The organism is Fodinibius salipaludis, from assembly GCF_002287075.1.
GTDB classification, from domain to species: domain Bacteria; phylum Bacteroidota; class Rhodothermia; order Balneolales; family Balneolaceae; genus Fodinibius; species Fodinibius salipaludis.
In genome coordinates, this window is sequence record NZ_NSKE01000003.1 from 288,357 (window position 1) to 381,811 (window position 93,455).

The following is a 93,455-nucleotide window of genomic DNA, read 5'->3' on the forward strand; positions in this document are numbered from 1 at the left end:
TGGATAAGCTTTTTAAGCACATCTTGTTCCAAAATAGAATCTGCATCAATCGAACAAACCAGATCAGTTTCGGCAATATTGATTCCGGCATTAAGGGCATCAGCTTTGCCCCCGTTTTCCTTATCCACGACGGTGAGCATGGGGGTATTGGGGGACCGATAGATGCCACGGATATGTTGATGTTCGATTTGCTCTTCAAAGTAAATATCGGTTTCCGTCAGGCCAAAATGATCAATAATTCGTTGTAGCGTATCATCGGCGCTCCCGTCATTTACGACAATGATATGATATTCAGGATATTCCAGTTTGAGCAACGATTCCACCGACTCTACAATATTATCTGCCTCATTATAGGCGGGAACGAGAATGCTGATAGATTTAAAGAGCTCGGTCTTAAAAAGGGCGTCTGCTTCAACAACACTGCGGTGTAACATTTGTTTGCGAACATAGAGTAGGGCGCCGATAACTAACGCCAGATACACAGTGTTAATGGTGATAAAATAGCCTATAATGAACTGCTCAACAATATTGAATAACGAAAAGCTATCAAGCATGGGATTTATTGAGTCGGTGATTGAGGGCTATTTTGATGCCGGATGTAATATCCAAAATTTTATCTAAATATAAATCAAACTGTTCATGTGATCTGCTTCTGATATCAATATCTGTGAGTGATCGCAGTGTTTCTTGAATAAATTTTGTCAGTAATACTATGCGATTTTCCTCTTCCGTTACAAGTTCATAAATAATGGCTTTTCGGATCGGGAATTCAGCATTTAACAGGTGTTGTAGTAAAAATGAGATATTTTCTTCTCCTCCAAAAGTGCTGAGTGTTTTTATGCTGGCTAATCTAATAGGAATGCTTTTTTTCTTCTTCCAATAGCTCTTGATAACAGCATCGGCTTCGGTATGATATAATTCTCCAAGAGCAGTAATAAGTCCTCGAATTAGGGGAAACTTTTCAGGATTATAATGAATCCGTTTTAGGTATTGATATAAAAACTCTCCACATTCATAAAATTGCTGATATCCCATATATCGTACGATGATATTTTTAACGTTGGGATCTATTTTTTTTAGCAGTACATCTTTGAGGGCTTCGCCAACTTGTCCACGCTCCTCGGCCAGTCCCGAATCAAATACATGAAGAAGTTCGGCAACCATTAGTTCTGAGATATCAGTTCGTTTGAAGAATCTCAATAAGGCGCTTTTACGTATTGACCAGTCCTCGGCTGATTGCAATGCTTTGGTAGCGGCAAAGGCTAATTTCAAGTTGTTTGATTTGCTTACAGTAATAAGTTTGGCTAAAACTCGGTTGTCAAGATGGGTGCTTTTTTGAAAGTAGATACAGGCGTATATTTTGGAATCGGTAGAAGATTGAAACAGCTTATCCCGGTAAAAAGAGGCAAAGGTGGGATGTTTAATTAAATCATTGAGTCGCTTGCGTTCTGTGCCATCCAGAATATCGTCAAGTTCATTAAGCAGATTTATAAAAAATGTATAATCTTTCGTTCGCTTAGTTATTTTTTTGATGATATCATCAGCACTTAGCGGTGGGCCGGATTGTTCTGCGTAATCCAAGAGAATCGAAAAAAAGTAATCCCGAAATTTTTGCTCATACCTTTTCCAGTACTGCTGTTTCCTTCGGGTCCAATAAGTATAACCGAGTAGAAAAAAGAATAGGAGGGTCAAAAAGACAGTTAGTCCAATCAGCGACTGTAAGGCAATGTTGAAGTCAAACATGCCACAATATACGCTCTAAGCGGCTTTTGTCAATAATTTTCGGATGCGTGCTGTAAATTCTTTGGGTTGAAAAGGCTTGGTAATATATTCATCGGCGGTTAGGTCAAAACCGTGCTCAATATCTTCGGAACGTGATTTTGCAGAAACCAAGACCACTTTTGTCTGGTTGAATTTTTGATCTTCACGAACTTTTTTAAGGATTTCAAATCCATCCATGCCGGGAAGCATTAGATCTAAAATAATAAGTTGTGGAATATGCTTTCGGGCATACTCCAGGGCTTCAATTCCATTAGCTTTACTTGTAATCTCATAATCGAACTCTTTAGATACGAGTCTGCTAATTAGTTTTCTGCTGAGATCATCATCATCGACAATAAGAATTTGCTTTTTGGGCATTGTTGATTCACTTCCCCCCATACTTTTATCTGTTGAATTATGTGCAACCCCAGTTAGCTTTAGATAAGAGTCCATGCTTTTCATAACTGCCTCACTATTTTGCCATTAATAATTTTTGTGGCAGTTTAGTATTTATGTCACTGTACAAAATATAGCGATTTTAATTAAAAAATCTTAATGTTTATTAAGGGATTCTTATCTTGGAGTGATCGCAAAGCAGTTAAATTCTATGCTAATTTCACAAAACGCTGTAATACAATACGGTAATGAATAAAAGTACAGCTCTGGATTCTTCTTTTTTACCACAGGCAGTGGTGATTTTTATTGTGCTGATTGGGGTGCTCCTTTTGGGGCGTAGTTATGAAATTGGAGTTGGAATGTGGAAGTTCGGAAGCGAGTTCGCAGACGGTTCATATTTTTGGGCTTTACTGGTTAGAGATTTTCAGTTCAGCGTTATTTTGCTTCCCTTTCTATTGTTTTTCTCAGTTGGGTTGAAAAGAGTACAAAAGTCCAGCACAGCTAATAAAGTGATGGCTCATATTATCGCTTTTATCGGGATAGTGAATATATTGTTAATATCATATTTTGGAGCAACACATATGCCTTTGGGCTCAGAATTCTGGGCCTACTCGCTGACCGAAATGGCAAACACCGTTATTGCAGCCGAGCAGGTGACAGTAGTGGGCATTGGTTTTATTATAGTTGCTTATGTGTTGATGTATGGGGTTGTTAGAACAACACAATCAACGCATATCTTTCAGGAGAATCGGTCTAAAATAGCTTATGGCGGTCTGTTTGGAGTTATAGGTCTTTTTGTGATTTCATTCTTTGCAACGGGCATTGATGCTACTCCGGCCCAGCAGGAAAAACATGCAAACAAGCTGTCATATTTTATTCATCAGAGTGTGGGGACCGTTGATTGGAACGGAACGGATTCTACAGATTATGATCCGGAAGAATACCCATTGCTACAGACGGCAAACTATGAGAAAGATGTACTGGGTCCTTTTTTCGAAGAATTTGAGCGTCCACCCAATATCGTGTTTCTGTTAGTGGAAAGTTTGGGCGGAGAGTTTATTGGTCCGTCCGGGCAATGGACAGGCTTTGCTCCCTATTTGGATTCCCTTTCTAAGCAGGGATTGTATTGGGAGAACGGTCTTAGCCTTTCGGGCCGTACATTTGGGATGATACCGTCACTTTTAGGATCGCTTCCATTTGGCCAACATGGATTTATGGAACTTGGTCCCAACTATCCCAATCACCAATCACTTATCAGTATTCTTGATAAACGAGGTTATCATACTGCTTTTTACAGTGGCTATGATACGTATTTCGACGGGCTCGATTTCTTTTTGGATTATCAGGGGACCGACTATGTTTTAAATAAACAACGCTTGGAAAAACTGCTTCCGGAAGCGAAAAACGAATCGAATTACTGGGGTGTTGATGATAAAACTATGTTCGAATTCTCTGCGGAATTATTGGATACTGCAAATACATTTCCCCGACTGGATATCTACCATACCCTACAAAGCCATTCCCCATTTACCGTTCCGAATGCAGAAAAGTATAAACAGGAGTTTACAAGTCGTCTTGAAAGCTTGGAATTTTCCGAGAAGAAAAAGCAGTCTTATCGACAGTATCAAAAAGAGTTTACAACATTATTATTTGCCGATCAGGCCGTCAGAGATTTTATGGAGTCTTTTAAGAAACAACCACAATTTGAAAACACGATTTTTGTGATTACGGGTGATCACTGGCTTATTCCGGTACCGCAGACAACAGCTATTTCGCGCTATCATGTGCCCATCATAATATATTCGCCTAAACTAAAAGAGCCGGTTCATTTTAAGTCGGTCAATACCCATGCCGAAATTACTCCTTCACTTGTGGCAATGTTGGATCAAAAAACTGATTTGAATATGCCCGATGAGGTACACTGGATTAGTGAGCTAATGGATACGACCAGAACCTTCCAAAGCACACAGTCTGTACCGTTTATGCGTAATAAAAATCGTATTTCAGATTATCTGGATGGGAATTATTACTTATTTGGGGATGAAATTTACTCGGTGAGTGAAAATCTTTCGCTTAGCCGTAGCGACAATTCACGGAAAAATGAGGAGTTGCGTAAAAAGCTGAATAGGTTTAAATCGGTAAATAACTTTGTGGTACAAAATAACCGATTGTATCCCATCCAAAATAAAATTCCAAGTTCATCAGATAGATATGCTTTTTTATCAGAATATGATACGCTATTTGCAAAACTGGATTCGTTGTCGCTAACCATTGATGAACAATTTGAGCGGGCGCGCCAACGGGCTTTTAATGGGGAGTATGAGGTGGCTCGTGCTATTGCAAAGCGTATCCTGTTGCAAGCTCCCGAATACCAGGATGTACGAATTTTGGTTGGTAGAACGAACGCTTGGCAGGGAAACTACGAGCAGGCCGAAAGTTATTTCAGGGAGGTGTTGGACGAAGATGTAACCTACGAAGATGCTTATAATGCCTATACGGATAATGAGTTTTGGCAGGGCGATTACGAGATGGCTTTGCAAGTGATTGACCAGGGGCTTAAACACTATCCCAAAAATAAATCATTTTTAGAACGAAAAATTAAAATCCTTGTCCAGTTAGATAAGCTGAATCAAGCCCAGAAGACGTATGATGAGCTTAAGAAGTTGGATTCTAACTATAAGGAACTGCCGAACTTGAAGAAATATATCGGTGAATAACGTTTTGCCATGTATTAAGGGTTAATAATTGAATGGATGTTATGAGAAAATTAGTAATGATCTGCGTGGGATTCTTATTGATTAACAGTGCTATGGTATTAGCGCAAGGAACGGAGGACCTTTCTGTTGATGAGCTGTATGAAAAAGCTCGTACGGTTGCTTTTGATGACGGCGATTATGATGCGGCGCGTGAGTTTGCATATAAAGCGCTGGATCGAAGTCCCGATTACCATGGTATTCGAATTTTCGTGGCGCGGCTGTATAACTGGGAAAGCAATTATAAAAAAGCTCAAGAGGAGTTGAGCTATGTACTGGGCAAGGATCCCCAGAACCGACGGGCACTGATGGTTTTGGTGGATACCCAGACTTGGTCGGGACAAAAGGATGCAGCTCTAAAAACTGTTAACAAGGGATTGGAGTACTATCCTGACGACACAGAATTTATGTTGAAGAAAGCGTCTGTTCTTTATGGAATGGAAAGCTATGAGGAGGCGGAGCAGGCTTATAAACGTATTCTTGCTGATGGTTCGGGCAATCGAAAGGCGCGGGAAGGATTAGAGGATGTCCAGTTACAGCAAATGAAATATCGAGCAACGATTTCTTATCGTTACGATCGGTTTCAAACTATTTTTGATCCTTGGCATTTTACGCAATTCGGATTAACACGGCAAACTCCCATTGGTTCCATAACCGGTCGGGTTGAGTATGCTCGGCGGTTTGGCTCGGATGGGGTACAGTTTAATGTAGATGCATATCCATCAATAGCAAAAGGATTATATGCGTATGTAAGTGGTGGTTATTCGCAGGCTTCTATTTATCCGGATTACCGATTTGGCTTTTCGCTTTACAAGTCGTTGCCTTCTGCTTTTGAGCTCGAAGCAGGTATGCGATATTTGGATTTTGGGACCTCACAAACTGATATTTATACCGTATCGCTTACAAAATATTTGGGAAGCTATCTTTTTACTGCACGTACATACCTGGTGCCGTCATCGGGAGGAACATCGAAGTCCTTGAATATTGTAACGCGGCGATATTTTGGGACGGCAGAGTCTTATCTAAGTTTAAATGCCGGTTATGGATCAGCCCCGACAGAAATTGGAACTTCATCTGGGACAATAGCAATTGATGCATTAGATTCGTGGTCGGTAAGTGTTGACGGGCAGTATCCACTATCTAAGGTTTGGTTTATTGGCGGAAATATGGGATTTGATTCCTCTGAATACCCGAATTTTACAAGGGAACGCTTTAGTGCAAAAGTGAATATTTCCTATCGTTTTTAAGAAGTATAGCCTATTCCATAGGCGGGACTTTTTCCGGTGATGATGTTCTCCACCGTGCCAGTACAATTCCGGCTATCACCAGTGCTGAACCTATATATTGTAGAAAGGTTAGTTGTTCATTTAGCAGAACGATGCCAAAGAAAAGTCCCATTACGGGCACAAGGTTTTGGTAAGTTGCCGTATGAACAGCTCCAACAGTTTGAAGACCATAGTTCCAGATGAGATATGCCACTCCTATTGATAACAGTCCGCTGTACACCACTCCGCCATAGGCCGCTGCCGAAATTTGTGTCCACTGAAGATGTATAATATTTGGCAAGCCAATCAGAAAAAGAACAATTGCGCCAATGGTGGCCATAATAGCCGAAAATTGAATGGGTGTATATCGTGTAAGGAATGATTTGGATAAAATGGTGTAGCCTCCCCAGACAACAGCGGCTGCGATGATGATCAGGTCCCCAAAGAAGGTGTCAGAACTCAGGGAGAAGGGATCTTGCCCTCCCGACACAATAAATATGATACCACCAAAAGCTGCAATAACTCCAAGTGTTTTAAAGATGTTCATTTGTTCCAGCTTAAAGAAGTGACTTATTAGGGCTACCCAGATGGGAATAGTGCCGAGCATGACAGCAGCATTGGCGGCGTAGGTATAGTCAATACCGATAATAAAAAGTCCCTGGTAAATAATATTGCCCAAGAGTCCCATCCCCAGCAGTGGGAGCCAGTCTTTCTTCGGGATGGTAAACAGTTGTCGACGATAGAATAGTACGGCCCAGATAATGGCTGCGGCAAAAATAAACCTGAGCCCATTAAAACTAAGGGGATCAATTTCAACAAGGGAGTATTTTACAACCGAAAAATTCAGTGCCCAAATTAGGGCCACCAAAAAGAGTGAGGCTTCAACGACTGTTTTCTTGGATATGTTCAAGGATAATTGACCGGATTGAAATTGTAAGCACGAAAGGTAGGGGATTATTCTCAAAATCTCTTATTCCAATTAATGAGATTTATTGCTGGATTGGGAATTATATAATTAAAAAGGTTGTGCCCTGATAATAATATTATTAACTTTGGTCACTTTCTGACTGATAGTCATTTTTAATGAGTTTTGTATGAGCAAAAAAGATCGAAAGGCGCGTGAAAAAGAGCGCCGAAGAAATCAGATAATTGATGCCGCCGAGCGGGTTATTTTTTCAAAAAGCCTGGAGCAGGCTACCATGGATGAGATTGCCGAAGAGGCCGAGCTCAGTAAAGGTACATTATATCTATATTTTGAAAACAAAACGGACCTGTATATTGCCATTACCCAACGTGGTTCTGACTTGTTAAACAGTAAGTTTGCAAAGGTTTTTTCAGGCGCACACGATCACACGGGGCTTGAGCTTATCAGAATGATGGGGGAAACCTATTTAAATTTTGTGGAAGAGCACCCGAACTATTTTACGGCTTTTATGTATTACGAGTCTATAAGTAACGTAGAGGTGCTTGGAGACAGTAAATATGCAAAGCAGTGTGACCAAAATAGGCATGAAGCCCTGAACTTTATGATCCGCGCTCTTCAAATTGGAATGCAAGATGGTTCAGTTGATGATCGATATGAACCTAAAGAATTGGCTACGATTATTTTTGCAAGCACACGTGGGCTTACTGCTATGACCCATGCCAGTGGCCGAGGGCATTATTTTGAACTCTTGGATGAAATGGAAGTGGGTATGAGTACACTTTTTGAAAACTTTTTAAATCTTCTGGTAGAGGGAATGGCATCAAAAAAGGAATTAAAAGATATGGAAAATAGTTCAAAATGACTCTTGTTCATTTTTATTGTAACCTCTTATAATTAATTGCGTAATAAGCCGTCTTGTTACGCACGGTTTTAATCGAAAATCATTACACTTTGCAACTTTAATATTTATGCGTTCAACCAAGTTAATTAAAATTGGATTACTCTTTATGCTGTCGCTGTCGCTGGCCGGTACGGTTTTTGGTCAGCAGCAGGATACATTGCAATCAGCTTTTAAGCAGATTGAGGAAGAGCCGGGAGCTATTTCGCTTGATCAGGCTATACAAATTTCCTTAGCTAATAACACCGAAATAAAGCGGTCGTTGCTTTCGGTTCGTGATGCCGACCAACAGGTACGTACGGCTTGGAGTAACGTTATGCCGGAGATTACTTCATCTGCTAATTATACCCGGAACCTGGAAATACCGGTGAACTTTATTCCCGAAGTTGTATTTGATCCAGCTGGTGATCCTGATAACCTGGTGCCCGTTGCTTTTGGCACTGATAATAACTGGCAGGGTGGGTTTACGGTTTCCCAAACATTATTTAATGGACAGGCATTTGTAGGAGTCAGTACATCAAGTTTGTTTAAAACAGCACAGTCCGAGGGGTTGCGTGCTACTGCTCAGGGTATTGTTACGCAGACCCGGATGGCTTATTACCAAGTGCTTATTGCTAAAGAGCAGGTGAGATTGCAACAGAGTCGGCTGGAACGGATCAAAGAGAACTTAGAAGACACGAAAAAAAGTTATGAACAGGGCTTGGTCGATGAATATGCCGTGATGCAGCTCGAGGTACAGCTCGAAAATATTAAGCCGGAACTGACCAGTGCCGAGTTTTCCCAAAAAGAAGCTGTACGTAATTTATTGGATGCGATGGGGTTACCTGTTAGTTTGAGTTTGAATGTTAAGGGAGATCTCAGCGACTTTGATATTCAAGCGCCCAACACATCCAAGGAAGAAAATAAGGCGCTTAAGAAAGTTGACCGAATGACCCCATTGTCTTTGGAGTCGGATTCCACCTTGCTTGAGCGAGCTTTTGATATGCGTGGTGATTTGCGTGTACTTGATGTGCGACAGCAGCTACAGGAAAAACAGATTAAAGCACAAAAAAGTAAATATCTGCCCAGCATCGTTGCTAACTATAATTTGCAGTGGTCTGCTGCCCAGGCCGGAACCCCGGTGTTTTTTGGATCGGAACGACAGCGAGCTCGATCACAGACATTTATGATCGGGGTGCAGCTCCCCATATTTCAGGGATTTCAGCGTGATGCTGCTATCCAGCAGGCGCAAATTCAAAAGAAGGATTTACAGCTTCAAGAGTATCAGACTAAGCGAAATGCTGAAAGTGAGATCACCTCAGCTGAAGAAAGTATCAAGGAGGTTTTTGAGGTTGAGACAGCCAGAAAGCGTGCTTTGGATTTAGCGCAGGAAGGATATGATCGCGCGCTAAAAAGATATCAGGCGGGGCTGGGATCGCAGCAAGAAGTGACTGATGCCGAATTGCAGCTAAGGGAGGCTGAGGTTGGCTATGCCCAGATGGTATTCAACTATCTGGCTGCTAAAGCCCAGTACGATCAAGCGGTGGGCGAAGTGCCTTTTGTCGAAAAGAATGTAGAACCTATTAAAGAAAAGATTGAACTCGAATAAATGGATATCCGAACAATGAATAAACTATTAGTATTTGTATTTAGCACGCTGATATTAGCATCAGCTTGTAGTGATGGGCCGGCTGTTGAAAATGAGAAAGAGGATAATACAGTTTCGGTTAATGTAGAGAAGGTTATTCCTTCGACATTTAATCATTATTTGAATATACAGGGGAATGTTGAGTCGGATAAGACGATATCAATAACTCCTAAAGCTACAGCAACAGTCGAGGAAATTCCGGTACGAGCCGGGGATTTTGTTGAAAAGGGAGCGGTGTTGGCTAAGCTCGACGGTGAAGTTACGCGCACCCAGATCGAAGAAGTTAAGTCGCAGCTCAAGTTGGCTAAAACACGATATGAGCGCCAGAAAAATTTGCGGAAAGACAACATTGGTTCCGAAATTCAACTTTTAGAAGCTGAAACACAGGTGCGGTCGCTCGAAAATCAATTGGCGACATTGCAGGAGCAGTATGATAATTACACCATTACAGCTACTATCAGCGGTACGGTAAATCGTGTTTATATCAAGGAGGGGGAAAATATTGGTCCTGGTGAGCCGGCGTTTCAAATTGCAAATTCTGAAGCGTTGAAAGTAACTGCTGAAATTTCAGAATTCTATATCAACAGGGTTGAAACGACCGACAGCGTTACAATTACATTGCCCAGCATTGATAAACAAATTGTCAAGCCTATTGATGTGGTAAGCAAGGTCATTGATCCCATGAATCGAACGTTTGGTATCGAAGTGTATATCCCCAATATCGATGGGATGGTATATCCTAATATGGTAGCGAAACTTAAAGTAAATGACTACCAACAAAATAATGTGTTGACGGTGCCTATTAACATTGTACAATCAACGAACGGTGGTGGTTATCTTTATGTGGCAGAAGAGACGGAATCAGGTTGGCTGGCCAAACAGCGGTCGGTTGTTACCGGAAAGAGTTATCAGGACAAAATAATTATTGAAGAAGGTTTAGAGCCCGGAGATCAGATTATAACCGTGGGCTACAACAATATTAATGACGGCGATCCTATTTCTATTCAAGAAAATTAAAGTAAAGCTAAATTAAATAATGAGTTTTAAAGAATTTAAACCTTCAAGTATTGCAATAGATAACCGTACCACGGTTTATCTGGTTACGGTTTTATTTACGATAGTTGGTATTTTTTCTTATCTGATGCTTCCCAAGGAGCAGTTCCCGGAAGTAGAAATCCCCATTTTTAATGTGGTTACCATCCAGGCGGGATCTTCACCTGCAGATGTCGAAAACCTGATTACGCGTCCGCTTGAGCAGGAATTGAGAAGTATTGACGGCATTGATGAAATTAGCAGTGTTTCCAAACAGGCTGCTTCTATTATCACCATTGAGTTTGAGACCACAAAAGATAAACTGGTGGCTCAGCAAGAGGTGAATGATGCCGTTGAGAAAGCCCGAGGTGATCTTCCCTCCAACTTGACGGAAGAGCCGGATGTTACGGACATTAATTTGGCGGATCAGCCTATATTGAATATCAACCTTTCGGGTAATTATGATATCGTCCAGTTGAAGCGTTACGCCGATCAGATTCAAGATGAGGTCGAAAGTCTATCAGGAATTAATGAGGCAGAAATTGTGGGAGCTTTGGAGCCGGAGATTGAAATCAACATGGATCTGCCCAAAATGTTAGCAGCCGGTGTCACTTTTGAGCACGTGCGTCAGGCAGTGGCAGCTACGAACGTGACGATATCTGCCGGTGGAATCGATATGGGACGGATGGAGCGTTCGGTTCGGGTTGATGGTGAAGTGACCAGTGCCGAAGAACTGAAAAACCTGTTGATTACTAATAATTCCGGACGACAGGTCTATTTAAAAGATGTTGCTGAAATTCGAAATGGCTTTGCTGACCGGGAAAGCTATGCCCGGCTCAATGGAGAGGATGTGATTACCCTCAATGTTAAAAAGCGGAGTGGAGCTAATCTGATTGAGATGTCGGAGTTGACAGTCGAAACGGTGGATGAGCTTCAGGAGGCACAATTGCCGGATGGTCTGAATATTACGTATACCGGCGATCGTTCCCAAGATACCAGAGACAGTGTTTCTAACCTTTTTAATACCGTTATTCTTGGTTTCTTCTTTGTAGTACTTGTGCTCATGTTCATCATGGGGGTACAGAATGCTATTTTTGTGGGATTAGCGATTCCCTTATCCTCGCTTATTGCGTTTGCCGTAATGCCAATGATGGAGGATTACAGCATCAATATGGTGGTGCTTTTTGCCCTTATTCTGGGGCTTGGTATCGTAGTTGATAACGCCATCGTAATTGTTGAAAATATTTACAGGTACATAACGACTAATAATTACAGCAAGATAGAAGCGGCCAAACGAGCCGCCGGAGAAATTGCTCTTCCGGTTATTACAGGAACGCTTACCACTATTGCCCCTTTTATACCGCTACTGTTCTGGACAGGAATAATGGGCCGGTTTATGGTTTATTTGCCTATTACTATAATCCTGACATTAACAGCATCGTTGGCAGTGGCACTGTTTATGAATCCCGTTTTTGCGGTTTCATTTATGGAAAGCGATGACGGAGAGGCAAGTAGCAATGAAGGCCATGAAAGTAACAAGGGGTTATGGATTGCAGGAGGTGTATTTGTTGCACTTTCCGCAATTTTCCATCTGATTGGCATTCCCTTTGTTGCCAATTTATTATTGTTCCTCTATGTGTTGTATTTGATAGAACGCTTTGTGTTGAAACCGATGATTGCCAAATTCAATCAGTCAACCTTGCCCAGAATACAAAAAGGGTACAAGCAATCTATAGCGTGGATACTGGAAGGACGTCGTCCGTGGTATACCCTTGGTTTTACCATTATATTCTTGGTAGGAAGTATAGCACTGCTGATAATACGATCTCCCAAAGTGGTATTTTTTGCAGAAAGTGAACCGAATTCGGTATATATTTATAACGAGCTACCCGTGGGTACTGATCTGGAGGTAACGAATGATGTTACGCAAAAATTGGAACGTCGTGTATATGATGTCTTGGGTAAAGATAATCCCGTAGTAAAATCAATAATCACCAATGTGGCTGTGGGTGCTGCTCCACCGAATGAGATTGATCAGACCCCCAGTCCCAATAGAAGCCGTATTGCTATTTCGTTTGTTGATTACCAGTATCGTAATGGCGTTTCCACGCAGGCTTTAATGGATGAAATACGTGATAATGTAAAAGGGATACCCGGCACGCAGGTAACGGTTGAGCAGGAGCAACAGGGTCCCCCTTCAGGCAAACCGATAAATATTGAAGTGACCGGAGATGAATTTGATAAGCTTATAGATATCTCCAATAGATTGACCAGCTTTATTCAATCACAGGATATTGAAGGTATTGAACAGCTCCGTTCGGATCTCCAAAATAATAATCCTGAGATCATAGTCGATATTGATGAGATAAAAGCCAATAGCTATGGACTTAGTAATGCCCAGTTAGGTATGGAGCTAAATACAGCCCTGCTGGGACAGCCCATCTCAACGTATCGTGATCAGGATGAGGAGTACGATATTCGGCTACGATTGCAAGAAGAATATCGATCAAATATTACAGACCTGATGAATCTTAAAATTCCGACACCGGCTGGAGGAATGATCCCGATATCAGCGGTAGCTGATGCCGAATATGTGTCAAATGTGGGATCAATAAATCGACTGGATTTAAACAGGGTTGTTACGGTCTCGTCAAACGTGCTGGAAGGCTATAATGCCAACGAGATTAACAATCAAATTCGAGAGGCCTTAACAGATTTCGACGTGCCGGAGGGATATAGCATTTCGCTGACGGGTGAGCAGGAAGATCAGGCTGAGGCAGCGAACTTCTTGTCCATCGCTCTATTTGCAGCCATCGCGCTGATATTCCTGGTATTGGTGGCACAGTTTAACTCTATTGCCAAGCCGATCATCATTATGTCGCAGGTTGCATTTAGTTTGATTGGTGTTTTTATCGGATTTGTAACCTTTGGGCTGGATATCTCGGTAGTAATGACGGGAATGGGCATTATTGCTGTAGCAGGTATTGTAGTGAAAAACGGTATCATCCTGATCGATTATACTGATATCTTACGGAACGAAGGGAAAAGTTTACGCGAAGCCGTTATTGAAGGAGGAAAAGTTCGATTGAATCCTGTTATTCTGACGGCTGCTTCCACCATTTTAGGATTGATACCATTGGCCATAGGACTCAATATTGACTTCTACGGGATGTTCGCCAGTTTAGATCCCAATATCTATTTCGGTGGTGATAACGCGGACTTCTGGGGTTCATTGGCTTGGACAATTATATTTGGACTTGGTTTTGCTACCTTCTTGACTTTATTTCTGGTGCCTTCTATGTACTATATTGGAGTTCAGACTAAGCGTAAAGTCAAAGCAATGCTACCTGAGTAAAATATTTTAGTTATAACATCCCTGACTGGCCCGGAAGCAATTCCGGGCTTTTTTATTGTATTCAATTTGATACACTTTGGGGATGACCTGCTCTGTAAAAAATTGTATCTTTGCCAATCGTAATTAATAGTAATAAAAGTTATTCTTCATACTCGTGATTCAACGGATCCAGTCGGTTTTTCTATTTTTAGCCTTCCTTTTGAATGGCAGTGTTTTCTTTAACGCGCTTTACAGTCATGCAATGAACGATCCACAGGCTTGGATCGGTCTTGGCTATGCGATCATTTTAACCATCGCTTCACTTGGATCGCTGGGGACTATTTTTCTGTATCAAAATCGCGAAAATCACCGGAAGTGGGTAAGTGTATTGCTACTTGTTCAAATAATTACTATTGGTTTTTCAGTAGGTATCTATATTTCGTTGGGAGGCTTCGGTACGTTTTTATGGGATGAAACCATTGGCTTAGGATTATTAATACTGGCGCTGGGTGCTCAACTATATGCCCGCAAAAAAATTAAAGACGATATCGAGTTGGTCAAGTCGATGGACCGTATCCGGTAGTATAATTCCAATTTTATCTTCGCGATATGTCTGAGGAGTATCCAAAAGTAAAAGTACTGGCAGCTCTGCTGGCCGGATTAGCTGCTTTTGGATTCGCTCCCATCTTGGTTCGTTTTGCTTCGGATACCTCTCCCTTGGTGCTGGTCGTTTATCGAACTGTTTTTGCTGCGGCCATGCTGTTTCCTTTTTGGGTTTGGCTGCGAAGTAGCGAACAGCGTTCCGGGAAGGGCAAAGAACGATTATGGATAGCGCTATCAGGTGTATGCCTGGGATTGCACTTCACGTTCTGGATTTCTTCTCTTTATTATACCTCTGTTGCTTCGGCTTCCGTACTGGTAACCATCCACCCTATCATCATGATACTGGTTGAGCGCCTTTGGTTTAAGCGAAGCTTTGCACCATCTACTTGGATTGGGGTAGTGCTGGCATTTTCGGGATCTCTGTTGCTGGGGATCTCCGATAGTCAGATAGAACAGGATTTTGCCGATCCGCTATTCGGCAATTTTCTGGCATTGATGGCTGCTATTATTTTTGTAGCGTACCTTCTTATCGGTCAAAAAATCCGTAAAAAAAGAGAATGGATTGATTATGTCTTTCCGGTATACTTCTATGCGGCGGCGGCCTGTATATTAATGGCCGTTGTGATGGGTAAAAACCTGCTTGATATTTCTATAATTGGAGTTTGGGCTGGAGCTGGATTGGCTTTTGGTCCGCAGATACTGGGCCATGGCTCGATGAATTATGCCGTAAAATATGTTTCGCCTACCTTATTGTCGACACTCATTTTGGTAGAACCATTGTTAGCATCAGTGTTGGCATTTCTCCTATTTTCCGAGTTGCCTCCAATTGCTTCAATATTAGCGATGGTTATTATTTTGGCGGGCGTTGGTTTAACATGGCGTAGGGCGGCTAAATAACCCGCCTGTTAAGAATTGTAAAGAGTGGTGATATCGCATGATTATAGTATTTACCTTTCCGTATTTGGTTTCTATTATCAACAGCATTTAGAATTAAGAAACAAAAAATTAATGACATTGAGATTTTGGGTATTGTTTGCAGCAAGTTTGCTACTTTATACTGTTGACCTATCAGCTCAAACGGTGAAGGTGGTTGATGAAAATTCTCAGCAGCCAATTATCAACGTATATATATTCAACAACGAGCGAAATAAAATGGTATCTACCAATAAGGAGGGGGTTGCTCGAATCGAAAAGTTTTCTGTAGATGATACGTTGAACTTTCGCCACCCTTCCTATCAAAAATTGGTGCTTTCTTATCAAGAATTGAAAGGGCAGGATTTTATGATACAGCTGAAAGGACAATCAGTTTTAATGGATGATATTTATGTGTCAGCCAGTAAACGAGCCGAGGATCGTACAAAAATACCGCAAGCCATTACCCGGATTGATGACCAACAGGTAGCTTTTAATAATCCTCAAACTTCGGCTGATATTTTAAAGCACTCTGGAGAGGTGTTTGTTCAAAAAAGTCAGATGGGCGGTGGAAGTCCCATGATGCGTGGATTTGCGGCCAATTCAGTATTGTTGGCTGTTGATGGAATAAGGATGAATAATGCGATTTTTCGAAGCGGGAATTTGCAAAATGTTATTTCAATAGATCCCAACGCGATTGAAAATACGGAGGTACTGTTTGGGCCCGGATCGATTATATATGGAAGTGACGCTTTGGGCGGGGTAATGAATTTTCAGACTATATCTCCGGAGTTATCATTTGATGACAGCACTATTGTAAATGTCAATGGGATGACTCGTTATAGTTCTGCCAATAATGAGCGTACAATTCATGCTGATGCATCCGTTGGATTTGAAAAGTGGGGAAGCACAACGAGCATTACCTATAGCAGTTTTGATGATCTGCGATCGGGGAGCGATTTTTATGATGAGTTTCCCAATTTCGGTAAGCGGAAGGAGTATGTGATTCGGCGCGACGGTTTTGATGCGGTTGTTCCCAATGATGATGTAACATTGCAGCGCTTTTCGGGATATCAGCAATTAAATCTGATGCAGAAAATCCGTTATAAACCTAATGCTAATTGGGATCTGTCGTATGGATCTCATTTTGCAACGACTTCAGATATTCCGCGTTATGATCGACTAATACAGCGTGAAAATGGTGATACAGGACAATTGGTCAATGCAGAGTGGTATTACGGGCCGCAAATTTGGATGATGAACACGCTAAAAGCTGATTATTTAAGTGCAAGCAATTGGTTTGATAATTTGACGACTACATTTTCTCATCAATGGTTTCAGGAGAGCCGTAATGATCGGGACTTTCAGGATAATTGGCGCCGAAATCGCGAAGAGAATGTGAACGTTTATATCGCTCAACTCGATTTTGATAAGCATTTCGGTGATGATAAAGAGCTGTATTATGGCATTGAGGGCATCTATAATTATGTAGGATCTGATGCGAAATCGACCAATATTGAAACTGAAGATGTGCGTCAGGTAGCTACCCGGTATCCCGATCAGGGAAGTAATCACACACAGCTGGCAGCCTATGTTAAGTATGAACAGGATTTAACCTCCAATCTTACAGCTATACTCGGCACGCGATATAGCCACGTTATGCTGGATGCCGAGTTTAGTAACGCGTTTTATGATTTCAATTTTCAAAACATCTCGCTGAATACCGGGGCGCTCAGTGGTAATGCGGGGTTTACCTATCGTCCGGCTGATGGATTGCAGCTGAATCTAAATGCTTCTACCGGTTTCCGTGCACCTAATGTTGATGACGTTGCCAAAGTATTTGATTCCGAGCCGGGCACCGTTATTGTCCCCAATGCCGATCTGGGCTCAGAGTATACCTACAACCTGGATTTTGCCGTCATTAAAACATTTGGAGATATAGCTCGCTTTGAGGTGAATACTTTTTACACCTGGCTTAGAGATGCGATGGTACGGCGCGATTTTGGGGACTCTTTTGGGCAGGATTCTATTATGTACGATGGGACGTTGAGCAATGTAGAAGCCGTTGTTAATGCCGGAAAGGCGTATATTTACGGCGTAAGTGGTAGTTTCTCCTCGGATATGGGAAGGGGATTTTCTTTCGATTCCCGGCTGACGTTTACCGAAGGAGAAGATAGGTCGAATAATGAGCCAATGCGCCACGTAGCGCCACTATTTGGTATGGCTTCTGTTAAATATGAGATCAAAAAAATGTCTGTGGAGACGTTTACCGAATTCAATGCAAAGAAACCTATTTCCGACTTTTCTCCCTCAGAGCGCAATAAACCTCATCTTTATACTCCGGAAGGAACACCGGCTTGGGCTACATTAAATTTGAGAACATCATATCAGCTTAGCAAAGATATAACACTCAATTTACAGGTAGAGAATATCTTAGATAAGCATTATCGTCCCTATTCTTCGGGTATAAGTGCTCCCGGCAGAAATATCGTTGTAGCATTGCGCGGACGATTTTAGTAAACGTTTTTTGTCATTTCACCGTTACGGAACATAGGGCGAGACTTGTTAAAGATTGGTTAATGAACATTAGAAATTCTTTGAAATAGCCGATCTTTCAAGAATTTTGGGTATTTTGCACTCAAGAAATAAAATATACGTTGGTAAAAATATTTGCATATAGGATTCATCTGGCGTTAACCAATTGATATATTATGCAAAATAAGACACTCGTTCCGTCAACAATACGTAATACTGTTGTGGGTGCTCTTTCTGTATTATTTATTAGTACAGGATGTATAAACACTGATGACGTTGATCCATTCGTTGATGGAAGTACACAAAAGGGGTTAAATGTTACGGTAACCGAACCTATTGATCGAGACTATTCTGATATAAAACAGGATGGGACGATCAAAATGATTACCCGGTATAGCTCCAATACATACTTTTTACATCAGGGTATTGAATGGGGATTTGAGTATGAGTTGGTACGAAAGTTTGCCCAGGAACACGACCTTGCATTAGAAGTCGTTGTGGTTGGCCCCAATGAAAACCCCTATGATTTGCTTAACAGCGGAATGGGAGATTTGATTGCTGCTAATTATACAGCTACTCCGGAGCGGAAAAAGTATATCAAGTTTACGCGGCCTTATAATCTGGTTGATCAGGTATTGGTTTTTTCGGATGGAGTAGAAGATCCTCCGGAAACGATTGAAAAAGTTGCAGAACGTGATATCCCTATTACCGTTCGCCGGAATAGTTCATATTACTACCGCTTACAAAGTTTAAGAGATCAGGGGATTAACTTGGTAACACGGCAGGTACCAAATACCAAAGATACCGAGTCACTTCTATTTGAAATATCGAACAATACGCATTCGGCAACCGTTGCAGATGATAATATTTTTAATGCCTCTAACAGATATATGCAGGGATTGGTAAAGGGACCAACCATTGCCAAGAATGACACTATTGCGTGGGCGATTCGCAAAAATGCCAATGATCTTGAAACAGAGTTAAATCGATTTTTGTATAAGCATTTTCGCTTTGGGAACGAGGGAGAGGATCCCAAACGATCGACTTTTTTAAATATCTTGCGAAAACGATATTTCGAATCGGGACAGCAGATTGCGGAATATTATAATCCTGAAATGTCGAGTCGAGGATCGGGTGTTATATCACCCTATGATGATTTGATTAAAGAAGTTGCCGATTCTGCCGGTGTTGATTGGCTGCTGGTATCTTCTATTGCGGCGCAGGAGACGAAATTTAACCCTAAGTCAAAAAGCTGGGCTGGGGCAGTGGGATTAATGCAGGTTATGCCGCGATTTTCTGAGGTCTCAAATGAAGAGGATCTTTATGATGTAGAGACGAATATAAGAGAGGGGGTCCGTATTATTAAAGAGCATCTTAATCATTATTCGTATATGGACAGTACCAACAAATGGTCTTTTGCTCTTGCCACGTATAATGCCGGTCCGGGTCATGTTGCAGATGCCCGTCGATTGGCTATTGATCAGAATAAGAACCCGAATGAATGGGAAAATGTTGAAGCTGCTCTTCTTAAATTAATGCAACGAAAATATTATAAGGATGCCCGTTACGGCTTTACGCGTGGTATCGAAACGGTACGCTATGTCAAAGAAATTAAGAACAGGTACAATACCTACGAAAGCATCTTGACGATGTCAGAAAGCGATGAGGAGGGGACAGTTCCCGGAGTAATGGGGTTATTTAATTAACCTTGATAACAATAATAGTGACATCGTCGTGCTGAATGTCTTTTGAAAAGCTTTTGATATCTTTAATTATTGCCTCTTGAATCTCTTCAGAGGAAGAACCTCGATTCTTTTTAATGCACTCAAAGAGTTGTTCTTCGCCATATTCTGCTGACTCACTTTTGTTTTTGGCTTCTGTTACCCCATCCGTATAAAAAACCAAAAGATCATCTTCCCTTAGGGTGATTGTTTGCTCCTCATAGGGCGTCATTGTAGACATGACTCCTAATATTAGCCCTCCCTCTGTAAGCTCCTCGACTTCATCCTCGTGTGACCTCAGTAAAATTGGCGGATTATGTCCGGCATTAACAAACTGAAACTGGTAATTATCGGGATTAAAAATACCCCAGAAGAATGTAATAAATTTATCACTGGGCGTATTTTGATAGATGATGTCATTGATTTGTCCGGTGGCTTCACCCAGCGAAATATCGACGGGCAGTAATACATGTAACATTGCTTGCAGGTTGGCCATCAGCAGGGCGGCAGGCATACCTTTCCCGGCTACATCACCGATTGCAAAGAGGAGTCTATTTTCGGGAGCTTCTAAAATGTCAAAGTAATCTCCTCCCACCTGGTACGAAGAGATGTTACTCGCAGCAATATCAAGCTTATCACTATGTGGGATCGGATCGGGAAGTAGTCCTTTTTGGATCCCTTTCGCAATATTAAGCTCTTCCTCCATCCGCTCTTTTTCAATGCGTCCCTCGAGAAGGTAGGTTTTTTGGATAGAGAGTACAGCAAGGTTTCCGAGTGATTGCAGAAAATTATAGTCGGAGCTGCTATATTCTTCTTCATTAGCGCGTGCTCCAACACCAACAAGGGCTACACGCTCACTTTGGAATTGAAGCCCGATAAGTGCTTTGATTTCATTTTCTGCTAAAAATGGAATTTCCTTTTCTAAGGCGTCATCCACTTCGGTAAGATCTTCGTCCAGCGAAAATAACTGTTCCATCTCCTCCTCAGAGAGTTGACCGCTGATGCCACTGGTAGCCATTACTTTACGCTCATCTTCATGCTCAAGCACAAAAAAGAACTTGCGGATCAGCATTTGCCCCAGCATGGCAAACTTAAAAATGCGGATAATTTCTTCACGGTCTACAAGGATATTAAAGTCCTTGCTGAGGTCAAATAGTGTATTTAGTTCATATACTTTGCGATCCAGCATGCGGTTGATACGCCGCAGCTCAGTAAACATTTTGGAGTTGGCAATAGCAACTGAGGAAATGATGGAGAGGCTTTCTACAAACTCAACTTCATGTTGGTTGAGCGGTTGTTTGTTCCCTTTAGAACCGAGGCATAAAAAACCAATATGGTCGTTGCTGGTCTGCAGGTTAAAAAACGTACAGTGTTTGTCATCTTCAATGAGTTCGGGCATTTCAAAATCATCAACGCCACATTGTATCACCGACTGTTCTTGTACTTCTTGATCCCAGTCAAAAGAAATAGTTTGACCTTCTTCGGGGCAGTTTCGTCCTTTTGATTTAGAAATGATATAATTGTCGGCCCCGGGCTGATATAACAGAATCATGCCCTTACTCACCATCAGTTTACCCATGGTGATGAGTAAGAGATTATTGAGAACAAAATCCATGTCTTGAGACTCAATAAGCATTCGGGAAGTCTCAAGAAGGGTTTTTAACTCAAATCTGGAATGGCCTTCATCATGTTTGTTGGAAGAGCTGCTCAAGGTTTTATTTGGTTTTTGTCATCCTGATTTCGTTCACTGAACCTTCAGTGTGGTATTCGACGTCATCCATAAGTTTTCTAATAAGATAAACCCCGACACCGCCTCGCTTTTTCTCTTTAATTTTTTGTCGAACATCGGGTTTTGAGTAGCTGCTGGGATCAAATGCATCCCCGGTATCCATCAGAGAGATCGAGAACATGCTACCGTTGTAGCCCAACTCAATATCTACCGTCTTTTTTTCATCATGCTTATAAGCATGTTTAATGATGTTTGTATAGGCTTCATCCACTGCAAGTTGGATATCAGCAACATCTTGTTTGTTAAACCCAAATTCCTTGGCGTGTTTGGCAATAAAATCCCGTACCTCAGCCAAGTGCTTGGTAGAAGCCTGTACAGAAATACTATATGTAGTAGATTTTGCCAAGGTAATTATGATTCAGCTTCGTCGGTTTCAAACTTTTTGATAGCATCAGTTTCGTCCTCCAAGATGTCGTAGAGCGAGGGAAATCCCAGCAGGTCGAACACGTTGTATACTTTGGGATTCATATTTGTAAGTTTAATGTCTCCACCCAGTGAGCGAACATCCTCAATGTATGCCATAAATACTCCCAGGCCTGCACTTGCGATGTAGTCTAATTGCTTGCAATTGACAATTATTTGGTGCTTCTCTTGATCTATTAGTCTCTTAAGAGAATCCTCTAATTGAGAGGCCGTATGAGCATCCAGCTCACCGCATAGCTCCAGAACATCATAGGACTGAACTTCTCTGTGATTAATTTTAAAATTTTTCATTACTGCGGATTTGTTGTTAGAAAACTATTCCCTATATGTATAGAACGACCAAACATAAAAAAATTTATGAACATGGTACGCAAAAATGAGTAAATGCCTAAAATTTATCTGGAGTGGTATAAGCCGATATCCAACATCATAAATTTATATTGTGTAAGGCTTACGGATAGAAAGGGAAAAGGATTCAAAAAAAAATAAGGCCTCACGAGTATCAGTCGTGAGGCCCTGACTATTCATCAAGAGAGACGCTACTTGAGCGCAATTCAATATACATCAATTTCAAGGTATACTACAAATATTTTGCGGATTTAAAGTTGTAAGCCCATTCGGAAATACTTCTCAACTCTATTTATTGCTATTTTTATGGGAGTCAAGGCTTTTCAGAAATTTGTAGCTGTTATCGATAACACCATCAGTAGATTTTGAGACCAGCGAATTGCAGATAACATGACTTTCAGCCTCGGGAAAGTTCGAAATATGAAGTAATTCTGTGCGAGTACCTAAGTTTTGGACCATTTTTTTTATGGCAGAGACGGAAACTACGGTATCCTGTTCGTTCTTATTTTTGTAGTAATAACCAACAAAAGTAGGATGTGATATCTTTTTAAAAAGATCTGTTGTCATATAGTGTTCAACAAAGGCTCCCAGCTCCAAAGCACCTGCAAGGGCATAGCGCTTATTCCAAATCTTGTCCTCGGCAAAAGTCGTATTCTTAGTTGTAATAAGATGTTTTTTACCGGGAATAATTCTTAAAGCCTTTCTGCTTAGTTTATTCGTTAAAAGTTTTGCGTTTATTCCATAAAAATCGATTAAAGGAGAATATAAAATAAGAGATGAAATCTCATTTTGATATTCAGGTTTCGAGGCCAGATAGAGGGCAAGTGATCCACCGGTTGAAGTCCCCATCAAAATAATTTTTTTGCCAATACGCTTGCCTATTTCAAAAGCAAAACGAGAAGATCGGAGCATCTTTTCTTCAGTTAGATTTAGTAATGGATACTCGCTTTTGATCCCGTGTTCTTCCATCCGGCTTAAAAAAAGATTGCATCCAAATGTTTTAGCAATCGTTTTATGAACGGGATCCCCTTCAGGATGTGAGGCACGAAAGCCGTGAAGATACACAATCGCGTATTCTGTTTGTTTTGGGTCTTCCGGTGAAGCCCAGACTATCTGTGCACTTGTCCCTCTTTTCAGATCAAACTGTGACTCTCGTTCATTCAGAAAGTCCTCAAGCTCGTAAAGGTTGTAAGGTATTTCAGAAAAATTGTCTTTCATCCGGGTTATAATTTTATCTGTGACTTAATCAGAATTGAAAATAAAAAAGCACCGCAGAGTTAACTACGGTGCTTTTTCCTAAAATGTTTATGCTTCTTTTACTCTTCCTTTTCTTCTTTAGTCATCGAGATCCAGGATTTTTCATTATGATTACGCATCAGCTTATCCTGCAGTTTTTTGGCCATGTCTTTGGTGGCAACTCGTCCTAAGCGTACGCGGAACCAGATATTCCCGGTTTCTTCATTACCCATTTTAACGACATAAGCATTTTCGTAGCCGCGGTCGACCCATTTTTGAATTTGTGCTTCAGCTTTATCTTTTGATCGCCATGCCTCGACCTGAACTGCAAATGCTCCATTGCTGTCATACTCAATTTTGTTGCGCTTTTGTTCTTTTTTGGCAGTCTCAATGCTATCTTGACGAGCCTGCTCAATGCTATCCTGTCGCTGCTGTTCAAGACGCTGTCGTTCAACTCGTTCCAATGAATCTTGGCGTGCCTGTTTTCTTTGTTGAATTTCTTCTTCACTCGGACCGCAGGCTTGTAACATACTGATCGCCATTGCCGAAGTTATGAGAAAAATAACTACTCGTTTCATAAGCCTTGTATTGTTAATGTATTGGGATGATTTTTTTAGCTTTTCAAGCTTAATTGTACTTAAAAAAAGGATTGGCACAAAAATAATTAAATAAAAAGATCATTTTAAGTTTTTTTTGGTAGTATCTGGGCCTTGAAAAGCTGTAATAATTTACGGTTAACGGTTGCTATCAAGGATGTTTCTATTTAGATTTGATCTAAATTTTTCACTTCTCAGAGAAGGATAAGCACTATTATAGGCACAAAAGTAAATAGTAAATCGCCCCCGTGGTACCTGTTACTTACTGCGGGTGTTATTGCAGCAGGTGTTTTATTACCCCTTGTTTATTTATTGATCAGGGCTTTTGATGCGTCCCCGGAAATGCTTAATAATGTCGTTTTCCGGACGAGAAACCTATATCTGCTCGGTAATACCTTGTTATTAACATTCGGCGTGTTACTGTTAGATATTCTGATAGCCTTGCCGTTGGCCTATTTGTCGGTAAGGGTTAAAATTAAAGCTCGAAAATTTATTACCATCTTGGGAGTTCTTCCCCTTGCTATTCCCGGTTATGTAATGGCTTATGCATTGTTAGGGCTCGGTGGATATAATGGCACTTTTCAGGCTTGGTTTGGATGGACCATACCACGTATTAATGGATTTTCCGGATCACTCATCGTATTAACACTCTGCACGTTCCCCTATCTGTATTTGAACCTTCGCACTGCGTTGGCAGGTATGGACCGCTCTATTGAGGAGGTTTCTCGTTCCCTGGGGCATGATGCTAAATCAACATTTTTTAACGTAATATTACCCCAGCTTAGGCCGGCCTTATTGGCTGGGTCATTATTGGTGAGTTTGCATGTTATTGGTGATTTTGGAACGGTTTCACTGATGCGGTTTGAAACCTTCAGTTACGCTCTTTACTTGCAATATATTGCGGCCTATGATCGTATTTATGCGGCCTGGTTGGCGCTAATGCTCTTGGCTCTTACTACTGGAGCATTAGTATTAGAATATAAGATGCTTAAAAAAGCGATTTTTCATCGGCTGGGACGCGGGGTTTCTAAAGCCAAAAGCTATTTAGAGTTGGGGCCATGGGCTGTTCCCGCTTATACTTTTGTGGGAATACTATTTTTAGTAGCTATAGTTTTACCAGTTTCATCTATTGTTTTTTGGCTAAACCAAACAGCTTTTGCCTCTGTGGCGGGCAATTTATATGAAGCATTTTTGAACTCTGTTCAGGCATCGGCCCCGGCAGCGGTACTTACAACCTTGATGGCATTGCCATTGGCATATATTGGTGTTCGGTATAAAACGAGGTTAAGTAATCCTATTGAGCGTGTTGCTTATTTGGGCTATGCAACGCCGCCGCTGGCATTTGCACTGGCTTTTGTATTTTTCTCGCTGCAGGTTTCCAGTGTATTATATCAGTCGTTACTATTATTGGTGATTGCCTATTCCCTGCACTTTTTGGCCGAGGGAATAGGACCGGTACGCAGTGCGTTATATCAGGCCCCCGAAGATCTCGAGGAGGCGGCGCAGTCGTTAGGGTATTCGTCAATAAAATCATTCTTCAAAGTAACCCTGCCGTTGTTGAGGGGTGGAATTATTGCGTCGGCATCTTTGGTTTTTTTATCTGCAATGAAAGAGTTGTCAATAACGTTCTTATTATCACCAATAGGGTTTGATACCTTGGCCTTGAACGTTTGGTCATATACGGGAGAAGCGATGTTTGCTGAAGCGGCTCCCTTTGCATTGTTAATTTTGTTATTTTCGTCACTGTTTGTGGGATTTTTGTTTACTAAGGAGCTGAAAAAATGATGAGTGATCTACTTACCGTAAGAAATTTGACGAAATCCTTTGATGAAAACGGTCCGGTTGTAGACAGACTGGATTTTGAGGTCAGGGAGCATGAAATATTTGCTATGCTGGGACCAAGCGGTTGTGGTAAAACGACGTGTTTAAGACTTATTTCAGGATTCGAAGATGCTGATAAAGGAGAGGTTCGTTTGGACGGTGAGGTGCTGGAATCTCCTCAAACCCACGTAGCCCCACAAGATCGAGGTATTGGATTTGTTTTTCAGGATTATGCACTGTTTCCTCATCTTTCGGTGCTTGAAAATGTAGCATTTGGACTCACCGATATTCCCAAGCACAAGCGGCTTGTTTATGCCGAGGAGGTTTTATGCCGGACGGGAATGGGCGATTACAAAGATCGTAATCCCAGTGAGCTTTCGGGCGGTCAACAGCAGCGGGTGGCGCTGGCACGGGCAATAGCTCCTAAACCCAAGCTGGTACTTCTGGATGAGCCGTTCTCTAACCTCGATGCGATGTTGCGCGACTCAATGCGTAAAGAGGTGCGTGAATTGCTTAAAAAAGCGGGAATGAGTGCTTTGCTTGTTACCCACGACCAAGAGGAAGCTCTTTCATTTGCAGATCGTATTGCGGTGATGAACGATGGAAAAATTGAGCAGATCGGTACGCCCGAGGAAGTCTATTATAACCCGAAGACAAAGTTTGTAGCACAATTTCTTGGTCGAACTAACCTGTTTCATGCGGATGCACAAGGAGGATCGCAGGTAGCTACAAAGCTGGGACCAATGAACCTAAACTGCAACGCTTGCGGACGTGTACTTTGTTCTATTCGGCCTGAGCATTTAACACTTGAGAAGCCCACTAATCAAAAGCCGGAAAATGTGGGTACGGTATTAGGACGCGAGTTTAAGGGGCATGATATTACCTATCACGTGCAGCTGGGCGAAGAGAAATATTTGGTACATACCGATAATCGTGTGCTGTTTGAACCTAATGATGCCGTAGTTATTAAACCCCTTGAGTCAGCAGTAATTTTGGATGAATCCGATTAATAAAAATTGATTATATGAGCTTTCTATTACTACTCGTTATTGCTGCCATTTGTGGGGCAATAGGTCAAAGTATAGCAGGTTATTCGTTGGGCGGCTGTCTGATTACAACCGTGGTGGGATTTATTGGTGCTTTGATTGGTAAGTGGCTGGCTGCGGAAATGGGACTTACCTATATTCTTCCCATTGAAGTAGGTGGGGAGACGTTTCCAATCATCTGGTCTATACTGGGGTCAGCAATATTTGCAGTTGCTATAGGATTATTATCCCGAGGGAAAAGTCAACTAAAAAAATAGCGACTTTTTCTGTGAAATGGTGGTGTGTTGAGCCATCCAATGCTTGCCTGTCTGCTAAGACTTATTCCGGAGCAGAAAAATCCTGGTTAAAGGGATTATTATTAAATCCGGGTTTGATTTTTACGAATCCGTGAGCTGTTGCATTGTGGCAGGAATTACAGGAGTCGACAAGATCAATTGTTTTTTGTCTAACCTCATCCCAGTTTTTGTTGGCCAATGCTTTTTCTACGGGTTCCACAGCAGGATCAAACATCATTGTCATAAACCTTTCAATATCATAACCTTCGTAGCCCGGGATGTTCTCTTTAATACCCTCTGAAGATGCTCTTACTTCATGAAAATAAAAGGTAGCCAATTCATGATTTTTTGCTTCAACGGCCAAAGCATATTTGTGCAAATATGTTTGTAGCTGTCCCATTGCATCGGCAAGCTCAGGTGTATCTTCCTTCGCTTTTTGTGCTTCTTGCTGGGAAGCCGAACTATCATTATTAGGTTGTTCGGTTGTGCATTGGATTGTTATAAAAGCACAGAAAATGAAGGTCAAACCCAGGTAAAGGGTTTTTGCCGGACTGATTTTATCAAACATTATTTGAAAATATATTCACTATTTAAAATGAGTCTAAGTATATAAAAAAATGACTAAAGGTGGAACCCAATTTCAATTTATATTAATAGCTAAAATAGCCGCGCTACACTGATGTTGAGTAGAATGGCGGGTTGGTCAATGCGCGTGGCCAGATCTATGCGAAATAGTCCCAATACACCATTAAATGATGCTCCTACCTCCCAATGAGTTCCTCTGGTTTGTTTTGGTTGATATCCCGATTGAGATAAGAAATTATCGTTATGTAGCCAGGTTTTAGCCATTCCACCAAATATTATAAAACTGATGTTACGATCTGTCAGCGCCTGTAGTCCTATGAGTTCAAAGGGGATAGTGCGGAAATTGTGTTCGGCATTTATGGACAGGTATTGTTGTCCTTGATAGGGACGATTTCGAATTGTTTTCATGACCCCATAAGGAGCTGTATAACCGATAGCACCGTCTACGATACCCCATTTTTGCGGAGGAAGACTTCCGCTGTAAGTTCCTCCTTTGATATTGAAATCGAGTGTGTTGGCTAAAAATCGTCGTTGATAAAATGTGGGTAATGACCAAGAAATGAATCCGGTGTACCGCGTAAACTCATAGTTGCTGCCGAGAGCCATTGAGGAATGTTCAACGGTAAATTGCACTTTTTTCTGTGCTGTCGCTCCAAAGTTATAACCCTCGTCTACATTATAGCCTGTCGTAACATCAATAGATTTTAGTGTTCCTTCCGGGATGGGGGGATTGGGTCGAAAATTGTTTGATTTGCCCAGAATATCATAAGCGGTTGTTGTTGGCAGGGAAGTATGGTTTTGAAGATTGACCCCCATTTCAAAAGAAAGGTTCTGCGGGAGATCCCATCCGGTAAAGAATCGAACACCTTCCGACCGATAATAGTCAAAGTAGCCTTGGTTCCCCAGCAGGTTGGGGATAATGGTGTAGTAGGAATTATAGATGTGGGAGTGGTACCGGGTTTCTGTACCGGCGCGATAATCACCGCCAATCGTTGCCGATCCCCAATCACGCTCAAGCCATTCAATGGTGAGTCCGCCGCCGTAGTTCCATTTGTGGTAGCCGGTACTGTACCCACCTTGCCCTCGAAGGGTAAGCCAATCGGTGGCATCAATATCATAGCGTAATCCTAAAAAAGCTTGGTCCACGCGATTATACCAACCATTAGGGGTGAAATTGCCAGGCACATTATCTAAAAAATTTAAAGAGCCGGAGTCTGACTGATAATCTTCATCTTCCTCGTCTATAAACTTAGCTAAAAAGCCGCTTGGCTTGAATGCTTTTTCGAGCGTAGCAGTGCTATCAAGGGTGGCATAGGCCTGTTCTTCTTCGGATGATAACGGGACAGTATTAACTTGCTGAGCGATCAGCGAATCGGATTGAACGGTAGTACTGTCAACGCTGAATTGATTTCCATTTTTGTAAAGGGAATCGGGCATTGAGGTATTGACCTGATAGTTGGTGATGCGGGAAAGCTGTTTGAATTTGATGGTTGGAAAATCAAGTCCTACCATTTTTATTTTGATATCACCCCCGATACGTACGTCAACAGGTAGCCAGAAATCCTGACCAAAATTATTGAATTGTTGTTGGTATGAGGTGCTGAATGATTTTATAGGGGGTGGAAAATTCACCACATCATTTGGAGCCAAATCGACTTCGATCAGGGCGTATTCATCTGCAAGTACATAGGCGGTACCTTCAAACAGAGGTTGAAGTTTTTTGGCGGGTGTTACCTTAATCTCATACACGGTTTGATTGTCGAGCGAGGTTTGGTCGACCAGTTTAAAATCATAATAATCCGGTGCGTCGGGATGAGTAATGCCCACCAGTTCGAATTTTGCAATTTCAATATCATCATCATAAAAATTGGGCAGGTAGCTAACGCCTGCAAAGTTTGCACTGGCCTCAATATTGGCGGTCTGACGTTTGGATTTTTGGACCTCGCGGTGACCTTTTTCTTTGTCCCAAAATACTTCTGATACCGATTCGCTGATAGAAACAATAGCAGTATCATTGGACAGTGATTGTCGGGTATAAGCCTCGGCGCGATAGGTTTTGAGCTGTTTGCGCCATTGTTGCTTGCGCTTTATAACTTCGCGCATAATACGCATGCCGGGATCTTCGTCCGTAACTACTATTTCCTGCATTTCGGTTACTGACGGTTTTAATGAGATGTTTTGCTTTGCTGATGAGCTTTTGGTAATTGTCAGCTGTTGGGTTTCATACCCGATATAGCGAATAAGAAGCGTAGCCGGCAGCAGAGAGTCGGGAATCGTCAAAGAAAAATTGCCATTACTGTTAGTGATGGTACCGTGGTACGTATCTTTAATCAGAATATTCGCAGAGGGGAGCGTTTCTTGTGTTTGGGCATCGGTGACGGTTCCGCTAATTGTTTTTTGCGCCTGCAGGGATGAGCATATAAAAAGCAGAAAAAAGAGTACAGGTACGAATGTTCGTGTTACGAGCATTGATCTATTTTTGGGTTGAAAACAACAACAGAGTTGTACTGATATTGCTGTATTTTGTTACAGGACATATCCTTTAAGCTTTTCTAACGTATTATAAATGTAAAAGAATTCGATTTTCAGGGGAAGGGCACTTCTTAATTAATAAGCTTTTCATAGATTTTAACCAGCTTTTGTTGGCTAAAACCCAGGTAATAGAGCGAGAGAATTAGGGTAAAGACCAGCTGTAGTTTTATAATTCCGTTATCTCGGTATTTTTGTGCAGAGGTGGTGACAGCCTTGTCAAAAATGGTAAAGGAAGCGTTTTTCTTGATGCGGCGGAGGAATTCCTGGTCCTCCATTACGATATGATCTTCTCGGTATCCTTGTAGTTCGTGAAATGTATCCTTGGTGATAAATAGACTTTGATCTCCAAAGCGAAAAAGATCAACATCAAAGCGAGTGAACCAACCGTAAAACCGTAGCAGAAAATGATCATCGTCAAAGCCGAGTTGAAAGCATCCGGCCTGATAGTTTTGGTCAACAGCTTTTTTTATAACGCTGTCAAAGTTTTTGGGCGGATGGGTGTCAGCATGCAGAAAATAAAAGATCTCTCCCTCTGCATGTTTTGCTCCGGCATTCATCTGTGCCGCACGACCTTTCTTGGGACTTTCGAGTGTTTGAGCACCGACGGTGTTGGCTCTTTCAATGGTTTGATCGGTACTTCCCCCGTCAACAACTAAAATTTCCTGAATTTGACCGTTGCTATGCTGCCGTACCTTTTTAATGGTCACGGTTATGGAATCGGCTTCATTAAATGTGGGAATAATAACGCTGATGCTCATGAATCAGTAAACATATTTGAAGCTTTGAGGTCTGCTTCGGTATCAATATCGTTGAGAACGGGCAGTTGGTTGTAAGAAATATTCAATTCTTCAAATTGTCGGATAGTCTCTTCAAAAACAGAAGATGTGCTCCAGGGTTTATCTTCAAAAAGGGAGGAATAAAAGTTTGTCATTCCCAACAGATAGTAGCCGCCGTCGCGGGCGGGTCCAATAACGGCCTGATGATTATTCAGTGCCCGAAAACTTTGTTCAATCAATTGGGGGGTTAGAGCACTGCAATCACTTCCGATGATCACCACTTTTTGATAGTTATCGGCAAAAGCTTTTTTGAATGCATGTTGCATCCGAAGGCCGAGGTTGTCTCCCTTTTGGAGGCGTTTTTCGTAATTGCCCTCAGACCAAATATCATTGTCGTTGATAAAGCAAGAGTACCATACCTGCTTGGATATATGCAGCTGATCAGCAATAGATTTGGTTATTTCTAAAAGCTTGTGATACACCTGTAGTGCTTTTGGATTGCCAACGGTTTTGGCAAGCCTGGTCTTTACCTTTCCTTTTTCAGGATTTTTGGTAAAAATGATAAGTATTTGATCGTTACTTGAATTGTTTTTCTGTGATCCCATAAAAAGATTACTCCTTAGGTTGTAGCGCCTCCACAACTGCTTCCATCTCCGGCCGTACAGCCAAAGCAGTGTTGGTTAATCTTAATATTCCGGTCATTAAGCTTTTCTTCATTCCACTCGCTGATATGCTTCGGGGCTTCATCTTCCACCGGCATTTCCAGCATCTGGTTAAAATCGCAGTCGTAAAGCGTACCGTCCCAGCCTACCGAAATGGTATCGCGGCACATGACCCCTTTTGCAGCAGCGGGATTAAAGGAGGTAATCAACCGATCCATATATTCATCCAGGTTGTCGGATTCCAGCAAGAAGTTAAGATACCGGCTAATGGGAAGGTTGGTAATAGTAAACAAATTGTTGAAAACAATGTCATGCTTGCGGTCGAGTTGACGCTTAAATTCTTTTTCGAGGGATTCTTGTCCGCCGGGTAAGAAAGCTCCTGTGGGATTGTAGACGAGGTTCAGTTCCAGCCCGGTTCCCTCTTTGCCGTAACCGATTTCGTTGAGTTTTTTAAGGGCTTTAATAGAGCGGTCGTATGTGCCCTCTCCTCGCTGACGATCAGTCCGGGATTTATTATAAAAAGGCAGAGAGCAAGTTACCTCCACGCCATGTTCGGCAAAAAATTCCGGCAGCTCCTGATACTTGGGAGCCGTAGTTAAGATCGTCAGGTTTGATCGCACAATGATATCTTTTCCAAGTTCAGAAACCTGTTCGACAAACCATCGGAAATGAGGATTCATTTCCGGTGCGCCCCCCGTTAGATCTACCGTTGTAGCATCCGAGTTCCGTAGTGCTTCAAGACACTGTTCGAAAGTTTCTTTTGTCATGATCTCGTCACGATCCGGTCCCGCATCTACATGACAGTGTTTGCAAGTCATGTTGCACATGTATCCCACATTCATTTGGAAGATTTCGATACCGGTGGGACGAAGAGGAAAAAGGTCAATCTCTTCAAGTTTTTCCTTGAACTTAGGTTGCTGTCGCAGTGATTCTGAATAATTATTGAGTACATCTAACTGATAAGTCGGATCAGAAAGGTCGTGATTAAGGGTTTTAAGTGATTTGATCATAATGCGATGTATACGCTAAAATACTTTGGACTTAATATATGTTGTCAATGGATCCTAAAACAAATTACATGCTCAGATCTTTGGTTTTATTCATCATCTGTATGCCGTGTACAAGTGATGAACCGCCACGAATAGCTGAAGCTACATGAACCGCTTCCATCATCTGCTCTTCACTCGCTCCTTTTTCCAGGCTTTCCGTAGTGTAGGCGTCGATACAATAGGGACATTGCACCGTATGGGAAACCGCGAGGGCAATCAGTGCTTTTTCACGAGCACTCAATGCTCCTTCTTCAAAAACAGCCCCATAATAATCAAAAAATTTCTCGGCTAACTCAGGGCCAAATTCTCCAACATCTTCAAACTTTTTTAAATCCTTGGGATTGTAATAGCTGTCACTCATAATAAGTATGGTTTTAATTTTATATTACTGTGTGTTACAGGTGTAAAAAGCAACGAAATAAAGACTATACCAACTGATAGACGATGTAGAAAATTTTGACGAGTATAGATTCTTTCTTCTTACGATTTTTAATGATCATAGAAGTATGCAACTAAATATGAGAAAAAGTAATTCGTACAAAATAAATCACAAATAGTAAGAAGCTGCTTGAATGAAGCATCTAAGTAACCTTGGCATTTATAAGTAACTCAGTTAATAAAACTTGCAGGTTATAGTTTGATATTAGAAACATTACACGAGTGGATGATGGGATTGTCGGCTGATTATAGCGTTAATCCCTATATATTTGCGGCTATTTATGTGGGAGCTATTCCTTTCTTTATGGGATCCGTAGCCTGGATCATCAGAAATTTAAAACGAAGCAAGCCAATAGCGTTGCCGGTTATTTCTACGGGATTCTGTCTTTCCTCAGCTTATTTATATCTGTTAACAGCCGGTGAAAATATTCCTTCGTGGGTTTATGCAGTTGTTATATTGTTGCTTGTGTATGGACTTTACTCTACCTATCAACGAATTAAGGATAAACGAAAAGACAGTACTATATGAAGTACGATTATGATTTACTGGTAATTGGCGGTGGGGCCGGTGGGCTTACTGCAGCGGGGATGGGCGCAAATTTTGGAGCGAAAACATTAATGGTAGAAGCCGACAAGCTGGGAGGTGATTGCACGTGGCACGGGTGCATCCCAAGTAAAACATTGCTTCATCTTTCGAAAGTGGCGCACAATGTGAGTGAAGCTGAGAAGTTTGGGTATCAAAAGTCACAGGGATTGGATTTTTCGGCGGTAATGGAGCAGGTCAGATCCAAGCGGGAAGAGGTCTATGAAGAAGCGGATGACCCGGATATCTATCGCCGGATGGGCGTAGATATTGCATTCGGGCGGGCTTCATTTGTGGATGATCATACTGTTGAGATTGTAAGCAGTGAAGAAAATAAAAAGGTATCGGCGCGGTATATCATCATCGCGACGGGGAGCAAGGCCATGGTCCCTCCTATCAAGGGGATTCAAGAAATATCATATCATACCAATGAGACAATTTTTGAGCTCGAAGAACAACCGGAGAGTTTAGCAATTATCGGAGCAGGTCCCATCGGTATTGAAATGGCACAGGCGTTTCAACGTCTGGACACGGAGGTTACGGTTTTTGATATGCTTCCACGGATACTTTCCAACGACGATGAGGAGTTCGCCGGAATGCTCCAAGAGTATTTGGTAAATGAGGGTATTGATTTTAAGCTTTCGGCGGATGTAAACAGGTTATCTGAAGCTACCGGTGGAAATGTTAAGATTGAGACAGAAATTAATGGAGAATCATCAACTTGGGAGGGAAGTGAAGTACTTATTGCTGCCGGACGTACGGCCAACTATGAAAGGTTGCAATTAGAGAAGGCAGGAATCCATCATCAAAAAAGCGGTATCACTGTGGACGACCGGTGTCGGACAAATATAAAGCATATTTATGCGGTGGGGGATGTGACGGGACGATATCAGTTTACTCACATGTCTGAACATATGGCCAAAGTTGCAGTAACGAACGCACTGATTAAAATACCGAAGAAGATTGATGAGAAACATGTGCCGTGGAGTACTTATACCGATCCCGAGTTGGCACATGTAGGAACAACAGAAAAAGAACTGAAGGAGAACGGGATGTCATACAAAACCTACCGTTTCCCGTATAATAAAATTGACCGAGCTATTACGGATGAGGCCACCGAAGGAATGATTAAAGTTTTTGCCAAGGAATGGAACGGAAAAATATTGGGAGCTACCATCTATGGGAGGCAGGCCGGGGATCTTGTTGGGGAATATGCACTGGCGATGCGAAATGGAGTAACACTCAGAAATATTGCCGATACCATACATCCATATCCCACATACGGACTCGGTATCCGCAGAGCGGCAGATCAGTGGTATGTTCAAAGTCAGTCAACCTGGATGGTTAAACTGGTAAAATGGGTGTTCGGTTACCGGGGAACAGTCCCGGATTTAAGTGATGATGATCGTATTGTTTAGTTGGGGATATACAAAAAGCCCGCCCCTCCGGGCAGGCTCAATGTAACTCTCTCTTGATATTATTCAACGGCTTATCTGTTGGTAAGACCACTGGCAAAGGTGATCCTTGCAAAATTTTTCCTTTTCATATTTTTATACATTTATTTCATGCATTTGTTCATGTTATTTTGTATAATTGTTTCTTATGAAATCACTTACCGACAAACAGCGACACCTTTGGGAATATATTTTAACCTCTTACGAAGATTACGGGCAGTTCCCCAGTTATGATGATATGCAGCAGGAGTTTGGATACAGTTCCTCCAATAGTATCTATCAGCACTTGCAGGGACTTACCAAGAAGAACTATTTGACAAAGCATGGTCGGGGCCGTTACGATATTCACCCGACTAAACGAAATGAATTGAGTGGGTTTTATCCGGGCATACCCGTTAAGGGACGTATTGCAGCCGGGGCTATGCATGAAGCTATCAGTGAAAATCTCGGGCACTTGCCGGTGGAAATACATCCTGAAAAGTCAGATCACTATTTTGCCCTAATTGTAGATGGGGAAAGCATGATTGATGCTGACATCCGTGACGGTGATTATATTATTATTGATCCTCGTGAGCCCAAAGACGGAGAAATTGGTGCTATTCGCTACCGTGGTGAAACCACCTTAAAGACGATTCGAATAAAAGATAATGGAATTACCTTGCAACCGGAGAACCCATCTTATGAACCTATCGATATTACTCCCGATGAGTGGGAGGAGATAATGGTTTACGGAACTTATGTTGGCAAGGCTTGGAAAAACGGGGACGATTGGGGAGTAATATTTCGATCCGGATAATCTATTTATAGGAGTATAATTCTGTTGGAACCCATCGTAAAATAGTTGGGTTTTTTGAGGATTTTCTTTCAGGTGAAATTATCAGGGGCAATGGACTTTTAGTACAGATTTGTGCTGGTTTTACCTGATATTCATTTCGGAATATTTATGATTTCTTATCTGATAAATCTGTACGATTGGATTCCATGCTATTTTTATTCTGCACTAATTGTAGCATAATAATATCATAAACAGCGTGGGCAGTCATGGCGGCGATAAGTCCGGCGTATTCAAAAAGGTAACCCAGCATCATGCTGAGGCTAAACATCATCACGCCAAAAATAATGTGGCCTATTGAAGTGAATTTAAAGTACCCGTGGATGCCAATGAAAATTGCCGAAGTAATCCATATACCAAGAATTGGCTGAATGGCTCCTCGAAAAAGCAGCTCTTCTCCTGCTCCCGCAAAGGCTGATAGTTGTGCACGATCAAAGTTAGTGAGCTTCATTTTGGAAATGGCCTCTATTATATAAAAATCATTGAGCACATCAGCTACCGGCGGACGCTTAATAATGAATCCAATGATGCTCGCTGCCAATGCTCCGGTTACAATACCAATAGAAAGCTGAAAGCTCGTAGTGTAGCCGTGGTCGAAAGCGGTATATAAGTTTCCGTCGCGGAGAAATTGAAAAACTAGAATGGTGATTAACAGATAAGCAGTGGTAGAAAGAACGGAGAGTAACAGTAACTTACTGCCGGTGATTTGAGGTTCGTTGTCGGTTGCAGGTTGTTTTTCAGTGTCTTGCGTGACCATGAAATTGTGATCAGTGTGATTTTTGTAAGCTCTTTTGAGGTATAATATCAATTCAAAAGTATTAATTTGTAAAACCAATTAGCATAAAAGTTTGAATTATGTAAGTTGGAAATTCTTGTCAAGATCTTTCAAAACCTTAGAAATAAATATTTGATATTATGAAACGATTGTTGCTCTTACCTTTACTTGTATTGTTTGTGTATCCGCATGGTACACAGGCGCAGGATCTTACGATTGATCCCCAGATGTATGACATTATTGATGCCGTAAGTGCCGATAGGTTGGAGTCAGATATTCGAACGCTGGCCAATTTTGGGACGCGTCATACGATGTCTGATACCACTTCGTCGGAACGCGGCATTGGTGCGGCTCGCAGGTGGATTAAGCAGGAGTTTGAGAAGATCAGTGAAGAGTGTGGGGGCTGTTTGGAAGTTCGCGAGCAGCGTACTCTTGTTGAAGCCGATCCCGACGGACGTATTGATGAGGATACTTGGGTGGTTAACGTGTATGCTGTATTAAAGGGCAATACGCACCCTAATCAGTATGTGATTATGAGTGGTGATATTGACAGTCGGGCTTCGGATGTAATGAATGATACCATTGATGCACCGGGTGCTAACGATAATGCTTCTGGCATGGCTGGAGCGATTGAAGCGGCGCGTGTGCTGTCAAACTATGAGTTTGAAAGCAGTATTATCTTTGCCGGTCTTTCGGGAGAAGAGCAAGGACTTTACGGCGGACGTCATATGGCAGAGATGGCCAAAGAAAAAGGTTGGGAAATTATCGGTGTACTCAATAATGATATGATTGGAAATATTGCAGGTATTGACGGAGTAATTGACAATCGTGAGTTTCGCATTTTTTCTGAGCCCTATTCTTCGCAAGCCAGTGAGCGCGACTTGCAGATGAAGCGCTTCTACGGTGGAGAAAACGATGGTATTTCACGTCAGCTTGCACGCTATATTTACGAAACGACCGAACTTTATATGCCGCAGATGGATCCAATGCTGATTTATCGATTGGATCGCTTTGGCCGCGGCGGGCATCACCGGCCGTTTAATGAAGCCGGTTTTGCAGGAGTTCGTATTATGGAAGCTCACGAAAATTATATTCAGCAGCATCAGGATATCCGCACTGAAGACGGTATCGAATATGGCGATGTAATTGAACACGTTAATTTCGATTACGCTAAGAAGTTAACGGCTGTGAATGCCATTGCGATGGCCTCTTTGGCGAAGGCACCGCCGGCACCAAAGAATGTAGAGATTGGTGGGGCGGTACAGCCGTCGACTACGCTGCGCTGGGAAAAGCCCGACAGCGATTTAATTAAGGGATATAAAATTTACTGGCGTCCAACTTCTAAGCCGCTTTGGGAAAGCCAACGATATGTAGGCGATGTGAGCAAGTTTACACTCGAAAATATCGTTATCGATAACTACCTTTTTGGGGTTTCGACCGTCGGTAAGAATGGACACGAAAGCGTAGTATCATATCCTTCGGGTCTAATTCGCGATTAACTTTGTGTTTCTCCCACTTGATGGCTGTACTTGCCATCTAATGGGTTAGAAAGGTTTAAAAATCCACATCCTGAATTTGTTTAGGATTTGTTCACGTAATAATTTTTCTATCACTAAAATTATATAAGTATGAGAAAACAAATATTTACAATTTTAATTGCGGTAATGGCTTTTTTGTATTGTGATCAGGCCATAGCCCAATCGGATGTTTTGACGCTTGAAAATGTTTTTGATCTGGAATACGTGTCTGATACGCAGATTTCCCCGGATGGTGAGCAAGTCGTCTATCAACGGAACTTTATGGATATCATGGAAGACCAGCGACGATCAAATCTGTGGATTGTGAATGCTGACGGCAGTCGGCATCGTCCGCTGACGTCGGGCAACAATAATAACTTCTCGGCCAGATGGTCGCCCAGTGGTGATCGCCTGTTGTTTGCTTCTACGCAGAGTGGTTCCAGCGAGTTGTATATGCGTTGGATGGACACCGGTGAAACTGCTAAGATTACAAATTTGACACAATCACCCGGTTCTATAAGCTGGTCTCCGGATGGGGAATATATTGCCTTTACGATGTTTGTCCCCGCCAGTGAAAAGCCGATGGTTTCGCTTCCCGGCAAACCGAATGGGGCGAACTGGGCCGATCCTGCAAATGTGATTGATGACTTGGAATATCGTCGCGACGGTTCTTCGGGATTTGTAAAAGATGGGTTTACGCATGTTTTTGTGATTCCTGCCGAAGGAGGAACGCCTCGACAGATTACGGAAGGAGATTATAATCACAGTTCTCCGGAGTGGACGGCTGACGGGAAGCATCTTATTATATCATCAAACCGAAAAGAAGATTGGCAGTATAATGAGCGTGATACCGAGCTCTATAAGGTTTCAGTTGATAATGGTGAAATGACGCAGCTTACAGATCGGCGCGGACCGGATTACGGAGCAACGGTTTCGCCGGATGGTGAACAGGTTGCCTATCTGGGATATGATGATAATATGGATAGCTACCAGCTAAGTAATGCCTATCTGATGAATATGGATGGTTCCAGAAAGCGAACTTTGACAAATGATTTTGATCGTAGCGTTAGTAATCTGCAATGGGCGGAGGATGGAAACGGCCTGTATGTTCAGTATGATGATGAAGGAAATGGAAAGGTCGGATTTATTTCGTTGAATGGATCTTCCAATGTGCAGAAAATACTGGATGATCGTGGGGGTACAACAATTGGACGTCCTTACGGTAGCGGCTCATATTCTGCTGCAAATGGTCAAATAGCATATACCTATGCCACGCCGTATCATCCCGGAGATGTAGCGGTGGCTGATCGTGATGGAGATATGAAACGTCTAACCCATGTAAATGAGGATTTGTTTGGACATAAAACGCTGGGTGAGGTGGAGGAAATCTGGTATGAATCGTCTCACGATGGGGAACAGATTCAGGGATGGATTATTAAGCCGCCGAACTTTGATCCGGATAAAGAGTATCCGATGATCTTGGAAATTCATGGCGGTCCGCATACTAATTACGGGGATCGCTTTACGGCCGAACTGCAACTGATGGCAGCCCAGGGATATGTGGTAGTTTATACTAACCCGCGGGGAAGTACCAGCTACGGTAAAGCATTTGGCAATTATATCGACAAAAATTATCCCAGTGAAGATCACGATGATCTGATGTCGGGCGTTGATGCAGTAATTGATAAAGGTTACGTAGATACTGACAGCCTCTATATTACCGGGGGCAGCGGCGGCGGTGTATTGACGGCCTGGGCCATTGGCAAGACGGATCGTTTTAATGCTGCAGTAGTTGCCAAGCCGGTAATTAACTGGTACAGTTTTGTATTGACGTCGGATGGGTCTTCGTACCACAAATATTGGTTCCCCGGCTTCCCTTGGGAAAATCGCGATCATTACATGGATCGTTCACCGATTTCGTTGGCAGGGAATGTAACAACGCCGACCATGTTGTTAACAGGAGAGCAGGACTACCGAACGCCGATGTCAGAGACTGAACAGTATTATACGGCACTACAGTTGCAGAAAGTGGAGTCGGCTATGGTTCGTATTCCCGGCTCGGGACACGGTATTGCCAGCCGACCAAGCAATTTGATGAGCAAGGTTGCACATATTCTGGAATGGTTTGGTGATCACTAACCGTTTATTTATATAAATTTGTGTAAAAAGACCCGATGAGGTGATTTCATCGGGTCTTTTTGTTGAAATGAGAAGAAGAAAAATTCTCTTTCAATGAAGCATTGTCCCTAATATCTTCAGCACCTTTAAAAAAAAGATCTATCAAAAAAAATTCTGGAAATGGACTTATTGAATAGGAATCTTATATCTACGATATTTTTATCAATTTTAACTTCTTTGTTTTTGGTGGGAATTTCTCATCCTTCGCAAGCCCAAGAGGCTGAAACCTTAGATACTCTCGTTGTTTCTAAGGAAGTGGTTGTTTCTTCGAGTAGGGTACCCCAAACTGTTGCCGGATCCGGACGTAGTATCACAACAATTTCTGACCGCATGATTCAGGATGCACCTGCGCATACTCCGGATGAGCTTCTTCGTTATGTTCCAGGTGTAGAAGTGCAGTCACGGGGAGCTTTTGGAACCCAATCAGATTTTAGCCTTCGCGGAAGCACCTTTTCTCAGGTGTTAGTACTGGTTGACGGTATGCGAATTAATGAGCCCCTTACGGCACATCTTAACTCCAATATACCGGTGGCCTCTTCAGAAATACAACGTATTGAGGTGTTGCATGGACCGGCTGCTGCACAGTATGGGGCCGATGCCGTTGGAGGGGTTATTAACATTATCACCCATACCTTTGGGAGTCAACCTTCGGCGAAAAAAACCACTGCTCGAATTAAAGGAGGTTACGGCCAAGTCGACCTCAAAATGGGGAAAGGTGGATTTTATCATAGTAATGAAAACGCGCGTTTTAGCGGTGGTGGAATGTGGCACAAAAGTCCCGGTCAGGAATTATCAAATGGATACAAGAATCGTTTTAATATCGCCAATGGATCTGTATCGGGAGGCTTCAAGTTAAATAATAACTGGGATTTGGCATTACGAACAGGTTATGATTACCGCGATTTTAATGCCAAGTATTACTATACCGCGAGTCCATTAGACGAAGCCACCGAAACGGTTTCGGTGTGGTGGAACCAAATGCGTTTACAGCGGAGTACGGAAAGTAGTGTGACAACCTTAAAGGGTTCACTAAAGCGCACCAATGATGAATATATTTTTAATCCTGAATTTCCTGGGAATCAACACACTACCACAATGGGTTCGATGCAGTTATATCAGTATCGAACATTATCGGATAATTGGGATGTGACTTATGGCGTGCAGTTGAACAATCGAATGATTCGAAGTAGTGACAGGGGCGATCACAGTGATTGGCATTACGCCGGCTTTACGATGTTGCAATGGCAACCGTCAAATCCAATGACGGTTTCGGGAAGTTTGCGGTTAGATCATGATGATAATTACGGTACGGAGCTCATGCCACAGCTAAGTTTCTCGTATCAGCAAGACCAGTGGATTCTGCGAGCTTCGGGAGGAAGAAGTATTCGTGCTCCGGGCTATACAGAGCGATTTATATCAACTAATTTGTCTGGTCCGTTAGCAGAAGGACGAAATCTTGGGAATCCTTGGCTGCAAGCAGAACGAGCATGGTCTGGCGAAACAGGTGTAGATCTCTTCCCGTGGAAAAATGTGCGTTTCTCCACGACGGGGTTTGTCCGTGAGTCGAGCGGTTTGATAGACTACGTGGTTACGAGTTCAGAACAAATTAGAAATAATGGAAACTTACAAGTAGCAACAGATTATCTGTATGCTCAAAATATAAACAGCGTTACAACCGTCGGATTGGAAACGGAGTTGTCAGTAAATAAAAACTTGGGAAATAACTGGCTGGCTAACGGAACGCTGGGATATTCATTTACCGACTTTTTTGGCGGTGAGGATGTAGCCTCAAAGTATATATCCAACTATGCACGACATATGGTAAACACTATTGTTACTCTTGATAAGGGAGCTTTTAATGGTACTGTGAGTATGGTTTGGAAAAAACGTCAGTCTGCACAAAACGAAACAATTGAAGCATCTAAATCTTCAATTTACAACATGTGGAATCTAAAGTTAGGCTACGATATAACTCAAAATGTCTCAGTGGGACTTCAAGTTGATAATATATTTGATCAGAAAAATCAGGATATATTGGGAGCGCAAATGCCGGGCCGTTGGGCGTTGGGTACCCTAAGTTGGAAGTTATAACGTATAAGGTACATAAGTTTCATTTTAGATCCTCGCAGGTAATACTGCGGGGATTTTTCTTTTTTTGATATATTGGATGAATATTTAGTGATAATTGTATATTAAATATCATCTGTTATGAAAAATCAGCAAGCGGTAACGGTTCTTTCATCATTAATAGTATTGCTGGCAATGGCTGCTGCAGGTACGGGTTTTTTTTTATCGGGAGGGTCGGGCCAATTTAGAGTTGAAACTGTCCGGGAGATATGGTTACCGTTTATGGGGAAGGAGTTTACAAGCATATGTCGGTCTCAGTAGCCCTCAAGGTATAGCGCAAGATTATGTTACGCTTTTTGTGGGAGTTCTTTTGTTGATACTTAGCTTGGTCTGGGTTCGAAAGAATTCACTTAAGGAACGCTTTTTGTTAGCGGGGGTCTTGGGATATTTTTTGGTGACCTATCTTTTTTACCTGGTTATGGGTATGTACAATGTATTGTTTTTGGTATATGTAGCATTACTTGGGACATCATTCTTTGCCTTTACATTAACACTGTTATCATTCAATGTGTCGGAAGTGTCTCAATATTTTGGGAAGAATATGCCGAGAAAATTTACCGGCAGCTTTTTGATTTTCAACAGTATGCTTATCGGGTTGATGTAGTTGGGCGTGGTTGTACCTCCCTTGTTTGATGGTTACGTCATTCCATCCGAGGTTGAACACTATACCACGCTTGTTGTTCAGGGCTTAGACCTGGCACTGCTGCTTCCGCTTGCGTATGTGTCCGGTTGGCTATTTTACAGGGAAAAACCGATGGGGGATCTATTGGCTCCTGTGTACGTTATTTTTTTATCGATCTTAATGATAGTATTGACGGCGATTATTATTATACCACTATTAGCTTTGACTGCTATATTTTGCTCGGTATCAATTATTCGGAATATAAGAGAGCCTTATTGAGTAAATAGCTAAAGTGAAGTTATTGGCTGGGGTAAAGAAACGTAATGATCAGCTGTACCACTATTTATTTAGGAAATAAAAAAGGCGACCTCAAAACGAGGTCGCCTTTAATAATTTATGATATTCCGTTAAGCCTTAGTTATTCGGCTCATACTGGTAAGGGTTCAACGGATGAGATTCTGCACGTCGGTTTTTACGGCAGCCTTGTTTTTCCGTTTTATCCATGCATGGTTGAGGAGCTTTTCCTAATCCGCGAGATTCAATGCGGTTCTCGGAAATGCCATTCTCGATATAAAATTGTTTGACGGATTCTGCTCGTCGCTTACTTAAACGCAAGTTATATTGATCTCCACCAACGTGGTCAGTATAAGCGTCGATGCGAATTCGGAATTTAGAAGAATTCATCAATTTCTTGATGTTCTTGTTTAGAATACTTGCAGCAGCCTTGTCAATATTAGACTTATCGAAGTTAAAATTAACAGTTCCAAGATCACCTTTCTTTAAGAAAGGAGGATCGTTGCTGTCATTAGGATCCGTATCCATTTCAATTTCCTGACTGTCGTTAAAGCCGTCACCGTCAGAATCAGCATTGTTAGGATCAGTACCGTACTCATTAACTTCTTCACTGTCAGTCAGACCGTCACCATCACTGTCGGCACTTAATGGATCAGTATTGTATTCGTTGACTTCCTCACCGTCAGTTAACCCGTCACCGTCAGTATCTTCATTTAACGGGTCGGTATTATAGGAATTAACTTCTTCACCGTCTTCAAGACCGTCTCCATCAGAGTCGGCATTGTTAGGATCAGTGTCATATTCATTGATTTCTTCGCCATCAGTGAGGCCATCACCGTCACTGTCAGCGCTTAACGGATCAGTGTTGTGCTCATTCATTTCCGCCCAGTCACTAAGACCGTCATCATCAGTATCAAGAGAGCGAAGGGTTTCTTCATCTAATGATTGAAGATATTCCAGATCTCGGTCAGAGGGGGCTCTAAGTTCTTCGGTACCGGCACAGCCAGTAAGCAATGCCATTCCAAGAAACACGGAAGAAAGAAGTAGTATTATTTGTTTATTTATCATCGTGTTACGAGTGTAGGTTAAAAGTTAATTTGTGATAGATTGTAAGATAGTGTTTTCCAGAAAAATTATAAATATCTTTATAAAAGACTTAGCTACAATATGTTATCTAATATGATTAAAAACAAAATAAAGTTAATCTTACTATAGGGGTGTAATTTCCAATAAAACTTCTTTATATTAGCCTACTCTTAAATGGGGCTATAGCTCAGTTGGCTAGAGCGCTTGCATGGCATGCAAGAGGTCCGGGGTTCAAGTCCCCGTAGCTCCACTTTTTATTTTCATTTCTGCCAAGCACCATATTCTTTAATTAACACTGCTTCATACTTGGGATAAGAGTAAATGTTCCCAGTCTTTTTTGATTAATATTTTACCATCAAGAGATATTATATTGAATCCAATTTTTAGTGAAAGTTGTGTTAATTTAGGTCAGCTATATTCATATGGTTAAAACATATTAGAAAGGGTGGGTGTATTATTTTCTATTTGATGTTGATATAATCATTTTCTTGGTCAACTTAATATGGACCCTGAAATAGGTGAAACCTTGGAGAATTTTCAAGTATAAATGCCCAAACGGTGTTGGTTAATGAATCGAGAGCTCCCCTACTTTATTTTGACTATTTACACGGACTAAAAATAGTTCGAGTATTCAAATAACTTTTAATTGAATTGGTAGACTTTTGGAAATTCGTAAGGCCTCGGACTATAGGTTTAGGTTAAATTCATCACAAATATGAATTTGCCTGTAATGAAAAATTGAACAGGAAAAAGTCTATAAAAATAAGGGGTGGGACAGCTATAAAATTATTTCAAGAATCATTCGGAGCTGGAATGGTTTGTCCCGAACAACGATCCTCTCATTCATACGAATCCTTCTTTGGCATATCTTAGTTAATGAGAAAGGATAAAAGAAAATCCCTTTCCTGAGGATTGGAGCGGCGTTTACGTGATGAAGTTAAAATATTATGTGGGGTTAATTTTGTTTGCCAAATACCCCGGGAAAATCGTATCTTTGTCTTTCGAGGGTAGGCCCTACGCAGCCAGCTCCCTCTGAACTCCGTCAGGACCGGAAGGTAGCAGCGGTAGGAGGTTGTAGCGGCGTGATGTAGGTTGCTTACCCTCTCTTTTTTTTTGCCTCATATCTTATTGATAAATGCCAGTCAGATTTGAACGAATTGGGATTTTTTAAAGGTTATTTGTTCGAAATAAAGTCACTATCATTTTACTCATGTTTCTATCTCGAACGAAGGAGGGGGCTACTCTTTAGTCTATTTTCTTCTGAATATCATTGGCAATATGCTCGGCATGGACACGCGTATTTTCAATAAATAACTTGCTGGTATCCATCCCACCACAAACTACGCCGGCTACATACATCCCTTTGCGGTTAGTCTCAAGTGTTTTCTCGTTGTAAACCGGCATTTTGTCTTCATCGTCAGTAAGATCAATACCAAAGCTCGTCATTAAATCAAAGTTTGGTTTATAACCGGTCATAGCCAGCACAAAATCGTTGGTGATGGTTTTTGTGCCGTTGGGTGTATCCAAGATAACTTCACTTTCTTTGACTTCCTTCACCTCGGTATTAAAGAAGCCGGTAATTTCCTCATTTTTAATGCGGTTTTGGATATCAGGTTTCACCCAATATTTTACGGATTCTTTAATTTTTGAATTACGAACAGCTAACGTGACATTGGCGTTAGCACGATAGGTTTCTAAGGCAGCATCCACAGCTGAATTGCCGCCACCAATGACAAGTACATCCTGCCAGGCATAAGCATGGGCTTCATCATAGTAGTGACGAACCTTATCGAGTTCTTCACCGGGAATACCCATCATTTTGGGAACATCATAAAACCCGGTAGCAACGACTACTTTTGAGGCTTCGTAGCTGTCTTGATCAGTTTTAATGGTAAAGGACTGATCTCGTCCCTGGATATCCTGCACTTCTTCATAGAGATGAATATCCAGATCATAACTTTCTGCGGCGCGACGATAATACTCAAGCGCTTCGCGGCGCGTTGGTTTTGGATTGTGAGAAATGAAAGGAACGTCCCCAATCTCTAACCGCTCAGAGGTGGAGAAAAAAGTCATATCTTTGGGATAGTGGAAAATGCTGTTGACCAAACAGCCTCGTTCAATAATTTTTGCGGGGATATTTTTTCGTTTCAGTTCAATAGCGGTGGCTAATCCAATGGGGCCGGAACCAACAATAATAACCATATGCGTTTTTATAAGATGTTCGAGAATTTTGCCTGTTAAAATACAGTTTTTAACAAAAGGGACCCAAGATCAGTTCTATGAAAAGTTTTAATACCGGTGATAGGAAATTCCTATAAATTACTGTTCAAGTAGTTTTCAATTACAAAATTGAGCCACCCCCGGGGCTTGCTCCAAAAACCCACATGTCCGCCCTCCTTGGTAATAATATAGTCGGTGAATGGATTTTGGTTAATCTTTGCTAAAGGCATTGCTTCAATTGGACACAGTGGATCTTCTTTGCTGTGAATAAATAGTGTATCAATTTTGATACCATCTACAAATCGTCGGGCCGAGCACTGTTCATAGTAGTCTTCGGCTCCCTCAAAATTGTGGATTGGGGCTGTAACCTGATCATCAAATTCATAAATGGTGGATCCAGAAAACTCAGGCAGGTTGGGAAAGAACTTTCGTTTTTCGTTGAGCTTTTTACGCAACGTCCGCAGAAAACGGTATTCGTAAATACGGTTAAATCCTTTTGAAAGGATGATAGATCCCAATCGCAAATCAAATGGTACGGATACGGCAACAGCTGTTTCGACGTTGCTTTCTTTACCGGTTTCTCCAAGATATTTTGCCAAGGCATTACCACCAAGGGAAAAACCTACTGCACCAATTTTTTTATTGGGATACTCTTCTGCGACCCAATTTAAAACCGTTTGATAATCGTTTGTTTCTCCGGAGTGATAAAATCGTGGCTGATCATTGAGTTTTGATCCGCAGCCCCTGAAGTTTACTCCCACCACCGAATATCCTTTGTTGATGAGCACTTTCATGAGTTCAACTATGTAATAGCGTTTGGTTGAGCCTTCGAGGCCGTGAAACAAAGTGATGATGGCATCAGAGTCAGATTGGATGTGACAGTCAAGCTCCAGAAAATCATTATCGGGAGTTGCGATTTCAATTCTTTTTAGTGGAGGTTGTTGGGTATCCCCGAACAATGACCGAGCGGTGGTATGCATATGACCATTAAAACACCAGTAAGGAGCTCGAAGATGGGGAACATGTCGTAGATTTGTTTTCATAGCGCAATACTAAAAAACTATCAGAATTTATCCGAGTAAATTGAGTGTTTAAAAACCTCAGAATATCGATGAGAGAGGATGCATTATGATGATTATTACAAGAATAGATTACACGTCAAGGAGCCTTTATTTTTGTTATGGGAATTGTTTGAGAGTCACGATCGGTCTCAAGACGAATAAAATAAACACCGCTGCTTAAATTGCGGGCATTGAAGGTTAGAAAATGGGCACCAGCATCAAGATTGGTGTCAGCTATCTGACGGACCTTGCGCCCCAACACATCAAAAACGGATAGGGTTACGTGGGAATCATGATCAAGATCGAAGTGGATTTCAGTTTCTTCATTAAAGGGGTTGGGATAGTTCTGGAAAAGCTCTGTCTGTTGGGGAATTTCATCAGCCGTAGCTCGACCTGTGGGCGAAACTTCAAAGAAGTTCCGGGATCGTGCTTCAGTAATTTGATCGCGCAGTTCATTCAAATCCTCTCCAAAAGCGTAGAGGAATCCCACTGTTATATCGGCGCCCGGATTTAGCGTATAAGGTCCCGAGCTGGTAACGGCAGAAATGTCGGTATTTTGTAGATCTGTTCGTACGGTTCCGGCGGTTAGCGAGGCTTCTTTTTCTGAATCAGAAAAACCAGCATAGATACCGAAGGTGAGCGAGTCCTGTCTTCCTTCTATTGTATTGTCGATGGCAAGAGCTCCTGACATCGGTCCCAAATGTGCAACAGCAACTGTTGGTTGAGTGCTTGATGAGGAAGCGTCAGAGATGTAGAGCAGGCTGTCGTTTTCACTGTAGGAGATGTTATTATTACCCGAATTGCTGCCAATATCCCAGTCGTTGAATAACCCAACGTACATGTTTTCCATTGTTATGAATTGTGAGGGATTAGTGATGGTATACTTGACAAAGACTACCTTGTTGATAGCGTGGTCATTGAAGGCAAAAGTTTCCAGCTGGATGGAGGCTCGTTTTGCGCTGTCGTTGAGAGTAACAAATCGGGTAGATCCCTTCAGGCCATTTCCATTAGTGGTTGGTAGAATAGTGACGGCATCTTGAGGAAGAAAATCACGAGAAACATTTCCACCGGTGGTCCGAACAGCATCAAAAAGCTCTTCGTTAAACTGCATTATAAGTCCTCCCTCAAAAAGTAAGTTGTCTCCTTCTTTATACCCACCTGTACCGTCGGGATAGCGGGGAATAAAGCCGACACCGCCGCGGCCGGCCAGGGGATCAGAAAAGCCAAATGTACCTTCGGCTCCAAAAGAAGTTTTTACATTATTGCCAGCAATAACTTCGAAAAACATGTCTTCGTAAACGAGGGCATTAAAATCGTTGTAATCCAGACTATTGTCGATAAATTCTAATCGAAAGGCCGGTATTTCGGTTAGATCAAAATTGCTGGAAATTTTGATCGGAAAACTTAAATCCATGGTATCACCGGTAGCGAAACTTCCCAACTGCTGTCTTGAGTTCTCCAGTTGCACCTCGCTTTCATTTAATGATAAAAGTTCCAGTTCAAGGTTAGATGTTGTATTGCCTACATTGGTGATGGTTAGCTCAATAATTCCCTCTTCGCCCAGCGAAAGCTTATTTTCTTCGTTGTTAATAAATTCTTGAGATACTACTTTTAAGCCTGGCAGGTTGGTGTTCAGCGCCTGATAGGCATCAATCGAACCGTGGCCAAGCTGATTTTCGAGGTCGGGATTAGAATCATCAATATAATTGGCAGATGCACGAATTTGCATACCGATGCGTTCGGGCTTCCAATTAGGGTATAGATCCCCAACAAGTGACGCAAGTCCGCTAACTACGGGAGCTGACATAGAGGTACCGGTTTTGGAAATGTAGTTATTATTATAGGAAGTGCTGAGGATATCAGTACCTGTAGCCAGTACGTCCAAGTTATATCCGAAATTGGAATAGGAAGAGCGGTTATTTTCTGTATCTATTGATCCTACTGCAATTGTTTTATCATAACGGGCAGGGTATTCTGTTCTGCTGGCTTCGTTACCGGCGGAAGCGATGACGAGAGAGCCCATTTGCGTGGCAAGGTTTGTAATATCTTCTTCAGCCTGGGAGGCTGATCCGCCACTCCAGCTACAATTTATGATATCGGCTCCGTTATTTGCAGCATACAAGATACCCTCGTATCCAAACCCGATAACGTCGTCAAAGTTGGGAGCACCGCCCGCTTTTATAGGTATATAAGTGGCGTTGTAGGCGGCACTGGCAATCCCTTCTCCATTATCTGTTTTTGCTGCAGCGATACCGGCTACGTGTGTGCCGTGATCGGTGGCATCATGCATGGGGTTATTATCTTGCGTGATGTTTTGCCCATCACTCCCCGATTCCCAGAAATCCCACCCAAAAAGATCATCTGTGAATTCATTATTGTCATTATCATTAGCATCTGTAAAATCAGAGTCATTATGCAGGGCATCTTCCAGGGTAATGCTTCCATCGCCATTATGGTCTGCACTATTTTGTTCAAGGTACATCCATACTTCAGAAGCCGTTACCTCTCCGTCGTCATTTTCATCAGCCTGTTTAAAAACGGTTGCTGGAATTTCATCCTGGTTTATCCAGAGGTTCTCATTTAGCTCAGAGTGCGTATAGTCAACGCCTCCATCGACTACGGCAATAATAATATCTCGAGAACCTTTACTTAAATCCCAGGCATCGGTAAAGTTGTGGGCGTCAACGAACTTCTGGATATCGGGATCGTTTGGCTCGGCATTCATATGGCGGATATATCGGGGTTCGGCATAGTCTACGCCGGGCATTCTATTTATTTTGTAAGCGAGTTGTGCCGGATCAATGCTATGGTTGAAAATAACTTCTTCAATTCGAAGAACGTCATTTGCTGCTGGTACCTGTTGGGCTTTAATCATCTGTTGTGTTTTGGCTGAAAGGAGGGGACGACTGAGTCTGGCACCGTACTTATTAAGCAGTTGTTGGACTGCTGACTTGGGATTACTGCCAATTTTGTTTTGAATCTGCTGGAACTTTTGGTCCGACTTATATTTTATTATAAGCCGATTTGGAAAATAATCGTTTTGCTGAGATTGAGAGGCTCCAAACAAAGGCAGCAGAAAAATGAAAATGAATAGTTTAGCTGAAAGCTTTTTAAGCATACAGATACATTTAAGAAGGAAATTTTATTTACGGGTAAAAAGTTTTTAAATGTAACTTAAAAAAAATAGTATATCAGTTTAGGTACGTATATCCAATTTGCTCAAAATCAAAAGTAAAATAATGTGATTATACAAGCTAAGACAGGCAACATTAAAGATTTAATTCAGTTATTGTAACTGTATAATTAATTGGGCAATTTTAGATGCCATTGAATGTCCGTTTTAATCGTATATCGCAATAAATTAACGCACAATGAAAAAGAAGGTATTTTCAAGGTTTTGTAAGATTCTAACATCTGCTTTACTACTTATTTTATCGGCAGGTGTTATTTCTAATACTATTTATGCCCAGTCACAAAGCTCATCTGCAGACAATAACGGAATTCGTCCCCTAAATTATGATGTAGGTATTCATGGGTTGACGGCCAATACTCATTGGCTCAGTGATCTGCATTACAAGGGAAATAGTAAGGAACTCACATATGATGAAAGCTCTGAATTGGAGTTTGTATATCGGAACGTGCGTACTATGTTTCCGCGGCTGGGTGTTGGTTATCAAGTAGTAACCAGCTTTTTTACGGATAGTGAAAATGCTGATTTTGGGGTAGGTAGCTGGGGTGTTGGACCCATTGTTCGCGCTTATCCTTTTAAAACCGATCGCCTGCAACCATACGTACAGCTCAATTCTTTATTCGGGAATAATTTAGCCATGGGCACCCTTGCTAATACCGACAAGGATATGGGTTTTAGAGTTCGCTTGGGTCTTCGAGCCGGCATGGCTATTCGCATTTCTAACAATGTTGGAATATTTACCGAAGTTGGCTACGATTGGGAAAGCGATCGCCTTTTTAAATCTGACAGCCGAAATCTCCAGGCTAATATTGGAATCGATTACTACTTGTTTAACTAAAAGATTCTGAGCTAATTTTTGTTCAGATCGTCATGCGGACGTTTTAGTGAGTTTGGTATATCTTGTTTTTCATCCCGAAGGCGCTGGATATATCGCTGACGTTTGATAGCCCCACGCCGCAATCCGTAGTAGGCACCTAAAAAGGCCGAAAAAATGACGGTGAGTACAAATGCCGGTTGTAATGCTGAAAGCCCCACATTTTTGGTATAAACCCAGAAAATGGTTGGCAGAATAGTAAGAAATGCCATGGTATAAGCAATCCCATCAGGATTCAGAGCCTTGATAGCAAATCTCCGACTGATGCCGAAGTTGAGGTTCAGAAATATTAGTCCAAAGCCAAATAGAAAAAGGTAGCCGGTAGCACCCTCATGGGCAACGTACTGGATAAAGCTGTTGGATATGATGATAAATAGCAATCCGAAAACAAGAGCGCCGCTTATAAATGCAAAAGTGCGTTGCCAATTGGTCATGAAAAGAAAGCTTAGTTATAAATTAATTGGAGAGAAATCCTGAAGATAAAAAATGTTTTAATTAGTAATTGCTGGATATGGGTTCCACTTGAAGCCAGTTTTCAGGATCGAGATTTTTGTCATTTTCGCGAATTAGAAAAAACAGACTTTCGCCTTTAGGAGAATCCTCATCGCCGGAAAGCCCAAGGATATCACCTTGATTTAATACTTCGCTTTTGTGCACCATAACCTGGCTTAAATTGCCATATGCGGTGATAAAGCGTCCGTGTTTAACAAAAATAACATCGCCATAACCAGGGATAGGTCGTACATCAATTACATAGCCATCATGTACCGCTTCAACCGAAGATTGTGCATCGGTTACAATTTCAATCCCCAAATTGGGAGTTTTTGTTCCGTAAACAGGGTGCACTTTATTGCCAAAATGTTCGGCGATAGTCCTGCTATCGACGGGCCAGGGAAGCTCTCCTTTATTTGAGGCAAACCGGTTTTCGATCTCCTCCATCTTATTAGAGTCCAGAAAGTTATCGAGTTTGATAGGCTCGGAATACTTCTCAACTTCGGCTTCCCGTTTGGCATCATCCTCAATTTTTTTGGCAGCAGCCAGTTTTTTCTTTCGTTCGGCTTCTAATTGACGGAGTTTTTGTTCTCGGGCTTTTCGTATTTCTTCTTCACGCCGAATGAGATCAGAAAGCGTATTATTAAGATTATCTTTTTGTTGCTGAACTTCTTTTAATTTGTTGTTGATCTCTTCTCGGTTTTCCCGTAACAGGGCCACATTTTTTTCCTGTTGCTCTTTCTTCTCGGCCAGCTCTTGTTTTTCGTTTCTAATTTCTTGTAATACTTCCTCATTTTTTTCTTGGGCTTTAACCAGCTGTTCTTTGGTTTGCTCAAGGTCCTTTTCAGCTTGACGAATTTCCTGCGCCTGCTGCTCGCGGTAGTTGTTGAACTTTTCGAGATAAAAGGATCGTATCAGCATTTGGTTGATAGAGGAAGCGGAAAAAATAAGGGCCAGCTGGGAAGTGCGGCCTTGTTTGTACAGATAACTGAGTGTTTGTTTATAGTTTTCAATCAGTCGTTCTAACTCAGCCCGTTTGGCACTCAGTGATTCTGTTGTAATCGTGATTTCTTCTTGAATTTGGGATTGCTCCTGCTGCAACTGAGATAGCTTTTCATCCTGAAGGGCAATAAGCTGTTTTAAGTTTTGATACTTTTGGTATAGGGCTTCGTACTTTTCTTCTGCTTGCTGCAGGCGTTGTTCGAACTCCTGAATTTTTTTATTCAGACGCTCTATTTCGGCGCGTGTATTTTTCTGCTTCTCAACGATGTTATTTCGTAGCTCGTTAAATTCCTGGACAACAGCGGACTGGCCGAACAGGAGGTCCGGAGCCACCAATAAGCAGGTGACAATCGCTATGAGGCTATATATTTTTTTCATTTGTGATAAATGGGGATATCGTCTGGTAACTCAATTATTAATGCGTCAAGCGTGGGATTAAGTTCTAATGCTGTTAGTTGTAAAGCAACTTTTGATTCACGATCAGGCCCGAATATACTAATTCTGCGCGGAAGGGTGAACCCTTTCATTGAGGTATATGCACTATATTCAATTTTTGAGTACGGTAGGTTGGTAGATGAAGGCTGTACAATTTGGTTTATAGTATGCGATTGTCTGTCGATATAAACTTTTGTACCAGTTTTTAATTGTAGCTGATAGAGTGTTTCACTTTCCAGGAATTGCTCAACATCCTCTTCTTTGATTGAATAATTTAGTATGGATAAAATATTAAGTGAGGCCAGCCGGTTTATGCGATTCAGACTGGCTCCCTTTACAGGCACTTTCCGGGCATATTTATCCACTTTGTTATAAACGAGAAGCGTATCACCGTCAGTGAGTAATTGTCCGCCTTCAATACCCAAACCATTGCGAATTGTTACAAGGCTTTTTTGTCGGTTGCTGGCAAAGTGAATGGTAACGCGCTCGGTGTTGCCCGGCTCGCTAACTATCGCACGTCCTTTACCTTCAACAGATTGTAAATCATCACTATAGTCGGGCACTTTATTAATGGTTTTCGATAGGTTTGCTTCCGATGGACGAAAATTATCGTCAACAAGTTTTTGGGAGCTCGAACAGGAAATCATCACCAGGCATAACCATCCCCATAAAAAATAGTGTAATAGGTGTTGGTGTAGATTCACGGTTAGTTCAATATTTTTTCTTTGAGATAAGTTCTTGACGGATCCTTGTCGAGCGCTTTTTGCCACCACTTTTTGGCCTTGTCAGGATCATTGAGTTTAAGGAGAACATCGCCCATATGTTCCAGTGTCTCGGCGCTGGGATCCCCCGAATCAATGGCCTTTCGGATATAACTTTGAGCTTTTTGTAGCTGCCCCTGCTTATAGTATATCCATCCAACGGTATCCAGAAACGAAGTATTGTCCGGAGAAAGTTCTAAAGCACGAAGCGCCAGCTTTTCTGCTTTGGAAAGTTTTTTGTCTTGCTGGGATAGGTAATAGGCGTAATTATTGTAAATAACAGGATTTTCAGTATCCAAGATTATAGCTTCCTGATAATATTCAAAGGCAGCATCCCAGTTTTCTTGTCCGGCATAAGTATCAGCCAGAGAGCCGAAAATATTGGCTTTTAATGGCCTTCGCGCAGGGAGGTTAGAAGCCTCCTTGAGGTGTTGTTCTGCACTATCGTACTGCTCGGTAGATAAATAGGCGTTACCGAGCATGTATAATAAGATGGGCTCCTGAGGAATGTTTTGGATTGCCTGTTTGCCGACTTTTATAACTTCATCAAATCGCCGTTGTTCAAGGAGTAGTTGTAATCGCTGTTGCCAGATGGAATCGTTTGTAGGATTTAATTCTGTAGCCCGTTCAAGTGCACGGAGAGCGTACCGGGTTTGATCGGTGTTTAAAAAGAAATCTGCCGCTAATGCATAAGCTTTACCAGACTTTGGAGCGTTGTGTATAAGTTTCTTGAAAATGTTGTTTGTTGTTTGTTGAATCGCAGAGTTTGAAGGAGCGTTTTTGTATTTACTGTAAATAAAATGTGCAATTTCTTCCTTGGTTTTGGCAGCAACTGTTGAGTCATCCATAAGCACGCCAAGGGTAGTTTCTGCGCTATCCCATTTGGCTTGTGCCAGATAAATGTCAGCAAGGATTATCCGGGATTTGGGATTATTGTTAATTTGGAGAGCACTCTGAATAACATCATGAGCTTCGGCCGGTTTGTTCAGCTCTAAATAGTAGTTGCCCAACAGGTGGAGCGTGGAGAGGTTTCCGGGATCCATCGACCGGATTTTTTCCAGTTCCACAATGGCTGAATCTTTCATATTCAGCTTGTTAAAATTTTTAAGCTTCTCAATCCGTAAGGAGATCATTTCTCCTTTTAGCTGCAGCAGCTTGTTATAAATGGTGTTCGACCGTTCTAATTGTCCCAGATCGGTATAGATTTGTGCAAGATCATATAGAATGTCGATATCCTTGGGATGAGAAGTTAAGGCATTCTGCAGCTCCTTGGCAGCGGTCTTATTATTGCCGATGGCCTTGTAAATTTCAGCAAGTTGTAGATGATACCATTTGTTTTCAGGATTAAGAATTCGGGCCTGCTTACTGTAGTACTCTGCATTTTGAAAATCATTTACTTGTAAGTAGGCATCAGCAAGAGCAAAATTAATTCCGGGATGGTCGGGCAGCTTTACGTACGCCTTGTTTAAAAGGCTGATTGCTTCTTCGTAATTATTGTTTTCAAAAGCGGCTAAACCATCGATGTAAGTAGTTTGTGCTGCGATATATTCTTGTTCTTCGACCGTTTGATTTTGCGCCCAAACCGAAGAGGTGGTAATTGTACACAGCACAACGATATAAACGCATGTTGATGCAGCCCGATTATGTGATAGAATAGTATTCATGAATAAAGACCAACGATTATCTACCCGGTAGTATAACAATTTACAGCCGAGAGTAGGTAACACTTTTAAGCAATGGTTTTACGCCAGCCATTGAGGCGTTTAAAAGCATGTTCCATGCGCGACCCGTACCAGCTAAACCATTCTCCCTCGACCAGCAGTACCCGGGCTGTGGGGCATGCTTCTTCAATTTGTGCCATGTGTTTTTCCTTAAAGGGATAGGGTTCACTGCTTAGTAAAATAAGGTCGGGATTTTGTCTCTTAAGATCATCAAGATCTATTTTGGGATATCGTTTCTGTTCTGCAAACACATTGGGCAGTTGCCAGTGATTCATAATATCATGGATATAGGTATCGCGGCCTACGGTCATCCAGGGATCTTTCCAGATAAGGTAAGCGGTATTTAGTTTGGTAACCTTGGGACGATCGTCGAGTGCTTCTTGGATATTGCTGATTAGGCTTTCTGCTTGTTCCGATCTGTTAAATTTCTTGCCCAGCTCATGGATGGTGATCAGGGCATCTTCAATAGTGGCGATTTGTGTGACATTAACTTCAAAGTCCTCCGCCAGTGTTTTAATATCTTCGGGACGATTTTCTTCTTTATTGGCGATGATATAATCCGGGTTAAGGTCTCGAATTTTATCCAAACGCGGATTTTTTGTCCCACCGATGATGGGAATGTCTTCTACTTTTTCTTTGGGATGTGCGCAAAACCGCGTTCGTCCTACCAATTGCTGTTGTAAGCCCAGGTCAATGACCAATTCCGTAAGGCTGGGGACAAGACTGATAATGCGTTGTGGAGTGTTTGTCATAATGCTCTGGCTATGATTACGTCTTATGATTATTATAGAGCGATTTGCCAAATCGCTCTACACAAAATCACTTTTAAATTCGGATTTACAAAAACTGTAAGGCCAGTCCGTCCATGTATCTACAAGGTTAGCTTTTACAGGGTTTTGTAAAACATAACGTATTGTAGATTCTAATTCTCCCTTATCACGAATAACTCGGTCGAAGCTTTCATGTTGCCAAAATTGACCTTCTCTGCCTAATGCTTTCTTGGCTTCTCTTGCTGTAAATCGTTTTAAACTTCTCAATATTTCAGTAACAGGATTATCTATTTCATCCTCAGTTTTAAGGAGTTTGAAAACAAGGTGTACGTGGTTCGGCATGATGCAATAGGCATAAAGATCATACTTTTTGCTATCTCGATATTCGATAGCATTACAAACCAGTTGTGCTACTGCTTTTTTTCGGAGCCAGAAAGGACCTATATTGTTATTTTCTAAGAGACTTTCATATTTCTAAAAAATTCTTCGATTAATTTTTTAGATAAGGTCTGAGAAACTTTATCGAATTCCTTCTCTATCTCTTTACGCTGGGATTTTATTTTTTGGGTAGCTTCCTTTGGAAGAGATCCTGCAAGGCGAAATGTGATAAAATATTGAGCCTCAGGAGGTTGCCAGTGAGGTAAATTTCGCCTGTAGAAATTCATAACTTTGTTCCATGATTGTAGAGCGATTTGACAAATCGCTCTACTTGATTGATCAAAATTGTTTTACAATACTCTCCACCTGTCGAGCATAGCTTCCGCCAAACAAATTAGTATGCACCAGCAGGGGATATAGATTGTAGATATCCTTGCGCTGCGAAAACCCGGAAGACGTTGGATAGGCCTCTTCATAAGCGCTGTAAAAATTACTTGGGAATCCCCCGAACAGATGAGTGAACGCCAGCTCTATTTCGCGATGCCCGTAATATACGGCCGGATCGTAAACAGTGGCATTCCCATCTTGGTCAAAAAAGTAATTACCTCCCCAAAGATCACCATGTAATAAGCTGGGAGGTTCATCCGGAAAAATATCGGGCAGTTTTTTATACATTGCTTTAAAACGGGAAACCGTATCGGATCCTAACTTCCCACTGTTGGCAGCCATTTGGAGCTGAGGCTCCATGCGCTCCTGAATAAAGAAATCAACCCAATTGTCATGAGGAGTATTAGACTGTGGAAGACGACCGATAAAGTTGTCGTGATCCAGTCCATAGGATTCGTTGTGATGCTTGTGAAGCCGAGCTAACGCTTGACCAAAATTACTGGCTGAATTCGGTTTCGAATGCCCTTCAGATACAAATTCTTGCAGCAAAAAGCCTGTACCATCATCCGTTTCTCCGGTAGCTAATACTGAAGGAATACGCAGCGGAGTATCCGTTGATTTGAGCAACTCAAGCCCTTTCTCTTCAACTACGAACATATGCGGATCGGCCGACGTATTCCATTTCAAAAAGCAGATGGTTTCATCAGCCAATGTAACTTTTGCTGCTTGGTTGATACTGCCGCCCGAAACTTGCCGGATAGACGTTATAGGCTGATCTACTGTTTGCCGGATTTCCTGTTTAACAGAATTCGGAATCATTTTTGGACATGTCTTTCAAGTTCGTTGAGCAGGTTTTCACAACTTCGTTTCACAATCTGGAACACATTTTCAAATCCTTCCGGTCCGCCATAATAGGGGTCGGGGACTTCCCCATCACCCGGACTGGGGTCAAAATCGCGCATGAGGCCTATTTTATGCTCATGATCCCCAGTAGCCATTTGACGAACATTTTTTAGATTCTCATTGTCCATTGCCAGAATAAAATCATAATAGTCCAGATCGGAAGCCTCAAATTGACGCGCTTTTGAATGGAGTGTAATACCGTGTTTTTGGGCAGTACGTTGACTTTTGCTATTGGCGGATTCCCCTATATGATAGGCAGAGGTACCTGCAGAATCGACCTCAAAATGATTTTCAAGGTCGCGTTCGTTGATCAAATGTTGGAATATGCCCTCAGCGGTCGGACTTCGACAAATGTTGCCAAGGCATACAAAACAGATTTTATAGTGGTTTTCTCTGGTTATGGGGTCATTTACGGGGGTATCCATATAGCAAATACAATTAATTTATGATCGGTTTAATAGATTATAGGCAATAAAATAATGGCTGAAGACAATAAAGTATAGCTTAAAGATTTGCAATAATTCTAATTTGCAAATTGTTATCGCAATGCTTTTTATAGGTCGCTTGCAATGTAAAATATGCCTCAGAATGTGAATTGGTGAGTAAAGACTTGTATCTTTGGGGTTCATTTATTTTGATAAAAATTTATTAGAAAACTTAAGCTACTGTAAGGTTTAGAAAACCCTTATATTGATAGCTTTCAAAAGCCAATAGAGAACGTACAGCGGCCTTTATGAGTAAACAATTTGATGAAGTCAGAAGATTAAATTTTTCAAAACTTGAAGTAGAAACCCTTAAGTGGTGGAAAGAGAATAATATCTTTGAGAAAAGTGTTTCTACCCGCGAAGAAGGAATCCCCTTTACCTTCTATGAGGGACCACCCACGGCAAATGGCAAGCCGGGCATACATCACGTGCTGGCACGTACCGTAAAAGATATGTTTTGCCGGTACAAGACCCTGAAGGGATTTCGAGTTGATCGTAAGGCCGGCTGGGATACCCATGGCCTTCCCGTAGAGATTGAAGTGGAAAAAGAGCTCGATCTCGAGGGACGTGAACAAGTAGAGGAGTATGGTATTTCGGAATACAATGAGAAGTGCCGAAACAGTGTCCTCAAATACAAAGATCTTTGGGATAAGCTTACAAACCGTATGGCTTATTGGGTTGACTTGGACGATCCCTATATCACCTTCGACAACGATTACATTGAATCTGTTTGGTGGGCGTTTAAGACACTGCACGAAAAAGGTCTGGTTTACAAGGGATATAAGATTCAATGGTATTCGCCGGGCAGTGGAACCGTATTGTCATCACACGAAGTTGCTCAGGGCTATGAAGAGGTTCAGGATCCTTCCATTTTTGTAAAATTTAAAGTAGAAATGGCCGAGGATGTTTACTTTTTGGCCTGGACAACCACGCCGTGGACGATTATTTCAAATATGGCATTGGCGGTGAATCCTAATCTCGATTACGCCAAGATTGAACTCTCCGAAGGCGATCGGACTGAATATTATATCATGGCCAAGGAGTGCATCGATGAAGTGATCGACCATGAGTATGAGATTGTAGAAGAATACAAGGGCGAAGAGTTGGTTGGCTGGACCTATGAACCAGTATTTGATTATGCCCTTGAAGAATATGATAAGGATGATGCATGGAAGGTTGTCTCGGCCGACTTTGTAACAACAGAAGAAGGTACTGGCGTTGTACACACCGCACCTGCTTTTGGTGCTGATGATTATGAAATGGGACAGGAGCATGACATCCCAATGTTTAATCCAATTGACCAAGACGGAAAATTTACCGACCAGGTGCCCGATTTTGAGGGGCAGTGGTTCAAGGATGCCGATAAGGAGATTTCTCGTGCAATTAAGGATAAATACCTGATGTACAAGCATGAGACCTATCTGCACAATTATCCGCACGACTGGCGCAAGGGTACACCCTTGATGCAGTACCCGGTGGAATCATGGTTTATCCGTACTACGGATGTGAAAGACAAAATGGTGGACTTCAATAAGAAAATTAACTGGAAGCCGCCAAGTACGGGAAGCGGACGTTTTGGAACGTGGCTCGAAAATAATGTGGATTGGGCGGTTTCGCGTCAACGCTACTGGGGAACGCCCATCCCGCTTTGGGTAAGTGATGAGAATCCCGAGCATGTGGAAGTGGTAGGAAGTGTTGAGGAGCTTAAGAAAAAAGCTGGTTTGCCCGATGATGAAGAGCTCGATCTACACCGCCCTCATATCGATGATATTACGTGGGAAGGCCCCGGTGGCGGCACGATGCGACGCATCCCCGATCTGATGGATGTCTGGTTCGATTCCGGATCAATGCCGTTTGCGCAATGGCACTATCCGTTTGAAAACAAAGATAAGTTTAAAGAAAATTTTCCTGCTGATTTTATTGCCGAAGGCGTTGATCAAACGCGCGGATGGTTCTATACGCTCCATGCATTGGGTACGATGCTTTTTGATCAGCCCGCCTATAAAAATGTAGTATCTAACGGGCTTGTGCTTGATGAAGACGGCAACAAAATGAGCAAGTCTAAAGGCAATACCGTCGAGCCATTTGAGGTTATTCAGGAGTACGGTGCCGATACGGTACGCTGGTATATGATGAGTAATTCATCGCCGTGGGAGAATCTGCGATTCAGTGAAGACGGATTGCAGGAAACACAGCGGAAGTTTTTCAATACTATTGTAAATACGTACTCGTTCTTTGCGATGTATGCTAATATAGATGGTTTTGCGTATTCCGGTTCACAAATACCGGTTAGCGATCGCGTAGAGATGGATCGGTGGATTATTTCCCGTTTGAATACCACTGTGAAACTGGTAGATGAGTATTTGGATGATTACGAGCCGACCAAAACAGCGCGTACCATTGAGCACTTTGTAGATGAGCTTAGCAACTGGTATGTGCGTCGTAATAGACGCCGATTCTGGAAAGAGGGAAAGAGTCTGGACAAACAGGCTGCCTATCAAACACTATATGAATGCTTGGTAGATTTGGCTAAATTGATTAGTCCTATTGCTCCGTTTTTGGGAGAATGGCTGTATCAACGGTTGAATGAAGTAACCGAGGCGGATGAGGAGTCGGTACATATTTCCTTCTATCCGACGGTTGAAGAAACGGCTATTGACAAGCAGCTGGAACACCGCATGGAGCTGGCGCGACATATTTCATCCATGGTGTTGAGTTTACGCAATAGGCTGGAGCTCAATGTTCGTCAGCCGTTGTCACGCATTATTCTGCCTATAGAAAAAGAAGAAGACCGACAGGCTATTGAGTCGGTCAAAGAAATTATACTGGACGAAGTAAATGTTAAGGAAGTACAGTTTGTGGATGATGATTCCGGAATTGTCCACAAGTCTGCCAAACCTAATTACCCCAAGCTTGGTAGTAAGCTTGGTAGCAAAATGAAGCCTGTAGCATCAAAAGTGGCCGAATTGACTACCGAAGAGATCACTGAATATGAGGAGACCGGATCTATTGAATTAGATCTGGGTGAACAGGGTATTGTACAGCTCGGTGAAGATAGTCTCGAAATTATCCGTACCGGCCTGGAAGGTTGGTCGGTTGAAACCGAAAAGGGATTAAGTGTAGCCCTTGATACCGAGTTGACTGAAGAGCTTATTCAAGAGGGATTAGCACGAGAATTTGTTAATCGCATCCAGAATATGCGTAAGGAAGCGGATTTTGACGTAGAAGATCGTATTATTATAGGCTTCGAGGGTTCAGAAGAACTTGAAGAAGCGGTAACAACGATGAAAGATTATATTAAAAGCGAAACTCTGGCAGAGGAAATTTCATCCCAAAAATTAGAAGTATCAGATTTCGTAAAAAGTTGGGAGATTGGCAATAGTGAATCAACCATTTCTATTAGAAGAAACCCTAATTAAGAAAGTGAGCTATTATGGCATCATCAAAAAATGAAAATAAAGATACAGAGCGCGTTTCTCCTTATTCTGATGAGGAGTTGGAATATTTCAAAGAGATTATCTTAAAGAAACGTGAAGAAGCTGAGCGAGAGCTCGAGTCGCTTCAAAGTACTTTGCGCGACAGCATGGAAAATGCCAGCGATGAGTCAGCGTATTCGTTCCACATGGCTGATGCCGGGACAGATGCCCAGGAGCGTGAAAAAACGTACATGCTTTTTAACAGAACGAAGAAATTTATTCGTTATCTGGATGACGCTCTAAAACGGATCGAAAATAAGACCTACGGTGTTTGTAAAGTGACGGGTAAGAAAATTTCCAAGGGTCGGCTCGAAGCGGTGCCCCATACTCAGCTTAGCATTGACGCAAAACTCAAGCGTAAATAATTTTTTCGGTTGGATAGAACAAAGATAACAGCTCTTTCAGTCCCGGCACTGGTCGTCATTTTGTTAGATCAGCTTAGCAAGCACTGGATTCGTCTTAATCCGCAGTGGCATTATGCTGATCTAATTCCGGGATGGCTTACATTTAACTATACCCAGAATCCGGGTATGGCCCTGGGGATGCGCTGGGCTTCGACGGAAGTGATCAGTGGTATTGCTATTTTAGCCACTATCGCTATCCTTTCGTACGTGCTCTATAATCGAGAGGATGCTACCGTAGGATATCTCGTTTGTATGGGATTAATACTTGGTGGAGCCATAGGAAATATCATCGATCGCCTGATTATGGGATATATTGAATCATACGGTGGTATTTTAGAAGGGCATGTAATCGACTTTATTCATTTCAATCTAACGATTAGTGGATATCCCGTTTTTCCGTATATCTTTAATGTTGCCGATGTGGCCATCAGCACTGCCATAATTGCTATGCTTATTTTTCACAAACGGATTGTGCCACAAAATCTGTCGGGAACAAAACGGCAAGATCAGCCAAACGACGAAAAGGCAGCCGACATACAGCGTTCTGTGGATGTGGGAGGGTAGCTTTGTTGGGAGGAGAAGTGAGAGGTGTTAAGGGGTTTTGAAAGATAAGCTAATGTTAGGGTAACTACCTGATTTAGCAAGAAATTTCTAAATGATTCATTCGTTACTTATCTTGAAACAAGTCAATTCTTCAAAATCTTATTTCACCTTATGAGTCCTGCAAAAAAACTCATTGAACAACGAAAAGATATTTTAGGTGGCACCCCTGTCTTTAAAGGGACACGTGTTCCAGTGAAAACCTTTTTCGAGTATTTAGAAGCTGATCATTCGATTCCCGAATTTTTGGAAGATTATCCTACCGTTTCCCGCCAGCAAGCTATTGATGTACTTGAATCTTTAAAAAATCAGCTTCTTCAGCCTCAATGATTATTAGAATTTTATTGGACGAATGCCTTCCAAAGAAATTGAAACACCGAATTGAGGAATTAGATCCTGATTTCATTGTAAGTACCGTCCCAGAAATGGATTGGGCTGGAGCAAAAGATGGAACCTTGCTTTCAAAGGCGCAGAAAGATTTTGATGTATTTATAACCAGTGATCGAAATCTAAGTTTTCAACAATCTATTGAAGATGTTGGAATCCATGTACTGCTTTTAGTTGCATCTACAAATATTTATGAAGATCTCCTACCCTTAGTTGCAAAGTTAGAACCAGTTATCAAGAATTGCGAGAAAGGCCAATTTAGTAGAATTAAGTAAGTAGTTTCTCTCTAACCCACGTACGGCTCAACTCGGAAAGACCTCGCCATTTCCTTGCCTCTCTATCATTTATTAGCTAATCTTTCATTAATAAGTTCAACACTGTTGCGCCTGCCGGTTATGCGTAAGGTCTTTACTCCTCGGTAACAATGCTATCAATGAAATCGGGGCTGTGAGGATCTAACTCATCGAGTTTTAGATCGTGGCCCATCTTATCGCGCTTAGTTTTCAGGTATTTCGCATTTTCGGGATAAGCACCCACTTCGATAGGTACTCGTTCGGTCATTTCCAATCCAAAACTTTTTAAGCCGACACGCTTAACGGGATTGTTCGTCATAAGGCGCAACTTTGAGATACCCAGGCTGCGTAGGATCTGTGCCCCAACACCGTAGTCACGGGCATCAGGTTCAAAACCAAGCGCTTCATTGGCCTCAACGGTATCCAATCCCTCTTCTTGTAGTTTATATGCTTTTAGCTTGTTCACTAATCCAATGCCGCGGCCTTCCTGATTCATATATAGAACAACCCCACGACCCTCTTCTTCAACCTGAAGCAGTGCCTGATGTAGTTGCTCCCCACAGTCGCAACGCTTAGAGCCAAAAATGTCCCCCGTCATACAAGAAGAATGGACTCGGACTAATACAGGCTCGTCTTCATTCCATTCACCTTTGGCTAACGCCAAGTGATGATCGCCGGTAAGGCGCTCCTGAAAAGCATGGAGCTGAAAGTCGCCGTAAATGGTGGGTAGGTTCACATCCACTACCTTGCGCACCAGCGACTCGTTTTGCATGCGATAGGAGATTAGATCCTTGATGCTGATCAGTTTCATATCGAACTCATCGGCAATTTCGACCAGATCGGGCAAGCGGGCCATCGCCCCATTATCTTTCATAATTTCGCAAATAATGCCCGCCGGTTGGAGTCCCGCCAGTCGGGCCAAATCGATAGCCGCTTCGGTATGTCCAGCGCGACGCAAAACGCCGCCTTCGGTGCCAATGAGCGGAAATATGTGACCGGGACGTCGAAAATCACCGGGTTCTGCATCCTTTTTAATCATCTCCTTAATAGTATTGGCGCGGTCGCCAGCAGAGATACCTGTAGTAGTAAGCTCCTTGTGATCCACCGAAACCGTAAAAGCGGCCTCATCGGGATCAGCGCCCTCGGTTACCATATAGTCGAGATTGAGGGAGTACGCTTTTTCGCGTGTTATGGGCACACAGATGAGTCCACGGCCATATTTGGCCATAAGATTGACAGCTTCGGGCGTTACCTTTTCTGCCGCCATAACGAAATCACCTTCGTTTTCGCGATCCTCGTCGTCGGCAACGATAACCATACGTCCTTCTTTAATATCTTCGATAGCGACTTCTATACTATCGAAGTTGATATCAGCGCCCATAAGTGATTGTGGAGACTTAGTTAATCTTGATTGGGGTTCACATCCGAAATAGAGCTTTTCTTAAACCGTGCTTTAACACCTTTATCAATTTCAGCCAGTACGGTATCTTCATCAACAGTGGTTACCTTGGCAATCATTCCACCGGAAGTCACAATTTTATCTCCTTTTTCAATATTGTCAACCATTTCTTGAAGCTCTTTCTGCCGCTTCGTTTGTGGTCGGATGATAAAGAAATAGAATATGGCAAAAATAGCTCCTAAAAAGATGAGACTTGACCAACCTCCTCCGCCGTCCGGAGAACCCATTAATAATAGTGCGATATTTAACATGAAATAACTTGTTTAATTACTTTCAACGTATTTAAAAAAGAGTGTACAAAGATAGTATTTTTGGCGGCTTGCTCCAATTTTGGGGAATAACTTAAATTTCTTCTTGGAATGAGGTTTTCAGGGACTTGGGTACCTTGTATTAAACCTCGTTACAAAGCAGAGTATTGGTACCAGATAACCGGAGATAACGTGTCATCCTGAACCCCGATGTGTCGGGACAAACTTTGTTTCAGGATCTATATAAAATTTTGAATCAATAGATGCTGAAATGAATTCAGCATAACACAGAGTAAGGTTGATGTTAATCTTGGTGAAACTTCTTGTCATCCTTAGCATACTCTTTCAGGATATCGGCCGGTGTAAATCGCGGACCATGTTCCTGTTCAAATTTTTCCAATCGCCCAACAATGGTATCAGCGCCTTCTCGGTCGATATATCGAAATGGACCGCCCAGAAACGGAGGAAATCCGAGGCCGAGCACAGCACCCAAATCACCGTCTGTGGGATTGTGCAAAATATCTTCTTGCAGGCACCAGGCTGCTTCGTTTACCATCGTTAGCGTCATACGCTGCTGAACCGTTTGCTCATCAATAGATTTTCGATCACTTCCGCCAAAGTATTGGTAAATTTCTTTATTTGGATCGGTTTTCTTCATTTTGCCATTTTTCTGCTCGTACTTATAAAAGCCCTTCTTATTTTTTTTGCCTTTGTAGCCGTCTTCAAATAGCTCTGTCGGTTTTTTGCTGGGATGGACCCCGCGATCAGCAAAAAGATCACTAAGCACTTCGGTGATATGAGCGGCTACGTCAATGCCCACTTCATCAAAAAGGGTAGCTGGCCCAACGGGGAATCCAAACCGCTTCATATGTTTGTCCAGTTCTTTTATAGATATTCCCTCTTCGAGGAGCATAAGTGCCTCGTTCATAAAAGGAGCCAGAATCCGAGTTGTATAAAAGCCGGGACCATCATTAACTACAATTACATGTTTGCCCTGTTGGATACCCACTTCCCGAGCGGTAGCCGTAACCCAGTCGGCCGTTTGATCAGTAGTAATAATTTCGAGCAGTGGCATTTTTGGTACCGGCGAAAAATAGTGCATGCCAACAACTTGCTCCGGACGGCGCGATGCTTTTGCAATTTTAGTGATTGGCAGGGAAGAGGTGTTTGAAGCAAAGATATAATCGTCGGGCGTAACTTCTTCCACCTCTTTTATAATGGATTTTTTAAGATTCAGATCTTCAAATACGGCCTCAATTACGAGTCCCACATTTTCAAACCCGTCATAAGTGCCCGTAGGTGTAACATGACTCGCAATACGATCGCGTTCAAACTCAGAGATAATTCGTTTCTTCCGTTTCTTGTCGAGATTATCCCAGATCGATTTTTTGCCTTTTGCCGCCTGTTCCGCTTCTTGGTCTTTTAATAATACGCGATACTCGTTATTGGCACTTACATCTGCAATTCCAGATCCCATTAGTCCGGCACCCAAAACTCCAATTTTTTGGATCTCTTTTGCTTTCTCTTCATTGGGGTTTTTCTTGGCGTTCTGCATCGCAAAAAAGAGACTGACCATAGCTTCCGATTCGGGAGTGGCCGCCAGTTTTCCAAAATACTCGGATTCAAGTTGTAAGCCTGCCTGCATACCGTTTTCGTATCCCTCTTGTACGCAGTCGATAATTTTTTCGGGAGCAGGGTAATTACCTTTGCTTTCTGATTTTGCTCGCTTGCGTGCCTGCGAATAAATAATGTTGCGAAGCGGACTCATACCCTCCATCAGCTGGTGGACAAGGCTACGTTTATCCTCCCGCTCAAACTTTCCACTGTTGATTTTGCCAACCGCTTTTTTAGCTGCCGTAAGTACCGCATCGCGATGAGTAAGCTCATCCACGAGACCCAATTTATAGGCCTTTCGCGGATAAATATTTTTACCCGTAAGCATATAGCTAAGGGCATTTTGCACGCCAATAAGACGGGGTAGCCGCTGCGTTCCTCCACCTCCCGGCAGAAGTCCCAACTGCACTTCGGGCTGACCCATGACCGTATCGGAGTGCTTTGAGGCCACCCGATAATTGCAAGCCATGGCTACTTCCAAGCCACCGCCGAGACACGATCCGTGAATAGCAGCAACCACCGGTTTGGGATAATTCTCCAGCTGAAGGAGCAGGCGGTTGCCACGCTGACTTAAATCCTCAATTTCCTCCGGAGCTTTTTTGTTTTTAAGCATTTCTACATCAGCGCCAGCAATAAAATTATTCTTTTTGCCGCTGACCATTACGATGCCATCGATATCATCGGGATTCGTATTTTCGAGCAGCTCTTTAACTTCTGAGATCAACTCTTCGGTAAGCTTATTTACTTTAGAATCGGGTTGATCCAGCGTTACAACTAAAATGTTGTCTTGAATTTCTGTGTTTAGATAGCTCATAATATTATGACTGAGTAATTAAATGTCTTGATATTAGCTGTCAAAGCGTTCGAGGATCATCGCATGTCCCTGTCCGCCCGCAGCACAAGCGGCAACAAGTGCCAGTTCGCCATCCTCATGATGCAGTCGATTGGCCGCCGTTGTTACCAGCCGCGTGCCCGTAGCACCAAACGGATGGCCCAGTGAAAGTGAGCCGCCCCAGCAGTTAAACTTTTCCATCGGGATGTCGCCCACTTTTTTATCGCGATCCAGATTCTCTTCAGCAAATTTTTCAGAATTGAGTGCTTTAAGTACGGTTAAAATCTGTCCGGCAAAAGCCTCGTGGAATTCAAAAACGTCGATATCCGAAAGCTCCAGTCCCATCATGTCCAAGACCTGGGGTGTGGCATAGGCGGGACCGAGCAGAAGTTCGTCTTCCGGATCCTGAGCTACATAGGTATAAGCTCTTAGAATAGCTTTAGGTTTTAGTCCGCGATTTAAAGCCTCCTGTTTTTCCATGATGAGGGAAGCCGAAGCCCCGTCAGTAAAGGCCGACGAATTTCCAGCTGTAATAGTACCATGCGGTTTAATAAATGCGGGAGATAATTTCTGCAGCTTCTCCATAGAAGTATCCTCACGAAAGGTGTTATCATGTTCTATGGCCTCGAAATCGGGAGGAACTGCTGCCGGCAGAAGTTCCTCATCGAGCCAACCTTCATTGGTAGCTTTGGCCGCCAGCTGATGAGAACGCAATGCATATTCGTCTTGGGCTTGGCGACTGATTCCAAAATGGGCCGCCATCTTATCACAGCTTTCGCCCATCGTTTCTCCGGTAGAAAACTCGGCAATAGCCGGAATTTCTGGCAGCAGATCAGAGGGACGCAATCCCTTGAAGAACTTCAGGAAATCGCTCAGTGATTTATACTTGCGGGCATCGAGCAGTTTTTGACGGAACTTCTTTCGAAACCGGATGGGGATATCACTCATTGTTTCCGTTCCACCGGCCAAGATAATCTTTGATTGTCCCGATCGAATAAGCTCAACCGCACTGGTAATGGCCTGATTTGAAGAAATGCAGGCTTGCGTAACGGTGTGCGCCGGAACGCTGTTGGGTATGCCGGCCCCCAGTGCTGATTCCCGTGCTACGTTACTGGTGTTTACATCCTGGATAACCGTTCCCATAATGACGCGGTCAAGGTCGTCACCGTTGATGGGGGCGCGGCCGATAAGCCCTTCAATAGCCATGCGACCCAGATCGTAAGACATTAATTCTTTGTAGCTGGTACCCGAGCGTTGAAACGGAATGCGTCCGCCGTCTATGATTACTGCTTCGAAAGGAGTGTGATTTTGTGATTGATCTGCCATAATAAACATGTTGAAATGAGAACCAACGAATATGTGAGTACGACTAAGATGGTTGAATCAAAATCGTAAGTCAAGCATTAACTTAACACTGTTAACCTAATTATAGTTTTCTGTTGCCAAAGGTTCAATAAATTGTTTTGCGAGATAATAGAATATCCGTATATTTGTGCTCTTCAAAAACGGGCGATTAACTCAGCGGTTTAGAGTGCTTCCCTTACAAGGAAGAAGTCGCAGGTTCGAATCCTGCATCGCCCACTCAAAACCCTGTAAGTCGTTGGCTTGCAGGGTTTTGCTTTTTTGGGTACAAATATTAGTACAAACATATTCTTTATTTGGCCTTAATTTGTACCATTATTTTGCCCTCGTGAAGCTTTTGACTGTACCTAATACGCGTATCTAAAACCTATTCTATCCAGACCTTGGTAGATGTAGAAACTGCTCCAGCAGGTGTAGTTCTTTCTAATTGTTTGACAGATACTGAGAATGGTCCAGTATTTTCAAAGCTTAGTCTGCTGGATAGCTCAGGGATTTGGAGAGCAGGTGGCTTAGAAATAGATGATGATACCTAAAGTCATTAATGCTAATAAATAAGGTAAAATATATTCCGTGAATGCTGGTCTTAATACCAACATTTTTAGAAAGGTAGCCGCATAGGGTTTTGATATTTCTACAATATTAAAGTAGATATCTACCGCATCCTTGTTTTTCTCCTCGTCTTTAACAGGATCGTATGGTTTGTACGTGTAAGCCCATTTAAATGGGCTTTTTTTCTTTATGTCTTCGTACTTAAAAGGTCTTCTTCCTCCCATGTCGTCACTATTAACACTCTGTGGGTCAACATTTCTGGCAACTTTCTTGAATATATATTTATGTCTAAAATCACTGAGATATTTTTGGTACTGACTAAATAGTTTCTTGTGACCAAAAGAATCCTCAATAGATGAGTATTGGAAAAATCTTATCAGCGAATATACCCAAAAAACAATTAATAGGATTTCAATATTTTGCTGATTGCTTATTCCTACCTGGTTTCCCAAGATGTTTATTACATCTATTTCTAACCCAATAATATCATAAATAGATATAGCTATACTTGACAAAATAAGATTCCTTCTTTGTTGGTAGAACTTTTGGTGGTTTTCCATCGGTTTTAGTACTTAAAAAGATTTTAGGATCCTTCACTAAAAATATCTTGGTATTTCCCCTCTAACATATTGACTTCATCCTCAGTCAACGCCTCAAACTCTTTAGTACGAGCACGTTTGGATAGGGTGCCATCATTTTGACGTAAGAAGCCTATAAGGTTTTCCATACCTTTATCTGGTATATCGAAGTGTTCGGAAATGAAGGTTCTCATCTTGTCATGTCGTTCCAGGTATTGAACTTCTTCCGGTAAAGTATCGGTAACCGTTTCTTCTACGCATTCATAAAGAAATTCAGCTTGTTTGGTAGCATCAAAGTATCGGTAAAGGTCAATGGTATCGTTTAAGACTTCGACATTTCCATCTGATGTTGCCTCCCATTCAATGAGATCAAGACGTGGTTTGGAATAAGATTCCAGTACTTCCTTATACTCATCTATTTGGTCAAGGATCACTGATGATACGGGGAAAATAAGTCCTTTTGGGGCGAACTCTTTTTTAGCCAAAACATGATGTATTAAATATCGATGTACACGGCCGTTTCCATCTGTAAAAGGATGGATGAATACGAAGCCAAATGCAATAAGCGTAGCTGCTAAAACCGGATCATAATCACTTTCTATTAATGATTCATTAGTATTCAATAAACCATCTATTAATTTAGGAACATCTTCCCACTTTGCAGAAATGTGGTCTGGGACCGGCTTACTATTCACACGGTTATGTATGCCTACAAACCCTCCTTCTTTACGCCAGCCCATATCTACGAATCGCCGGTCTTCTATGACAATTTCTTGGAGTCGTAACAGTTCATCCTTTGTAAGGTCTTTCTGACCGGCCTGACCAATTGCTTTTCCCCATCGTTCTGCCCGATTTTCCGGAGGTGTTTCACCCTCAATAGCATAGGATGCTTTGGAGTCTTTGAGTAAAAGAAAAGCTGCAGCTCGGGATAATAAATCTGGATGTACCTTACCTATGGTATCCTTCACCTTACTTTCTAAGTTTTCAGCACTAAAATTTTCGAGCTTTTCTGTTCGGCGTACCAAAGGACAGAAATCCTTATTACCTGGTAGGTTATTCCATATTCTATGGCGTTTGGATCTTTCTTTAGGTCCTGGATATTGCAAATCCGTATCAAGTGCTTCTACATAATTCCCTGATTTAGCATCTTCTAAATCCAGTCTCTCATCTATCAGCCATTCATAGAAAAACCATATCCGCCTGCTATTACGGCCAGTGGGTTGATCCTGAACGATAGCTTCAATTTCAGTCTTCTCTATTTCTTTAAAGAGATTTTTTAAGATCAGTAGATCAATTCCTTCATATCTAAAAGCAAAAGTTAAATGCCCAAGTAAGGTTTGGTCTGGTTCCTGTACTGTCCTAAATACCTGCCATTTACCTTCTGTGTATCTTCTGTGTTTCTCACTTATTGCAGAAAGAAGTTCAGGTAATGGTACTTCTAAATCATACCGGTAAATTAATGCACTATACCCAGCCAGCTTCATATCGGTTTCAGGAAGGGTATATTTACGAAAAACGGTTACATTATCTGAAAATCGATTATTTTTGGGCATAATTTATACATATCGATTACCAATTATTTTGATACTAATATTACCAAAATTGATTATTTTTTATAAAAAACGTTTATATAAGGGGGTAAATTACAAAAAACGTTTATATATTCTGCCAATCTGATTTATTAATAAATTTATACAGGGAAGTAGATGGCAGAATTCTTAACGGCGGTTGGTATTTTATAAAGGTGTACCTACCCAGACAATCCTGCCCAAAACCTTAATCTGATCAACACTATCTTCATTAATTTCGACTGGGTGGTACTTCTTATTAATTGTTGTTAGAAGCAGGTGATTATCGGGTAACTTTTGAAGAAGTTTCATTCGTACCACATCGTCGAACCGAATCACAAAATACCGTCAGAACTAATATTTGTCTTATCACTATTAACCAATACGAGGCTATCTGGCCTGATTTCAGGACTCATGGCATCACAACCTATCCGCATTGCAAATAGTTGATTGCTGGGTTCTTGTAAAATTCCATCAAGAAAAATATTACACAGGGGTAGGCTATAGGAAGGGTTTGACCAGCAAATTATCTCCTCTTCAAAATGATTGGTAAAACCATCACGGAAATAACACAACCAATTTTCACAGATAATATTATTTATCGGGAGGAGGAAAATTCATGTGAGGAATATGCTTTTTTGAAAATTAAAAATACTCATCCTCAAATAGCAAAGCTTGTTGTTGGGAATACAGAGTCTCCTGATATAATGTTTGTGAGCATACAAGAAATAATAGGACATTCTCCCAAGAAAAAACCTATCTCCAAAAGGGTAATAACGAGGATTCTGTTTTCCTTCTTGATAGCAAGGGAGAATTCAAGCAAGCAAACCTTTCTGCTTACAAGAAGTTGGGATATAGTAAATCTAAGCTTCTAAGTATGGATATAGCAGATATTACCCATCCTTCAAGAGTGAGAAACACTAATATGTGTATTTAGCAACGTACTATTTAGAATGATTAAGAATAATATCTTGCTATTTGTAATTAGTCTAAATAAGTTCAGCGCCTTAATTGTTCGCATAAAACTATAAATAGAAATTAGCAATTGATGTATCCTCAGTTCTTTTTTTCGGTTCTTTTCGTACTTATCACATTCCAAGCCAATGCACAATTTATTGATGGAACCGTAGCAGATCAGGATGGCACTCCCTTAGAAAATACGCACATCCAGGTTAAGGGCCAGGATTTAACAACAGTGAGTGATAGTGAGGGCAAATTTCGCCTGCCCATAAGCAAACTTGAGAAGCAGAATGTAGTCCTCATTGTCTCACGAATAGGATACAATACAAAATCAGTAGATGTAGACGTAGAGAAGGCTCAAGACCAATCCTTAACGATTGCGCTTGTAAAAGCAGTTTATGAATCTGAAAACATTGTGGTAACGGCCACGCGAACCCGCAGAGATATTGAAGAAGTTGGTATCCCAGTCTCAGTCGTTTCAGATGAGGAGATCAGCCGATCCGGGAGCATGAGATTAAGTGATGTGCTAAGTGAGCAGACGGGTATGCAGATTGTCAATGACCATGGTACCGGAATTCAGGTGCAAGGGTTTGACCCCGATTACACGCGAATAATGATTGATGGAAACCCGGTTATCGGCCGAACGGCCGGAACGCTTGACTTGAGCAGGATTTCGGTACGCAATGTAAAGCAGATTGAAATTGTCAAGGGACCTTCTTCAGCGCTTTGGGGAAGCGATGCCCTGGCCGGAGTAATTAATGTTATTACGCAACAAAGTAACGATCCATTTGCGGCGGGATTGACAACTCGGTATGGGACCAATAGTACGCTGGATCTCAATGGAAACGTATCTTATAACACTGACAGCTGGAATAATAATTTTTCCCTGAATCGCAACAGCTCAGGAGGGTATAGCCTCAATCCGGAATCTGTTTCTCAAACTGTTCCCGAATATGAAAACTATACGTTCCGCTACCGTACCTCTTTGGATCTGAATGACCAATTAGCGCTGGAAGCAAATGTTCGGTACTTCAATGAAATGCAGCAAAACCAGAGTTCGATCACCGAGGAGAACGGTTCTGCCCGGCGTCTGAACTCAGATCAGTTTCGGGAAGATTTTATGGCAACGCCCTCCATCAGTTACACCCCGTTTGATAGACTTAATATAGACTTAAGCTGGATGAGCAGTTTTTATAAAACCGATTCTGAATTAACATTTGCAGGCACCGGTGAACGTTATGAGCAGTCTGTATTTAATCAGTACTATAATAAACCTGAATTACAAGCAGGGTATCGCTGGGATAATAAGCACCATTCAATACTCGGCGCTGGGTTTATTTTTGAAGAGCTTGAGGCAGAACGGTATCCGAGTCAGCCCGGATTTACCACCACATTTTTATTTACCCAGCATAGTTGGACCCCGGGCTCGAATTTTGAGCTGACTGGTGGACTTCGTTTTGATGGACACAGCGAATATTCATCACAAATAAGTCCTAAGATTTCATCACGCTATCGGCCTGCCGAATGGATTCAGTTTCGGGCTTCGGCGGGAAGGGGATTTAAAGCTCCGGAATTTCGTCAACTGTTCCTTGACTTCACCAATGCTACTGCCGGATACAGCGTCTATGGATCGAGTACGGTGGTTGAGGGTATTCAAAGGCAAAAGGAAGAGGGTAATATTAGTCAAATTTTGATACCCATCGAGGATCTTGAAGAAATAAAAGCGGAGTCATCATGGGCGGTAAATTTTGGTTTTGATGTGGATCCGGTTGAGCAGGTCAGGGTTCGATTTAACCTGTTTCATAATGATGTCAGTGATCTCATCGAGACCGCCCCGATTGCGCAGAAAACTAACGGACAGTCTGTTTATACCTATTTCAACCTTGATGAGGTATATACGCAAGGTGCAGAAGTTGAGCTTCGGTATCAGTTTCGCGATAACTTGACGGGATCAATCGGATACCAACTTCTTGATGCCCGACAAAGAATTGAGCGCGAGCGTACAGTACAAGACGACCAAGGAGAAGTCGTTCAGCGGACTGATGTTTCCTACGAACCGATGTTTAATCGTTCCCGGCACTCCGGTAATGTGAAGCTATTTTACGATCATAAAAGCGGATGGGGATTTAACATTAGGGGGACATTGCGAGGTCAATACGGCCTATATGACTCTAACGGTAATGGTTTTGTTGATAGCAATGAATATGAGCCTGGTTATACCACTTGGGATCTGGCAGTATCAAGAGAAATTGTGAACAAAATTACGTTTCAAGCTGGTGCGGATAATATTCTGGATTATACCGACAGTAATCAGTCTTCATTATCCGGAAGGCTGTGGTATGGCCAGGTGGCGGTAGATTTTTAAGTGTAAAGTGTTTGATTACTCACAAACAAAATCGATTTAAATTTTTTAACTAAATCTCCAATCATAACTATACGAGTAAAATGTTTAACAAATACCAAACAAGCTTATCATTAATAATAGTATCACTTGCACTGTTAGTTTCAGCTTGCAGTGACAGCACCAGTGGCGTTGAAGAACCTATTTCAGAAGTAGAAGTTCAGAAGGTCGAAGATCTTGAAGCTACCGGCGAAAATGGCGAATATACGTTTTTTAGTCTACGATCTGGACAAGAGGTTGCTCACGGTGATTCGGCAACGACGGAATGGGACGTTGCATTTAATGGTACAACAATCCGTTTTAATGGTGGAGTAAGTGGACCTGGTGATGGCGGAGCTCTTCTTCTTGACGTTCCTTTTGATGAGGTAAGCACTGCTCCTACTGAAGGATATTACACCGATACTGATGATTCTCTTGCCGTTCCCACTGGCGGTGGTAACGGGTGGTATACGTATACCGGAAGATCCAATCCTCCGCATGCCGTTTTGCCCATTGAAGATCGTACAATCGTGCTTGAAACAGCCGATGGTGAGCACTACGCTAAGCTTAAAATTATTAGCTACTATAAAGGCAATCCGGATACATCAACTGATGAGTTTGCGAATCTGGAAACACGTCCCGACAGCAAATATTATACGTTCCGTTATGCGGTACAGATGACAGAAGGACTTCGTGAGCTAAATTAAAAAGTTTTATAAGAATTAGCGTAAACCTGTTAAAATCAAATAATTACTTTTATGAAATTTATACGATTACTTTATCCGCTTTTAATCCTGTTGATGTTGCCCGCTATGGCATGGTCAACCAATCAATCAGATACTGGTTTCTTAGTGGTTGCCCCTGACCGTGGTTTTATGGGGAATGAAGAGATACGAGAAGCTTTTGGCTCGTTTGAGGAAGAGTATGTCTCAAGTCTCGTTTTTATTACTGAAAAAGATACTGATCGTTTTCTACAAGAGGGCATCGACAAGTTAACATCACAAAATGTTGATGATATTGTCGTCTTACCACTATTCATTTCCAATGATCACCCTATGTATAAGCACGCAATTCAAACGCTTAAAGAGGATTTTGGGAAGCAAAATACTCAGGCGCCCATCCATGTAGCAGAAGTAATGAGCGAAAGTTACTTGACTGCTGAATTACTTGCGGATCGGATTGGACAGCTGAGCAAAAAAAGTGGGGACGAATCATTAGTTGTCGTTGCTACCGGAGCTTCCGATCAGGCTGAAAAAGATGCTATGCGCGAAGACGTACAAAATGTGTTAGCGATGAATGAAGGTCGTTTTAACTTTCAGGGAGAGTCGGTCATTGTTTTTAGTAATAACGGTGGTCGATCCGATGATGCTCGTAAGCAACTGGAAGAAAAGCTGACCGAAATTCGCCAGAAGGAGTTGACGCCCGTGGTAGTGCCTTTTAGTTTTACGCAAAAGCTCGATGGCATGATGGCGTTTAGCTCGCGAATACGACCTGTAGTGGCAGATTATGAGTCCTTGTTCAATGGCAAGGATTTGACTCCTCATAAGAATATTGAGCTTTGGCTTACCAAACAGGCGAACAGTTACTTGCCGGTAACAAAAGAAAATTTAGGTGTGATATTTATGCCGCACGGCTCTGACTATACCTGGAATCGCCGAATGATGAGTGCTGTTGAGGATCTGCAAAATGAGTATATGATTGAGCATGCGTTTAGCATGGCCGATCCCCATCTTGTTAAAAAAGCTGCTCAACGGCTTGAAGAGCGAGGAGCGAAAGCGATAACGGTGGTTCGGGTATTCTCACTTGAGTCAAGTTTTAGGGGAAAAACCGAATATATGCTTGGCCTCAAAAAGCAACGTGGGCATGGAGGTCATAGCTATGGAGGAGTACCACCTCGAATAATTAGCGGCAGTGACTTTTATACGTTGGGAGGTCTTGAAGATTCCCCGCTATTTGCTGAGGCTTTGCTTGACCGTGTTCTGGAACTGAGTGAAAGCCCTCAAAAAGAGACTATTGTGTTGACTGCTCACGGTACGGGAAGCGATGAAGCTAATAATCACTGGGAAAATAATCTCGAACGAATAGCCTCTCATATGCAGAAAACAGCTGAAGAAAAGGGAGTTTCCTTTCGAGCGATTGAATATGGTACATGGCGTGAAGACTGGCCGGATCTGCGGGAAGAGTCAATAAATAATATTCGCAACCTCATAAAAGAAGCTTCCGAAAATGACGGCACTGCTATTGTGATTCCTGCCCGGACAACTCACGGTGGGCATGCAAGCCGTTGGCTTTCAGATTTGGAATACAAACATAATGGGAAGGGTTTTGCTCCTCATCCTTTATTTGAAAAGTGGTTCGAAAAGCAAATCCAAAAATCATTGGATCATTTTAATGAAAAAAACGAGGGTACTAACGTATTGTCCTCTAAGTAAAATCTAGTATACTGTATAAAGTGTTGCCCGGTCATTTTTACAAAAGTGGCCGGGCTTTTTATATGGTATTTTTTTAAGAAGAGTAAATCAGTCATTTCAGATTTCGTATCAGTTGTAAATCGATACAAATCAAAAAAGAGAAAGCGAATAGGGTAAATTTGTGAAATAGCGAAGGAAAATTTTAAAATGTGTGATGAAGAAGAGTTAAAGTTATATTAATATTATTGGAATAATGGCTTTGCGTATCCTGGTTTGTAAAAGAAGGAAAGATCGTTGGAGTTTTTTTGATAGTACATGAGATAAGCTATTGGTTTTGTTTTAAGCATGGAATAACAAATTCATAATTTATTTGTTTATGAAAGAGCACAAAGGAATGCGTCCACAGGATGTGGTTATTCTTTTAAAGATTATTGCGTTGGGTGATAAGAAATGGTTTCTAAAAGATCTGGCTACTCAACTTAATATCAGCAACTCGGAGGTGAGTGAGTCTTTACACAGATCAGTTATTGGCGGACTGATTGAAAGTGACAAAAAGACCATTAAGAGAAAGAAGTTGCTGGAATTTCTGGTGTATGGAGTGCGGCATGTATTCCCTGCTGTCGAGGGGAGGTTGGCCCGGGGGATGCCTACTGCTTTTTCTGCTTCTGTGCTAAGTGAAGAGTTTGTGGTTGAAAATCCCTATATATGGCCAGCGAAAGGATTTAGCACCAAAGGTATTTCTATTGCTCCGCTGTATCACACTGTGCCACAAGCATGCGAAAATGATACGTTACTTTATGACTTGTTAGCATTAACTGATGCCCTGAGAATGGGCGCTAAAAGTGATGTATTGATCAAGCTTTTATCCCAGCGAATGGGCATCAGCTAAGTTAATGGACTATGGGTTAAAATCCTACCTGAAGGATGGCAAAGAAGTTCGATTTATCAAAACTGTCATCCGTTGGGAATGAATAGGTAAGTTTCAGCTTGGTAAACTTATTAGGACTGTGATTAAAGCCAACAAGAATATGTTCGCTATCTTGTGCTAAATTATCTCCCTCAAAAGCATCCCATCGAGCCAATAGGCGGCTGTTGTCTGTAACAAGATATCCTGCCGTAACATAGTAGCCGTAAGGATTACTGTCAGCTCCCACATCGGGATTTCTCCAGGCGTTAATAAATTCCCCGTCCAAAAGTAACTTACCTTGCGTAGTACTGGCGTAGGTAGTCAATAGGGTTTGTTGCCCAATATAACCGGTTGAGAGGTTTCCACTTCCGGGTGTATCTTTGGTCTCATTAGCCACACTTACGCCAAGCTTTGTTTGGTTGTCTCCATCACCGAAATAGCTTTCAACCCGGCCGACATAAAGAAACTTGTTATCATCATTACTGTTGCCGTTATAGCCATTACCGTTAAAGATACCACCGGTAAAGCGGAATGTTTTTTCGGAGGTGTAGGTATCAAGTTGTAATCCTAACTGGCGTTTTGTTCCCAGCTGATTTACTGCAGTCGAACGTCTCGCAAAAAGTACAGAGCCTGCTCCGGTCAAATATTCATGTGAAAAGGGTGACTTAAATAGCCCAGCTTTCAGCTCCACTTGTGAAGACGGCCTATAATAAGCATTAGCATCTAATACGGATGGGCTTTTAAGCATGGTGGCCTGCAGTTTATATCCAAATTTGCCATCAAAAGTGCCCCCCATCTTAAATCGTGCTTTTGATGCGTGAAAGCCATTACCGGCATTTCGTTCAGGTTGAAAGTCGGCCTGACCTTGAAGTAGAATCCCAAAAGAAAAGTAATCGTTCTTTAAATGCTCTTGGAGGTTTTTAACTTGCTGTTCAAACTTTGCCGATTCCTGGGCAAAGGTGTTTGTGTTTATGAAAAAGAAAAAAACTGCTGTAAGAAGATAAGTGTTTAGTCTGATAATATTTTTCATGCTGAATCCAAATTAGGTTTATAGATCATTCTATGATGATCAGTTATCGTAGAATCAGGAATAATCTTAAGTAAAAAAGAGGATGTCTGATTATTTAACTCCTAATATGGAAAGGACCGATCAGGGGAAGAGTTAATCGGAAAAAAGATAGTTATTGGAGGAGTCTTGTTTCAATAAGGAAGAAATAGTGTTCACTAATATATCGTAGCTCCCATAGCTTTTTTTAACTATGCCATTTGCGTAAGAAAGCAGGGTATTACGTTCTTCATCGCTCAGTTTTTTTCCTGTATATACAACAGTGGGAATGGAAGCCAATCGTCCATCATTTTTAATTTGTTTTAAAAAATTCAGGCTATTCGTATCACGGATAACATAATCGGTAACAATACAGTCAATGTGATTGTCTTCAAGAACCTGATACGCTTTTTCTAAGGTGTTTACTGCTATACAGTTGGCAAAGGTATAGGTAAGATATTCTTTGATAGCTAAATTATGTACCTCACTGTCATCAATAACAAGAATAGTTTTATTTTTATGACTTAGCGGCACGTCATCGTTAAGGTTGTATTCTTCTATGTTCGTTTGTTGGTTCTGTAACGATTTATCTGATAACTTTTCATGTGCTGGCAGATATAGAGTAAAAACAGATCCTTTCTCAACCTCACTTTCAACTTGGAGAACCCCGCCTATGCTTTTAGTTAATTTTTGACAAATATCTAATCCAAGTCCTGTCCCTTCCTTTGAGTTTTTTGTGCGATTATAGCGACCAAAAATCTTCTTTAACTGGCTTTTCGGGATGCCGATTCCCGTGTCTTTAACTCTAAATGCAACGGCATTTTCAGTATCAATTGGTATGTTGGCAAGTTCTTGATTGGTAACCGAAAAAATATTAAAAGTTACGCTTCCTTGATTGGTAAACTTAAAAGCGTTTGAAAGTAGATTCTTTAAAATACGTTTAACGTAAGTTTGATTAGTAGATATATAGGACTGTTGCAGGGAAGAGGTATCATAATGAAAATCAATCCCATTCCGCTGGGCAATGGGATTAAATACTAAGTATATCTTTTGTGCAAACGAATCCAAATCTAACGAGTCAGATAATATATTTTTTGATGTTTCATTGTTATTACTTGGATCAAAAAATTCGTTTATATAGTTAAGAAGGTGCTTCCCCGAAAAATGAATAGCTTGTTGAAATTTGCTAAACCCCTCTTGAAAATCTCCCGGTTGTTTATCAAAAAGTAATTTGTTAGATAAAATGATAGACTGTAAACTGGTTCGCATATCATGCGCAGCATTTACCAGTAACTCTTCTTTTTGTTTGTGTTTGTTCAGATATTTGGCGGTAATTTCTCGCTGTCTTTGAAGCTTGCGTACTTTATACCATGTGTCACTTATATCTTTATTTATCGCTAAAATAAATGAGTTGTCATCATAAGAAATTTTAGTGAACAGGATTTCGGCAGGAAAAATCACACCTACCCCTCGGACTATATTGGTACAAAGAGAAATGGACTTTCGTTGTTCTTCTAAAAGAGGTTGAACTAAGTTTGTAAACGTTTTTATGTTGTATTCAGGATAGATAACTGACGGTGTGATCTCCTCAAGATTAATGTTGGAGTATCCCAGACTATCTTTTGCTGTCTGGTTGATATATTGACAGGTAAGTGTTTCTGCATCGAAAACGAAAACATTTTCAGTGCTTAGGTTTAGGATATCAGACAGAAGTTCCGAAGAGTTTGTTATTGTTTCTTCTTGGAATTTTGATGTTGTCGTGGAGAGCTCGCGTTGCAGAATTTTTGGGAGACGGTAAAGGTCTAAAGCAGATACACAATCATTTGCTCCTTGATTAAGTGCTCTTTTGAATGACTCTTCTGAAAGATTTTCAGTAAAAAAAATAATTGGACTACCCGGAAAGTTCTCGGCAACTGTGGGTAACAAGGTAAAAGAAGTAGGATCTTCGGAAAGAATGACGGCATCCCAGTAACTATTATCGACTAACTCCTGGGTAACCTCCTTTGAATTCTCCAATATCAAATAATCAACATTAAACCCTTCGGTTTCAATGGATTTTATTATTTGAGAACAGTGATTCTCAGAAATATTAATGAGTAGTAAATGTAGCATCACGTTTGTTAAATAGTTCCCTTATAACCCGTGTTTAACTTAAAGAATTCCCTAATTGGCCGATGAGATGATTCCTTTTTCGCTTAGTCCTTTCTTACTAATAAAGTACTAAAAAAAAGTCACGGCACCCCATAGTCAAGAAGATTTTCAAAAGAGGATTAAATTTTTTTAATATTAATATTTTTTAATAAATTCTCACTGGAAATGACTCTCATAAAAGAGGGGTTTCCGGGATAGGTAATTTAATTTTAGGACTATATAGATATATACGTTGGCTTATGAATATGGACGATACTAATGTAGGTAGTAGTGATGGGCCGTCTGAATCAGAATCTGGGAATACGTTAGAGGACAAGTTTTCCAGGAAATTCCAATCAATTTATGTAAATGAAGAGAACAGTAATTACGAACAGATTAAAATGGTTTTAGGGCTTCAAGAAGAAATTGTTTGCAATAAAATGCATAAGGCCATGTCTCCGATTAGTGCAATTTCTGGATACTTAGATTTGATGAAGATTATGCTTGAAAATGATTCAAGCAATGAATCTATTGAGCGTTACAGAAGTAAGGTTGAAGAGGGTATAGGTGAGCTTGGAGATATTGTTGAGGAATTATATGAGATTTTTGATGAGACCGATCAAAATAATAGGTCAGTGTCAATAACTGAAATGAGTTCAGATGCCAGTCGTCGGGCAAGTTAGTTGATTCTATAACAGTGTGTTGTATTGTTGCCCTTTGGGATTTTTAAAGATGTTGACCTGCAAATTATAGAGGTTCTGACGTAAGACTTGTATCTTGTGAGTATCAATATTGGAAGGGGCCATTAACGCATCTGAATGAGTGTCTCTTTCAAGTAATATTTTGGACTGAAGCAAGGTTAACTTTTTGTGTCCTACTACAAAAAACTGTTGAAATAGTTCGCTGAAATCTTTCTTCGGCATTAACTGCATGAAGTCCGATCCGCTATTATTATTTCCTTCTGCAGTTATTTGATGCGCTTCTTCATGATCCTCATTCCCATCCTGATTTTCTTCATCAATATCGGGAAAGTCTTTCGGGGGTTTAGATTGTAGATCGGCAACATATTCCTGAATTGGATGCACGCCTCCCAGAGCTGGTATTGATGAAGAACTACTTGGTTTAGATGAACGAGAAAGCATGATCTGCTCTAATTAGGAAGTGTGCCTTTTTTAATTAAGCTCCATTATTTAGAGTTATCGGTGATGTTAAGCCTTTCTTTAAGAATTTCAAAGCAGGTCGGTAGTGTAATAAAAATATCATTAACTGAGTAGTAGCTTGTTTTCTTTTAAATAATTCGATTTTCAGTAAAAAAATTTAAGTGATGTCCCCCACCGACGATAAAGGAGTATGAATAGCTAATAACTATTTGTTGCTCGGTTGATGATTGAGATGCGACTGAGTTCAAATCCGTAGAAATATTTTTACCTAAAAAGTACTGGAGTTAGTAATGAGTAAGATAAAAGCACTGGTAGTAGACGATTCAAAAATTATGAGGAGTGCCGTAAAGCGTGCTCTTGATAATCTTATGTTGGCTGATTTTGAATACGTAGAGGCCAAGGATGGCGAAGACGCACTAAGTAAGTTTAATGAGGAGATCGAGATTATGTTTGTTGACTGGAACATGCCTAATATGACAGGGGTTGAGTTTGCCCAGGCTATACGAGAGCAGGGTAACGACCATATTCCTATTATAATGGTAACGGCCGAAAAGTCTATGGGGAAGGTCGATAAGGCTTTAAATGAGGGCGGAGCTAATGAGTATGTCACAAAACCATTTACAGCTGACAAAATGCACAAAGCCATCAGTGACTATTTCGACGAAGATGGAAAAATTGTAGGTGGAGGTGATGGCGAGGAAGAAGACAAAAGTTTTTTCAAAGGTATACTAAACTCTTAAACAAGCAGGTAGAAAATAAATGAAATTAGCTGAAATTGAAGAATTAGAACAGATCCCGGAAGAGTTGGTGGAAAAGGTTGAAGAGTCTGTTTTAAATACGTTTGGATCAATAATTGGTGAAGAACTGAAGTACATTGAGTACGAAAACGGTGATAAGCCTCTTAACGGTATAATTGGAAATATTGCAGTTTTTAATACTGATCATACGCTTTCACTGATGTTGGCCATTCCCAAGGATACGGCCTTGTACTTTTCAAAGGTATTTATCGGGATGGAGTTACCATTTGAAAGTGATGATATGGGAGATCTGGTTGGAGAAATTTCAAATATTTTGGCCGGTGATGTTGCTGCTAATGTAGAAAAGGTTGGGTTTCGGGGACAATCTTCGTTGCCTACGGCTACAAGAGGTAGTGACTTGACCCTCTTTATGCCTAATAAGCCTCCTACCAAAAAGATGAAGTTTATCAGTGATAATACAGAATTTTTACTGACGATGGTATTAAGTGAATCTAACTAAACAGTATTGGGATGAGTAGTAAAAAAGAACAGCGAATAGAAGATCTTGGAAATATAATGCGTGCGCTGGCCGATGTATGGCCGGCTGATCGTGAGAACGTCGCAGTTGCAGGAGCTCAGTTTGAGGAATTTATTTCTACTTTTGAGGAAGATCCCGGGCAGCTACAGCGGCTAATCGATATGGCATGGAAGGGCTTGAAATACCTTTTCCAAGAGGATGATTATTTTATAAGTGTTAAAACAGCCACAATGCAGGCTGTTAATACGATACGTGAGTATTTAGTCAATGATGGAAATATTGAGGTCGAAGTTTTTGAAAAAGCTTATGATGATCTTGTGGATGCATTGGCAGGTGAAAAGGAATCAGCCGATAAATTAATAGAGCTTGATGAGGAATCATCTGAGCCAGGCTCATCGGATACCTCAACTATTGATGAGTCTAAAACACTGAATGATCTGGCTTCTTATATAATGGGGTTGGAAGAGGATGAGGCGTCAGGCGAATATATAGAAAGCTTAAATTCTATTACTGTTGCAGTAATCTCTAACGCACGGCCGGATATTGCAGAAATTTTGGAAGGTGTAAAACAGCAGCTTGAAGATGTCCGCACCGATGGCCCGGAAGAGCATGCTGGTTGGTTACAAGAGATTGCGGCAATCACCGAAAAAGCTATTGAGGTTGAAGAGGCTGGAGAGTGGGAGGAAAGTGAACAGGTAGAAGCTAAAACAGAATCCCATTCTGCCAATAGCGATGGAGACAATATTTCAGAAGAATTGCCTTCGTTATCCGAGGAGTTTTATATCCCCGATGATATTGATACTGCGATGGTTGGGGAATTTATTACAGAGTGTACCGAGCTTTTGGAGATGGCTGAAGGAGCTTTGCTGGATTTGGAGGAGAATCCGAATGACAGTGAGCTCGTCAATAAGGTATTTCGAGCGTTTCATACTATTAAAGGTACCTCGGCATTTATGGGATTGGATCCCATATCAGAATTTACTCACCATCTTGAAACGGTGCTAAGCATGGTGCGAGATGATGAATTAGATTTTGATATGGCATGTGCCGATATCTCGCTGGAGGCTATCGATATTATTAAAAAGATGTTGGATGTTGTCGAAGGGGCTGAAGCAGGTGATCACTTGCCGAAGCCATTAAACTTTGAACGGTTGACAAAAGTTCTGCATCGCGTGGCGGATGAGAAGATTCCCCCCAAAAAAGCACTGGAAGCTGCAGGCGGTATACAATATGAAGATTCGCAGACCACAGAAGAGTTGTTGGCAGAAAGCGAAGGGCAAAATACGAATGGGAGTTCCAAGGATGGTTCTGATGACAGCCAAACAGAATCATCGGTACGTGTAAATGTTAGTAGGCTGGATCAGCTTATCGATATGGTGGGTGAATTAGTTATTGCTCATTCGGTAGTAGCACAGGATGAGGCTATTCCTGATCATTCTGATTTGCAGAAGAAAATTAACCATACCAGTAAAATTTTACGTGAACTGCAGGATACAAGTTTAGCACTGCGTATGGTTCCTTTGAAAGCCACGTTTCACAAAATGAATCGTTTGGTTCGGGATTTATCGCGAAAGGCCGGCAAGTCTGTAAAACTTTCGACCTATGGGGAAGACACGGAAATCGACCGAAACATGGTAGATATTATTAACGAGCCGCTTGTACACATGGTTCGTAATGCTATTGACCATGGTATCGAAACGCCGGAAGAGCGAGCAGCATCTGGAAAGCCAGAGGAGGCTCAAGTATGGCTGCGTGCATCGCAGGAAGGTGGAAAAGTTGTTATCGAAATTGAAGATGACGGAAAAGGGATTAATAAAGAGAAAGTGTTGGAAAAAGCAATTTCCAAGGGACTCGTTGATCCCAATCAGAAAATGACAGATAAAGAGATTTATCATCTCATCTTTTTACCCGGTTTTTCTTCTACTGATGAGGTGACTGACTTATCGGGTCGAGGGGTAGGAATGGATGTGGTTCGGAAATCGATTGAAGATCTTAAAGGAAAGGTTGATGTAGAATCGGAGGAGGGAGAAGGAACTAAGATCATAATTGAGTTACCATTTACTCTTGCAATTACCGATGGAATGCTTGTCCGTGTTGGTTCGCAGCGATTTATTGTGCCAATACTCAATATTGACCAAGCATTTAGAGCAGAGCGTAATGATTTATTTACAGTAATGGGTAAGTCGGAAAAAGTTTCTATTCGTGGTGAAACAGTACCTGTTATTCGATTACATGATCATTTTAATATTGGTGATGGGATACAGGATCTTACTGATGGCACTTTGCTGGCAATACGTAATGCTAATAAAAAATACGCCTTACTGGTAGATGAAGTAATAGGTCAGCAACAACTTGTAGGAAAGTCTATTAACATGGCTGCCCAGATGGATCATATATCGGGCGGTGCTATTTTGGGTGACGGCACAGTCGGACTCATACTGGATACGGCGGCACTGATAAAAAATTAGATTTCTTTAGGAGTAACTGGCTTTAGGAATGAAATGGATCAATAGTAGGGTGCCATAGGTAGGATATGGCACCTTTTTTAAAATTATAGATAATGAATTTAAAACAAACAGAATTCAAAAAAATTCAAACCAAGATTTATGACTATTGTGGAATAAATCTGCATGAAGGGAAACAAGCCCTCGTCCGATCAAGGGTTATGAAGCGCATCCGAAAGCTTGGACTTCAAAATTTTTCTCATTACCTGAATTATCTTGAAAGCGATTCTTCAGGCGAAGAGTTTTTGGCGTTAGTTGACGTATTGACAACAAATAAAACGAGCTTTTTTCGGGAAAGCCAGCACTTCAAGTTTATACGTGATAATGTATTACCCGAGATAAATGGCAGACAGGTGAAGTGGTGGTCGGCCGGTTGTTCAACGGGAGAAGAGGTGGTAAGTAGCTCCATCGTTATTCAGGAAAATATTAATCCACAATCAGTAAAAATTTTAGGAACGGATATTTCCCGCGATGTAATAAAAACGGCAAAAAGAGGAGTGTATCAGGCAAAGTCTGTAAAAGGAATTTCACCAAAATTGGTTAGCAAATATTTTAGAAAGGTGAATGATGAGCAGTATCAGATTACAGAAAGTATTCGCAAGATGGCTACATATGGACGATTGAATCTTAAAAAGAAATGGCCGTTGAATGGTCCTTTTCAAATAATTATGTGCCGAAATGTGATGATTTATTTTAATCGAGAAACACAGCAGGAGTTAGTCTCTCGGTTTCGGAAAATGTTAGAACCAGGAGGATATCTCTTTTTAGGACACTCCGAAAGTATAGCAAGTGCAGATAGAAAATTTGAAAATATAAGTCCGGCTGTATATCGGAAAAAATGAAACCCTCAGCATGAAAACAGTAGTAGGTGTTAGTGATTATAGGGTCTCGGGAAATACCGATGAGACCATTATTACATATGCGCTGGGTAGTTGTTTGGGAATTGCTGCGTACGATCCCACCATAAATGTTGGTGGATTGCTGCATGTAATGCTTCCATTGTCGAAAGCTGATCCGGAAAAAGCGAAACTAAAACCCGCTATGTATGTTGATACCGGCTTTCAGCTTCTATTGGATGAAATATATGATTTAGGTGCTAAAAAGAGGAATATCAAAATTACGGTGGCCGGTGGAGCAAGTATGAGGGCGAAAGACCGGGAAGATTATTTTAAAATTGGGAAACGTAATATTACAGTTATTCGAAAACTGCTTTGGAAAAATAGATTTATGATATCCAGCGGAGATGTAGGCGGAAATATTTCGCGTACAATGGCTTTACGCATTGCCGACGGGTATATCACGATCAACAAAAAGCCAATTGGTGTAAATAAATAAGATGGAATATTAGATTCTTCTAACTTTTAGGATTAAGTATCAATCTGATTGAACTCTTCAATATTTGGTTCGATAACAAACTTGACTGTTGTATTTATGGGTGATGATCAAGAAATAATAATCCGAAAAACTTTATGGTGATGAATATATTAGTTGTAGAAAATCATAGAAGAAAGGGTACGGGAATCATTCAAATGATTGGCAAGATAGATTTAGATATAGAAAACTTGTATCAGGCCAATGATGGCAATGAGGGGTTGGAAATATTGAAAACATATTTTGTTGATTTGATGCTGGTTGATATAGATATGTTAGTAATAGATGGATTAGAAGTTTTGGGTAAGATGCGTTCTGACACTGATTGTTCTGAAGTACCAACAATTGTAATATCTTCGCGAAGAGACATGAAATTATTTAATGCTGTTACAAGCAGTGGTCTTGGTTATCTTCATAGGCCATTTAGTTGGCGAATGTTGCGACAAAAGATATTAAAATTCAAAAATGGCGATGCAAGGTATGTCGTATAAAAGTGAAATATATAAAGCCGCTGCTGAAACGTTTGAGATAACCTGTTTTTTATTCCCTATCGAAGAGGAAGAGGTGGATAATCAATCCAAGGAGCAGCTATTGTTATCAAATATGAAGTCGATGGTTGAATTTAGTGGTGCCACTGATGGCATGGTGATCTTAACTCCATCAAAATCATTATTAAATGCAATGGCCGGTAATATGCTGGGGATTGATGAGCCCAATAAAGACGAAAAGGAAGAAGCTTTATGTGAGGTCGCAAATATTATCAGCGGAAATATAGCTCCCATTTTTAGTAAAAAGGGGGAGTTATGTTATATAAGCCCCCCACAGCTTTTTAGCAATGGGGAAAAGTCGACAAAAAATATTACCAATTCTTTGAAAGAAACCGTTCGAATATTTTTGGACGAAGGGGCGGCTGATATCGAAGTTCACTATCAAGTTTAGGAATAATTATGATAAAAGTATTAATAATTGACGACTCGGCATTAGTTAGAAAGCTTCTTACCAAAGAATTGGATAAGGAAAAAGATATTAAGGTCGTGGGTTCGGCCATAAACCCCTATGTGGCCCGGAGAAAGATTGCCGAGCTCGACCCCGATGTGCTAACATTGGATCTTGAAATGCCGCGTATGGATGGGCTTTCTTTTTTATCGAAACTTATGAAGTATCATCCCATGCCGGTGGTGGTAGTTAGTTCGTTGACCCCAGCAAATAGTGACAATGCGTTAACAGCACTCCGGTTGGGAGCTGTTGATGTAATTTGTAAACCCGGTTCGGCCTATTCAACCAGGGAGATTTCGAGACAAATTATCAAATCGGTCCGTACTGCTTCGGTGGCAAACGTAAAGAAAACAACTACAAAGCTGACCAAGAAAAAACAGGTTGGTAATACAGATGGTCATCCCGGTGCTCGATTAAAGACAACGACTAAAAAGTTGATTGCAATAGGGTCGTCAACAGGGGGGACAAAAGCACTTGAGGAAATATTGCCGGCCCTACCACCACGCTTACCGGGGACGGTTATTGTGCAGCATATGCCTCCTGTTTTTACGAAAAGTTTCGCCGAACGCTTGAATAATGTTTGTAGGGTGAATGTAAAAGAAGCTGAAAATGGAGATTGGATTCAGCCCGGGCAGGTACTTATTGCCCCTGGAAATTATCATATGCTTGTACAGAAAAAGGGAGCAAAGTATTATGTTAAGATTAAACAAGGACCTCCCGTGCATCATCATCGTCCCAGCGTGGATGTAATGTTTAATTCAGTAGCAGAGGCTGCTGGAGTAAATGCAACGGGTGTTATTTTGACCGGAATGGGATCTGATGGAGCAAAAGGGTTAAAAGCGATGAGAGATCAGGGGGCACACACAATTGGTCAAAGCGAAGAAACGTGTGTAGTATATGGGATGCCAAAGGTAGCTCAGGAGGTGGGTGCTGTTGTCGAAACGTTGCCATTATCACAAATCGCGGAGGCAATTGTTGCCAGAACCAAAGAAAAGGTTGTTTGATACGGGTACCATTTTTTCCTAAACAAATATTGTAGCTATGGATATTAAAATTTTAGTGGTGGATGACAGCCCAATAATGCGCAAAGTAATTGAGCGGACTTTTAATATCTGTGGTTATGAAAGTACATCAATATTTGAGGCAAGTAATGGCAAAGAGGGACTTGATATTTTAGAGGAGCATGCCATTGATTTACTTATAGTAGATATTAATATGCCAATTATGGATGGTGTGCAGATGCTAAAAGAGGTTAAGAAAAATGACCAAACCAAAGAAATTCCAATCCTTATTATTTCAGCGGAAAGTAATAAAGAGAGAATAGAAAAGTTGAGCCGTTTTGGGGCAATTTTTATTCACAAACCATTTACGCCGGAAAAACTGATGGCAAAAATGGAACAGCTTATCTGAATCGAGAAAAATATTCCTTTTGAAAAACTATTTAAGAAGTCTGTCAGCAGGACGATAAGAGTACTGTAATTTAGGAGCAGAACAACTAATTATTTGATTGAATAAAATTCAGTCGGATAATCACAAATTTCTTAATAGAACATTTTTGTTATGAGTGAAGCAACAACGAAAGAAAAAGAAGTGGATAGCCAATCAGATGTGGATATAGAAGGGGGCAAGTTTTTGACTTTCTTTCTTGGTAATGAGGAGTATGCCATCGAGATTCTGAAAGTGCAAGAAATTATCGGACTGATGACAATAACACCAGTTCCCAAAATGCCCGACTATATAAGGGGAGTGCTCAATTTACGCGGAAAAATAGTTCCCGTGATGAATTTGCGTACTCGCTTTGGTCTCGAGGAAATTGAGGATACTGATGAAACCTGCATTATCGTCATTCAAAATAAAGAATATCTGATGGGGGTCTTGGTTGATAAGGTTTCGGAAGTAGTTGATATAGCAACTACGGAGATCGAGGATGTTCCTTCTGTAGGGGCGGGAGAACAAAGTGATTATTTGGCCGGTATCGGGAAGACGGACGATTCGGTAAAAATGCTTTTAGAAGTAGATAAAGTGCTTTTTGATGTGCCTCAGAAGGTCTTGGAGACCTCTGATGAAGAGTAGATAGGCAAGGTTCAGTAATAAATAACAAATAGGGTTCAGCAACAAATAAAAAATAGGATAATAGTATGGCTTTTTTAGATAGATTTAACGGGGATTCTGGTTCGAATCCCGGAGAAAATAATTGGACAATTGGTAAAAGAATTAAAATGCTTACTGCTTCAGGGGTGAGTATAACGCTTTTAGTGGGGGCGATAGCATTCTATGCCTTAAATGCAATCAGTGGATATAGTGATACACTCGTAAATATCTATATTTCAGAGTGGGGTAGTTCGCAGGCATTAGATCAAACTATTCGAAAGGCGGGTAATGAATACTTGCGGTACTCTCAAAGCAATGAAGATCAGTATTATGAGCAGGCAATCGGACGTTTTCCTAAAATCAACGGAGAGATTGAAGAGATTCAAGAGGTTTTGAGTGGGTATTCGGATCCTGACCTTGAGAAAAAGGTGATAGAATTGAAAGAAGAGTCTGCTCTATATCGTACAAGTTTGGAAAAATATCATTCGGCTGCAGAACAAATCAGAGAAGATGGAGCGGAAATCGAGTTGCTTTCACAGGATATAAAAAGTGCGCTGGGTGACTATTTAGCTGATAGTGATGCGGAAATGTCAGAAGAGGTCGCGGGTGTACGGGCAGAGGTTTTGGATAACGGCCGTCGTTTGTGGAAGGTAATGGTAGAAAATACGGAGGATCGTTGGCAACAAATAATAAGTACTTATGCCAATACTCAGAAGACTCTAACAGATATCCGCAATGAGGTAGAACCTGATACCGAACGCCGAGAGGCCTTGGATAATGCTGTTGGATATGTGGATCAAATTATTGTTGCTGCGGATAATATGGTTGCACATAATAAAACTCTTTTAGAAGCGGAACGGAATACTGATTCTGCTTATGAAAAGCTCATAAAAGATGCAAATATTGTTGCTGAAGCTGCCGAACAGGGGGCAAGGGATCAAGCAGATTTGGTAGCTGCCACAGTCTCCCAAAATTTGTGGATAATATCGATTGTAGGCATTGTCGCAGTTTTTATAGCTATTCTATTAGGAATTTTTATCGGCCGTTCTATTAATTCCGTGCTTGAAAACATGATTAAGCGTCTTAGTGGTGGGGCCGACCAGGTAGATGCCTCGGCTGGCCAACTATCGGGAGCAAGCCAAGAGCTGGCGGAAAGTGCCAGCGAGCAGGCGGCAAGTCTGGAGGAGACGACCTCATCGCTGGAAGAGATTTCCTCTCAGCTGAAACAGACCGACCAAAACTCAGCTGAAGCTGAGACCGCGATGAATGAAGCCAAGCCGATGGTGGAAGAAGGCGTTGAGGCGATGAATCGGATGAAGGAGGCTATGGAAGATATTAAAGAGTCTTCGGACCAGACCTCGAAGATTATC

79 protein-coding genes, 2 tRNA genes, 1 other RNA gene and 1 pseudogene (1 of these 83 only partly in view) are annotated in these 93,455 nt (G+C 41.5%); 45 read left to right on the forward strand and 38 right to left on the reverse strand.

The window, feature by feature from the left end; genetic code table 11:
- The 3 genes in view from CK503_RS05510 to CK503_RS05520 are tightly spaced (at most 15 nt apart) and all read right to left on the reverse strand, a layout consistent with a single transcriptional unit that may run on beyond the window.
- Positions 1–554 carry the 5' portion of a glycosyltransferase family 2 protein gene (locus CK503_RS05510; protein WP_095605796.1) on the reverse strand. 853 nt of this gene lie to the left of the window's left edge, so only the first 554 of its 1,407 coding nucleotides appear in the window; the start codon lies at positions 552–554; its stop codon lies beyond the left edge, outside the window.
- Positions 547–1,743 (reverse strand): HEAT repeat domain-containing protein, encoded by a 1,197-nt coding sequence (locus tag CK503_RS05515; protein ID WP_095605797.1) that lies wholly within the window; start codon positions 1,741–1,743, stop codon positions 547–549. Before CK503_RS05515 ends, CK503_RS05510 begins: the two co-directional genes overlap by 8 nt.
- A 15-nt stretch (positions 1,744–1,758) precedes the next feature.
- On the reverse strand, positions 1,759–2,139 hold the full coding sequence (locus tag CK503_RS05520; protein WP_176466219.1) for a response regulator transcription factor: 381 nt from the start codon (positions 2,137–2,139) through the stop codon (positions 1,759–1,761).
- A gap of 266 nt (positions 2,140–2,405) precedes the next feature.
- On the opposite strand from CK503_RS05520, the gene CK503_RS05525 reads away from it, so the two are divergent.
- Together CK503_RS05525 and CK503_RS05530 are read left to right on the forward strand one after the other, a co-directional pair.
- Positions 2,406–4,874: an LTA synthase family protein gene (locus tag CK503_RS05525; RefSeq protein ID WP_095605799.1), complete on the forward strand. Its 2,469-nt coding sequence runs from the start codon at positions 2,406–2,408 to the stop codon at positions 4,872–4,874.
- 41 nt (positions 4,875–4,915) lie between these two features.
- Positions 4,916–6,157 carry a YaiO family outer membrane beta-barrel protein gene (locus CK503_RS05530; RefSeq protein WP_176466220.1) on the forward strand — a complete coding sequence of 414 codons (1,242 nt, stop codon included), beginning with the start codon at positions 4,916–4,918 and terminating at the stop codon, positions 6,155–6,157.
- 10 nt (positions 6,158–6,167) lie between these two features.
- Here CK503_RS05530 and CK503_RS05535 read toward each other — a convergent pair whose 3' ends face one another.
- Complete coding sequence (locus tag CK503_RS05535) at positions 6,168–7,085, reverse strand: DMT family transporter (protein ID WP_255233336.1); 918 nt, start codon at positions 7,083–7,085, stop codon at positions 6,168–6,170.
- Between the two features lie 184 nt (positions 7,086–7,269).
- Here CK503_RS05535 and CK503_RS05540 point away from each other — a divergent pair, with 184 nt between their 5' ends.
- The 8 genes from CK503_RS05540 (at position 7,270) to CK503_RS05575 (ending at position 19,747) form a co-directional block, all read left to right on the forward strand.
- Positions 7,270–7,962 carry a TetR/AcrR family transcriptional regulator gene (locus CK503_RS05540; RefSeq protein ID WP_095605801.1) on the forward strand — a complete coding sequence of 231 codons (693 nt, stop codon included), beginning with the start codon at positions 7,270–7,272 and terminating at the stop codon, positions 7,960–7,962.
- A 106-nt stretch (positions 7,963–8,068) separates the two neighbouring features.
- On the forward strand, positions 8,069–9,586 hold the full coding sequence (locus CK503_RS05545; RefSeq protein WP_095605802.1) for a TolC family protein: 1,518 nt from the start codon (positions 8,069–8,071) through the stop codon (positions 9,584–9,586).
- Between the two features lie 15 nt (positions 9,587–9,601).
- Positions 9,602–10,642: an efflux RND transporter periplasmic adaptor subunit gene (locus CK503_RS05550; protein ID WP_176466221.1), complete on the forward strand. Its 1,041-nt coding sequence runs from the start codon at positions 9,602–9,604 to the stop codon at positions 10,640–10,642.
- Between the two features lie 19 nt (positions 10,643–10,661).
- Positions 10,662–14,012 carry an efflux RND transporter permease subunit gene (locus tag CK503_RS05555; RefSeq protein WP_095605804.1) on the forward strand — a complete coding sequence of 1,117 codons (3,351 nt, stop codon included), beginning with the start codon at positions 10,662–10,664 and terminating at the stop codon, positions 14,010–14,012.
- A gap of 154 nt (positions 14,013–14,166) precedes the next feature.
- Positions 14,167–14,574, forward strand: coding sequence for a DUF4293 family protein (locus CK503_RS05560; protein WP_176466222.1), 408 nt, complete (start codon positions 14,167–14,169; stop codon positions 14,572–14,574).
- 26 nt (positions 14,575–14,600) lie between these two features.
- Positions 14,601–15,491: a DMT family transporter gene (locus CK503_RS05565; protein WP_255233337.1), complete on the forward strand. Its 891-nt coding sequence runs from the start codon at positions 14,601–14,603 to the stop codon at positions 15,489–15,491.
- Between the two features lie 111 nt (positions 15,492–15,602).
- Positions 15,603–18,023, forward strand: a complete 2,421-nt coding sequence (locus CK503_RS05570; protein ID WP_095605806.1) for a TonB-dependent receptor plug domain-containing protein — start codon at positions 15,603–15,605, stop codon at positions 18,021–18,023.
- 194 nt (positions 18,024–18,217) lie between these two features.
- Positions 18,218–19,747 carry an MltF family protein gene (locus CK503_RS05575; RefSeq protein WP_095605807.1) on the forward strand — a complete coding sequence of 510 codons (1,530 nt, stop codon included), beginning with the start codon at positions 18,218–18,220 and terminating at the stop codon, positions 19,745–19,747.
- Here the strand turns inward: CK503_RS05575 and CK503_RS05580 are convergent.
- From CK503_RS05580 to CK503_RS05600, 5 genes are all read right to left on the reverse strand, one after another.
- Positions 19,740–21,473, reverse strand: coding sequence for a SpoIIE family protein phosphatase (locus CK503_RS05580; RefSeq protein WP_255233338.1), 1,734 nt, complete (start codon positions 21,471–21,473; stop codon positions 19,740–19,742). The two genes, CK503_RS05575 and CK503_RS05580, sit on opposite strands and share 8 nt — an antisense overlap.
- A 4-nt stretch (positions 21,474–21,477) precedes the next feature.
- A complete protein-coding gene (locus CK503_RS05585) occupies positions 21,478–21,897 on the reverse strand; it encodes an ATP-binding protein (RefSeq protein ID WP_095605808.1) in 420 nt (139 codons plus the stop codon).
- Positions 21,898–21,902: 5 nt separating this feature from the next.
- A complete protein-coding gene (locus CK503_RS05590; protein WP_095605809.1) occupies positions 21,903–22,265 on the reverse strand; it encodes an STAS domain-containing protein in 363 nt (120 codons plus the stop codon).
- A gap of 345 nt (positions 22,266–22,610) precedes the next feature.
- Positions 22,611–23,540: an alpha/beta hydrolase gene (locus tag CK503_RS05595; protein WP_095605810.1), complete on the reverse strand. Its 930-nt coding sequence runs from the start codon at positions 23,538–23,540 to the stop codon at positions 22,611–22,613.
- A 98-nt stretch (positions 23,541–23,638) separates the two neighbouring features.
- Positions 23,639–24,136 (reverse strand): SPOR domain-containing protein, encoded by a 498-nt coding sequence (locus CK503_RS05600; protein ID WP_095605811.1) that lies wholly within the window; start codon positions 24,134–24,136, stop codon positions 23,639–23,641.
- 360 nt (positions 24,137–24,496) lie between these two features.
- On the opposite strand from CK503_RS05600, the gene CK503_RS05605 reads away from it, so the two are divergent.
- From CK503_RS05605 to CK503_RS05615, 3 genes are read left to right on the forward strand one after another with little or no spacing between them, the layout of a single operon-like run.
- Positions 24,497–25,939, forward strand: coding sequence for an ABC transporter permease (locus CK503_RS05605; RefSeq protein WP_095605812.1), 1,443 nt, complete (start codon positions 24,497–24,499; stop codon positions 25,937–25,939).
- The gene (locus CK503_RS05610; protein WP_095605813.1) at positions 25,936–26,985 is read left to right on the forward strand and encodes an ABC transporter ATP-binding protein; all 1,050 of its coding nucleotides are present in this window, start codon (positions 25,936–25,938) and stop codon (positions 26,983–26,985) included. The genes CK503_RS05605 and CK503_RS05610 overlap by 4 nt, the downstream gene beginning before the upstream one ends.
- A gap of 14 nt (positions 26,986–26,999) precedes the next feature.
- Entirely contained in the window at positions 27,000–27,278 is a 279-nt protein-coding gene (locus CK503_RS05615; protein WP_095605814.1) for a GlsB/YeaQ/YmgE family stress response membrane protein, read from the forward strand.
- Between the two features lie 61 nt (positions 27,279–27,339).
- Here CK503_RS05615 and CK503_RS05620 read toward each other — a convergent pair whose 3' ends face one another.
- The 6 genes from CK503_RS05620 to CK503_RS05645 all read right to left on the reverse strand — a co-directional run bounded on the left by CK503_RS05620 (position 27,340) and on the right by CK503_RS05645 (position 33,261).
- The gene (locus CK503_RS05620) at positions 27,340–27,864 is read right to left on the reverse strand and encodes a hypothetical protein (protein WP_095605815.1); all 525 of its coding nucleotides are present in this window, start codon (positions 27,862–27,864) and stop codon (positions 27,340–27,342) included.
- 89 nt (positions 27,865–27,953) lie between these two features.
- Positions 27,954–30,350: a DUF5686 and carboxypeptidase-like regulatory domain-containing protein gene (locus CK503_RS05625; RefSeq protein WP_095605816.1), complete on the reverse strand. Its 2,397-nt coding sequence runs from the start codon at positions 30,348–30,350 to the stop codon at positions 27,954–27,956.
- 134 nt (positions 30,351–30,484) lie between these two features.
- Positions 30,485–31,171, reverse strand: a complete 687-nt coding sequence (locus CK503_RS05630; protein ID WP_095605817.1) for a TIGR04283 family arsenosugar biosynthesis glycosyltransferase — start codon at positions 31,169–31,171, stop codon at positions 30,485–30,487.
- Positions 31,168–31,794 carry a TIGR04282 family arsenosugar biosynthesis glycosyltransferase gene (locus CK503_RS05635; RefSeq protein ID WP_095605818.1) on the reverse strand — a complete coding sequence of 209 codons (627 nt, stop codon included), beginning with the start codon at positions 31,792–31,794 and terminating at the stop codon, positions 31,168–31,170. The genes CK503_RS05630 and CK503_RS05635 overlap by 4 nt, the downstream gene beginning before the upstream one ends.
- A gap of 14 nt (positions 31,795–31,808) precedes the next feature.
- Positions 31,809–32,858, reverse strand: a complete 1,050-nt coding sequence (gene arsS, locus CK503_RS05640; protein ID WP_095605881.1) for an arsenosugar biosynthesis radical SAM (seleno)protein ArsS — start codon at positions 32,856–32,858, stop codon at positions 31,809–31,811.
- Between the two features lie 67 nt (positions 32,859–32,925).
- Positions 32,926–33,261, reverse strand: a complete 336-nt coding sequence (locus CK503_RS05645; protein ID WP_095605819.1) for an arsenosugar biosynthesis-associated peroxidase-like protein — start codon at positions 33,259–33,261, stop codon at positions 32,926–32,928.
- 276 nt (positions 33,262–33,537) lie between these two features.
- On the opposite strand from CK503_RS05645, the gene CK503_RS05650 reads away from it, so the two are divergent.
- The 3 genes from CK503_RS05650 to CK503_RS05660 all read left to right on the forward strand — a co-directional run bounded on the left by CK503_RS05650 (position 33,538) and on the right by CK503_RS05660 (position 36,171).
- Positions 33,538–33,867 (forward strand): hypothetical protein, encoded by a 330-nt coding sequence (locus tag CK503_RS05650; RefSeq protein WP_255233339.1) that lies wholly within the window; start codon positions 33,538–33,540, stop codon positions 33,865–33,867.
- Entirely contained in the window at positions 33,864–35,339 is a 1,476-nt protein-coding gene (locus tag CK503_RS05655) for a dihydrolipoyl dehydrogenase family protein (RefSeq protein WP_095605821.1), read from the forward strand. The genes CK503_RS05650 and CK503_RS05655 overlap by 4 nt, the downstream gene beginning before the upstream one ends.
- 184 nt (positions 35,340–35,523) lie before the next feature.
- Entirely contained in the window at positions 35,524–36,171 is a 648-nt protein-coding gene (locus CK503_RS05660) for a LexA family protein (protein WP_095605822.1), read from the forward strand.
- Between the two features lie 145 nt (positions 36,172–36,316).
- Here the strand turns inward: CK503_RS05660 and CK503_RS05665 are convergent, their stop codons facing one another.
- Positions 36,317–36,964 (reverse strand): CPBP family intramembrane glutamic endopeptidase, encoded by a 648-nt coding sequence (locus CK503_RS05665; RefSeq protein WP_095605823.1) that lies wholly within the window; start codon positions 36,962–36,964, stop codon positions 36,317–36,319.
- A 158-nt stretch (positions 36,965–37,122) separates the two neighbouring features.
- Between CK503_RS05665 and CK503_RS05670 the strand changes: the two genes are divergently transcribed.
- From CK503_RS05670 to CK503_RS05680, 3 genes are all read left to right on the forward strand, one after another.
- On the forward strand, positions 37,123–38,481 hold the full coding sequence (locus tag CK503_RS05670; protein WP_095605824.1) for a M28 family peptidase: 1,359 nt from the start codon (positions 37,123–37,125) through the stop codon (positions 38,479–38,481).
- 129 nt (positions 38,482–38,610) lie between these two features.
- Positions 38,611–40,638 (forward strand): S9 family peptidase, encoded by a 2,028-nt coding sequence (locus CK503_RS05675; RefSeq protein ID WP_217988343.1) that lies wholly within the window; start codon positions 38,611–38,613, stop codon positions 40,636–40,638.
- 159 nt (positions 40,639–40,797) lie between these two features.
- Positions 40,798–42,768: a TonB-dependent receptor plug domain-containing protein gene (locus CK503_RS05680; protein WP_095605826.1), complete on the forward strand. Its 1,971-nt coding sequence runs from the start codon at positions 40,798–40,800 to the stop codon at positions 42,766–42,768.
- Positions 42,769–43,840: 1,072 nt separating this feature from the next.
- On the opposite strand, the gene CK503_RS05690 is transcribed toward CK503_RS05680, so the two are convergent.
- Entirely contained in the window at positions 43,841–44,788 is a 948-nt protein-coding gene (locus CK503_RS05690) for an OmpA family protein (protein WP_255233340.1), read from the reverse strand.
- A gap of 194 nt (positions 44,789–44,982) precedes the next feature.
- Between CK503_RS05690 and CK503_RS05695 the strand changes: the two genes are divergently transcribed.
- Together CK503_RS05695 and ffs are read left to right on the forward strand one after the other, a co-directional pair.
- Positions 44,983–45,056, forward strand: a tRNA-Ala gene (locus tag CK503_RS05695).
- Positions 45,057–45,811: 755 nt separating this feature from the next.
- An RNA gene (ffs, locus tag CK503_RS05700) (signal recognition particle sRNA small type) lies at positions 45,812–45,911 on the forward strand.
- 140 nt (positions 45,912–46,051) lie between these two features.
- Here ffs and CK503_RS05705 read toward each other — a convergent pair.
- The 3 genes from CK503_RS05705 to CK503_RS05715 all read right to left on the reverse strand — a co-directional run bounded on the left by CK503_RS05705 (position 46,052) and on the right by CK503_RS05715 (position 51,205).
- A complete protein-coding gene (locus CK503_RS05705) occupies positions 46,052–47,008 on the reverse strand; it encodes a YpdA family putative bacillithiol disulfide reductase (protein ID WP_095605828.1) in 957 nt (318 codons plus the stop codon).
- Positions 47,009–47,118: 110 nt separating this feature from the next.
- Entirely contained in the window at positions 47,119–48,069 is a 951-nt protein-coding gene (locus tag CK503_RS05710; RefSeq protein ID WP_095605829.1) for a YheT family hydrolase, read from the reverse strand.
- Between the two features lie 115 nt (positions 48,070–48,184).
- Entirely contained in the window at positions 48,185–51,205 is a 3,021-nt protein-coding gene (locus CK503_RS05715) for a S8/S53 family peptidase (protein WP_095605830.1), read from the reverse strand.
- Positions 51,206–51,458: 253 nt separating this feature from the next.
- On the opposite strand from CK503_RS05715, the gene CK503_RS05720 reads away from it, so the two are divergent.
- On the forward strand, positions 51,459–52,115 hold the full coding sequence (locus CK503_RS05720) for a hypothetical protein (RefSeq protein WP_095605831.1): 657 nt from the start codon (positions 51,459–51,461) through the stop codon (positions 52,113–52,115).
- An 11-nt stretch (positions 52,116–52,126) separates the two neighbouring features.
- Here CK503_RS05720 and CK503_RS05725 read toward each other — a convergent pair whose 3' ends face one another.
- The 8 genes from CK503_RS05725 to CK503_RS05765 all read right to left on the reverse strand — a co-directional run bounded on the left by CK503_RS05725 (position 52,127) and on the right by CK503_RS05765 (position 59,425).
- A complete protein-coding gene (locus CK503_RS05725) occupies positions 52,127–52,585 on the reverse strand; it encodes a hypothetical protein (protein ID WP_095605832.1) in 459 nt (152 codons plus the stop codon).
- Between the two features lie 61 nt (positions 52,586–52,646).
- Positions 52,647–54,023, reverse strand: a complete 1,377-nt coding sequence (locus CK503_RS05730) for a murein hydrolase activator EnvC family protein (protein WP_095605833.1) — start codon at positions 54,021–54,023, stop codon at positions 52,647–52,649.
- On the reverse strand, positions 54,020–54,784 hold the full coding sequence (locus tag CK503_RS05735; protein WP_176466224.1) for a DUF4292 domain-containing protein: 765 nt from the start codon (positions 54,782–54,784) through the stop codon (positions 54,020–54,022). The genes CK503_RS05730 and CK503_RS05735 overlap by 4 nt, the downstream gene beginning before the upstream one ends.
- Before the next feature lie 2 nt (positions 54,785–54,786).
- Positions 54,787–56,505 (reverse strand): tetratricopeptide repeat protein, encoded by a 1,719-nt coding sequence (locus tag CK503_RS05740; RefSeq protein WP_095605835.1) that lies wholly within the window; start codon positions 56,503–56,505, stop codon positions 54,787–54,789.
- Positions 56,506–56,570: 65 nt separating this feature from the next.
- Positions 56,571–57,314 (reverse strand): helical backbone metal receptor, encoded by a 744-nt coding sequence (locus CK503_RS05745; RefSeq protein ID WP_095605836.1) that lies wholly within the window; start codon positions 57,312–57,314, stop codon positions 56,571–56,573.
- Between the two features lie 57 nt (positions 57,315–57,371).
- The gene (locus CK503_RS05750) at positions 57,372–57,776 is read right to left on the reverse strand and encodes an REP-associated tyrosine transposase (RefSeq protein ID WP_095605837.1); all 405 of its coding nucleotides are present in this window, start codon (positions 57,774–57,776) and stop codon (positions 57,372–57,374) included.
- Between the two features lie 273 nt (positions 57,777–58,049).
- A complete protein-coding gene (locus CK503_RS05760; RefSeq protein WP_095605839.1) occupies positions 58,050–58,916 on the reverse strand; it encodes a fructosamine kinase family protein in 867 nt (288 codons plus the stop codon).
- Entirely contained in the window at positions 58,913–59,425 is a 513-nt protein-coding gene (locus CK503_RS05765) for a low molecular weight protein-tyrosine-phosphatase (RefSeq protein WP_095605840.1), read from the reverse strand. Before CK503_RS05765 ends, CK503_RS05760 begins: the two co-directional genes overlap by 4 nt.
- Before the next feature lie 308 nt (positions 59,426–59,733).
- Here CK503_RS05765 and ileS point away from each other — a divergent pair, with 308 nt between their 5' ends.
- The 5 genes from ileS (at position 59,734) to CK503_RS05790 (ending at position 64,627) form a co-directional block, all read left to right on the forward strand.
- Positions 59,734–62,904: an isoleucine--tRNA ligase gene (gene ileS / locus CK503_RS05770; protein WP_095605841.1), complete on the forward strand. Its 3,171-nt coding sequence runs from the start codon at positions 59,734–59,736 to the stop codon at positions 62,902–62,904.
- A 14-nt stretch (positions 62,905–62,918) separates the two neighbouring features.
- Positions 62,919–63,326: a TraR/DksA family transcriptional regulator gene (locus CK503_RS05775; protein WP_095605842.1), complete on the forward strand. Its 408-nt coding sequence runs from the start codon at positions 62,919–62,921 to the stop codon at positions 63,324–63,326.
- A gap of 9 nt (positions 63,327–63,335) precedes the next feature.
- Positions 63,336–63,929 (forward strand): signal peptidase II, encoded by a 594-nt coding sequence (locus CK503_RS05780; protein WP_095605843.1) that lies wholly within the window; start codon positions 63,336–63,338, stop codon positions 63,927–63,929.
- Positions 63,930–64,079: 150 nt separating this feature from the next.
- Positions 64,080–64,295, forward strand: coding sequence for a DUF433 domain-containing protein (locus CK503_RS05785; protein ID WP_095605844.1), 216 nt, complete (start codon positions 64,080–64,082; stop codon positions 64,293–64,295).
- Positions 64,292–64,627, forward strand: coding sequence for a DUF5615 family PIN-like protein (locus CK503_RS05790; RefSeq protein ID WP_217988344.1), 336 nt, complete (start codon positions 64,292–64,294; stop codon positions 64,625–64,627). The genes CK503_RS05785 and CK503_RS05790 overlap by 4 nt, the downstream gene beginning before the upstream one ends.
- A 133-nt stretch (positions 64,628–64,760) precedes the next feature.
- On the opposite strand, the gene CK503_RS05795 is transcribed toward CK503_RS05790, so the two are convergent.
- The 4 genes from CK503_RS05795 to CK503_RS05810 all read right to left on the reverse strand — a co-directional run bounded on the left by CK503_RS05795 (position 64,761) and on the right by CK503_RS05810 (position 70,124).
- Entirely contained in the window at positions 64,761–66,026 is a 1,266-nt protein-coding gene (locus CK503_RS05795; protein WP_095605845.1) for a bifunctional 3,4-dihydroxy-2-butanone-4-phosphate synthase/GTP cyclohydrolase II, read from the reverse strand.
- Between the two features lie 20 nt (positions 66,027–66,046).
- Positions 66,047–66,355: a preprotein translocase subunit YajC gene (yajC, locus tag CK503_RS05800; RefSeq protein ID WP_095605846.1), complete on the reverse strand. Its 309-nt coding sequence runs from the start codon at positions 66,353–66,355 to the stop codon at positions 66,047–66,049.
- 301 nt (positions 66,356–66,656) lie between these two features.
- A complete protein-coding gene (locus CK503_RS05805) occupies positions 66,657–68,780 on the reverse strand; it encodes a 3-hydroxyacyl-CoA dehydrogenase NAD-binding domain-containing protein (RefSeq protein ID WP_095605847.1) in 2,124 nt (707 codons plus the stop codon).
- Between the two features lie 33 nt (positions 68,781–68,813).
- Positions 68,814–70,124, reverse strand: a complete 1,311-nt coding sequence (locus CK503_RS05810) for an acetyl-CoA C-acyltransferase (protein ID WP_095605883.1) — start codon at positions 70,122–70,124, stop codon at positions 68,814–68,816.
- Positions 70,125–70,305: 181 nt separating this feature from the next.
- On the opposite strand from CK503_RS05810, the gene CK503_RS05815 reads away from it, so the two are divergent.
- Positions 70,306–70,379: transfer RNA gene (locus CK503_RS05815), tRNA-Val, on the forward strand.
- A 290-nt stretch (positions 70,380–70,669) separates the two neighbouring features.
- Here the strand turns inward: CK503_RS05815 and CK503_RS05820 are convergent.
- From CK503_RS05820 to CK503_RS16415, 3 genes are all read right to left on the reverse strand, one after another.
- Positions 70,670–71,269 carry a hypothetical protein gene (locus CK503_RS05820; RefSeq protein ID WP_095605848.1) on the reverse strand — a complete coding sequence of 200 codons (600 nt, stop codon included), beginning with the start codon at positions 71,267–71,269 and terminating at the stop codon, positions 70,670–70,672.
- Positions 71,270–71,292: 23 nt separating this feature from the next.
- A complete protein-coding gene (locus CK503_RS05825; protein ID WP_095605849.1) occupies positions 71,293–72,840 on the reverse strand; it encodes a Fic family protein in 1,548 nt (515 codons plus the stop codon).
- Positions 72,841–73,023: 183 nt separating this feature from the next.
- Complete coding sequence (locus CK503_RS16415; RefSeq protein WP_350354260.1) at positions 73,024–73,194, reverse strand: S24 family peptidase; 171 nt, start codon at positions 73,192–73,194, stop codon at positions 73,024–73,026.
- A 203-nt stretch (positions 73,195–73,397) separates the two neighbouring features.
- On the opposite strand from CK503_RS16415, the gene CK503_RS05830 reads away from it, so the two are divergent.
- The 5 genes from CK503_RS05830 to CK503_RS05850 all read left to right on the forward strand — a co-directional run bounded on the left by CK503_RS05830 (position 73,398) and on the right by CK503_RS05850 (position 79,495).
- On the forward strand, positions 73,398–73,730 hold the full coding sequence (locus CK503_RS05830; RefSeq protein WP_095605850.1) for a hypothetical protein: 333 nt from the start codon (positions 73,398–73,400) through the stop codon (positions 73,728–73,730).
- A gap of 173 nt (positions 73,731–73,903) precedes the next feature.
- Entirely contained in the window at positions 73,904–76,180 is a 2,277-nt protein-coding gene (locus tag CK503_RS05835) for a TonB-dependent receptor (RefSeq protein ID WP_095605851.1), read from the forward strand.
- Positions 76,181–76,260: 80 nt separating this feature from the next.
- Entirely contained in the window at positions 76,261–76,902 is a 642-nt protein-coding gene (locus CK503_RS05840) for an HmuY family protein (protein WP_095605852.1), read from the forward strand.
- Between the two features lie 51 nt (positions 76,903–76,953).
- On the forward strand, positions 76,954–78,627 hold the full coding sequence (locus CK503_RS05845) for a sirohydrochlorin chelatase (RefSeq protein WP_095605853.1): 1,674 nt from the start codon (positions 76,954–76,956) through the stop codon (positions 78,625–78,627).
- Positions 78,628–78,982: 355 nt separating this feature from the next.
- Entirely contained in the window at positions 78,983–79,495 is a 513-nt protein-coding gene (locus CK503_RS05850; protein WP_217988345.1) for a hypothetical protein, read from the forward strand.
- A gap of 16 nt (positions 79,496–79,511) precedes the next feature.
- Here the strand turns inward: CK503_RS05850 and CK503_RS05855 are convergent, their stop codons facing one another.
- Complete coding sequence (locus CK503_RS05855) at positions 79,512–80,543, reverse strand: porin (RefSeq protein ID WP_095605854.1); 1,032 nt, start codon at positions 80,541–80,543, stop codon at positions 79,512–79,514.
- 132 nt (positions 80,544–80,675) lie between these two features.
- On the reverse strand, positions 80,676–82,670 hold the full coding sequence (locus tag CK503_RS05860; RefSeq protein ID WP_095605855.1) for an ATP-binding protein: 1,995 nt from the start codon (positions 82,668–82,670) through the stop codon (positions 80,676–80,678).
- Between the two features lie 278 nt (positions 82,671–82,948).
- On the opposite strand from CK503_RS05860, the gene CK503_RS05865 reads away from it, so the two are divergent.
- A complete protein-coding gene (locus CK503_RS05865) occupies positions 82,949–83,371 on the forward strand; it encodes a hypothetical protein (RefSeq protein ID WP_095605856.1) in 423 nt (140 codons plus the stop codon).
- A gap of 6 nt (positions 83,372–83,377) precedes the next feature.
- Here the strand turns inward: CK503_RS05865 and CK503_RS05870 are convergent, their stop codons facing one another.
- Positions 83,378–83,830: a hypothetical protein gene (locus CK503_RS05870; protein ID WP_095605857.1), complete on the reverse strand. Its 453-nt coding sequence runs from the start codon at positions 83,828–83,830 to the stop codon at positions 83,378–83,380.
- Positions 83,831–84,138: 308 nt separating this feature from the next.
- On the opposite strand from CK503_RS05870, the gene CK503_RS05875 reads away from it, so the two are divergent.
- The 11 genes and pseudogenes from CK503_RS05875 to CK503_RS05925 all read left to right on the forward strand — a co-directional run.
- Positions 84,139–84,588: a response regulator gene (locus CK503_RS05875; RefSeq protein ID WP_095605858.1), complete on the forward strand. Its 450-nt coding sequence runs from the start codon at positions 84,139–84,141 to the stop codon at positions 84,586–84,588.
- A 19-nt stretch (positions 84,589–84,607) separates the two neighbouring features.
- A complete protein-coding gene (locus tag CK503_RS05880) occupies positions 84,608–85,105 on the forward strand; it encodes a chemotaxis protein CheX (protein WP_095605859.1) in 498 nt (165 codons plus the stop codon).
- 11 nt (positions 85,106–85,116) lie between these two features.
- A complete protein-coding gene (locus CK503_RS05885; protein WP_095605860.1) occupies positions 85,117–87,591 on the forward strand; it encodes a chemotaxis protein CheA in 2,475 nt (824 codons plus the stop codon).
- A 92-nt stretch (positions 87,592–87,683) separates the two neighbouring features.
- The gene (locus CK503_RS05890; protein ID WP_095605861.1) at positions 87,684–88,469 is read left to right on the forward strand and encodes a CheR family methyltransferase; all 786 of its coding nucleotides are present in this window, start codon (positions 87,684–87,686) and stop codon (positions 88,467–88,469) included.
- A gap of 10 nt (positions 88,470–88,479) precedes the next feature.
- Complete coding sequence (locus CK503_RS05895) at positions 88,480–88,962, forward strand: chemotaxis protein CheD (RefSeq protein WP_095605862.1); 483 nt, start codon at positions 88,480–88,482, stop codon at positions 88,960–88,962.
- A gap of 140 nt (positions 88,963–89,102) precedes the next feature.
- Positions 89,103–89,489 carry a response regulator gene (locus CK503_RS05900; RefSeq protein WP_176466225.1) on the forward strand — a complete coding sequence of 129 codons (387 nt, stop codon included), beginning with the start codon at positions 89,103–89,105 and terminating at the stop codon, positions 89,487–89,489.
- Positions 89,479–89,937: a chemotaxis protein CheX gene (locus CK503_RS05905; RefSeq protein ID WP_176466226.1), complete on the forward strand. Its 459-nt coding sequence runs from the start codon at positions 89,479–89,481 to the stop codon at positions 89,935–89,937. The genes CK503_RS05900 and CK503_RS05905 overlap by 11 nt, the downstream gene beginning before the upstream one ends.
- An 8-nt stretch (positions 89,938–89,945) precedes the next feature.
- Positions 89,946–90,998 carry a protein-glutamate methylesterase/protein-glutamine glutaminase gene (locus CK503_RS05910; RefSeq protein WP_255233342.1) on the forward strand — a complete coding sequence of 351 codons (1,053 nt, stop codon included), beginning with the start codon at positions 89,946–89,948 and terminating at the stop codon, positions 90,996–90,998.
- 37 nt (positions 90,999–91,035) lie between these two features.
- A complete protein-coding gene (locus CK503_RS05915; RefSeq protein ID WP_095605866.1) occupies positions 91,036–91,404 on the forward strand; it encodes a response regulator in 369 nt (122 codons plus the stop codon).
- Positions 91,405–91,554: 150 nt separating this feature from the next.
- Positions 91,555–92,067, forward strand: a complete 513-nt coding sequence (locus tag CK503_RS05920; protein WP_095605867.1) for a chemotaxis protein CheW — start codon at positions 91,555–91,557, stop codon at positions 92,065–92,067.
- A 65-nt stretch (positions 92,068–92,132) separates the two neighbouring features.
- Positions 92,133–93,455 (forward strand): annotated as a pseudogene (locus tag CK503_RS05925) (hypothetical protein); the annotation flags it as partial.

Excerpts from the sequence above, each read along its gene's own strand:
- CK503_RS05515 (WP_095605797.1), bottom strand. The coding sequence starts at position 1,743 with ATGTTTGACTTCAACATTGCCTTACAGTCGCTGATTGGACTAACTGTC.
- CK503_RS05520 (WP_176466219.1), bottom strand. The coding sequence starts at position 2,139 with ATGCCCAAAAAGCAAATTCTTATTGTCGATGATGATGATCTCAGCAGA.
- CK503_RS05525 (WP_095605799.1), top strand. The coding sequence starts at position 2,406 with ATGAATAAAAGTACAGCTCTGGATTCTTCTTTTTTACCACAGGCAGTG.
- CK503_RS05530 (WP_176466220.1), top strand. The coding sequence starts at position 4,916 with ATGAGAAAATTAGTAATGATCTGCGTGGGATTCTTATTGATTAACAGT.
- CK503_RS05540 (WP_095605801.1), top strand. The coding sequence starts at position 7,270 with ATGAGCAAAAAAGATCGAAAGGCGCGTGAAAAAGAGCGCCGAAGAAAT.
- CK503_RS05545 (WP_095605802.1), top strand. The coding sequence starts at position 8,069 with ATGCGTTCAACCAAGTTAATTAAAATTGGATTACTCTTTATGCTGTCG.
- CK503_RS05550 (WP_176466221.1), top strand. The coding sequence starts at position 9,602 with ATGAATAAACTATTAGTATTTGTATTTAGCACGCTGATATTAGCATCA.
- CK503_RS05555 (WP_095605804.1), top strand. The coding sequence starts at position 10,662 with ATGAGTTTTAAAGAATTTAAACCTTCAAGTATTGCAATAGATAACCGT.
- CK503_RS05565 (WP_255233337.1), top strand. The coding sequence starts at position 14,601 with ATGTCTGAGGAGTATCCAAAAGTAAAAGTACTGGCAGCTCTGCTGGCC.
- CK503_RS05570 (WP_095605806.1), top strand. The coding sequence starts at position 15,603 with ATGACATTGAGATTTTGGGTATTGTTTGCAGCAAGTTTGCTACTTTAT.
- CK503_RS05575 (WP_095605807.1), top strand. The coding sequence starts at position 18,218 with ATGCAAAATAAGACACTCGTTCCGTCAACAATACGTAATACTGTTGTG.
- CK503_RS05590 (WP_095605809.1), bottom strand. The coding sequence starts at position 22,265 with ATGAAAAATTTTAAAATTAATCACAGAGAAGTTCAGTCCTATGATGTT.
- CK503_RS05595 (WP_095605810.1), bottom strand. The coding sequence starts at position 23,540 with ATGAAAGACAATTTTTCTGAAATACCTTACAACCTTTACGAGCTTGAG.
- CK503_RS05600 (WP_095605811.1), bottom strand. The coding sequence starts at position 24,136 with ATGAAACGAGTAGTTATTTTTCTCATAACTTCGGCAATGGCGATCAGT.
- CK503_RS05605 (WP_095605812.1), top strand. The coding sequence starts at position 24,497 with ATGCTTAATAATGTCGTTTTCCGGACGAGAAACCTATATCTGCTCGGT.
- CK503_RS05610 (WP_095605813.1), top strand. The coding sequence starts at position 25,936 with ATGATGAGTGATCTACTTACCGTAAGAAATTTGACGAAATCCTTTGAT.
- CK503_RS05615 (WP_095605814.1), top strand. The coding sequence starts at position 27,000 with ATGAGCTTTCTATTACTACTCGTTATTGCTGCCATTTGTGGGGCAATA.
- CK503_RS05620 (WP_095605815.1), bottom strand. The coding sequence starts at position 27,864 with ATGTTTGATAAAATCAGTCCGGCAAAAACCCTTTACCTGGGTTTGACC.
- CK503_RS05625 (WP_095605816.1), bottom strand. The coding sequence starts at position 30,350 with ATGCTCGTAACACGAACATTCGTACCTGTACTCTTTTTTCTGCTTTTT.
- CK503_RS05630 (WP_095605817.1), bottom strand. The coding sequence starts at position 31,171 with ATGAGCATCAGCGTTATTATTCCCACATTTAATGAAGCCGATTCCATA.
- CK503_RS05635 (WP_095605818.1), bottom strand. The coding sequence starts at position 31,794 with ATGGGATCACAGAAAAACAATTCAAGTAACGATCAAATACTTATCATT.
- CK503_RS05645 (WP_095605819.1), bottom strand. The coding sequence starts at position 33,261 with ATGAGTGACAGCTATTACAATCCCAAGGATTTAAAAAAGTTTGAAGAT.
- CK503_RS05655 (WP_095605821.1), top strand. The coding sequence starts at position 33,864 with ATGAAGTACGATTATGATTTACTGGTAATTGGCGGTGGGGCCGGTGGG.
- CK503_RS05660 (WP_095605822.1), top strand. The coding sequence starts at position 35,524 with ATGAAATCACTTACCGACAAACAGCGACACCTTTGGGAATATATTTTA.
- CK503_RS05665 (WP_095605823.1), bottom strand. The coding sequence starts at position 36,964 with ATGGTCACGCAAGACACTGAAAAACAACCTGCAACCGACAACGAACCT.
- CK503_RS05670 (WP_095605824.1), top strand. The coding sequence starts at position 37,123 with ATGAAACGATTGTTGCTCTTACCTTTACTTGTATTGTTTGTGTATCCG.
- CK503_RS05675 (WP_217988343.1), top strand. The coding sequence starts at position 38,611 with ATGAGAAAACAAATATTTACAATTTTAATTGCGGTAATGGCTTTTTTG.
- CK503_RS05680 (WP_095605826.1), top strand. The coding sequence starts at position 40,798 with ATGGACTTATTGAATAGGAATCTTATATCTACGATATTTTTATCAATT.
- CK503_RS05690 (WP_255233340.1), bottom strand. The coding sequence starts at position 44,788 with ATGATAAATAAACAAATAATACTACTTCTTTCTTCCGTGTTTCTTGGA.
- CK503_RS05705 (WP_095605828.1), bottom strand. The coding sequence starts at position 47,008 with ATGGTTATTATTGTTGGTTCCGGCCCCATTGGATTAGCCACCGCTATT.
- CK503_RS05710 (WP_095605829.1), bottom strand. The coding sequence starts at position 48,069 with ATGAAAACAAATCTACGACATGTTCCCCATCTTCGAGCTCCTTACTGG.
- CK503_RS05715 (WP_095605830.1), bottom strand. The coding sequence starts at position 51,205 with ATGCTTAAAAAGCTTTCAGCTAAACTATTCATTTTCATTTTTCTGCTG.
- CK503_RS05720 (WP_095605831.1), top strand. The coding sequence starts at position 51,459 with ATGAAAAAGAAGGTATTTTCAAGGTTTTGTAAGATTCTAACATCTGCT.
- CK503_RS05725 (WP_095605832.1), bottom strand. The coding sequence starts at position 52,585 with ATGACCAATTGGCAACGCACTTTTGCATTTATAAGCGGCGCTCTTGTT.
- CK503_RS05730 (WP_095605833.1), bottom strand. The coding sequence starts at position 54,023 with ATGAAAAAAATATATAGCCTCATAGCGATTGTCACCTGCTTATTGGTG.
- CK503_RS05740 (WP_095605835.1), bottom strand. The coding sequence starts at position 56,505 with ATGAATACTATTCTATCACATAATCGGGCTGCATCAACATGCGTTTAT.
- CK503_RS05745 (WP_095605836.1), bottom strand. The coding sequence starts at position 57,314 with ATGACAAACACTCCACAACGCATTATCAGTCTTGTCCCCAGCCTTACG.
- CK503_RS05760 (WP_095605839.1), bottom strand. The coding sequence starts at position 58,916 with ATGATTCCGAATTCTGTTAAACAGGAAATCCGGCAAACAGTAGATCAG.
- CK503_RS05765 (WP_095605840.1), bottom strand. The coding sequence starts at position 59,425 with ATGGATACCCCCGTAAATGACCCCATAACCAGAGAAAACCACTATAAA.
- ileS (WP_095605841.1), top strand. The coding sequence starts at position 59,734 with ATGAGTAAACAATTTGATGAAGTCAGAAGATTAAATTTTTCAAAACTT.
- CK503_RS05775 (WP_095605842.1), top strand. The coding sequence starts at position 62,919 with ATGGCATCATCAAAAAATGAAAATAAAGATACAGAGCGCGTTTCTCCT.
- CK503_RS05785 (WP_095605844.1), top strand. The coding sequence starts at position 64,080 with ATGAGTCCTGCAAAAAAACTCATTGAACAACGAAAAGATATTTTAGGT.
- CK503_RS05790 (WP_217988344.1), top strand. The coding sequence starts at position 64,292 with ATGATTATTAGAATTTTATTGGACGAATGCCTTCCAAAGAAATTGAAA.
- CK503_RS05795 (WP_095605845.1), bottom strand. The coding sequence starts at position 66,026 with ATGGGCGCTGATATCAACTTCGATAGTATAGAAGTCGCTATCGAAGAT.
- yajC (WP_095605846.1), bottom strand. The coding sequence starts at position 66,355 with ATGTTAAATATCGCACTATTATTAATGGGTTCTCCGGACGGCGGAGGA.
- CK503_RS05805 (WP_095605847.1), bottom strand. The coding sequence starts at position 68,780 with ATGAGCTATCTAAACACAGAAATTCAAGACAACATTTTAGTTGTAACG.
- CK503_RS05810 (WP_095605883.1), bottom strand. The coding sequence starts at position 70,124 with ATGGCAGATCAATCACAAAATCACACTCCTTTCGAAGCAGTAATCATA.
- CK503_RS05820 (WP_095605848.1), bottom strand. The coding sequence starts at position 71,269 with ATGGAAAACCACCAAAAGTTCTACCAACAAAGAAGGAATCTTATTTTG.
- CK503_RS05825 (WP_095605849.1), bottom strand. The coding sequence starts at position 72,840 with ATGCCCAAAAATAATCGATTTTCAGATAATGTAACCGTTTTTCGTAAA.
- CK503_RS05830 (WP_095605850.1), top strand. The coding sequence starts at position 73,398 with ATGATTGGTAAAACCATCACGGAAATAACACAACCAATTTTCACAGAT.
- CK503_RS05835 (WP_095605851.1), top strand. The coding sequence starts at position 73,904 with ATGTATCCTCAGTTCTTTTTTTCGGTTCTTTTCGTACTTATCACATTC.
- CK503_RS05840 (WP_095605852.1), top strand. The coding sequence starts at position 76,261 with ATGTTTAACAAATACCAAACAAGCTTATCATTAATAATAGTATCACTT.
- CK503_RS05845 (WP_095605853.1), top strand. The coding sequence starts at position 76,954 with ATGAAATTTATACGATTACTTTATCCGCTTTTAATCCTGTTGATGTTG.
- CK503_RS05850 (WP_217988345.1), top strand. The coding sequence starts at position 78,983 with ATGAAAGAGCACAAAGGAATGCGTCCACAGGATGTGGTTATTCTTTTA.
- CK503_RS05855 (WP_095605854.1), bottom strand. The coding sequence starts at position 80,543 with ATGAAAAATATTATCAGACTAAACACTTATCTTCTTACAGCAGTTTTT.
- CK503_RS05860 (WP_095605855.1), bottom strand. The coding sequence starts at position 82,670 with ATGCTACATTTACTACTCATTAATATTTCTGAGAATCACTGTTCTCAA.
- CK503_RS05865 (WP_095605856.1), top strand. The coding sequence starts at position 82,949 with ATGAATATGGACGATACTAATGTAGGTAGTAGTGATGGGCCGTCTGAA.
- CK503_RS05870 (WP_095605857.1), bottom strand. The coding sequence starts at position 83,830 with ATGCTTTCTCGTTCATCTAAACCAAGTAGTTCTTCATCAATACCAGCT.
- CK503_RS05875 (WP_095605858.1), top strand. The coding sequence starts at position 84,139 with ATGAGTAAGATAAAAGCACTGGTAGTAGACGATTCAAAAATTATGAGG.
- CK503_RS05880 (WP_095605859.1), top strand. The coding sequence starts at position 84,608 with ATGAAATTAGCTGAAATTGAAGAATTAGAACAGATCCCGGAAGAGTTG.
- CK503_RS05885 (WP_095605860.1), top strand. The coding sequence starts at position 85,117 with ATGAGTAGTAAAAAAGAACAGCGAATAGAAGATCTTGGAAATATAATG.
- CK503_RS05890 (WP_095605861.1), top strand. The coding sequence starts at position 87,684 with ATGAATTTAAAACAAACAGAATTCAAAAAAATTCAAACCAAGATTTAT.
- CK503_RS05895 (WP_095605862.1), top strand. The coding sequence starts at position 88,480 with ATGAAAACAGTAGTAGGTGTTAGTGATTATAGGGTCTCGGGAAATACC.
- CK503_RS05900 (WP_176466225.1), top strand. The coding sequence starts at position 89,103 with ATGAATATATTAGTTGTAGAAAATCATAGAAGAAAGGGTACGGGAATC.
- CK503_RS05905 (WP_176466226.1), top strand. The coding sequence starts at position 89,479 with ATGTCGTATAAAAGTGAAATATATAAAGCCGCTGCTGAAACGTTTGAG.
- CK503_RS05910 (WP_255233342.1), top strand. The coding sequence starts at position 89,946 with ATGATAAAAGTATTAATAATTGACGACTCGGCATTAGTTAGAAAGCTT.
- CK503_RS05915 (WP_095605866.1), top strand. The coding sequence starts at position 91,036 with ATGGATATTAAAATTTTAGTGGTGGATGACAGCCCAATAATGCGCAAA.
- CK503_RS05920 (WP_095605867.1), top strand. The coding sequence starts at position 91,555 with ATGAGTGAAGCAACAACGAAAGAAAAAGAAGTGGATAGCCAATCAGAT.